The 107,065-nt window shown below is 34.9% G+C and carries 95 protein-coding genes and 1 pseudogene; 57 read left to right on the top strand and 39 right to left on the bottom strand.

Annotated elements, in window-relative coordinates; all coding sequences use genetic code 11:
* Positions 1-93: 93 nt before the first annotated feature.
* From BW983_RS22510 to BW983_RS22495, 4 genes and pseudogenes are all read left to right on the top strand, one after another.
* A pseudogene (locus tag BW983_RS22510) lies at positions 94-804 on the top strand (EamA family transporter); the annotation flags it as partial.
* Between the two features lie 82 nt (positions 805-886).
* On the top strand, positions 887-1,882 hold the full coding sequence (locus BW983_RS22505) for an alpha/beta fold hydrolase (RefSeq protein WP_076554003.1): 996 nt from the start codon (positions 887-889) through the stop codon (positions 1,880-1,882).
* Positions 1,883-1,884: 2 nt separating this feature from the next.
* Positions 1,885-2,388 (top strand): DUF3592 domain-containing protein, encoded by a 504-nt coding sequence (locus tag BW983_RS22500; RefSeq protein WP_076554002.1) that lies wholly within the window; start codon positions 1,885-1,887, stop codon positions 2,386-2,388.
* A gap of 265 nt (positions 2,389-2,653) precedes the next feature.
* Complete coding sequence (locus BW983_RS22495; RefSeq protein ID WP_076554001.1) at positions 2,654-4,744, top strand: M4 family metallopeptidase; 2,091 nt, start codon at positions 2,654-2,656, stop codon at positions 4,742-4,744.
* 59 nt (positions 4,745-4,803) lie between these two features.
* On the opposite strand, the gene BW983_RS22490 is transcribed toward BW983_RS22495, so the two are convergent.
* On the bottom strand, positions 4,804-5,952 hold the full coding sequence (locus BW983_RS22490) for an MFS transporter (RefSeq protein WP_076554000.1): 1,149 nt from the start codon (positions 5,950-5,952) through the stop codon (positions 4,804-4,806).
* A gap of 75 nt (positions 5,953-6,027) precedes the next feature.
* On the opposite strand from BW983_RS22490, the gene BW983_RS22485 reads away from it, so the two are divergent.
* Both BW983_RS22485 and BW983_RS22480 read left to right on the top strand, forming a co-directional pair.
* Positions 6,028-6,810 carry an AraC family transcriptional regulator gene (locus tag BW983_RS22485; RefSeq protein ID WP_076553999.1) on the top strand — a complete coding sequence of 261 codons (783 nt, stop codon included), beginning with the start codon at positions 6,028-6,030 and terminating at the stop codon, positions 6,808-6,810.
* Between the two features lie 135 nt (positions 6,811-6,945).
* Complete coding sequence (locus tag BW983_RS22480; RefSeq protein WP_076553998.1) at positions 6,946-7,446, top strand: SRPBCC family protein; 501 nt, start codon at positions 6,946-6,948, stop codon at positions 7,444-7,446.
* A 98-nt stretch (positions 7,447-7,544) separates the two neighbouring features.
* Here the strand turns inward: BW983_RS22480 and rplS are convergent, their stop codons facing one another.
* Positions 7,545-7,901, bottom strand: a complete 357-nt coding sequence (gene rplS, locus BW983_RS22475; protein ID WP_065393784.1) for a 50S ribosomal protein L19 — start codon at positions 7,899-7,901, stop codon at positions 7,545-7,547.
* A 294-nt stretch (positions 7,902-8,195) separates the two neighbouring features.
* Here rplS and BW983_RS22470 point away from each other — a divergent pair, with 294 nt between their 5' ends.
* A complete protein-coding gene (locus BW983_RS22470) occupies positions 8,196-10,934 on the top strand; it encodes a fibronectin type III domain-containing protein (RefSeq protein WP_076553997.1) in 2,739 nt (912 codons plus the stop codon).
* Positions 10,935-11,144: 210 nt separating this feature from the next.
* Here BW983_RS22470 and BW983_RS22465 read toward each other — a convergent pair whose 3' ends face one another.
* Positions 11,145-12,683, bottom strand: coding sequence for a toxin-antitoxin system YwqK family antitoxin (locus BW983_RS22465; RefSeq protein WP_076553996.1), 1,539 nt, complete (start codon positions 12,681-12,683; stop codon positions 11,145-11,147).
* Positions 12,684-13,043: 360 nt separating this feature from the next.
* Here BW983_RS22465 and BW983_RS22460 point away from each other — a divergent pair, with 360 nt between their 5' ends.
* The gene (locus tag BW983_RS22460) at positions 13,044-13,745 is read left to right on the top strand and encodes a CoA transferase subunit A (protein ID WP_076553995.1); all 702 of its coding nucleotides are present in this window, start codon (positions 13,044-13,046) and stop codon (positions 13,743-13,745) included.
* Positions 13,746-14,010: 265 nt separating this feature from the next.
* Here the strand turns inward: BW983_RS22460 and BW983_RS22455 are convergent, their stop codons facing one another.
* The gene (locus BW983_RS22455) at positions 14,011-15,813 is read right to left on the bottom strand and encodes an ABC transporter ATP-binding protein (RefSeq protein WP_076553994.1); all 1,803 of its coding nucleotides are present in this window, start codon (positions 15,811-15,813) and stop codon (positions 14,011-14,013) included.
* A gap of 258 nt (positions 15,814-16,071) precedes the next feature.
* On the opposite strand from BW983_RS22455, the gene BW983_RS22450 reads away from it, so the two are divergent.
* Positions 16,072-16,725 carry a CoA transferase subunit B gene (locus BW983_RS22450; RefSeq protein WP_066695789.1) on the top strand — a complete coding sequence of 218 codons (654 nt, stop codon included), beginning with the start codon at positions 16,072-16,074 and terminating at the stop codon, positions 16,723-16,725.
* Positions 16,726-17,010: 285 nt separating this feature from the next.
* Here the strand turns inward: BW983_RS22450 and BW983_RS22445 are convergent, their stop codons facing one another.
* A complete protein-coding gene (locus BW983_RS22445) occupies positions 17,011-17,850 on the bottom strand; it encodes a DUF4197 domain-containing protein (RefSeq protein ID WP_076553993.1) in 840 nt (279 codons plus the stop codon).
* Between the two features lie 243 nt (positions 17,851-18,093).
* On the opposite strand from BW983_RS22445, the gene BW983_RS22440 reads away from it, so the two are divergent.
* The 6 genes from BW983_RS22440 (at position 18,094) to BW983_RS22415 (ending at position 24,647) form a co-directional block, all read left to right on the top strand.
* Positions 18,094-20,343: a family 20 glycosylhydrolase gene (locus BW983_RS22440; protein ID WP_076553992.1), complete on the top strand. Its 2,250-nt coding sequence runs from the start codon at positions 18,094-18,096 to the stop codon at positions 20,341-20,343.
* 18 nt (positions 20,344-20,361) lie between these two features.
* A complete protein-coding gene (locus BW983_RS22435) occupies positions 20,362-21,000 on the top strand; it encodes a Crp/Fnr family transcriptional regulator (RefSeq protein WP_076553991.1) in 639 nt (212 codons plus the stop codon).
* Between the two features lie 213 nt (positions 21,001-21,213).
* Complete coding sequence (locus BW983_RS22430; RefSeq protein ID WP_076553990.1) at positions 21,214-22,008, top strand: sulfite exporter TauE/SafE family protein; 795 nt, start codon at positions 21,214-21,216, stop codon at positions 22,006-22,008.
* Between the two features lie 142 nt (positions 22,009-22,150).
* Complete coding sequence (locus BW983_RS22425; protein WP_076553989.1) at positions 22,151-23,566, top strand: MBL fold metallo-hydrolase; 1,416 nt, start codon at positions 22,151-22,153, stop codon at positions 23,564-23,566.
* A 15-nt stretch (positions 23,567-23,581) separates the two neighbouring features.
* On the top strand, positions 23,582-24,145 hold the full coding sequence (locus BW983_RS22420) for a YeeE/YedE family protein (RefSeq protein ID WP_076553988.1): 564 nt from the start codon (positions 23,582-23,584) through the stop codon (positions 24,143-24,145).
* 22 nt (positions 24,146-24,167) lie between these two features.
* On the top strand, positions 24,168-24,647 hold the full coding sequence (locus BW983_RS22415; RefSeq protein WP_076553987.1) for a DUF6691 family protein: 480 nt from the start codon (positions 24,168-24,170) through the stop codon (positions 24,645-24,647).
* Positions 24,648-24,710: 63 nt separating this feature from the next.
* On the opposite strand, the gene BW983_RS22410 is transcribed toward BW983_RS22415, so the two are convergent.
* The 4 genes from BW983_RS22410 to BW983_RS22395 all read right to left on the bottom strand — a co-directional run bounded on the left by BW983_RS22410 (position 24,711) and on the right by BW983_RS22395 (position 28,468).
* A complete protein-coding gene (locus BW983_RS22410; protein ID WP_076553986.1) occupies positions 24,711-26,111 on the bottom strand; it encodes a TolC family protein in 1,401 nt (466 codons plus the stop codon).
* 1 nt (position 26,112) lies between these two features.
* Complete coding sequence (locus BW983_RS22405; RefSeq protein WP_065393797.1) at positions 26,113-27,270, bottom strand: HlyD family secretion protein; 1,158 nt, start codon at positions 27,268-27,270, stop codon at positions 26,113-26,115.
* A gap of 5 nt (positions 27,271-27,275) precedes the next feature.
* Positions 27,276-27,641 carry a DUF3302 domain-containing protein gene (locus BW983_RS22400; RefSeq protein ID WP_076553985.1) on the bottom strand — a complete coding sequence of 122 codons (366 nt, stop codon included), beginning with the start codon at positions 27,639-27,641 and terminating at the stop codon, positions 27,276-27,278.
* Between the two features lie 221 nt (positions 27,642-27,862).
* A complete protein-coding gene (locus BW983_RS22395) occupies positions 27,863-28,468 on the bottom strand; it encodes a Crp/Fnr family transcriptional regulator (RefSeq protein WP_228409068.1) in 606 nt (201 codons plus the stop codon).
* 111 nt (positions 28,469-28,579) lie between these two features.
* On the opposite strand from BW983_RS22395, the gene BW983_RS22390 reads away from it, so the two are divergent.
* From BW983_RS22390 to BW983_RS22355, 8 genes are all read left to right on the top strand, one after another.
* On the top strand, positions 28,580-29,584 hold the full coding sequence (locus tag BW983_RS22390) for an isoaspartyl peptidase/L-asparaginase family protein (RefSeq protein WP_076553984.1): 1,005 nt from the start codon (positions 28,580-28,582) through the stop codon (positions 29,582-29,584).
* Between the two features lie 152 nt (positions 29,585-29,736).
* Entirely contained in the window at positions 29,737-30,303 is a 567-nt protein-coding gene (locus tag BW983_RS22385; protein WP_076553983.1) for a hypothetical protein, read from the top strand.
* Between the two features lie 14 nt (positions 30,304-30,317).
* Positions 30,318-30,980: a copper homeostasis protein CutC gene (locus BW983_RS22380; RefSeq protein WP_076553982.1), complete on the top strand. Its 663-nt coding sequence runs from the start codon at positions 30,318-30,320 to the stop codon at positions 30,978-30,980.
* A 113-nt stretch (positions 30,981-31,093) separates the two neighbouring features.
* On the top strand, positions 31,094-33,574 hold the full coding sequence (locus tag BW983_RS22375) for a beta-mannosidase (protein ID WP_076553981.1): 2,481 nt from the start codon (positions 31,094-31,096) through the stop codon (positions 33,572-33,574).
* Between the two features lie 194 nt (positions 33,575-33,768).
* Positions 33,769-34,677, top strand: a complete 909-nt coding sequence (locus BW983_RS22370) for an AEC family transporter (protein ID WP_076553980.1) — start codon at positions 33,769-33,771, stop codon at positions 34,675-34,677.
* Positions 34,678-34,761: 84 nt separating this feature from the next.
* Entirely contained in the window at positions 34,762-37,209 is a 2,448-nt protein-coding gene (gene priA, locus BW983_RS22365) for a replication restart helicase PriA (RefSeq protein WP_076553979.1), read from the top strand.
* A gap of 161 nt (positions 37,210-37,370) precedes the next feature.
* Entirely contained in the window at positions 37,371-38,840 is a 1,470-nt protein-coding gene (gene dacB, locus BW983_RS22360; RefSeq protein ID WP_076553978.1) for a D-alanyl-D-alanine carboxypeptidase/D-alanyl-D-alanine endopeptidase, read from the top strand.
* Between the two features lie 85 nt (positions 38,841-38,925).
* Positions 38,926-40,860, top strand: a complete 1,935-nt coding sequence (locus BW983_RS22355; protein WP_076553977.1) for a M1 family metallopeptidase — start codon at positions 38,926-38,928, stop codon at positions 40,858-40,860.
* Positions 40,861-40,877: 17 nt separating this feature from the next.
* On the opposite strand, the gene BW983_RS22350 is transcribed toward BW983_RS22355, so the two are convergent.
* On the bottom strand, positions 40,878-41,756 hold the full coding sequence (locus BW983_RS22350; protein ID WP_076553976.1) for a cupin-like domain-containing protein: 879 nt from the start codon (positions 41,754-41,756) through the stop codon (positions 40,878-40,880).
* A gap of 147 nt (positions 41,757-41,903) precedes the next feature.
* On the opposite strand from BW983_RS22350, the gene kbl reads away from it, so the two are divergent.
* From kbl to gldG, 5 genes are all read left to right on the top strand, one after another.
* Positions 41,904-43,100 (top strand): glycine C-acetyltransferase, encoded by a 1,197-nt coding sequence (kbl, locus tag BW983_RS22345; protein WP_076553975.1) that lies wholly within the window; start codon positions 41,904-41,906, stop codon positions 43,098-43,100.
* A 456-nt stretch (positions 43,101-43,556) separates the two neighbouring features.
* On the top strand, positions 43,557-44,072 hold the full coding sequence (locus BW983_RS22340; RefSeq protein WP_076553974.1) for a hypothetical protein: 516 nt from the start codon (positions 43,557-43,559) through the stop codon (positions 44,070-44,072).
* A gap of 93 nt (positions 44,073-44,165) precedes the next feature.
* Positions 44,166-44,717 carry a CopD family protein gene (locus BW983_RS22335; RefSeq protein WP_076553973.1) on the top strand — a complete coding sequence of 184 codons (552 nt, stop codon included), beginning with the start codon at positions 44,166-44,168 and terminating at the stop codon, positions 44,715-44,717.
* Positions 44,718-44,763: 46 nt separating this feature from the next.
* Entirely contained in the window at positions 44,764-45,492 is a 729-nt protein-coding gene (locus BW983_RS22330; protein ID WP_076553972.1) for an ABC transporter permease, read from the top strand.
* Positions 45,493-45,496: 4 nt separating this feature from the next.
* Positions 45,497-47,167 carry a gliding motility-associated ABC transporter substrate-binding protein GldG gene (gene gldG, locus BW983_RS22325; protein ID WP_076553971.1) on the top strand — a complete coding sequence of 557 codons (1,671 nt, stop codon included), beginning with the start codon at positions 45,497-45,499 and terminating at the stop codon, positions 47,165-47,167.
* Between the two features lie 45 nt (positions 47,168-47,212).
* Here the strand turns inward: gldG and BW983_RS22320 are convergent, their stop codons facing one another.
* From BW983_RS22320 to BW983_RS22305, 4 genes are all read right to left on the bottom strand, one after another.
* A complete protein-coding gene (locus BW983_RS22320; RefSeq protein ID WP_076553970.1) occupies positions 47,213-48,463 on the bottom strand; it encodes a serine hydrolase domain-containing protein in 1,251 nt (416 codons plus the stop codon).
* A gap of 141 nt (positions 48,464-48,604) precedes the next feature.
* Positions 48,605-49,420 carry a DUF2314 domain-containing protein gene (locus BW983_RS22315; protein WP_076553969.1) on the bottom strand — a complete coding sequence of 272 codons (816 nt, stop codon included), beginning with the start codon at positions 49,418-49,420 and terminating at the stop codon, positions 48,605-48,607.
* A gap of 30 nt (positions 49,421-49,450) precedes the next feature.
* Positions 49,451-50,098 (bottom strand): hypothetical protein, encoded by a 648-nt coding sequence (locus BW983_RS22310; RefSeq protein WP_076553968.1) that lies wholly within the window; start codon positions 50,096-50,098, stop codon positions 49,451-49,453.
* Between the two features lie 111 nt (positions 50,099-50,209).
* On the bottom strand, positions 50,210-50,638 hold the full coding sequence (locus BW983_RS22305) for a DUF4268 domain-containing protein (RefSeq protein WP_076553967.1): 429 nt from the start codon (positions 50,636-50,638) through the stop codon (positions 50,210-50,212).
* Between the two features lie 140 nt (positions 50,639-50,778).
* Between BW983_RS22305 and BW983_RS22300 the strand changes: the two genes are divergently transcribed.
* The 3 genes from BW983_RS22300 (at position 50,779) to BW983_RS22290 (ending at position 52,666) form a co-directional block, all read left to right on the top strand.
* Positions 50,779-51,186 (top strand): RrF2 family transcriptional regulator, encoded by a 408-nt coding sequence (locus BW983_RS22300; protein WP_076553966.1) that lies wholly within the window; start codon positions 50,779-50,781, stop codon positions 51,184-51,186.
* Between the two features lie 212 nt (positions 51,187-51,398).
* Positions 51,399-52,286 carry a sulfite exporter TauE/SafE family protein gene (locus tag BW983_RS22295; protein WP_076553965.1) on the top strand — a complete coding sequence of 296 codons (888 nt, stop codon included), beginning with the start codon at positions 51,399-51,401 and terminating at the stop codon, positions 52,284-52,286.
* A gap of 89 nt (positions 52,287-52,375) precedes the next feature.
* Complete coding sequence (locus BW983_RS22290) at positions 52,376-52,666, top strand: putative quinol monooxygenase (protein ID WP_065393818.1); 291 nt, start codon at positions 52,376-52,378, stop codon at positions 52,664-52,666.
* 73 nt (positions 52,667-52,739) lie between these two features.
* Here BW983_RS22290 and BW983_RS22285 read toward each other — a convergent pair whose 3' ends face one another.
* Both BW983_RS22285 and BW983_RS22280 read right to left on the bottom strand, forming a co-directional pair.
* The gene (locus BW983_RS22285; RefSeq protein ID WP_076553964.1) at positions 52,740-54,050 is read right to left on the bottom strand and encodes a T9SS type A sorting domain-containing protein; all 1,311 of its coding nucleotides are present in this window, start codon (positions 54,048-54,050) and stop codon (positions 52,740-52,742) included.
* A 184-nt stretch (positions 54,051-54,234) separates the two neighbouring features.
* A complete protein-coding gene (locus BW983_RS22280) occupies positions 54,235-55,047 on the bottom strand; it encodes a T9SS-dependent choice-of-anchor J family protein (protein WP_076553963.1) in 813 nt (270 codons plus the stop codon).
* Between the two features lie 95 nt (positions 55,048-55,142).
* Here BW983_RS22280 and BW983_RS22275 point away from each other — a divergent pair, with 95 nt between their 5' ends.
* The 9 genes from BW983_RS22275 to BW983_RS22235 all read left to right on the top strand — a co-directional run bounded on the left by BW983_RS22275 (position 55,143) and on the right by BW983_RS22235 (position 64,675).
* Positions 55,143-57,257, top strand: a complete 2,115-nt coding sequence (locus tag BW983_RS22275; RefSeq protein WP_076553962.1) for a TonB-dependent receptor plug domain-containing protein — start codon at positions 55,143-55,145, stop codon at positions 57,255-57,257.
* A 13-nt stretch (positions 57,258-57,270) separates the two neighbouring features.
* The gene (locus tag BW983_RS22270; protein WP_076553961.1) at positions 57,271-58,401 is read left to right on the top strand and encodes an HmuY family protein; all 1,131 of its coding nucleotides are present in this window, start codon (positions 57,271-57,273) and stop codon (positions 58,399-58,401) included.
* A gap of 21 nt (positions 58,402-58,422) precedes the next feature.
* Positions 58,423-59,301, top strand: coding sequence for a heme/hemin ABC transporter substrate-binding protein (locus BW983_RS22265; protein WP_065393823.1), 879 nt, complete (start codon positions 58,423-58,425; stop codon positions 59,299-59,301).
* A complete protein-coding gene (locus BW983_RS22260; RefSeq protein ID WP_076553960.1) occupies positions 59,285-60,325 on the top strand; it encodes a FecCD family ABC transporter permease in 1,041 nt (346 codons plus the stop codon). The genes BW983_RS22265 and BW983_RS22260 overlap by 17 nt, the downstream gene beginning before the upstream one ends.
* Positions 60,325-61,098 (top strand): heme ABC transporter ATP-binding protein, encoded by a 774-nt coding sequence (locus BW983_RS22255; RefSeq protein ID WP_076553959.1) that lies wholly within the window; start codon positions 60,325-60,327, stop codon positions 61,096-61,098. The genes BW983_RS22260 and BW983_RS22255 overlap by 1 nt, the downstream gene beginning before the upstream one ends.
* Before the next feature lie 2 nt (positions 61,099-61,100).
* Positions 61,101-61,751: a class I SAM-dependent methyltransferase gene (locus tag BW983_RS22250; protein WP_076553958.1), complete on the top strand. Its 651-nt coding sequence runs from the start codon at positions 61,101-61,103 to the stop codon at positions 61,749-61,751.
* Positions 61,752-61,755: 4 nt separating this feature from the next.
* The gene (locus BW983_RS22245; RefSeq protein WP_076553957.1) at positions 61,756-62,784 is read left to right on the top strand and encodes a hemin-degrading factor; all 1,029 of its coding nucleotides are present in this window, start codon (positions 61,756-61,758) and stop codon (positions 62,782-62,784) included.
* A 138-nt stretch (positions 62,785-62,922) separates the two neighbouring features.
* A complete protein-coding gene (locus BW983_RS22240) occupies positions 62,923-63,795 on the top strand; it encodes a ChaN family lipoprotein (RefSeq protein ID WP_076553956.1) in 873 nt (290 codons plus the stop codon).
* Between the two features lie 250 nt (positions 63,796-64,045).
* On the top strand, positions 64,046-64,675 hold the full coding sequence (locus BW983_RS22235) for a peptide deformylase (RefSeq protein ID WP_076553955.1): 630 nt from the start codon (positions 64,046-64,048) through the stop codon (positions 64,673-64,675).
* 223 nt (positions 64,676-64,898) lie between these two features.
* On the opposite strand, the gene BW983_RS22230 is transcribed toward BW983_RS22235, so the two are convergent.
* The 4 genes from BW983_RS22230 to BW983_RS22215 all read right to left on the bottom strand — a co-directional run bounded on the left by BW983_RS22230 (position 64,899) and on the right by BW983_RS22215 (position 67,218).
* Positions 64,899-65,492 (bottom strand): hypothetical protein, encoded by a 594-nt coding sequence (locus BW983_RS22230; RefSeq protein WP_076553954.1) that lies wholly within the window; start codon positions 65,490-65,492, stop codon positions 64,899-64,901.
* A gap of 202 nt (positions 65,493-65,694) precedes the next feature.
* Positions 65,695-66,120: an organic hydroperoxide resistance protein gene (locus BW983_RS22225; protein WP_076553953.1), complete on the bottom strand. Its 426-nt coding sequence runs from the start codon at positions 66,118-66,120 to the stop codon at positions 65,695-65,697.
* Positions 66,121-66,555, bottom strand: coding sequence for a MarR family winged helix-turn-helix transcriptional regulator (locus tag BW983_RS22220; RefSeq protein WP_065393833.1), 435 nt, complete (start codon positions 66,553-66,555; stop codon positions 66,121-66,123).
* Positions 66,556-66,585: 30 nt separating this feature from the next.
* Positions 66,586-67,218: an NAD(P)H-dependent oxidoreductase gene (locus BW983_RS22215; RefSeq protein ID WP_076553952.1), complete on the bottom strand. Its 633-nt coding sequence runs from the start codon at positions 67,216-67,218 to the stop codon at positions 66,586-66,588.
* A 330-nt stretch (positions 67,219-67,548) separates the two neighbouring features.
* Here BW983_RS22215 and BW983_RS22210 point away from each other — a divergent pair, with 330 nt between their 5' ends.
* Complete coding sequence (locus BW983_RS22210; protein WP_076553951.1) at positions 67,549-68,301, top strand: SDR family oxidoreductase; 753 nt, start codon at positions 67,549-67,551, stop codon at positions 68,299-68,301.
* Between the two features lie 24 nt (positions 68,302-68,325).
* Here BW983_RS22210 and BW983_RS22205 read toward each other — a convergent pair whose 3' ends face one another.
* The 14 genes from BW983_RS22205 to BW983_RS22140 all read right to left on the bottom strand — a co-directional run bounded on the left by BW983_RS22205 (position 68,326) and on the right by BW983_RS22140 (position 80,595).
* Positions 68,326-68,637, bottom strand: coding sequence for a hypothetical protein (locus BW983_RS22205; RefSeq protein ID WP_076553950.1), 312 nt, complete (start codon positions 68,635-68,637; stop codon positions 68,326-68,328).
* 69 nt (positions 68,638-68,706) lie between these two features.
* The gene (locus BW983_RS22200) at positions 68,707-69,666 is read right to left on the bottom strand and encodes a protein-glutamine glutaminase (protein ID WP_076553949.1); all 960 of its coding nucleotides are present in this window, start codon (positions 69,664-69,666) and stop codon (positions 68,707-68,709) included.
* 179 nt (positions 69,667-69,845) lie between these two features.
* Complete coding sequence (locus tag BW983_RS22195; RefSeq protein WP_076553948.1) at positions 69,846-70,979, bottom strand: DUF4932 domain-containing protein; 1,134 nt, start codon at positions 70,977-70,979, stop codon at positions 69,846-69,848.
* 80 nt (positions 70,980-71,059) lie between these two features.
* The gene (lipB, locus tag BW983_RS22190; RefSeq protein ID WP_076553947.1) at positions 71,060-71,788 is read right to left on the bottom strand and encodes a lipoyl(octanoyl) transferase LipB; all 729 of its coding nucleotides are present in this window, start codon (positions 71,786-71,788) and stop codon (positions 71,060-71,062) included.
* A 31-nt stretch (positions 71,789-71,819) separates the two neighbouring features.
* Positions 71,820-72,554 (bottom strand): tryptophan synthase subunit alpha, encoded by a 735-nt coding sequence (trpA, locus tag BW983_RS22185; RefSeq protein WP_076553946.1) that lies wholly within the window; start codon positions 72,552-72,554, stop codon positions 71,820-71,822.
* 69 nt (positions 72,555-72,623) lie between these two features.
* A complete protein-coding gene (gene trpB / locus BW983_RS22180) occupies positions 72,624-73,802 on the bottom strand; it encodes a tryptophan synthase subunit beta (RefSeq protein ID WP_076553945.1) in 1,179 nt (392 codons plus the stop codon).
* 4 nt (positions 73,803-73,806) lie between these two features.
* Positions 73,807-74,352: a GNAT family N-acetyltransferase gene (locus tag BW983_RS22175; RefSeq protein ID WP_076553944.1), complete on the bottom strand. Its 546-nt coding sequence runs from the start codon at positions 74,350-74,352 to the stop codon at positions 73,807-73,809.
* A 133-nt stretch (positions 74,353-74,485) separates the two neighbouring features.
* Entirely contained in the window at positions 74,486-74,938 is a 453-nt protein-coding gene (gene tnpA / locus BW983_RS22170) for an IS200/IS605 family transposase (RefSeq protein WP_076553943.1), read from the bottom strand.
* A gap of 81 nt (positions 74,939-75,019) precedes the next feature.
* On the bottom strand, positions 75,020-75,724 hold the full coding sequence (locus BW983_RS22165) for a phosphoribosylanthranilate isomerase (RefSeq protein ID WP_076553942.1): 705 nt from the start codon (positions 75,722-75,724) through the stop codon (positions 75,020-75,022).
* Positions 75,725-75,761: 37 nt separating this feature from the next.
* Complete coding sequence (gene trpC / locus BW983_RS22160) at positions 75,762-76,535, bottom strand: indole-3-glycerol phosphate synthase TrpC (protein WP_076553941.1); 774 nt, start codon at positions 76,533-76,535, stop codon at positions 75,762-75,764.
* A 23-nt stretch (positions 76,536-76,558) separates the two neighbouring features.
* Positions 76,559-77,548 (bottom strand): anthranilate phosphoribosyltransferase, encoded by a 990-nt coding sequence (trpD, locus tag BW983_RS22155; RefSeq protein WP_076554005.1) that lies wholly within the window; start codon positions 77,546-77,548, stop codon positions 76,559-76,561.
* A 91-nt stretch (positions 77,549-77,639) separates the two neighbouring features.
* Positions 77,640-78,242, bottom strand: coding sequence for an anthranilate synthase component II (locus tag BW983_RS22150; protein ID WP_076553940.1), 603 nt, complete (start codon positions 78,240-78,242; stop codon positions 77,640-77,642).
* 36 nt (positions 78,243-78,278) lie between these two features.
* Positions 78,279-79,703: an anthranilate synthase component I family protein gene (locus BW983_RS22145; protein ID WP_076553939.1), complete on the bottom strand. Its 1,425-nt coding sequence runs from the start codon at positions 79,701-79,703 to the stop codon at positions 78,279-78,281.
* A gap of 247 nt (positions 79,704-79,950) precedes the next feature.
* Entirely contained in the window at positions 79,951-80,595 is a 645-nt protein-coding gene (locus BW983_RS22140; RefSeq protein WP_076553938.1) for a hypothetical protein, read from the bottom strand.
* Positions 80,596-80,731: 136 nt separating this feature from the next.
* Between BW983_RS22140 and BW983_RS22135 the strand changes: the two genes are divergently transcribed.
* The 6 genes from BW983_RS22135 (at position 80,732) to BW983_RS22110 (ending at position 87,163) form a co-directional block, all read left to right on the top strand.
* Complete coding sequence (locus BW983_RS22135; protein ID WP_065393848.1) at positions 80,732-80,941, top strand: hypothetical protein; 210 nt, start codon at positions 80,732-80,734, stop codon at positions 80,939-80,941.
* A complete protein-coding gene (locus tag BW983_RS22130; RefSeq protein WP_076553937.1) occupies positions 80,941-81,312 on the top strand; it encodes a c-type cytochrome in 372 nt (123 codons plus the stop codon). Before BW983_RS22135 ends, BW983_RS22130 begins: the two co-directional genes overlap by 1 nt.
* A 3-nt stretch (positions 81,313-81,315) precedes the next feature.
* Positions 81,316-82,233 (top strand): 23S rRNA (adenine(1618)-N(6))-methyltransferase RlmF, encoded by a 918-nt coding sequence (rlmF, locus tag BW983_RS22125; RefSeq protein ID WP_076553936.1) that lies wholly within the window; start codon positions 81,316-81,318, stop codon positions 82,231-82,233.
* Between the two features lie 189 nt (positions 82,234-82,422).
* On the top strand, positions 82,423-84,120 hold the full coding sequence (gene lysS, locus BW983_RS22120; RefSeq protein WP_065393851.1) for a lysine--tRNA ligase: 1,698 nt from the start codon (positions 82,423-82,425) through the stop codon (positions 84,118-84,120).
* 148 nt (positions 84,121-84,268) lie between these two features.
* Complete coding sequence (locus BW983_RS22115; protein WP_076553935.1) at positions 84,269-85,657, top strand: T9SS type A sorting domain-containing protein; 1,389 nt, start codon at positions 84,269-84,271, stop codon at positions 85,655-85,657.
* A gap of 120 nt (positions 85,658-85,777) precedes the next feature.
* Positions 85,778-87,163 (top strand): T9SS type A sorting domain-containing protein, encoded by a 1,386-nt coding sequence (locus BW983_RS22110; protein WP_076553934.1) that lies wholly within the window; start codon positions 85,778-85,780, stop codon positions 87,161-87,163.
* A gap of 22 nt (positions 87,164-87,185) precedes the next feature.
* On the opposite strand, the gene BW983_RS22105 is transcribed toward BW983_RS22110, so the two are convergent.
* From BW983_RS22105 to BW983_RS22095, 3 genes are read right to left on the bottom strand one after another with little or no spacing between them, the layout of a single operon-like run.
* On the bottom strand, positions 87,186-87,701 hold the full coding sequence (locus BW983_RS22105) for a ClbS/DfsB family four-helix bundle protein (RefSeq protein ID WP_076553933.1): 516 nt from the start codon (positions 87,699-87,701) through the stop codon (positions 87,186-87,188).
* Positions 87,702-87,705: 4 nt separating this feature from the next.
* Positions 87,706-88,710, bottom strand: a complete 1,005-nt coding sequence (locus BW983_RS22100) for a cytochrome d ubiquinol oxidase subunit II (protein WP_076553932.1) — start codon at positions 88,708-88,710, stop codon at positions 87,706-87,708.
* On the bottom strand, positions 88,707-90,050 hold the full coding sequence (locus BW983_RS22095) for a cytochrome ubiquinol oxidase subunit I (RefSeq protein ID WP_065393854.1): 1,344 nt from the start codon (positions 90,048-90,050) through the stop codon (positions 88,707-88,709). Before BW983_RS22095 ends, BW983_RS22100 begins: the two co-directional genes overlap by 4 nt.
* Before the next feature lie 234 nt (positions 90,051-90,284).
* Between BW983_RS22095 and gyrB the strand changes: the two genes are divergently transcribed.
* The 6 genes from gyrB (at position 90,285) to BW983_RS22065 (ending at position 98,839) form a co-directional block, all read left to right on the top strand.
* Positions 90,285-92,219: a DNA topoisomerase (ATP-hydrolyzing) subunit B gene (gyrB, locus tag BW983_RS22090; RefSeq protein WP_076553931.1), complete on the top strand. Its 1,935-nt coding sequence runs from the start codon at positions 90,285-90,287 to the stop codon at positions 92,217-92,219.
* An 81-nt stretch (positions 92,220-92,300) separates the two neighbouring features.
* Positions 92,301-92,723, top strand: a complete 423-nt coding sequence (locus BW983_RS22085; RefSeq protein WP_076553930.1) for a DUF5684 domain-containing protein — start codon at positions 92,301-92,303, stop codon at positions 92,721-92,723.
* 474 nt (positions 92,724-93,197) lie between these two features.
* Complete coding sequence (locus tag BW983_RS22080) at positions 93,198-95,090, top strand: DUF3857 domain-containing transglutaminase family protein (protein WP_076553929.1); 1,893 nt, start codon at positions 93,198-93,200, stop codon at positions 95,088-95,090.
* Between the two features lie 2 nt (positions 95,091-95,092).
* Entirely contained in the window at positions 95,093-97,027 is a 1,935-nt protein-coding gene (locus BW983_RS22075; protein WP_076553928.1) for a transglutaminase-like domain-containing protein, read from the top strand.
* Between the two features lie 91 nt (positions 97,028-97,118).
* Complete coding sequence (locus BW983_RS22070) at positions 97,119-97,943, top strand: RsiV family protein (RefSeq protein ID WP_076554004.1); 825 nt, start codon at positions 97,119-97,121, stop codon at positions 97,941-97,943.
* Positions 97,944-97,987: 44 nt separating this feature from the next.
* Entirely contained in the window at positions 97,988-98,839 is an 852-nt protein-coding gene (locus BW983_RS22065; RefSeq protein WP_076553927.1) for a diacylglycerol/lipid kinase family protein, read from the top strand.
* Between the two features lie 74 nt (positions 98,840-98,913).
* On the opposite strand, the gene BW983_RS22060 is transcribed toward BW983_RS22065, so the two are convergent.
* Both BW983_RS22060 and ggt read right to left on the bottom strand, forming a co-directional pair.
* The gene (locus BW983_RS22060) at positions 98,914-100,212 is read right to left on the bottom strand and encodes a dicarboxylate/amino acid:cation symporter (protein ID WP_076553926.1); all 1,299 of its coding nucleotides are present in this window, start codon (positions 100,210-100,212) and stop codon (positions 98,914-98,916) included.
* A gap of 188 nt (positions 100,213-100,400) precedes the next feature.
* Positions 100,401-102,089 carry a gamma-glutamyltransferase gene (gene ggt, locus BW983_RS22055; protein WP_076553925.1) on the bottom strand — a complete coding sequence of 563 codons (1,689 nt, stop codon included), beginning with the start codon at positions 102,087-102,089 and terminating at the stop codon, positions 100,401-100,403.
* Between the two features lie 321 nt (positions 102,090-102,410).
* Between ggt and BW983_RS22050 the strand changes: the two genes are divergently transcribed.
* From BW983_RS22050 to BW983_RS22035, 4 genes are all read left to right on the top strand, one after another.
* The gene (locus BW983_RS22050; RefSeq protein WP_076553924.1) at positions 102,411-102,590 is read left to right on the top strand and encodes a hypothetical protein; all 180 of its coding nucleotides are present in this window, start codon (positions 102,411-102,413) and stop codon (positions 102,588-102,590) included.
* 2 nt (positions 102,591-102,592) lie between these two features.
* Positions 102,593-103,540 carry a hypothetical protein gene (locus BW983_RS22045; RefSeq protein ID WP_076553923.1) on the top strand — a complete coding sequence of 316 codons (948 nt, stop codon included), beginning with the start codon at positions 102,593-102,595 and terminating at the stop codon, positions 103,538-103,540.
* Positions 103,541-103,571: 31 nt separating this feature from the next.
* Positions 103,572-105,929, top strand: coding sequence for a hypothetical protein (locus BW983_RS22040; RefSeq protein ID WP_076553922.1), 2,358 nt, complete (start codon positions 103,572-103,574; stop codon positions 105,927-105,929).
* Between the two features lie 6 nt (positions 105,930-105,935).
* Positions 105,936-107,065: DUF6443 domain-containing protein (locus tag BW983_RS22035; RefSeq protein WP_228409067.1), on the top strand; the 1,130-nt coding region annotated here is incomplete at its 3' end.

Genomic DNA, 107,065 nt, shown 5'->3' with positions numbered 1-107,065 from the left:
TACGATTTTCTGCAATTTTATACAACATTTTTAAGCGAAATTTGATAATAAAATATTGAATATCAAATCGTTGTATTTATTTTTAGGAATGACTATATAGCAGTACAGTATATCAATGTGTCTATTGCTATTGTATTATTGATGCAATCAGTATGGTTCAGTGTAGTGATAGAGAGTATCCTGACCAGAAAACTACCCAATGCGAGAAAAGTAATTTCTGTGATTATCGTATTATTAGGAACTGTTTTAGCCACAAATCTTATCAATATGGATATAGAACTGGATTGGCACGGGGTATTCTGGGGTCTGATGGCAGCAGGTTCGTATACGCTTACGATGTTTACTTCCAATACATTGGCTACTCATTTACCGGTCTTCAGAAAAAGTATTATTATGCTTACGGGAGGTTCAATTGTAGTTTTTGCATTTTTGTTCTTTGCTCAGATTGGTCCTATGTATTTTGATGGTTTAAAATCATTTTACCTGAACTTTACAGAAAATACAGAACATATTCATCCATTTAATTATTCAATTTTCTTGACATATGGTTTTATTCTTGCCTTATTTGGAACCATTATTCCTCCAATTTTGTTCAATGTAGGTTTCCCAAATGCAGGATTAGGATTGGGAAGTATTGTTTCATCACTGGAACTTCCGGTTTCTGTAACTATGGCGTTCGTTCTGTTAGGAGAAAAAGTGCTGTTTATACAATGGGTAGGTATTGTTCTGATTCTTTTTGCAATTGTTTTAATGAATCTACCTTCCAAAAAAGAAAAAGAAATTTCAGTGGCAGAAATGTCTTAAAAAAATAATATTTAAATAAAATCATACTTAAAACCGTTCCCTTTGGAGCGGTTTTTTTATTTTTAAACTTTAAATAAGGCTTATGAACTATTTTCGAAATATAACAACAGCTCTGATATTTACAACCATTTCCGGTTTTATGTCTTCTCAAATAAGACCTTTAGATGCAATGTTATCCAATTATCAATATCCTTTTGAGGTTCACTTTATGGATTTTAAATCTCAGGATAACCAATTAAAGATGGCTTATATGGATGTAAAACCGCAAAAATCTAATGGAAAAACGATCATGCTTCTTCATGGTAAAAATTTTAATGGAGCATATTGGGAAAGAACAGCGAAAGATCTGGCATCAAAAGGTTTCAGAGTAATTATTCCCGATCAGATCGGGTTTGGAAAGTCTTCTAAGCCTCATCAATATCAATTTTCTTTCTCACAACTGGCGGAAAATACAAAAGCTGTTTTAGATGAACTTCATATTGATAAAACAATTGTTCTGGGGCACTCGATGGGTGGAATGGTGGCTACCAGATTTACATTATTATATCCTGAGAAAGTAGAAAAACTTATCCTGGAAAATCCTATAGGGCTTGAAGACTATAAAACATTTGCTTCGTATCAAACCATTGATCAGGCATATCAGTTAGAATTAAAAAATACTTCCGAAACCTATAAAAACTATCAGTTAAAATTCTATTACGATAACAAGTGGAAGGAAGAATATCAACCTTGGCTTGATCTGATTGCAGGATGGACGCTTCATAAAGACTATCCGCAGGTAGCATGGGATGCAGCGCTTACCTCTGATATGATTTATAATCAACCTGTTTGTTATGAATTTAAAAATATAAAAACCCCTACTTTGCTAATTATTGGAACAAGAGATAGAACTGCAATTGGTAAAGATCGGGCACCCAAAGAACTTCAGTCTAAAATGGGACAGTATCAGGAACTGGGGAAGAAAACACAGCTGGAAATTAAAGGCTCAAAACTGGTAGAACTTGAAAATGTAGGACATCTTCCACATATAGAAGTTTACCCTCAATTCTTTAATGCCTTGTATGATTTTATTAAATAAAGATGAAAAAATTTACTCCACCAAAGCAAGAAGATGGTTGTCTGATTGTTTCTTTCTCATTGCTATTTACGCTTTTACTCTTGGGAATGGGAGTAGGAGGAGCTTACTATAGTCTAGATAAATTTCAGAAACATATCAATCTGGTATCAAATGGTATCAAAACCGATGGTCTTATCACAAGCTATGAAGAACATTGGTCAAAAGATGATGATGGAGGGTATAGAAAGATGTATTCTCCTGTGATTTCCTATTATGATTCTTCAAATAAATCTCACACGCTTTATTCTGATTATAGCAGTAGTACTAGGGCGTGGTTCAGAGATGTAACAGTCTATTTTGATAAAGAAGATCCGTCAAAAGCTATTCGGGGTGGTTTTTGGCATCTGTGGTTCTGGCCATTTGTGATCTTTTGTTTATCAATGATTCCGATGGCAATAGGTTTATTTGTTCTTAAATATTATGTTGATTTGCTGTTTAAAAAGAATAATAATAACGGGATAATATAATTTAGTGAATTTGAATTTGAATTGTCCTTACTGTTGTTAAAAAAATATTTTACTCTTTTCCTTTATTTTCTGTAAAGTGTTTTATTAAGTGTGTTAGGATTTTTAATTTATTTTTTTATTAAATATTTAAGTTACACTTTAATGAAATGTTTATTATTTATGTTTTTGATTTATTATTTAAAATATATTAATTAATTTTCTGTTTTTATGTTTGTTTTGTCAGTTTATTTATTAATTTTCTGTCGAATTAATAATTTAATTTTAGATGAAAAAAACACTTACTATTATTAAAACTTTATGTTTTAGCCTATCTGTTGGTCTCGCACCATTAACTTTAGTACAGGCACAGGAGAAAAGCATAGAAGTTTCAACAAAGGACTTGCCTAGAATCTTAACATCTTCTGCGATGGGAAATTTTTACGCAAATTTTAATGGGAAAAAAGTTTCGACTGACTTTTTAATTCCAAACCTGAATAAATGGTTTGGGATAGATAGTAATCATACTTTTGAATTTGTAAGCGCTAAAACAGACGATATTGGAGTGAAACGTTCTGTTTTTCAGCACTTTTATAAAAAAGTAAAAGTTGCAGATGAACTGATTTTGGTTCATGAAAAAGATGGAAAGGTATTATATGTAAATGGAGAATTAACGGGTAATATTAACTTAGTTGTTGATTTCCCACTTGCAAAAGAAAAGGTGGAGAAAATCGTTAGTGAAGATCTGGGAACTCCAAATGTTAATTTTGCAGACTTTGAACAGTTCATTACAAAAGTAGATGAAGGTGAAGAAATAGGATTGTATTCTACTTCTCAGATTAATGCAGTGACTAGGAAGGGATTGAAAGCTTATGTATTTTATATTGATAATAAAAGTGGCAAAATTGTTAAAAAATTGAGTAAAATCTATAAAGATAATCTACCTTCTGTTATTAATCCTATCTTGGTTAGTGAAAAAAAGTCTGTAGGAATTGTACCTGTTGTTACTCCCTTGCTAGATACTTCATCTACAAGTGCTACATATTATAAAGGGAATAGAAATATTACAGTTGATTCATTCAATGGACAGTTTCGTTTAAAAAATACTTCACGTAATATTTATACACGCGATGGGACTGGTTGGGATGGTGATGCTGATTTTCTTAATGGTGAGCTAACAGGTACTATAAATGAGTATACCAATAGTACAGCTAATTTTACTTCAGTGGCTACCAAACCAGCAGTAGAAGTTCATTGGGCAATGGAGATATCTCATGATTATTATATGAACAGACATAATAGAAATTCTTATGACGGAAATGGTTCTATTATAAAAAATTACTATAATATTAATATGAAAGCAGGTTCTAACGAACCTTATGATGGAGCAAATGCTGGAGCAATTGATGCACAAGGACTTGTTGTAATGATATATGGAAATGGAAAGGTTGAATACCAAGGTCAATTAATTCCAATATTGAATCCAGTGGTAGGGATAGATATTGCAGGGCATGAATATTCTCACTTGCTTGTAAGTAGAACTGCGAATCTTGCCTATGAGAGGGAATCAGGGGCTTTAAATGAATCGTTTGCAGATATGTTTGGGACGGCAATCGAGTTTTATTCCGGAGTGAATCCAAATTGGACTATGGGTGAAGGAATCCCAAACCCGGCTATTGGTGCTTTTATGAGAAGTATGTCTAATCCTAATAGTGGACCTGTTGCTTTTGGGAGCCAGCAGCCGGATACCTATAAAGGAACTTATTGGAAAGATGCTTCGGCTTCATGTACACCCAATACGGATAATGATAGATGCGGAGTGCATACAAATAGTGGGGTAGGTAATTATTGGTTTTATTTACTTTCACAAGGAGGCTCAGGCACTAATGATAATGGAACGGCTTTTAATGTTTCTGGAATTACAATACAAAAGGCAGAAAAGATTGCTTACAGAACTTTAGCTAATTACCTGACGGCAAATAGTGCATATATTGATGCTTACAATGGATCGATACAGGCAGTTATAGATCTTTATGGTGCAGGTTCTAACGAACATCAGCAGGTAGAGAATGCGTGGTGTGCTGTAGGATTAGGAAACTGTGCAAATGTTTTAGCGGTAAGTGATGTTGTTAAAACAGATAAGCAACAGCTTAAAATTTATCCTAATCCGGTTAATAATGGAAGGTTTACCATTGAGTCTGATATTAAAGGAAATGTTGAGTATGAAATCTTTGATCTTTCAGGTAAACTGATTAAACCATCTGAAAAATTAAAATCTGGAATTAATGATGTTATTATTGGTCAGGTAGGAACAGGAGTTTATGTAGTGAAAATTAAAACTGATGGGAAAACTATTTCAAAAAAAGTGGTTGTTAAATAACTGATAATAAAAAGTCTAGAAGTAATTTCTGTTAGATTTTTAAGAAAAGACCGTTTACGCTAAACGGTCTTTCTCTTTGATTGGAATATCAGTAAAGCAAAAGCTCCGATTCCTGAAAAAATAACACTTGAAATTCCCAGATTCTGAATATATCCTACCATCACCAACCCAAGCCCAATCAATATATAGTACATAAGCCCAAATAAAGCTCCGGCGCTTCCTGTTTCATTTTTATAATTGATTAAAGCCGTACTTAGAATATTCGGGATAGCAATGCTGAATGCCATGACTATAAAGAAGTAAGGAATTAAAAAATATACCCCGTGATGTATTAAAATCCATACGAAAACAGAAGCTATAAAAGCTCCTAAGGTACTTGCTTTAACCAATGTTTCTGAATTAAGATTCTTTAACAACAGAAGCCTGTTAAACTTTGCTCCTATAAATGTCCCGGCAGCCAATATAATACTACTATATCCGAAAACATAAGAAGAATAGTGTTGTTCCTTAAAGATGAAAGGAGCCAGAGAATAATAGGAAAACAACAATACATTGAAACTCATGATCAGTAAGCAACATTTGATGATACCACGATCTCGGATCATCCGTTGTAATAAAATAAACAGAGATTGAACGTTTGTTTCCTTGTTGGAAATAATTGTTTCAGAAACATTTTTTCTCGATAAAACATAAAACAACACCGCCACAAGGTATAAAGTAATGAAAACCCCTTGATGCCCTGAAGATGATGTAAGTAAAGAACCTGTTGTCATCCCTATGATAGGGCTAATGGATAAACCAATGCCAATCCAGGAAAATACCTTGCTGATATTATCTTTATCATAAGTATCACGTAAAATAGTCTGAGTAACAATAGAGCCTACAGCAATTCCAAATGCTGAAAGAACTCTTGCAGCAAGTAGTATCATAAAATCCTGAGCAAAAATAGCCATCAATGTTCCGATTCCATAAGTGATTAATCCGTATTCCAATGATTTTTTTCTTCCTATTCTGTCACACTGAATACCCCAAAAAGCAACGCCCAAAGCAAATGCTATAAAATATAAACTAATCGTTAATGTTGCCGCCTCTTCATTTACCCGGAATTTCTCCTGTACCATCGGTAAAACAGGACTGTAAATAGTTTCCACAAATTGAGGAAGCATTACCAATAACGTTAGCAACCAAAGTGGATTTGTCTTTTTCATTTTTTTCTGCAAAGTTTTGAAAAAATCAGACTATATTTATAATGATAAAAAAACAAAAAATATCAAAAATAGGACATGGCTATATTGAAGCAAAATGATGAGTTTGATGCAGATTCTCTCAAGGGCAAAGTAATTGGTATTGCTTCCGATATGGTAATGCATGACTCCGGATTTCACTTGCATACAACTAAAGCTCAATTACTGTATGCTCCGTCTGGATGTATGACAGTAACAACTTCTGATAGTCAGTTTGTTCTGCCTCCCTTCAGAATGCTTTGGATTCCCACCAATGAATTACACCGGGTAAATTTTCGGAATATGGTTGCTTATAGATCTATTTATTTTGATATAGATTATGCAGGAAAATATATTGGATCAAGTCTTAAGGTGTTGCATGTGAACTCTTTATTAAAGGAAATTATTGAAAGAATTTGTTTTTGGGAATGGAAAACTCCTGATCGTGCTCAGGAAAATATTTTAAATGTATTTTGGAACGAAATAAGTGTAGCTCCCGAAGAGAAACTTACCCTTAAAATGCCACAAGATAACCGTTTTAAGAAAGTTGTAGAGGAATGGACTTTGCGTTTTGCAATGCCACCAATGCTGAAAAAATTGGCAGAAAAAACAGGCGCTGTAGAAAAGACAATCACCAGAATTTTTAAAAAAGAAACAGGATTATCTTACCAGGAATGGAGACAGCAATGGAGGCTTCAAAGATCCATTGAGCTTTTGGTGGAAGGAAACTCAATAGGAGAGGTAGCACACATTTTAGACTTCTCTTCCGATAGTGCTTTTATTGAGTTTTTTAAAAAACATACAGGCTCTACACCATTACAGTATTTGATGAAAAATGAATAAAATTTTCACAGTATATCTTATATAGTAAACACAAAAATTTCAGTTGAAGACGTAATTATTCCCCTCCTTTGCAAGGGGGGGCAAAAATTCTATGAATTTTTGACGGGGTGGTTGAAATTACCAAAAACTTGCCCTATGAAAAGTCTAATACCAAGTTATTTACATAAAATTGTAGTACCAAAAAAAGATCTTATGGACAATTATACAAACATAATAGAAGTAAAAACGAAAGCTGGTAAAGCATATGAGGCATTAACCAGGGAAATTCCTCTTTGGTGGACTGATATGTTTGAAGGATCTTCGTCCGAAACAGATAGTGTTTTTACAATAAGATTTGGAGAGAACATTCATAAAACAATGAAAGTAAAAGAAACAGTGGCAGATTCGAAGGTGATCTGGTATGTTGAAGATTCCTTGATTGCTCTTCCTGAATTAAAAAATCAGACAGAATGGATTGGAACTACGATCATTTGGGAAATAGAGAAGAGGGAAAATACAACTTTACTGCATCTTACCCATATTGGCTTAAAGCCTTCTGTAGAATGTTATGAAATATGTTCTAATGGATGGCTGCAATTTTTAAGCAGTCTGAAATTATTCCTGGAAACCGGAAAGGGCACTCCTTATAAAGGATAATGTGAATATATAAAGCTATAATAGTGCTAATTACTCATAAAAAAAGAAGCTGTCCACATATTGCGAACAGCCTCTTTTTGCATTTATTGTTGTCTGAATTATTTCTTCTTGTAAGCAGCGTCTTTAATTCTCGCTTTTTTACCTCTAAGATCTCTGAAGTAATAGATTCTAGCTCTTCTAACTCTACCTCTTCTGTCAACCTCGATTTTTTGAAGTGCAGGCATGTTGATAGGGAATACTCTTTCTACACCTACATCACCAGACATTTTTCTGATTGTGAAAGTTTTTGTAGAACCAGTACCTCTTAATTGGATAACTGTTCCTTTGAAGAACTGAGTTCTAGTCTTTTGTCCTTCTTTAATTTCGTAATACACAGTAATTGTATCACCTGCTTTGAATTCAGGGAATTCTTTTTTCGCAATGTACTTCTCTTGTACGTACTTTAATAAATCCATTATTAATAAAATAAAATGTTAAAGCTAAGCAACTTACACGTTTATCGTCAGAGGTTGAATAACAGGTTGCAAATGTACAAAATAGTTTTTGAATACACCAAATAATTAATGTGCTAAAAACTATAATTTTTTCATTTTGATTTTGCTAAAAATTTAACAGTTTCTTTAAGATTCCATCAGACAGGGTTTATATGGGAAGCATACTTTTGCCCGAAATAAAAATCTGAGTAACGATTTTTTAAATTCTTGATTCACAAATTATAACTCTTTATGTCATTTTAAAACTAAGCTATTATGAAACACTATTTCTTCTTTTTTTGTTTCGTGGTCCAGATGGCATTCGGGCAGGTTTTGTTTCCTTATCTTCAAAACCCAACCCCGAATTCTATGATCGTCAATTGGAAGACTGCTTCCAATAATGAAACAACCGTAATCTACGGAAATTCACCCACGAATCTAAATGTGACCGTTACCGGTACTACCAACATTTTTTCAGATACAGGATATAATAATAATTATTATTATCACACTGCTAAAATTGCCAATCTACAGCCTAATACCAAGTATTATTATAAAATAAAAACAGGTGCCAATGAGTCTGCAGTATACAATTTCAGAACACTACCATTGCCAGGACAACCTGTAACTGCTAATGGAAAGATTCGTTTTCTGATCATGGGAGATAACCAGATCAAAGCAGAACCAAGATATGATAGTCTTACCTTAAATGCTTTTAAAAAATTAAAGCAAAAATTTGGTGCAAACTCTGACCCATCCGATAATATTGCGCTTACCTTTATGGTGGGAGATCAGGTAGACGTTGGCACTTTGGATCATTATGAGAATGTTCACTTCAAAAAGAATGTAAAGTTATCACCTTATTTGCCGATTCAGACAACCGTAGGAAATCATGAGACTTACGGAACTTTAGGAATGAATTCATACTATGCTCACTTTTATATAGATGAGATTAAGTATAAGAATATCAGTTCTGGAAATGAAAATTATTATGCCCAGCAGGCTGGAAATGTATTATTTGTAAGTTTAAGTTCAGAGCACACGGGATCCGCGCAGCAAATGTGGCTTCAGCAAATTCTAAATGAAGCAAATAATGACCCTACCGTAGACTGGATTATTTCTTTAAGCCACAGACCTTATCAGGCAGAGCAGTATGTAGGAGATATTTCTCAATGGGTAAGAGATAGTGCAGTGCCTCTTTTGGTCACTTCCAATAAATATCTGATGCATGTGGGAGCTCATCATCATTTATATCATAGAGGGCAATTGAAAAACACACCTAATTATCAGATTATTTCAGGAGGAACGGCATGGGATCAGTATTGGGGAATGTCTAATGAGAAAGACTTCGATGATGTTCAGAAAACATTAACGGATTGGACGTATCAGATTGTGGAAGTAGATATTCCAACAGGAAAAGTAGATATTGAATGTTATTCAATCGGGGGCGTTTATACAAAGAAAAATAACGAACTTGTAGACTCATTCCACCGATATAAAAATCAGCCAAAACCTGCCAAACCATCTATTACAAATACGTTTGCAGGACCAATTAATTTGCCTTTAACATTGGATGGAAGCGCGTTTTCATCTTCAAACGGAGAGCTGTTAAACACAACGCAATTCCTGATAAGCAAAGCCTCTGATTTTTCTGTTATTGAAAAAGAAGTATACCGTGATTTTGAAAACTGGTTTGGAAAAGACGGAAACGGAAATCCTGATAAAACCAAAAACTTGAATGAAGGAGTAGATATTACAAAAGTAACATTGGCTACGAACTCTATTCCGAACGGAGTCTATTATGTGAAAACACGTTACAGAGACAGAAACCTTGAATGGAGTGAATGGAGCGATGTGAAACAGTTCGAAATTGTAGGAAGCGTGGTTTCAAATCCAACATTTACATTAGATAAATCCGAATATACTCAAAACGAACCTATCGTAGGAACTTTCACGGGAGGTCCTGGGAATCAGCAGGACTGGGTAGGTATTTATAAAAAAGGGCAGATTCCAACGTCCGCAACTTCACAAGGATATATCTATACGAACGGACAAACAGCGGGAACGGTTACTTTCAACAATGGCTTGCCTAATAAGGGGCAATACTTTGCAGGATTTTTTGCCAATGGAGGATATACTGAAATTACACCAAGGAAAAACTTCTATGTAGGACCGAAAGTTCAGCTACAGGCTACAGCAGACACTTATCCGGTAGGAGGAACTGTTACGATTAATTTTTCAGATGGTCCGAACTTACAAAAAGACTGGATCGGGATTTATAAAATGGGACAGACTCCGGGAACAACCACTTCCATCAAATGGAGCTATGTGACAACACCATCTGGAACGCTTAATTTCACAGGTCTTCCGAAAGGATATTACTATGCACAATATCTATTGGAAGACGGATACAATGGTATCGGTGAGAAAGTATTCTTTAAAGTAGGGGATATCGTTACCGAACTATGGATCAACAAACCTGTTTACTCATTAGGTGAAAATATTACTGCTTCATGGACGGATTCTCCGGGAATTATCAAAGACTGGTTAGGTATTTATCCTCAGAACATTCAAACACCGGATGACAACTTCGTTTCTTATACTTACTTTGACGGAGTTACACAGGGAACGAAAACCATTCAGGGAACAGCAATACCTACCACACCTGGAAACTATTATATGGTAATGTTCACTAATGATTCTTACACAGAAGTTTCAAATAGAGTACAATTCCAGGTAAATTCAGCTTCTTTAGGAATAGATGAAGCAAAAAGTACAGAGAAAAATGTAATTCTTTATCCAAACCCAACAAAACCAGGTGAGCCAACATTCATCAAGAGTGATTATCCGATTGAGAAAATCGAATTGGTATCAGCAGCAGGAGAGTTACTGTATGAATCTAAAAATATTCACAACCAACGTTTCTCTTTAGTGAATGAAAACCTTCCGAAAGGGGTTTACTTCGTAAAAGTTCACACAAGAAAATTATTTACTTTAAAACTGATCATTCAGTAATAAAAGCCAAATATAAATATCCATTAAAAATACAATCGGCTGTCTGTAATGACAGCCGATTTTTATATAAAAAATGTTCGTTTCCTCAGAATCGATTGAAAATCAATTATGTCTTGGCTTACTTAAAATAAAAGATCAGTGAGAAATAAATAAGCATTAAAAAAGCAGTTCCAAAAATTGAAACTGCTATATTATTAAATAGACTTATTATTAATCATAATCAGGCTGTAATTGCTCTTCCTGAATGACAGTCTGACTGTCAGTAGCAAAATAATCATCACCCGTATCAGCTAAAACTTTAGTATCCTGAACAAGTTTACCTTCAGCATTGTAAATTTTTAATAAAATCCATTTTCCGTTACGTTCAAGTTCTTTAGCTCCGCCGTAAGTTTTTATTTTAATTTTTCCGCTCTGAAGAACTCCGCCTTTTACAGAAGATTTGCTTGTTGGTTTTCCTTTTACATATTGTACAATCTGAGCTGTGAAAGAATAATCATCATCTCCATCCTCACTTAAAGGTTGATTATACGTATATAAAATAGCTCCTTTACTGTCATATACAGTTGCGTCATAAGCCGTTTGTTTAGCATTTAATTTCTTCTCAATTCTAAGCTTATTCTCTTCATAATATCCTTTTGAGTTTACAATAACCCCATCCTTATATTGCTTTTCACTAAGCCCTTCGTATGTAGTACCATTGTACGGGAAATCATCTTTATAGGTCAACGTTGATTTTAATTTTCCGTCAGGAGAATAATACTTAATCTCTTGTGTAGAGCCATCTTTTAAATAAGTTTCACTGGAAAGTTTTCCTTCCTCATCAAACACTTTATTCACTGTAGCTTCTCCGTTTTTATAAATGTCTACACTGGAAATATATTCATTATCATAACCAAATTGATAATCCTCACCATCCATTGGCTTATAGGTATCGTTGTCTTTATCATACAGATAAGTTAAATGAGCTATTTTCTTTCCGTTTTCATCGTAAGTCGTCTTATAACCATCTTTCTTACCTCTTTTTTGCTCCTGTAGAACCTTTCCGTTTTTCCCATAGATTACCCCTTCCTTTAAAGTTCCGTCGCTTTTATATTTCTCAAGTTTGGCAATTCTCATCGGGTTATAATAATAATCTACCTGAGTATTTTCACTGCCGGATTCAGAAGTTGAACTCCCTAAATATTTTCCCTTATCTCCATAATATTTATTTTCGTACTCACCATTCTTAGTTCTGATCGTCTCAGATCTGATTCCTTTGATATCTTCATCAAAAATAATCGTTTGCGATGGGTTAGAGTTCTCATATACTGTAAGAGTATTATAGTAATAAGCGTTTTCCGGATCTTTAAAACTGAAACTTTTCCCTGAAAAAGTACCATCAGCCTTATAAACCACATCTTCAATTAATCTTCCAGTCGCATCATAAGTCTGAGAAACTCCCACTTGTTTACCGTTAGAATACGTTACCACGCTCATTACCTTTCCTTCAGGAGTGTACCAGGTTACTTTACCGTCAAAAACTTCATTGCTTGGAGTGGTATCAGAAGCAAGACCTTCCATTTGAAGAGTTCCGTTTTTATAAAAATCTTTGATTAGGGTAAGTTTACCTTTTGCAGTGGTTTCACGGTAATATTCCATGTTTTCCTTGGTAGTCTTATCCCAGTTTTCATCGAAATAAGTTCTTTCCTGTGCATATACGTTAATGCTGAGTACTAATGCAAGTAAAGCTGACGTAAATAATTTTTTCATGTTTTTTATTAAGTTTGATTTTAATTTATGGTTAGTGCGCTTTTGTAGACCATTTGGAGTATAAGTAACAGATAAAGCGATGGGAGAGACAGTAGTTATCCTGTCTGAAATAATTTTTACATTGAAATTGTGTTTAAATCAATTATATCCGAAGATTTAAAACCCCAAATATATATCAAATTTACGAGATATATGAAAAAGTGAACCAATTTGTTCACTTTTAGCTGTAAAAAACTGATTGTAATGATTTTAAATGCTTAAAATTGTTCTTTATGAGACAACAGAAGTTATGATCTTTTCCATTCATCGGATATACAATAAAATTTATTAAATTTAGCCAACAGAAAAATCTAATATTTCATGATAGATAAAAGAGTAAAAAATGCAAAGGAAGCCATCGAAGGAATTAAAGATGGAATGACGCTGATGCTAGGCGGTTTTGGACTTTGTGGGATCCCTGAAAATTCAATTAACGCTTTGGTGGAAAGCGATGTGAAAGATTTGACATGCATTTCAAATAATGCCGGGGTAGATGATTTCGGGTTAGGATTATTACTTCACAAAAGACAAATTAAAAAGATGATCTCCTCTTACGTAGGAGAAAATGCTGAATTTGAAAGACAAATGCTTTCAGGAGAACTGGATGTAGAGCTTACTCCTCAAGGAACATTAGCAGAAAAATGCAGAGCTGCACAGGCTGGAATTCCTGCATTTTATACCCCTGCAGGTTACGGAACTGAAATAGCAGAAGGAAAAGAAGTGAAAGAATTTCACGGAAAACCTCATATTTTAGAACATGCCTATGAAGCAGATTATTCTATTGTAAAAGCATGGAAAGGTGATCACGCCGGAAATCTTATCTTTAAAGGATCTGCAAGAAACTTTAACCATCCTATGGCGGGTGCAGCAAAAATTACTATTGCCGAAGTAGAAGAATTGGTAGAACCGGGAGAATTAGATCCTAATGAGATCCATATTCCGGGAATTATGATTCAGAGAATTTTCCAGGGTGAAAAATTTGAAAAAAGAATCGAGCAAAGAACTGTTAGAACTAAGGAATAAATTTCTGAAGGGATATCATTGACAATAAAAAAGCGCTGAATGAACTTTCAGCGCTTTCTTTATTGAATTAATTTTAACCTTTTTATCGCTCATTTGTTGTGTTGTAGTTCAAAGACGGAATGAAGAATCTCAATATAAAATTTCCAGCAGATTCCGCAGATTTTCAATTGCCACGAATGCACGAATCCTTTTTTATTCGTGCATTCGTGGCAAAATATAATACAGCTTAATCAGCGACTTTTTCGAAATCTTTACTCATTTATTTCTACGATTGTGGAATGGTTGTTTTCCTTTCCCCAATCTGTTGTCTCCACATCGCATAATAAAGTCCTTTTTCAGTAATCAAATGATCATGAGAACCTGTTTCTACAATCTGTCCGCGTTCCAAGACATAGATTTTGTCTGCATGCATAATGGTACTTAATCGATGGGCAATCAGTACCGTAATTTGTTCTCTTTCTTCAGAAATATCCTTGATAGTAGAGGTGATTTCTTCCTCCGTGATACTATCTAAAGCAGATGTCGCTTCATCAAAGATCAATAAATGTGGTTTTCTTAAAAGCGCTCTTGCAATGGCAATTCTTTGTTTTTCACCACCACTCAGTTTCAGTCCGCCTTCTCCAATCACAGTCTCTATACCTTTTTCGGCTCTTTCCAATAATGCCGTACAGCTCGATTTCTGCAAAGCAATGGCAAGTTCCTGTTCTGTAGCATGAGGATTCACAAAGAGAAGGTTTTCTTTAATGGTTCCCGCAAAAAGCTGAGTATCCTGGGTCACAAAACCAATCTGATTTCTCAATTCATCAAAATCAAATTCTTTTCCGTTAATCCCATTGTAAAAAATATTTCCTTCCTGAGGTCGGTAAAGTCCAACCAATAATTTCACCAGTGTACTTTTACCAGAGCCACTCGGTCCCACAAAAGCAATGGTTTCTCCATTTTTCACATCAAAAGAAATATTATTCAATGCTTTATATTGAGCTGATTGATGTTTGAAAGAAACATGTTTGAAATCCAATTCCTCAATCGCACCAATTTGCTTAGGGTGAAGTGGTTTTTCTTCAACATCTTTTTTCATCAAACGATCAAAGTTCTGAAGGGAAGCTTCTGCTTCACGGTAAGAAATAATGATGTTCCCGATTTCCTGCATAGGTCCGAAAATAAAGAATCCATAAAACATCAACGAAAGATATTGACCCGGAGTCACAATATTTTTAAAGATCAGATATAAAAGCGTCAGAGTAATCATCTGCTGAAGAAAATTAACCATCGTTCCCTGAATAAAGCTTAAAGAACGAATGCTTTTTACCTTTCTCAGTTCAAGTCCCAGAATTTTATACGTATTATTGTTCAGACGGATAACTTCCTGATTCGTCAATCCTAAACTCTTCACGATTTCTATATTTCTAAGGCTTTCCGTGGTGCTTCCTGCTAATGCCGTAGTTTCAGAAACAATATTTTTCTGAATTACTTTTATTCTCTTACTCAATAAATTGGTGATAAAAGCAATCAGGAAAATTCCACAGATATATACCGGCATAATCGACCAGTGCAAACGGACAGCATACACAGAAACGAAAATAATACTGACTAAAATCCCGAAGAATATATTAATGAAATTAGTAATAAACTTCACCGAATCCTCTCTTACCTTCGTTAAAATAGATAAGGTTTCACCACTTCTCTGATCTTCAAACTCCTGATAAGGTAAAGCCATCGAATGTTTTAGCCCGTCTGTAAAGATTTTAGCTCCAAATTTCTGAGTAATAACACTCACTACATAATCCTGAAATGCCTTGGCAATTCTGCTTACCATGGCAGTCCCGATCAATAACCCTAAGAAATAGAAAGCTCCATGGTATACGGATGTTCCGTAAAGATATTCATCAATATTTCTGGGTAAAAGCTTTTCCTTATCGAAAAAATTAGGATGGGTAACCAGTTGGTCCAGAATATTCCCTGTAATAGCCGGAGCAAATAAAGAAAAAACCTGATTGATAGTGGCTAATAGCAAAGAAATAACAATCAGCCATTGATATGGTTTAAGGTATTTTAAAAGTATCTTCATTCTAGTAAATAATGGTGCAAAATTAATGATATTATTTTTACTAACGATGTTAATTGTTAATGACAATACTCTGTGGTTGAGGAAGATTTAAAACCATACCATAGAAAAAGGAAGTTATAAAGCATATAAGTAATTATAGAGGAGTATATTAGTTTTCCGACCATAACTAACATCGAGCCTCCAGCTTCCAACTTCCCGCTTTCAAAATCCCTTTTGTATTCGGCTGAAAATAATTAAATTGCAGTCTAAGTTTTTATTATGCTTACAAAAGAACAAATTGCCAAAAGAATTTCAAAAGAACTGAGAGATCGTTATTATGTAAACCTGGGAATCGGAATTCCTACTTTGGTTGCCAACTATGTTCCGGAAGGTATTTCCGTAGAATTCCAGAGTGAAAACGGAGTTCTTGGGATGGGACCTTTTCCCTTCGAAGGCGAAGAAGATGCAGATATCATCAATGCAGGAAAACAGACTATTACTATTTTAGACGGAGGTTCATTCTTTGATTCAGCGTTTAGTTTTGGGATGATCCGTGGTCAGAAAGTGGATCTTACAATCCTTGGAGCTATGGAAGTTTCTGAGAATGGGGATATTGCCAACTGGAAGATTCCGGGAAAAATGGTAAAAGGAATGGGAGGAGCTATGGACCTTGTTGCTTCCGCTGAAAATATTATCGTTGCAATGATGCACGTAAATAAAGCAGGAGAAAGTAAGATCCTGAAAAAATGTACTCTTCCTTTGACCGGAGTAAACTGTGTGAAAAAAGTAGTAACCGAATTAGCTGTACTGGAAGTAACTCCAAAAGGATTTAAACTTCTGGAAAGAGCTCCGGGAGTTTCGGTAGAAGACATTATTAAAGCTACAGAAGCAGATCTTATCATTGAAGGTGAAATTCCTGAAATGCAATTCTAAATACAATATAAACCTTGCCAACCGCAAGGTTTTTTTATTTCAATCCTCATAATGTCCTAGGAATGAAAAAGAATTTGAATCAGGAGTATTGCTGTCATTCTGAATGAAGCTTTGCGTAATGAAGAATCTCTTTGTAAACCACATTTTCTCTCGCAGATTCTGGAGATTCTGCAGATTTTTAATCACACGAATGCATGAATAAAAAAAGAATCCGTGCGTTCGTGGCGATTAAAAAAAGGTTGCTTCAAGTGTGAAACAACCTTTCTATTCTATTCAAGTTTTTATTTATCTATTAGCATCCTGAGCCCCGAAAACTTTCTGCAATACGCTTGTTGTTCTCATAGCCGGAGTATTTCTGATTCCGCTTTCCTTATCCGCCACCATTTTGAAAACCCCATTGATGGTCTCTGTAGTAACATATTCATTAAGGTCAGTCGTTACAGATTGTCCTGTAAAGGTGTTATATTTTGAAATCAGGTTCTTCCAAACAGTATCAGCTCCTACTTTTCCTAAAGAAGCTTTTACTTTCGGCTGAAAAGCCGTAAATAACTGTGATTGAGTTTTGCTTTGTAAATAGCTTGTTGCAGCATTATTATTGCCTAAAAGAATATTTTTAGCATCAGTAATCGTCATAGAAGTGATCGCATTGGTAAAAATAGGTGCTGCTTCTGTTACAGCATCTTCTGCCGCTCTGTTTAATAACTTTACCCCTTCATCAGCCAGGCTTCCTAATCCTACAGAACGTAGAGTAGTATCAACCTTTCTTAGTTTTTCAGGCATTAAGATTTTTACCGCTTCATTCTTTAAAAAACCGTCTGTTAATGCCAGTTTCTTCACTCCGTCCGTTACACCAAGACTTAAAGCTTCCTTTAATCCGGAAGAGATCTGAGAGGAAGTAAGGTTTCCAACATTAAGAAGAGATGTTTGGGTTGAAGTAGAAGTGGGAACTGTTGTGGTGGTCTTCGTATTTGTTGTTGTTGCAGTAGTAGTACCTTTCGTTGCCTGTGGATTATTAAGATCAATTCCTGTTTTATCTTTAACTGTTGATTTTATCATATCAAGAAGCTGAGCTTGAGTAGAAATTGAAAGGAATAATCCGGCTGCTATAAAAATGCTTTTTCTCATCGTATTTTTTTACAAATTTAGATTTTTAATCTTAAGTGACGTAAGCCTATCAAAAAATAAACCATTAATTTTATTTGTTTGCTTAATGCAATTTTAATTATTGTATGTTTTTGATTTGTATATTGTTATGAGGTTAAGTTTTTTTGATGTTTTTAGAATTTTGCAATTCTTTTTTAGGAACAAAGCTCACCATGATAAAGTTTTGAAAAATAAGTATATTAGCTACAATCTTAATCCTATCTAATGACCCGTCTATTTTTAGCATTATTGCTTATCATTTCGAATATTATGTATGCTCAGAAAAAGCTGAACTTAATTCCTTATCCTCAAAATATAGAAACTCATGACGGAAGTTTTACAGTTCCTGAAGTTTTAAAATTGAGTAATGATTTACCTCAAAAGGAAACAGAATATTTAAAAAAACGATTTAGTATGGTACTGAAATTTCAGGGTGCTAAAAAAGCAGATGCCCAATTGATTTACACGCGCTTACCTGAAAAATCCGGTGAAAATAAAGAATCTTACATTCTGACTGTTACCCCAAAGCAAATTCAAATACAGTCTTCCACTCAACAGGGATATTTTCTTGCACTTCAAACATTGATTCAATTGCTGGAAGAGTCTAAAAAAGATGGAAAAATTCCGGCGATGAAAATTGAAGATCAGCCGAAATTTGCATGGCGTGGAATGCATCTGGATGTATGCCGACACTTTTTCACGGTGGATGAGGTAAAGCAGTATATCGATTATTTAGCCATGTATAAACTAAATACTTTTCATTGGCATTTAACTGATGATCAGGGTTGGAGAATTGAAATTAAAAAATATCCTAAACTTACGGAAATCGGTTCCAAACGTAAGGAATCAATGATTGGAGCTTACGTTGATAATACCTTTGACGGAAAACCGTACGGTCCTTATTTTTATACTCAGGAGCAGATCAAAGATGTGGTAAAATATGCCCAGGAAAGGCATATTACAGTAGTTCCTGAGATTGAAATGCCAGGACATGCTTTAGCCGCATTATCGGCTTATCCGGAACTTGCGTGCACAAAAGGACCTTTTGAATCTGCTACAAAATGGGGTGTTTTTGATGATGTTTTTTGTCCTAAAGATGAAACATTTAAGTTCCTTGAAAACGTTTTGGACGAGGTGATTCAGTTATTTCCATCACAATATATTCATATCGGAGGCGATGAATGTCCAAAAACAAGATGGAAAGAATGTGCACATTGTCAGGATTTAATCAAGAAAAATAATTTAAAGGATGAACATGGACTGCAAAGTTATTTTATTCAGAGAATTGAAAAATATATCAATAGTAAAGGCAGAAAAATTATAGGTTGGGATGAGATTCTTGAAGGCGGACTTGCTCCAAACGCTGCTGTAATGAGCTGGACAGGTGTAAACGGAGGAATTGAAGCTGCAAAATCAAAACATTTCGCTGTGATGACGCCCGGAGCATTCTGTTATTTTGATCATTATCAGGGAGATCCTCAATCTGAGCCCAATGCGTTCGGTGGTTTTACACCATTGGATAAAATTTATTCTTACAACCCGATTCCTGAAGAACTGAATGCAGAGCAGGCAAAATATATTCTGGGAGTTCAAGCAAATTTATGGACAGAGTATATCTTAGATTTCAAACAAGTTCAATATATGATTTTCCCAAGATTGATGGCACTTTCAGAAGTGGCATGGGGAACTTCGGACTCTAAAAATTATAAAGAATTTGAAGGAAGAGTAATCAATCAGTTCAAAGTTTTGGATAAAATGAATGTGAACTATGCGAAAAGTATTTATAATATTTCAGGAAAGGTAATTCCGGCAAATGGTGGAATTGCTTATGAACTTTCAACTTCGCAAAACTCAAACGGAATCAGATATACTTTGGATGGAAGTATTCCGACAATCAGTTCCCAAACATATCAGAATCCGATTGCTATTCCTAATTCTTTAACTGTTAAATCAGCTTATTTTGAAGACGGGCAACTGAAAAGTGCTGTTTCTTCACAACAGTTTACAATTTCAAAAACAACAGGTAAAACGATCACTCTTGAGCAACAACCGAGCGAAAATTACTCATTTGGAGGAGCTTTTACTCTGTTAGACGGAATTATCGGAAACGTAAGACAACTTGGCAAAACTTGGCTTGGATTTCAGGGGAAAGATGTGGTGGCAACAATAGATTTTGAAACCAAAACAGCTTTTACAGAAGTTTATTTTAATACTCTTGAAAACAAAGGAAGCTGGATTCATCTTGCAAAATCTGCGCAGATCTATGTTTCAGATGACAATAAAAACTTTACCAAGATCAAGGAAATAGGAAAAGAAGAAATACAGAAAGCAAATGGAAAAATCCTTCTCAACGTAGGAAAGCAAAATACAAAATATCTGAAAGTTGTCATTGAAAATGCAGGAATTATTCCAGCGGGAAATCCCGGAGCAGACTCAAAAGCATGGCTGTTTGTTGATGAAATTGGTGTAAATTAGTCCTGATAATTTTACAATATGCAGGAGACCATACTTTCTTCAGAATTTTCCTCTTCACCGGAACTGGTTGAAAAATTATATCAATACGGAATTACTAAAAACTATCACGAAGGAGATATTATTTTAGACGAAAATGCTTCTATACGTTCTATTCCTATTGTTATGAAAGGAATGCTGAAAGTCATAAGAACTGAAGAAGACGGACGGGAAATCCTTTTGTATTATATCAAAGCCGGAGAAAGCTGCATCATGTCTTTCCTGGGTGGAATGCATAATGAAAAGAGTATTGTAAAAGCAGAAATAGAAGAAGATGCAGAGATCCTTTTTCTTCCTGTAGACAAAGTCTCCCTGTTCATTAAGGAACATCCTGAATGGCTTGACTATATTTTCAGACTGTACCACAAAAGATTCGAAGAATTATTGGATATCATTAACGCTATTGCCTTTAAAAAAGTAGACGAAAGACTACTGAATCTTCTTAATAAAAAGGCTGAACTTACTGCGTCTGATACCATCAATACTACTCATGAGCAGCTTGCCAATGAATTGGGAACAGCAAGAGTAGTTGTATCAAGACTTTTAAAACAGCTTGAAGAAGAAGGAAGATTAAAACTAGGCAGAAATAAAATCACACTCCTTAAAACAATCACAGGGTAATATTATAACTTTACAAGTAAATCAATGGCACTCAAATTCCCATCCTTTGGAGGGGTGGCGAAAATTCAAAGAATTTTTGACGGGGTGGTTAAAAATAAACTCTTATCTTAAAAAAATAATTAACCATTTGTCTCAATTCTCTTATGTAACAAAAGTAGCTGTAGCCTTTCCGAAACCTTCCCATTTTTGTAATCAGAATTATTGAATGATAAAATGGAAATAATAGGATATACAGCATCTGTTTTAATTGGTATTTCTCTGGGATTGATCGGAGGTGGCGGAAGTATTCTTACCGTTCCGGTATTGGTGTATCTCTTTGGAATGGATGCCTTTCTGGCAACAGAATATTCACTTTTTATTGTGGGAGTGAGCAGTACGGTAGGATCAGTATCTTACTTTAAAAATGGATTAGTCAATTTTAAAATAGCATTGATTTTTGGCGTTCCATCAGTTATTTCTATCTTTTTAACAACAACCTATCTGTTGCCATTAATTCCTGAGCAACTTCTTACCATAAAAGATTTTACAATTACCAAAAATATTTTCCTTCTACTGGTCTTCGCTGTATTAATGATTTTTGCCTCCTATAAAATGATCACGAGCAAAACTTCTGCAGAGATTTCAGAAAATAGCTCAGCTCACAGTAATATTGCATTAGCTGTGGGACAAGGAACAATTGTTGGAATTTTAACAGGGCTGGTAGGCGCCGGAGGTGGATTCATGATTATTCCTGCGTTGGTCAATCTTTTGAAATTGCCGATGAAAACTGCAATAGGAACCTCACTGGTAATTATTGCTTTAAATTCCTTAATCGGTTTTTCTTCATCTATGACCAACGTGAATATAGAATGGACTCTTCTTCTTTCCATTGCTGCCATTGCCATAGCCGGAATTATAATCGGATCACAACTGTCAAAAAAGATTGACGGTAAAAAACTGAAACCCGCATTTGGGTGGTTTGTGCTGGTAATGGGAATTTACATTATTACCCGGGAAATATTTCTGTAAGGAAAATCTGTTATTTTTCACCTTCTGTGAACTTTTTACAAAAATATTTGCTTCAAAATACTGCTATGTAACAAAAGTAGCTGTACAGGAAAGCAGGAAACCGGAGATTTGTATCAGAAAACAAAATCAAAAAATAAGTACAATGAAAATAGAACAGATTTATACAGGATGTCTGGCTCAGGGAGCTTACTATATCACTTCAGGTGGTGAAGCAGCCATCATTGATCCTTTAAGAGAAACTCAACCCTATATTGAAAGACTGGAAAAAGATGGAGTAGTATTAAAATATATTTTCGAAACCCACTTTCATGCAGACTTTGTCAGCGGTCATATTGATTTAAGCAAAAAAACAAAAGCACCCATCGTATATGGTCCCACAGCAAATCCGGAATTTGAAGCCATTATTGCAAAAGATCATCAGATATTCAGGATAGGGAATATTCAGATTAAAGTTCTTCATACTCCGGGACATACATTGGAAAGCTCATCTTACCTTTTGATTGATGAAAATGGAACTGAAACCGCATTATTCAGCGGAGATACCTTGTTTCTTGGAGATGTAGGACGTCCGGATCTGGCTCAGAAAGCAGCGGATATGACACAGGAAGAGCTTGCAGGATTATTATACTACAGTTTATATCATAAAATTTTACCTTTAAATGACGACATTACAGTATATCCTGCTCATGGTGCCGGCTCGGCATGTGGTAAAAATATGCAGAAAGAAACCATTGATATCCTTGGTAATCAGAAGAAAACCAATTATGCTTTAAATCAAAAAGACAAAGAAAGCTTTATTAAAGAAGTGACAGACGGACTTTTGCCACCGCCCGCTTATTTTGGAATGAATGTAATGATGAATAAAAATGGCTATCACAGCTTTGATGAGGTACTTTCAAACGGAATGCAGGCTCTTATTCCAGAACAATTTGAGGAAATAGCGGAAGCTTCAGGAGCTTTGATTTTAGATGTAAGGAACAATACCGATTTTGCCAAAGGCTTTATCCCGCAATCTGTCAATATCGGGTTGAATGGAGATTTTGCTCCCTGGGTAGGCGCTCTTATTGCAGAAGTAAATCAGTCCATTCTTCTGGTAACTGAACCTGGTAATGAAGAAGAAGCAGTGACCAGATTAAGCAGAGTAGGGTTTGATCATGTTTTAGGATTTTTAAAAGGAGGTTTTGATGCATGGAAGAATAGCGGTAAAGAGGTAGATTCGGTTAACCGTATTTCTGCTGAACAATTTGAGAACGAAATAAAAGATAAAGACATCAAAATTATAGATGTAAGAAAAGAAAGTGAGTATGCCGCAGAACATGTAAACGGTGCTTACAGTAAACCTTTAGCTTATATTAATGAATGGATTCATACCTTACAGTCAAAAGAACATTTTTACCTTCATTGTGCCGGAGGTTACCGAAGTATGATTGCTGCGGCTATTCTTCAGGCAAGAGGTTACCGTAATTTTACGGAAATTGAGGGTGGATTTAAAGCTATTGCTTCCACAGCTATTCCTAAAAGTGATTTTGTATGTCAGACGAAAGTTTTAAATCATTAAAATTAAAAAGTATATATGTTAGAAATTATAAAAGAACCCTGGGCATGGTATATTGCCGGTCCATTAATCGGGCTTACCGTTCCAGCCTTATTGATCATGGGGAATAAACCTTTTGGAATCAGTTCATCATTAAGACATATCTGTGCTGCCTGCCTGCCCGCCAATGTCAATTTTTTTAAATATAACTGGAAAAAAGAAGCCTGGAATCTGTTTTTTGTACTCGGAATTTTCTTCGGTGGAATGATTGCTGCCAATTTTATGCTTAATCCCTCCGAAATTACTGTGAACTCCAACCTTAAAACCGAACTTGCAGGTTATGGAATTATAGATTATACCAATCTTGTTCCTACTCAGCTTATGAATTTTGAGAGCTTATTTACCCTCAGAGGATTCATCATGATGGTTGTGGGTGGATTTCTGGTAGGATTCGGAACCCGTTATGCAGGAGGATGTACCAGCGGACATGCGATCATGGGACTTTCCAATCTGCAACTGCCGTCTTTGATAGCAACCATCTGCTTTATGATCGGAGGTTTTATAATGGCAAACCTTATTCTCCCTATGATTCTTTCCTTGTAACCTAATTTTAAAATCAGACAAAATGATAAAAGAACAAAATCATTACGAAGAAACTGTTTGCAGCAATGAAAATATTCCTGAACAGAAATGGTATCACAATCTGAAATATCTTATTGCAGGAATCATATTCGGGATTATTTTCGTGAAAGCAGAGGTAATCAGTTGGTTCAGAATTCAGGAGATGTTCCGTTTACAGTCTTTTCATATGTATGGAATCATCGGGAGTGCTGTATTGGTGGGTATGATTTCCGTGTGGCTGATCAAGAAATTCAATATAAAAACAATATCCGGCGAGCCTATTACTTTTACACCTAAAAAATTCAGTAAGGGGCAAATTTATGGAGGATTGATATTCGGTTTTGGCTGGGCACTCACAGGAGCCTGTCCCGGACCTCTTTTTGCACAGATCGGAACCGGAGCTTTAGCTGTATCCGTTACGCTTCTGAGTGCCATTGCCGGAACCTGGGTGTATGGGTATTTCAGAGATAAATTACCTCATTGATATTTAAATAATAGTATAAAAAAGCCTGCTGATGTTATTTCAGCAGGCTTTGTAGATACAAAATTATGAAAAAATGAAGTTTTGCGCTCCCAATGCCATATAAAGATTGATGCGCTCCATTCTGTCCTGAAGTTCGAGATTGATAAGGTTCATCTCATTTTTAAGAAGATCCCTTTGCTTTCGGATCATGACAAAACTGTTATTCGTTCCGACCTTAATTTGTTTTTGGGTAAGGTCAATATTATTTTTAAGCTCCTGAATAGCTTTTTGGTTATAATTAAGCTGTTTTTCAACAGAATTCAGATTGGCTAGTGATGATTCCACTTCATTCAGTGCATTCAGTACAGCTTTTGAGTATTCCTCAACAACCTGTTTCTGTTGTGAGTTTTTTATCTCTACATTCTTTTTCAGTTTCCCACTATTAAAGATCGGAGAAACTAATCCACCACCTACTTTCAGTAACGGATTGGAAAATAAAGAATTAATAGCTTCTACATTACTTCCGGCTGTACCAAGAGAAGAACTGATGGTAAGAGAAGGTAACCTTGCTGCATTGGCTTGCTGAACTTCATAAAATGCTTTTTCAATCTGAAAATGGTAAGCCTGTATATCTGATCTGTTTTCTAAAAGCTCTAATGGAAAAGAAGCAGGAATATCATTTTTTACAGGAGTAAAGAAATTCTGGGTAGCAAGTTTTCCCTCAGGATATTTTCCTGTAAGCAGTTCCAAAGACCTTCTGGATTGAATATTTGCATTTTTTACCTTTTCAAGATATCCCTCCAGAGAAATAATTTCCGCAGCAATATTAGAAAGATCCATTGCATTGGCTGTTCCTATCTTTTTCTGAATTGAAAATAATCTTTCAAGCTCTTTGGTTTTCAGGATATAGCTTTCAATCATATCTTCCTGAATATTTCCTGCAATATTTAGATAATATGCTTTTGGAATCATGGATGCAATAGACTGATGCAGAAGAGTATTCTGGTGTTTTGCCGAAAAATAATCACTCGTGCTCGCCATTTGTGCAGATTTATTCTTTCCCCAAAGATCTATTTCCCAGTTTGCTTTTAATGCAAGACGTCTAATCTGGCTTTCACTTACCAGATTATTGGATGTGTTGGCAACCGCACTTACACTTGGGTAAAGATTAGTTCCTGCAATTTCCATCGCCAACTCAATCTGGTTGAGCTTTTCCTTTGCAATCACAAGATCTGCATTATACAGCATTCCATCTTTGATCAGCGTTTCCAGTTGAGGTGTTTTAAGACCAGAAATCCATTCATATGAAAGAGATCTTGCATTGGCTGTTCTGTCAAAAATCCATTCATCAGGAATCGTAACATGAGAGGCAATTTCACTGCTTTCCTTCAAATTGTCCAGAGCTTCTTTAGTAGGCTCTTTGTAACCAATACATGAGCTTAACCCTATGGAAAGTACTCCCAGTATAATTAATCTTTTATACATCTTAATGAAGTTTAGGAATAATGAAATTGATTTTACTGTTGATACGAACCATTACCTTTCTGATAAGATGAAGAGGTTTAATATGATCAGAATAAATAACCGCTGTACCTCTGGCACCTACCGTCAGTTGCTTTTGATCATCTTCCAGAACAAACTTGGCGATAAGCTTTCCATCAGTTTCGGGCAATTGTCTTGCTGTATCAGGTAGCCCGGCTGTAGAACCGTTTCCACCCAACATTCCTCCTGCGTTATTCATAATCCCTTGGCTGGTAGCATCAATTACATATTCAAGTTTGGCTTTAACTACTTTTCCAGGTTCTGTTTTAAGAGCTAGCTCAACTTCGTCGCCATTTTTCACTGATTCCAATTCGTTTTGAGCAAAAAAACCAATCACAGACTGCTGTTTCTGAATCAAAACAAATGCAGATTTAAATGGCGCCATGATAGCACCCTCATTCAACTGTACATTAGGAATTACCCCGTCTGTAGGTGCCAAGACAACTGTTTGGGAAAGATTCCATTTTGCCTGATCCAGTTTTGCCTGAATTTCAGAAACTGATGAATTTTCTCCGTTATAAGAAGCATTGGACTTTGTTTCCAAAGACTGTTGTTGAGATTGCGCTGCACTGATACGGGATTGCAGATCCTGAACATTTGTCATAGCCTGCTCAAGATCAAACCTGTTAGCCGCACCAGCTTCCACCAGCTCTTTATATTGAGTTACTCTTTTGTTGGCAAGATCCAGCTGAGACTGTAATCCTGCAATATTTTTTCTTGAAGCAGAGATGTCTGTATTATATGAAGTTACGGTAGCCTTCATATTGCTAAGTTTAGCTTCCAGAGATTTTATTTCCTGTAAATAAGGTTCTCTGTCCAATACAAATAAAGTATCACCCTTTTTTACTTCCTGATTCGTACTCACATATACTTTTTTTACCTTTCCCAAAACCTGAGTGGTAATATCCACACTTCTGTTTCCTACTTTTACATCAGAAGTGATAGGACAATAATAGTTAAGGCTTAATATTAAAGCAATGGACCCGAAAATAGGAAGAGAATACACTACAACCTGTGTGGTAAACGTCCAGGGAATTAATTTTAATTTTTTAATGAGCAGCCAGCATATTCCGGCATATATTGCGATAAGTAATTCTAACATTTCTATTAATTTTCAATTGTGTTGAGTTCTTCTTCTTCAGTAGCATCAATCTCCTTCAGATTCTGAGGTTCCTTCTGATTGTCATAGTCATAGTTTGCCCAGATCAGAGCAACGGGCCATAAAAGGCCTCCAAAAACAAGGGAAAGGAGGCACATACTTTTTATGGCGTTAAGCTGAGGGTGGTTCTTTTTTTCGGCAACTTTTTCAGGATAGATATGAACTTTCCAGAAAAGATAAATGCCGGCAAGGGGTAAAACAAGTAAAATGAGCCACGATGCAACATCAGCTATATTGTCTTCCATTCCGCCTGTGGATGCCTGAACAAAATTGCATGACAATAGCAGGCAGAGAAGTAAGGTTATTCTTTGCATAATATAATTGTATAAGGTAATAATGAATGTAAACAAGGTGGTAACTAGACCGCATCAAACGCTGGTCGGTTACCTTAAATCTATATGAAGATTAAAGATGAATCTATAATAAATATTGTTTTGTGAATGATATTTTTCTCATTTTGCTTTTAATGATTTGTGTAACAGTATTTTCAGTAAGCAAAAATAGACCGAATAAAGTGAGAAAAAGTATTCCTAAGTTATTTTTTTCTTTCGTTCCTTTTTTTATGAATGCGTGCCGTCATCCTTGAAAGAGAGTTGGGAGTAATGCCCAGAAAATTGGCAATGTACTTTCTGTTGGCGTTTTGGGTGGTAAAAGGACGGTTTTCCAGGAACTCTTCGTATCGTAAATGTGGGGATGAAGAACAAAACTGTTCGGTACGTACTTTCAATGTACCGATGATTTGTTTTAAAGACCTCAGATACATCGTATAAATGCCTTTGTACTGGAATGCAGTTTCCTCAAATTCACTTTTATTAAATAGGAAAATCTGTGAATCTATTACGGCTTCAATGGTATACTTTTTTTCCTCTTCGTTCAGGTAGGATTCCGGACTTTCCATAATTGCCGCTTCTTTTTCTGAAGGTAAAAAAAGATTCGTTTCAATACCATTCTCATCATCAAAGAAACATCTTAACAGACCATTGGATAGAATGAATAAATGATTGAAAGACTGTCCTGGAGCTACCAGTTTTTCCTTCTTACGCAGAAATTTTGAGGTGCTCATTTTGATCAGAACGTTAATTTCCTCATCAGATAAATCCTGAAAGAAAACAATATTCCTGAAAGTCTTATATAGATCCATTACAGCAGTAAAGATAAATAAAAAAATAGTACACAGATATTAGTTTCACAGGTTTGAGGATTTCATGGAAGTTTTTTTTAGATTTGTTGAGTATTATAATTTTGAGATACAATGAACAATAACCGAAGAAGTTTTATCAAGAAATTGGGAATAGCAACAGCGGCACTTGCTGTGAATCCGTTAGAAATAATGGCAAATGATCTGTCCCCAAATAATCATAATCATAAAATTACCAATAAACCAATAGTCCTTTCGACCTGGAATTTCGGATTAAAAGCCAACGAAGAAGCCTGGACAATCCTTGGAAAAGGAGGAAAAGCTCTGGATGCGGTGGAAAAAGGAGTTCGTCTTGTAGAACTGGATCCCAAAGAAAGAAGTGTAGGTTATGGTGGTAGACCTGACAGAGACGGAAGAGTAACACTGGATGCCTGTATTATGGATGATAATTACAATATCGGTTCAGTAGCGTGTCTGGAACATATAAAAAATCCGATTTCTGTAGCAAGAGCAGTCATGGAAAAAACACCTCACGTAATGTTGGTAGGAGACGGAGCGTTACAATTTGCCCTTTCACAAGGCTTTAAAAAAGAAAATCTTCTCACTTCGGAGTCAGAAAAAGAATGGAAAGAATGGTTAAAAACCAGTCAATATAAACCTATCGCCAATATTGAAAACCATGATACCATTGGGATGATCGCTTTGGATGCTCAGGGAAATCTTTCCGGAGCCTGTACAACCAGCGGAATGGCTTTTAAAATGCATGGCAGAGTAGGAGATTCCCCAATTATCGGTGCAGGACTGTTCGTAGACAATGAAGTGGGAGCAGCTACAGCAACCGGACATGGTGAAGAAGTTATAAGAACCGTGGGAACGCATCTGGTTGTGGAATTGATGAGACAGGGAAGAAACCCACAGGAAGCGTGTAAAGAAGCTGTAGAAAGAATTGTAAAGATTAATCAGAGGAGAAATAAAAACCTGAAAGATATTCAGGTAGGTTTTATTGCCATTAATAAAAAAGGAGAATATGGCTCTTACTGTATTCAGGACGGATTTAACTTTGCAGTATATGACCAGAAAGGAAACCGCCTTGAAACACCAGAATTTGCAATAAAATAATATACAGATTTTTATCACCACGAATTCACAAATAAATTCATTCGTGGCTAAAAACTGAAAATCTTAGATTTTCTTGCGCCTTAAAAATAACATCAAGATAAAAAATCCTTTGCGTAAAACAACAAATAAGATAAATAATTCACAGACAGAATATGAAAAGAATGATGATCGCTTCCCTGTTTTTAATAATAGGGTGTAAAGAAGAGAAGAAAGAAGCTGTAGTAAACCAATCGGAAACTGAAGTGAAAGAAAATGTAGTTCAGGAAACGAAACCTCAGGCTAATGAATCGGAAGAAGCGAAAAAATGGCTGGAAAAGAGTATAGAAGCCTACTTTAATTCAGGTCTTTCCAATCTGGATAATAATATGCAGAAAATGACAACCGACGATTATTATGACTACAAAGGGGATGCTATGAATGTTGATATGGATTTAGATGGAAGTCTTACCGAGAAAGAATTTAATGATAAATGGAAAGGGAAATTTGATACTAAAAAAGCCGGAGTTGGCATTGGATTCCTAATTTCAGGTCAGGATTGGGATAAAATACAAACTACAAAATGTCAGTTGATTTCTGAAAATACAAACGATTTTCTGTTTGATGTGGTTCTTACCGATAAATCAATGAAAGAAGTATATCCTATTAAAATAAAAGTAATCAAAGAAAATGGTTCATTCTTAATCGCAGATGTATTACAGGATGTTCCTGAGTTTAATTAAAATATAAGACTACCATGTCAAAAATAGAAATAGCATGTTTTAATCCCGAATCTGCACTTATTGCCTTTGAAAACGGAGCAGATAGGATAGAGCTGTGTGCCGGATTAAGCGAAGGAGGAACAACTCCTGATTTTGAAACTACCAAAAAGCTTAGAGAAAAAATAAACATTCCAATGTATGTGATGATTCGTCCAAGAGGAGGAGACTTTACCTACTCAGAGACTGAATTTGAACAAATGAAAACAGATTTGTCAGCATTAAAATCCTTGAATGTTGATGGTTTTGTATTTGGTATCCTTGATGAAAATGATAAGGTCAATGTAGAGCAGAATAAGACTTTAGTAGATCTTGCATCACCACTTCCTTGTACTTTTCACCGCGCATTTGACAGAGCCGGGAACTTGGAAGATTCTCTGGAAAAAGTGATTGAATGTGGCTTTACAACCATTCTAACTTCCGGACAGAAACCTAATGTATCTGAGGGAAAAGAAAATCTACAAAAACTGGTAAATCTTTCCAATGGAAGAATAGAAATTCTTGTCGGCGGAGGTCTTCGTTCCTCAAATATTGAAGGACTAAGAGACTTTACAAAAGCTGGATATTTTCATTCTTCTGCGATCACGGATGGTGGTTCTTTTGCAAACCCTGATGAGGTGGTTGCATTGAAAAATAAATAACAATTATGTATTAAGTTTGTCATTCTGAGTATAGTGAAGAATCTTAAAACATTATAGAGATTTCTTCGTTCCTCAGAATGACAAAAATACTATATCCAATAACAAACTTATTGATGAATAAAACTTTCCTTTTTGCCTTTCTTTTTATTCAAAGTATACTCTCTGCTCAATTTTCAGAAAGAAGCTTATCTTCCTCGAATTGGCAATTTAAAAATTCAAAAGATAAAAACTGGCTGCCGGCAAAAGTTCCAGGCACGGTTCATATGGATCTGATGACCAATAAACTTATCCCTGATCCTTTTAAAGATGAAAATGAAAAAAAAGTACAGTGGGTAGAAAACGAAGATTGGGACTATCAAACCAATTTTGAAGTTTCACCAAAGGAATTTGCATATACCAATATTGATCTTGTTTTTAACGGATTAGATACATTTTCAGAGATTTATCTTAATGGAAAACTGGTGAAGAAAACAGATAATATGTTCCGAAAGTGGGAAATTCCGGTGAAAGACTATATAAAACAGGGAAGTAATCTGTTACAGGTAAAATTTAAATCCGCAGTCAATACTGGAAAAGACCTGGCAAAGAAAGTTCCCTTTACCATGCCCGAATCACCAAGGAGCTTTGTAAGAAAAGCACAGTATCAATTTGGTTGGGATTGGGGACCAAGATTGGTAACGGCAGGAATCTGGAAAGATGTAAAACTTGAATTCTGGCAAAAAGCAAAAATTAAAAATATTCAGGTACAGCAGAAATCTCTGACGGATACTCTGGCTGAGGTCTCTTTTAATATGAATGTTTATGCTGAAGAAGATGGAGAATATTATACATGGTTTAATTTAAACAGAGGACAACGTCGTTTTCACCTTACAAAAGGATTAAATACCATTACATTACCCTATAAAATTAAGAACCCTAAGTTATGGCAACCTAATGGATTAGGAAAACCTGACCGATATGGAACTAAAATTACTTTATATAGCAGTAAAGGACAGATCCTTCGCGATATTCATGTTTCCTATGGTTTGAAAAATGTCGAGCTTATTCAGGAAAAAGATGAAAAAGGAAAATCCTTTTATTTTAAAGTTAATGGAAACCCCTTATACATCAAAGGTACAAACTGGATTCCGGCAGACAGCTTTTCTCCAAGAATTACCAAAGAAAAATACCAGAAGCTAATTAAGGCAGCGAAAGAAGCTAATATGAACATGATCAGAATCTGGGGTGGAGGTATTTATGAAGATGAAGAATTTTATAAAGCCTGCGATGAAAACGGGATCATGGTATGGCAGGACTTTATGTTTGCAGGAAGTTTTTATCCGGCTGACAATGATTTTCTGAATAATGTAAAAGAAGAGGTAAAAGATCAGGTGAACAGGCTTCAGAATCATCCATCCATAGCTTTGTGGTGTGGAAATAATGAAATAGACGAGGCTATTGTCAATTGGGGATACCAAAAACAGTTTAAATATTCAAAAGAAGATTCATTACAGGTTTGGAGCGACTATAAAAAACTTTTTCACGATGTAATTCCTACGACATTAAAAGAGAACATTGCTCCGGAGAAAAATTTGTATTGGGAAAGCTCTCCGTCAATAGGATGGGGGCACAAAGAAAGCCTTACTCAGGGAGACTCGCATTATTGGGGTGTTTGGTGGGGAGAACAACCTTTTGAGATTTATAATGAAAAAGTAGGTCGTTTCATGTCTGAATATGGTTTTCAGGGAATGCCTACTTTAGCTACAACAAAATCAATGTTTTCCGGAGTATCAGATTTAGATTTACAAAATCCAACCATCAAAGCTCATGAAAAACATGTCAGAGGTTGGGATATCATCAATGAATACATGAAACGGGATTATAAAATTCCTACAAGCTTTGTAAAATATAATTATGTTTCCCAGTTATTGCAGGCAAGAGGAATGCAGATTGCTATTGAGGCTCATCGTCGTGCAAAACCTTATAATATGGGAACCTTATATTGGCAGCTTAATGATTGCTGGCCCGTAGTTTCGTGGTCATCTATTGATTATCTCGGAAATTGGAAAGCATTCCATTATCAGGCAAAAAGAAGCTTTGAACCAGTATTGGTTTCTGTTGCTGAGACTGATAAAACCTATGATATTTACTTTATTAGTGATTTACTGAAAGAGATAAAAATTGATGCAAAATTTGAGTTGATCGATTTTCAGGGAAAACAACTTTGGAAGTCAGGCAAAATGAAGGATTTAAAAGCCAATACAAGTGAGAACATTTTTAGCATTAATAAAACAGAATTGTCTAAGTTTGATGTATCAAAAGCTGTTTTAAAGATAAGTTCTCAAAATGATGGAAATTCATTGGAAAAACTTTTCTTCTTTAAGAAACCTAAAGAGTTAAAACTTTCAAAACCGAATATTACTGTTAAAAAGATCTCTTCAACAGAAATTGAAGTTGCAACTGATACTTTAGCTAAAGATATTTATCTGATTGGTGATGCTCATTTCAGTGATAACTTTTTTGATCTGTTACCTAATACTTCAAAGAGAATTACACTTTCCAAAGCTTTGGAAAATGTTGAGGTTATGAGTTTGAATGATGTATTTAATAATTAAGAGATTAACCTGCATTAATGTTATAAATAATCAGAAATAATTAACCCTTATAGGTTTCTAAAGCTTATAAGGGTTGAATGAACAGAAAATAGCTATACGATTCTCATTAAAAATCATCCTCAAAAAAATAGAGATTTTCCATTCCTACCTCAAAAATCAGCCGTAACTTTGCAGGACATTATTTCTTTACAATTATGGTAAATTTTGTTCTGATTGCAGTGTGCATTATTGCAGGAATGGTATTCAAAGCAACAAAATCTATCCACCCAGATGCCCATAAGGGGATCAATACCTGGATTCTTTATCTTGCTCTACCGGCAGTTTCATTTAAATATCTGCCCAAAGTACAATGGACAACGGAAATGCTTTTCCCGATTGCCGCTACATTTTTAATCTCTGTATTCTGCTTCATTTATATGATGTTTTACAGTAAAAGCCGTGGCTATTCAAGGCGGTCCAGAAGTACATTAGAGCTGGCAAGCGGTTACAGTAATACATCCTTTATCGGGTTTCCGTTAATCAGTGCTTTTTATGGGGAAGGATTGTTAAGCATTGCAATTATTTGCGATCAAACTATGTTCTTTGCCCTTTCAACATTGGGAATTATTGCAGCAGTAAAAGGCGGCAGTAAATCAGGGAAAGTAAGCGCAGTATTCATTTTAAAACGTCTTATCACATTTCCACCATTAATAGGTTGTATCTCAGCTTTGGTATTATCACAATTCATCGATTTTACAATCGCAGAACCGTTTTTTGATAAATTGGCTGCTACGGTGAGCCCTTTAGCTTTATTCTCGGTAGGTTTACAGTTGAAATTTAACGGATGGAAAAAACTGATCCCCCAGATGTCAGCTTCCATGCTTTATAAACTGATTCTTGCCCCGGCAATTGTTTTAGGAATGGCTTTATTATTGGGAATAAAAGGAGATGTTGCTAAAATTACAGTATTTGAAGCTGCAATGCCAACGTTAGTTACTTCAAGTATCATTGCAGAACAATTCAGATTGAATACAAAACTGACCAATCTTATCATTGGAGTCAGTATCATTGTAGGATTTTTTACATCGGCAATGTGGTATGAGATTACAGAATTCTTCTTTTAAATTTTCAGTTTAGTGAATATCGAAATATTTCAAAAGTTGCAGTTCTCTCAGGAAAAATCTAATTTTACACTTTAAATATTTCCCTTGCAATACGCTCAAATTGTTTTACCACTGAATTTAAAAGGATCTTTTACATACAAGGTTCCGGAAGAACTGATGTCTCAAATTCAGTTGGGAATGCGGGTTTTAGTACCATTTGGAGGGAAAAAGATTTATACGGGAATCGTATTTGAACTTCATGATAATGCTCCGGAAAATTTTGTAGCAAAAGACATTATCAGTATTTTGGATGAAAGACCGATACTTCCTGAAGAGCAGATTCGTTTCTGGAACTGGCTTTCTGATTACTATTTGTGTAATCTGGGCGAGATTTACAGACTTGCTTTTCCCTCTTCTTTAAAACTGGAAAGCGAAACCTATCTGAAATTGAAGCCTGGTATTGTTATAGATTTCGAAAACCTCGATGTCAATGAAATGTATCTGGTTCAGGCATTGGAAGTAAGACAGTTGGTAAATCTTACAGATATTGAAGCATTTATTCCCAAAAAAGAAATTATCAAAACCATCAATTCACTTATAGATCTTCAATATATTGAGATTGACGAGAAAATTGCTGAAAAATATAAGGCAAAAGAAGTTGCCTATGTAAAGATCAATGATGAGGTTTTAGGAAATCAGAATCTTACAGAAATTCTTTTAAAACTTAATAAAGCGCCTAAGCAGAAAGATCTGTTTCTTTTTATTTTAGAGAAGCAGACTGAAAAACCAGATCTTCATATCAAAAAGGCTGAGCTGTTTGAGGATAGCTATTTCGGAAGTTCCCATTTTAAAGCATTGGCAGACAAAGGTCTTGTAGAAGAATATTTCATGCAGAAAGACCGAATTGAAAGCTATGAAGGAGAAATTGAAGAAATTGAAGAACTTTCAGAACAGCAGAAAACTGCGAAAGTGGAAATTGACGAAGCTTTTCAAGAAGGAAAAAATGTATTACTTCATGGGGTAACCTCGTCCGGGAAAACTCATATTTATTTAGAAAAAATAGAAGAATGCATCAGAAATGGTAAAAATGTTCTGTTTTTACTTCCTGAAATTTCTTTGACTAAACAAATTACTCAAAGGCTTGAAAAAAAATACGGCAGGCAACTAGGCTTTTATCATCAGAAACTGACTGATTTTGAAAGGGTAGAAGTTTGGCGACGAATTAAGCAAAACGACATTCGTGTCCTTGTGGGAACACGAAATGCTTTGTTTTTACCCTATCAGAATTTGGGATTGATTGTGGTGGATGAAGAACATGATTCCGCTTATAAACCAAGGGACGTTTCTCCTTATTTCAATGCAAGAGATGCGGCTTTGGTGTTGGGGAATCTGTATGATACAGGAGTGATTCTGGGGTCTGCAACTCCTTCCGTTGAAAGCTATTACCGCGCCAGAAAAGATAAAATGAAATACATTTTCCTGGAAGAAAGATTCGGGAATGTGAACTTACCTGAATATGAACTGATCAATTTCAAAGAAGCTCAGGAATCTAAAAATGTATCAGGGAATTTTTCAACCAGGCTTATCGATGCAATTAAAGCAACAATTGATGATAAAAACCAGGCAATAGTTCTTCACAACAGACGTGGTTATGCGAATGTTGTAGAATGTGAGACTTGTGGCTATGTCAATTATTGCTCCAATTGTGATGTTGTAATGACTTATCACAAAGCAGCCAATGAAATGAAGTGTCATTACTGCGGTCAGAGAGCATCAAAACCGAAAACCTGCCCGAAATGTAATTCCGAAAACCTTAATGAAAGAGGAGTTGGGGTAGAACAGATTCACGAAGAAGTTTCCAAGCTGTTTCCTGAAAATGAAGTTGATAGAATGGATGTAGATTCTATGCGTAAGAAATTTGCTTACGAAAAGCTTTATGAAAAAATAGAGGAAGGAGAAACAGACATTGTGGTAGGGACACAAATGATTTCTAAAGGACTTGATTTTGACCATATTGAACTGGTGGCAATTCCAAAAGCTGATTCCTTATTATATGTACAGGATTTCAGAGCGGAAGAACGTGCTTATCAATTAATAACGCAGGTTTCCGGAAGGGCAGGAAGAGTTTCCGGAAAAGGAAAAATCCTCATTCAAACCTATAATCCTGATCATTCTGTATTTCAGCTGATCAAGATGAACAATCCTGCAAAGATCTATAAATATATCCTTACAGAGCGTCAGAAGTTTCATTATCCGCCGTTTACCAAGCTTATCATGATTGAGCTGAAGCATCGAAGAGATGATAAGGTAGACCGTGCTTCTCAGTTTCTAGGTTCTATCTTAAGAAAATATCTTCCTGAAGACTGTATTTTGGGACCTGAAAGAGCTCAGATTGCAAGACTTAATAATTTATATCAGTTCCAAATTCTCCTTAAGTTACCCCGCGGGAAAAACTATGAAAGGTATAAGCAAATGGTTTTGATAAGTTTGAAAGAATTTGACGAAATTACTGCTTATCAAAGCATTAAAAAGGATGTTTTTGTCGATTTTTAACAATTTTTAACAAACTTTACACTCTTTTATAAGGCGGCTGTGGTCCTTTATATGACAATAATTTCTACTTTTGGACGTTGATTAAGTGTTTGGCTCTTTTATTGAATGATTTAACTTATCATTTTCTATAAGCTCCAAACTATAGAACAAAAAAAGGATAGATGGTAAATTTCAGAAAATATATTTCAAGTGCAGCGGTGTTGGCTTCCGGTCTTTTCCTGGCTCAGTCTACCGTTTCTACTGTTCTTTACTCACATAATTACGACAATCAGAAAAACAGTTTGAATCTTCCTTCACCCGTAAGCTCGGTGGTGGAAAAAACGATGTTGTCGGCTAAAGAACTTGTAGACATTAACGTAAACACAATGATGGCAGACCCTGTATTGAAAAATGCAAACTGGGGATTCGTTGTGTATGATCCGAAAACAAAGAAGGTTATTTCCTCATATAATGAGAGTACACCACTGGTTCCGGCTTCTACCACAAAATTACTGACAACAGAAACGGCATTGCATCTGTTGGGTGAAAATTATCGTTGGATGACTCAATTGGAGTATTCAGGATCAGTGGATGAAAACGGTACGTTAAATGGGAACCTTTATGTAATAGGAAGTGGAGACCCGTCTTTGGGAACAAACAAAGCAGGAGCGTGGTCTTACAGAGACATTATTTCAGATTTTATAGGAGGACTTTCACGTGAGGGAATCAGAAAGGTAAACGGTGATATTATTATTCAGACAGCGCTTTTCAAAGGCAATATTTCAATGCTTCCGGAAAATGTTGTATGGTTAGAAAATAATAATTACTATCTGCCTGTAGGAACAACCAGCGGAATAAACCCAGCCAATGAAAAATTGATCGTAAAGAAAGGTGGTTTCTCTACTGAAAAGAAGTTTTTCTACGTTTCACCCTATGCGCATCAGATGGTATATGCTGAAAAGTATGACGGAGAAGGTACTTTAACAACAAAACTTCCTGATGCACCTGCTTATTTAGCAAATAGTTTCAGAACTACTTTGGTGAAAAGCGGAATTCCTGTAACAGGGAAAGTAACACCTAAAATGACGGATGCTACCCCTGAAAACAGAAAATTGATCTCTGCTTATAAATCTCCAACATTGAGTGATATTGTTTACTATACTAATCAGCGTAGTGATAATTCATTGGCGGAAGCATTATTGAGAACAGTAGGATTTCAGAAATTGGGTGATCAGACTTCGGAAACAGGTAGAGGAGTTGTTACAGAGCACTTAAAAGAAGCAGGTTTTGATATGTTAGGTCTTAATTATATCGATGGAAGCGGTCTTTCAAGAAGTAACAATGTAACTCCTATTTCTCAGGTGAAATTCTTAACATCTTTAATGGAAGAAAAATATTATAGATGTTATTTAACTTCTCTCCCAATTGGTGGGCAATCCGGGACATTGAAAAGAATGTTCCTTGGAGAAGGAAACGGACAAATTTTTGCTAAAACAGGGACTCTGAATAAAGTGAAAACATTAGCCGGATATCTGAAAACAAATTCCGGAAAGACATTAGTTTTTTCCTTAATGGTCAATAACTATTCCGGATCTGTAGATATGGTAAAGAAAAGAATGGAAAAAATTCTGGAGCCTGCTCTGGAACTTTAAAATGTTTATTTTATATATTATAAGAACCTTTTAATCAACGATTAAAAGGTTTTTTTTATATTTGAATGATAGAAGATATCTGCATATGAGAAAAATTTACTTACTTATATTTGGAGTATTGATTGCTCAACAGTTTTATGCCCAAAAGACTGATCATAATATAGAAATGAAAGGACTGAGGGAAAAGGAAATGAAGTCCTTTGCCAATAGAATGGGAATTGGAAGTGTGAATCCCAATACTCTTAATTATGATCTGCGCTATCAAAGAATGGATGTTAGTTTAGATCCTGCATTTAATAGTATTTCGGGGTCTGTAACCTCACATTTTAAGCCTAATCAGAGCATGGGCAGTATTTATTTTGACCTGACCAATGTACTCACGGTTTCACAGGTACAGTATCATGGGAATAGTATCCCGTTTCAGCAGCTTTCTACCAAAGAAATTAAAATAGACTTTCCTGCTTCTATTCCTGCCAATACATTGGATTCACTTACCATTCATTACTCCGGTACTCCTGATCCGGCAAATGGTACGGTAAAAACAGGAACACAGGGATCAGGCGTAAGTACACCTGTACTTTCAACTTTAAATGAACCTTATGGAGCTCAGGATTGGTTTCCTACCAAACAAAGTTTAAATGATAAAATTGAAAGGTTTGATTTTAAAATTACTACTCCCTCACAATATAATGTTGCTGCAAATGGTAAACTGATGTCAGAAATCATTACGGCAGGAAAGAAACTAACTTTCTGGAGAACAATGTATCCTACACCTGCTTATCTTATAGCATTGGGGATTACTACCTATACAAAGATCAATGATGTGATTGGAAATCCGCCGTTCCCGTTTGTTAATTATGTTTATCCGTCAACAGCTGCTGACCCGGTGAAAATGTCCAATATCGATCAGACAAAACAAATAATGAATGTCTTCGAGAACTATTTCGGTCCATATCCTTTCCGGGATGAAAAATACGGACACATGGAATACCTGAATGGAGGCGGAATGGAACATCAGACCATGTCATCAATGGGAGGCTTTGCAAAAAGTCTTATCGCCCATGAGCTGGCGCATCAGTGGTTTGGAGACAAAGTAACGTGTGGAGCATGGAATGATATCTGGCTGAACGAAGGATTTGCAACCCTTGGAGAACATGTAGCCAATGAAAAACTGCTTATGACCAATGCCGAATTCATGAATTACCTTTCCGGGCAGATCAGTATGATTACAAGTAGCGTAGGAGGTACGACATATGTTCCTGATTCGGGGCTTAACAATATCTATAGAATCTTCGACAGCAGACTGACTTATGCTAAAGGAGGTTATATATTGAGAATGATCAAATGGAAACTTGGTGATGATGCTTTTTATCAGGCACTTAAAGACTATCTTGGAAAACCGGAATTGGCTTATAATTATGTAAGAACATCTGATTTTAATGCTTCTTTGTTACAGTCTACGGGAATAGATTTTACAGAGTTTTTTAATGATTGGTTGTATGGAGAAGGATATCCTACCTATGCAATCAAATGGAAACAAGCCGGAAATCAACTGGTTTTTAATGTTTCCCAAACCCAAAGTATGCCTTCTGTAAGCTTTTTTGAAATGCCTTTGCCTATTAAAGTAAACGGAACTGGCGGACAAACTGCGTATTTTGCGCTTAATAATACTTCAAACAATCAATACTTTTCAGAAACAGTTCCTTTCCCGGTTTCAAGCATTCAGTTTAATTATGAATATCAGATTTTGCATAAAAATTCTACGGTAGTTCAGGATAATACATTGAGTGTTTCTACGGTAGATAAAGATCATTTTGGCTTATATCCAAACCCTGCAAAGAATGAGCTTTACCTTAAAGGGGTTGATAAAGCTACAGAGTATTCCATTCATGGAGTAGACGGACGGTTAATAAGAACATCTGTTTATCAGCCAGGAAAAGCAATAGGAATAGCAGAATTGATTCCCGGAACATATGTCTTCACGGTGAAGGAAAAAAATATTAAGTTTATTAAACATTAAATAATTAAAAGAAGCTTTCAGATTTGAAAGCTTCTTTGTTTTTTTGCCGCTTTTGCTCCGCGTTCCCTGGCTTTTTTAATCTTATAATTAAACCATTTCTCTTTAAATAGATTTCTCATAAGGTTATCAAAATTTCTTGTCACCACCAGGTTTTTAAAACCTCGCCATTTCTCAAGAAGACTTGAAGGAAGTGCCCGTACAGAAACAGAATATCCTCCGGTTTCATACTGTATATAATGCCACCATCCGGATGGAATGTATAATGTTTCCCCGGGATGAAGAACAGCTTCGTATCCTTGTAAATAAAGAAGAGCAGGGTAGGCTCTGTAATCCGAGTCTTTTATATTAGGTAAGCTGTGGAAATTGTAAGGTAATTTATACATCAGATCAGATTGTTCCCATGGAAAAAGCCAGATCTTTTTAATTCCATGAAACTGAGTAATGAAAACATGGGACATGTCAATATCAATATGATTTCTTGTGGCTGAACCTTCTCCACCGAAAAACATAAAAGGCAGCCATTTCAATATTTTCCCGTTGGTGGCATCGTTATAGATAAGATCATCTTTAAGCTCCGGTTTGATAGTCAGTAAATTAAATAAAAAAAGGCGGTGTTCTGTAGGAGTAGAATCTATAAGGTCCAGATATTCTGAAAAAGTACTTTGTGCGATAGGCTGGCTTGCAACTCTGTTCAGTGAATCAATTTCATTACCATAAATATTTACTTTTTGGTCTCCTGCAATTTCCTTAAAATATTCAAAGCTCCATTTTTTAAAAGCAGGACTTTCGGGATCCACAAAATCCTCAAGAATAATCGGAATGCGTGGTTTCATATGCTCATTGAGAAATTGTCTTGAATTGATCTTATTTGTTTTCTGTACCGGAATCAGTTTCATACTCTGAAATTTTAAACAAATATAAATATTATCCTACTAAATTGGTAGACTAATTATGTTAAAAACTGAAATTTTAGAATTAAGCTTATAAAAGGTTTTATTTTACTGCCTTTTTAGTAAATTAGCACATCTAAAAAATTACTAAAAATGATTTCTGAAAAATACCTTCAACATTTACAGAACGAACTTCAAAATATTGAGAACGACGGACTTTACAAAAGAGAAAGAATCATTACGTCTCAACAGAGTGCTGAAATAGAAGCGAATGGAAAAAAACTTTTGAACTTCTGTGCTAACAATTACCTTGGATTATCAAACCATCCGGAGGTAATGAAAGCTTCTCAGGAGATGATCCAGTCTCATGGTTACGGAATGTCTTCTGTACGTTTTATCTGCGGAACACAGGATATTCACAAAGATTTAGAGAAGAAAATTGCAGAATTCTTAGGTCTTGAAGATACTATTCTTTATGCAGCTGCTTTTGATGCGAATGGAGGAGTTTTTGAACCGTTATTCACTGATGAGGATGCTATTATTTCAGATGAATTGAACCATGCTTCTATCATTGACGGTGTTCGTCTTTGTAAAGCGGCGAGATACCGTTACAAAAACAATGATATGGCTGATCTTGAAGCACAGTTAATTGCTGCTTCAGAAAAGAATCACCGTTTCAAAATTATCGTAACTGATGGAGTTTTCTCTATGGATGGTATCGTTGCTGATCTTAAAGGTGTTTGTGACCTTGCGGATAAATATGATGCACTGGTAATGGTGGATGATTCTCACGCAACAGGTTTCATCGGAAAAACAGGTCGTGGAACTCACGAAGCTAATGAGGTAATGGGTAGAGTAGATATTATTACGTCTACTTTAGGAAAGGCTCTTGGTGGTGCTTTAGGAGGTTTTACTTCCGGTAAAAAAGAAATCATCGATATGCTGAGACAACGTTCTCGTCCTTACTTATTCTCCAATTCACTAGCTCCTGGAATTGTAGGTGCTGCGTTGAAAGTGTTGGATATGATTTCTGATGATACTACATTACGTGATAAAGTAATGGAAAATGCAGACTATTTCAGAACGGAAATGAAAGCTAAAGGTTTTGATATTCCTGACGGTGATGCTGCTATCGTTCCTGTAATGCTTTACGACGCTCCACTTTCTCAGAAAATGGCTGAAAAACTAATGGACGAAGGAATCTATGTCATCGGATTCTTCTATCCTGTAGTACCAAAAGGGAAAGCGAGAATCAGAGTTCAGTTGTCTGCAGCTCATACAAAAGAGCATTTGGATAAAGCAATTGCTGCTTTTGAAAAAGTAGGAAAAGAATTAGGGGTTATTTCTTAAGATAAAAAATCTACGTTTATAAAATAAAAACAGGGTTTCTGATATTACAGAAATCCTGTTTTTTTATGAAAAATATTCATTGTCATATTAGCCATCATAGAGAAAGAACAGATCAGATTTTACATCTCTCAATGGTAAGTTGCATTAAGAGGATTGGATATGGTATAAAAATCATTAAAAATTTAACTATATTAAAAAATATATCAATATTAAAGCTATTGTTAGATTTTTTTTATCTGTTAAATGAATTCAGTTAAAAATGTTATTGCTGAATAGATGATAATATAATATATTTGAAACATTCATTCTAATAACCGTTTTGTGAAAAAATATTTACTTATTTCTATCTTTTTTAGTTTTTTTGAAATAATTAATGCTTAATCTAATGATTATAAATCAATAGTTACCGTAAGTGCTTTTGCTCCTTTTCGTGACCAACGCTATAATATAGGCTATATGCGGAAAATAAATGAAAGATGGTGGGTGGGAACCGAATTGGCATATGGAACCAGTAAAATAACTCCCGTAAGTATTGACCATTTTGAAGGAAAAAACAGAATTTTTGAGATAAAACCAGAAGTTTTTTACAGCCTGGCTCCACAATCAAGATTAAAACATTTTGTATCAGCAGAAGCTTTCTATTTAAATCAAATAGGAAAAGATATTTCGGGAAAATATTATGATGAAAATGATGTTTATTATTCTTTTAGTTCAGCAGATTATAAAAGAACCAAATATGGATTAAATATTAACTACAGTATTTTGCTTCATAAAGAGTCTTCATGGTTTGGCTTTATGCCTAAAATAGGCTTTGGCATCAGACAAAGGAATATTTCTTACAATAATATGAGAGGAAGGGAAGAAGAAGATGCTCCCAGAGATGGTCTTCCTTTTGATTATCATTTAAATCAGCAGGGCTCTAATCTGCGTTTCAATTTTAATGTTGACATGAAATTCATTTTCAAATTCTAAAAAATCCTTAAACTTTATTATTCGAAGCTAAAGATTTTAGATTAAATTCTCTTTTTTTCCGAAATAAGCTATCTTTGCAAACAAATTTTTAGGATGCTGTATACCATCATCAAAGCGCTGCACATTATTTTTATGGTAAGTTATTTTGCGGGGATTTTTTACCTCGTAAGAATTTTCGTGTACTATAAAGATACCGACGAATTTTCGGAAGAAAAGAAGAAAATTTTGAGGGAACAATATACATTCATGGCGAGAAGGCTGTGGAATATTATCACCGTTCCTGCCGGTGTTATCATGGCAGTTTGCGGGCTGGTCATGATCTTTTTAAACCCAGGATTGATGAAGATGGGCTGGTTTCATCTAAAACTGACTTTCCTGATCGGTCTTGCCATTTATCATTACTGGTGCTGGAAAAAAGTACTTCATTTAAAGGCTTTGAATGGAAATACCTTAGAAACGGCAAACATTAAACTGAGACAGGCGAACGAGATTGCTACTTTCATTTTATTTCTGGTAGTCTTTACCGTGATATTGAAATCTATGGCAATTGAATACTGGTGGCAATTAATTTCAGGATTTTTCGTTCTTGTATTTCTGATCATGATGACTGTAAAACTTGTTAATAAGAATAAAAAAAAGAAATAATTGTAAAAGAGCAGATAAATCTCTTTATACATCTTACTAAAAAACTATGATTGCAATTTTAAAGAAAGAACTTTGGAGTTACTTTGGAAACTGGAGTGCATGGGTGATTATTGCCGCCTTCAGTTTAATAGGAACTCTTTTCTTGTTCTTTTTCGACAACGACTCTAATATTTTTGAGATCGGAGCAGCATCGCTGCAAAGCTATTTTGTATTGGTTCCATGGCTGTTGATGTTTATCATTCCGGCTCTTTCCATGAAAACTTTTGCTGAAGAACAACAAACGGGAACGTTGAACTGGCTTTTTTCACAGCCGTTAAAAGTTTCTGAATTGATAGCAGGAAAATTCCTTTCAGTGTGGATCGTAGGCGTTTTATGCCTTATCCCATCACTCATTTACCTTTATACCGTATATGTTTTAGGAGTTCCGGCTGGAAATATTGATCTGGGAATGACCTTCGGAAGTTATATCGGGCTGATTATTTTAATCGCAGCATTTTCAGGAGTAGGAATTTTAGCCTCTTCGCTATCTCAAAACCAGATTATGGCTTATTTACTGGGCGTTTTCATGTGCTTTATCATGTATTTCGGAATCGAGCAGCTGGCAAGCTATAAATTGTTGGGAGGTGCAGATTTTATCCTTCAGAATATAGGTTTCTATCAGCATTTCCTTGGCTTTACAAGAGGTCTTGTAGATTTAAAAGATGTTGCTTACTTTATTCTGGTAATCGGGGCTTCATTAGTATTGTCTAATCATTTTATTAACAAAAAGAAGTAGAATTATGAAGAAGATCAATGCTAAATCTCCACTTGGGATTTTCTTATTTGCTATTATTCCTTTAGTCATTATTCTTACCTATTCAGGGATTAGATTAGATTTAACAAAGGAAAAAAGATATACCCTTTCAGACAGTACTATTAAAGTATTGGAATCTGTTAAAAAACCTTTAACCGTAGAAGTTTATCTTGAAGGAGACTTTCCGGCAAGCTTTAAACAGCTTCAGGGAGAAACAAAGTTTATGTTGGAAGAATTCCGAAAAGTGAACCCAAAGATTGATTTCAAATTTATCGATCCGCTAAAGTCCAAAATGTCTAATGATAGTCTGGCTGCGATGGGGATGCAACCTTCATACCTTCCGGATTCTAAAGATGGAAAGTTCACTCAGATTACCATTTTCCCATATGCTGTTATCAAATATGACAAAGCAGGAGTTTCTATTCCGTTAATTGTACAACAGGCTGGTATTGATGCTGATCAGCAGCTTACAAGATCTATTGAAGGATTGGAGTACAGTCTGGTTTCAAATATTAAAAATATTGCGGCAGATAAAAGAAAGAAAGTCGGGATTCTTGTAAATCAGGATGAATTGAGCCCAGATGAATTTCAAGGTTTTGTACAGCTGGCAATGGAAAACTACGATGCAGGTCCTGTTATTCCTAAAAATCAAACGGAACTTACTCTTGAAGACCTTCCTTTATTGAAGCAAATGAGTGCGTTGGTGATTGCCAAACCAAGAAAAGCGTTCACGGATAATGAAAAAGTGATCCTTGACCAATATATTATGAATGGCGGGAAAACCCTTTGGATGATTGATGCCGTAAATGCTGAAATGGATACGCTGACAAGATCTAAAAAGGTAATGCCTTTCCCGATTGATGTTAATATGACAGACTTTTTCTTCAATTATGGTTTGAGAATCAATACTGCTTTGGTAAAAGATGTAAAGAAATTTGCCTTATTGAAGCTGGTAACAGGAGAGGTGAGTGGAAACCCTCAGTTTACAAGCCTTCCTTGGCCTTATTACCCACTTGGTATTGCTGAAGATAATAATCCGATTACAAAAAATATCAATCCTGTAAAATTTGAATTCCCGACATCCATTGATACATTAGGAGGAAGAAAGAATATCAAAACAAAAGTTCTTTTTGAATCCAGTGAAAGAACATTATTGAAGCAGGTTCCAAACTATGTTGACCTTAAAGAAATAGCAAGTGTAGACAGTCTTGGACAAATGGAAAAGCCAAGTACACCGAAAATCTTTGCTGTAGCATTGGAAGGAAAATTTAATTCTGCATACGCTTCAAGGATTGAAAGAAAATCCTATCCCGGATTTAAGGCATCCAGCCCTGAAAATAAAATGATCGTAATTGCCGATGGAGACGTTGGAAGAAACAAAGTGATCAAAGGGAAACCACTTCCGCTGGGAGTTGATATGCTGACAAACGAGCAGTTCGGAAACGAACAATTCCTTAGAAATGCATTAGATTATCTATTGGATGACAGTAATCTGATGGAATTAAGAAACAGAAACATCAAAGAAAGACTTCTTGACAGACGTAGAATAGAAGAAGAAAGAACAAATTGGCAATGGTTGAATCTATTACTTCCATTGGTTATTATTGGTTTAATTGGCGGGCTATTCTTCTGGTTGAGAAAGAAGAAATTTGGTTAAAAAATAAAAGAGAAGCAAATTGCTTCTCTTTTTTATTGATATCAGTTAATTCTTTTTATGATTCAGTTTGATTTGATACTTTTCCAACAAATTCCATATTCCGTAAAAAGCATCATTCCCTTTTTTATCAGAGAAATTAGTATTGAAGATCATAATTCGTCCCAAATTATTTTTAGGGTCAAAAAACATCATAGACATAACCCCTGGATCTCCGCCAGTATGACCTATATAGCCTGTATACCCAAATCCAATGAATATTCCTGAATTATAAGATTCGCTGTATGGGTTTTTGTCATTTCGATCAATGAAATTGGATGCTTTAAGCTGTGGAGTGAAATATTCCTTATAGCTTTTTTGTGATAAAATCGTTCCTTTCCCATTATATCCTTTGATAAGCTCAGTTAAATATTTGCTCAAATCATTAATGCTGGTAATCATTCCGCCATCGGGATACGTAGCTGATTGATAATAAGGAAGAAGAGTATTTGGATTCTCGTAAAGTTTAGAGAATTTCGAAAATTGAATATCTTCAAACTTCCAGCCTGAATCATTCATCTGTAAGGGTTTTAAAATATATTTCTTTGTAAATGCACTAAATTCCTTTCCCGTTGCGCGTTCTACAATAAATGCAGCCAAAGCGGTTCCTACATTAGAATATTCATAAATTGCTCCTGGCTGATGAGACGAAAAACTATCTTTATTCCATTTTCCGTTTTCTGATAAAGCATTTTCCAAAAAATTACTCATCGTAATAATAGAATCTGAGGGATTGAATACCTGTTCATCGTCAAAATTAAGCTTGGCTCCCTTTAAATCCTGATTAGGTTTCAGAAAATAATTTTTAGATAAATAAAATTCATTATCAAGGATTGAAGAAGTGTGAGTGGCAAGTTGACGGATGGTAATCTGCGTTTGTGGAAAAAGAGGATTGGCTATCTTAAAAGGTAAATATTTCTGAATAGGATCATCCAGATTCAGTTTTCCAAGTTCCTGGGCTTTCAGAAGAGCAATTCCCACAAATGTTTTCGATACTGAGGCTATATTCTGTATAGTATTTTCGGTATAAGGTTTTCTTTCTTTTATATCTGAAAAACCAAATCCTTTTTGATAAAGAGTGGTCTGATCATTCACAACGGAAACAGAAAAACCATTGAAATCTCCCTGTTGGAAGATTGTATTTATTTCCGCGTGTAAAGAATCATTGACCTTTTGATAAGTAATGTCATTTGTATTTCTAATGGATTGAGAAGAAATAAACAAAGGAATGGTGACAAAAAATAACAAAGTCAATCTCATATGTTTTTAATAATAAGACACTTATTGAATGTGTTTTGTTACACAATAAAGGTAAGAATAAAAAAGACTGCTTCATAGAAACAGTCTTTTTTATATTTAATCTCCGCATCTGTATATAAACAGAAGGTGAAACATTTTAATTTATCTTTCCAATACAGGAATAATATGCTCCCAGTTCAGTTGTTTTGCATAATCTAATGCTGTTTTACCAGCTTTAGACTGAATATTTCTGTCTGCTCCGGCTTCCAGGGCAACCTGTACAATCGTTAGATTTCCTGCAATAGTTTCTCTGTGAAGTAAAGTAAGACCATTCTCGTCACTATGCTTTAATTCGTCAGGATTTTGTTGTAAAAACTCAAGAAATTTTTCCTTCATGTTTACACTCATCGGGTGCTCAACAAGATTTTCGGGCTCTTCAGTCTGTTTGTTAACAATTTGAATATCATTAAAATCACCAAAATCCAGCTGCCATGCATTATCATGATCTTTTCTTTCAGAAGCTGACATATCTGAACGCATTTTCTGAATGGTAAATCCACCATATGTTTTTGGAAGAGGTTCTGATGACGAAGAAAATAATTTAGAAAGTCCCTTAGGTTTCTGAACACTTGGGGTGATCGCAAAAAGCCAGTCGCTGATATCAGTAACAGGAATTTCAACATAGTCTCCAACCTGTACATTCTTCAATGTATTGGGCTCGTTGATCAGGTAGCCTTTGATACTATCACCGTCAAAAAAAATGTCATTGATCCACATGTGCTCAACATCTAATTCTCCAGTTTCATTTTTATCTGAAAAAGCTACTTTTACGCATGATACATTAAGCCCCGGGATAATTCTTCTGTATTCCCAAGATTGTTCACGCCAGAAATATTTAAAAGTTTCCTGTGCTTTCTTAAATGCATTGATCATTTCAGGATCATTTCCATCAGCAAAAAAGATTGAGTTTTCTTCCATATAATAATTAGGTTTGATTGATATAAGTCCTTACGACTCGTGGTCCTGATAAGCTTCTTTTGGGAGTAATACTGCAGTTTTATAATAACTGATATCTACAGGACATTGTTCCTGAAGTTCCTGGAACGTTTCATATTCATAATGTTCCCAATTTTGCTCGTTATCAGGATCTGCTGTTTTAGCAATGGCAAGCTCCAGCTTTCCATCCTCTTGATAGCTGCATTCTACTGCAGCATATTTTTCACCATTTTCGTCAGTTGTATACCAACATTTTACAGTTTTTTCAAGTTGTGGCGCTTGGGTTTCATTGTCAATTACCTGTGAGCATATGAAATTTTCAGGGTCATCAGCTTTAAAGACTGTTTTGGATATTAAAGGTTGCTCATCTACAGATAATGAATAAAGTTTGTTGGTGGAAATAATGAATCCATCAGCAGATTCTCGTTTTTCAATGTCAAAGAAATCAGATTTTTCCTTCAGATAATTAAGGACTTCTTCCTCATTATCACCTTCACTTAAGAAGTAATTGATGTTGTATATACTGTCGTCATTGATGAACTCAATCTCTTTCAGTATATCAGAATCACTTTCGTAATAATACAGATGATACTCATCTAATTTCACAGCATTGCTTTTGGAGATGACTTCTCCAAAAATGTTTTTGTACACTTTTCTCATTTTTAATCATGTTATTTAGTTTCATCTATTAGTTTAAGTGGTTGAAGCAAAGATAGTCTTTCTTTTTTATCTTAGCCTAAAGTGTAAAACGGTATTTATTTCGTAAATATTTTATATGTCCTTTATAAAATCCTCATATTCATAATAAAATCTTTCAAAACCGTCCATTCTGTCCACAAAGAATTCAAAAATTTCCTGCCAGGTGTTTTTATTAAAAACTGAAACACCATGTTTTTCTACCCATATCCGGCTGATTACCTTGCCGTTATCCAGGGTGAAGTATTCTTCTTTCTGAAAATCTCCAATAAAGTCCTTTAAAATATCTTCCAGAGACCAGATTTTTTCATAGTAAGCATTACGGAAAATTTCATCTTTCATTTCGATGTCTAGAGAAACTTCTGCTTTTTTGTTGTCTGCAGAGAATTTAAATGCCATATCCTTTACTTTGGTATCGTACAGGATCCATTTTCTTGGAAATGATTTTCCAAAAGCTGTCCAAAATTCCTTTTTTAGTTGCTGTGCTTCTTGTTTACTGAACATAGGGCAAACATACTCATTTAATAGGAAAAAGACAAAATTGTGGATGGACAAAAGTAAAACTGTAGAAGAGTGAATGGGGCAAATCTGTAATTTTACCTTTTACGTTAAAGATATTAAACAATTTTCTTATTTTTGCCGTAATGCTTTCAAAAAAATCTCAATATGCGTTTAAGGCACTTTCATATCTTGTAGAAAAAAGAAATGAAGGTCCGGTTCTTATTTCCGAAATTGCGGAACATAAAAAGATCCCTTTAAAGTTTTTAGAAAATATTCTGCTTGAACTGAAAAAAGCAGAAATCCTGGATAGTAAAAAAGGAAAGGGTGGGGGATATTTCCTGAGAGAAAATCCTGAAAATGTAAAACTTGCAAAAATTATCAGGCTTGTAAACGGTCCAATAGCAATGCTTCCATGTGTAAGTCTTAACTTTTATGAAAAATGTGATGACTGTAACGAAGATCACTGTGGACTGCATGATGTACTCATAGAAGTTCGGGATGCATCACTGAATATTTTGGAGAAAAAAACTTTAATGGATCTGGTCGACTGACCTGGTCCTTTTTTTTGAATTACTAGTCTACTTTTTTGGTAGGATAATATTTTTATTGGATATTTGTAAGACTTCAAATGATTAGACTATGATTTCAAAAGAAGATACATTGATAGCAAAACAGTTTGCTGTGGGGAAAATATGGAGAGATTCTGTTATTCTGAATGCTTATAAAAGTAATATCCAAATTGTTCAATTGATAATTCTATAGTATGGTTATTACAAGAAAGATTCAAATAAGACTCAATGTATTTTTTGTTACACTCGCATTGCTATCGATTACCTTTTTTTCAATGTATGAATTGGGGTATCTTGATGAGCTGTTGAATATTCTGGCGAAAGACAATTATATATTTTATTGGATGCTGTTGGTGGGAGTCCTTGCTGAAATTGTAGCCGGATCAATGGGAATGGGGTATGGTGTGATCTGTACAACAACGCTTATGTTCCTGAATATTCCGCCTCACATTGTAAGTGCAAGTATTCATTCTGCGGAAAGCTTTACAACAGCGGCTGGAAGTGTAAGTCATATCAAACTTAAGAATGTAAGCAAAAGTCTGGTGAAGAAACTTGCTGTTCCGGCTGTGATCGGTGCCATTATCGGAGCTGTCAGTCTTACTTATCTTGGTGAATATTATGCAAAGGTTACCAAGACAATTATTGCTTTTTACACTTTATATCTTGGATTTCAGATTCTTTCCAATGCTTTTAAAGAGAAACAAAGTAAAGCGTTAAAGAAAAAAACCAATCTTACGAGGCTGGGAGTGATCGGAGGTTTTATAGATTCTTTTGCAGGAGGAGGCTGGGGACCGTTAGTTACCGGGACATTGATTAAAAATGCTTTTACTCCAAGATTTGCTGTGGGAAGTTCTACCGTGGCAAAATTTATTCTGACGATTACAGCTGCAGTTACTTTCTTTTTTACTTTAGGAATTCAGCACTGGAATATCATTCTTGGGCTTTTGATTGGGGGAATTATTACTGCTCCTTTTTCTGCAATGCTTACTGCAAAGCTTCCGGTGAAAAAAATGTTTCTTGTAATCGGAATTCTGGTGATTGTAATGAGTTCTATAACTATTTATAAATCAGTGTTGAGTTAAAAAATATAGGATCATGTTGAAAAATAAACAGATCAAAAATATATTTGGTTTTGAAAATATTTTACTTTTACATCACTAAATATTAGAACATGAATTTACATATCATTGCACTTTTTAAGTTTAATGAAAACTATCTGATGGAAGCGGTAGAGCTTTTTCAAAACCTGGTAAAGGAAACGAGAAAAGAAGAAGGTTGTCTGCAATATGATCTTATCGAGGATAAAGATAATAAAGGCACTTTTTTTCTGATTGAACTTTGGGAAAGTGTTGATCACCATAACAGACACAACGGGCAGGATCATTTATTGGATTTCCGTAAGGATGCTTCCAAGATGATGGAAAGTACTGTGGAAGTATATAAAGGATTTAAGATCTACTAAAATAAAAAAGGCGGCTTCAGTGTTCTGAAGACCGCCTTTTATTAGAAAAAATAGAAAGTATTTAGAGTAAATATTATTTTACAATAAGTTTTTTAGTTTCTGTACTTCCGCCATAGGTAATTTTTACCATATAATTTCCTGAAGGAAGGTGAGAAAGATTCATATCCTGTCTGTAAAATCCAGTTTGATTTGTTAATTCAGCGGAGTGTACTTTTTTTCCGGTAAGATCATATACCTCTACATTCCCTTTATTGCTTGCTTTTTCTTTAACATCGAATAAAACGGTTACCTTTTTATCAGATGCAGTAGGGTTCGGATAAATTCCGAAAGAAGCTTTTTTACTTACTTCAGTGATTCCCAGAGATCCGGAAAGTTTTTTATACTTGAAGTACATATTTCCTGTTTGAGTACCTTCATTGGAAACGAAATACATTCTGTAGTAATCTGATCCTTGCTTGATATAATAAACCGCATCAGAGTATACTCCCGAAGTAGGTTTCCATGAGTGCCCGATTGTTGTAATGTTGCTTGAGAATGTCGCAGGTATATTACCTGTTGCTGCTGCCTGGGTTTCCGGTCTTACTTTAGCTACCGTAATATTTGGAGCCTGGATAACTCCTGACATTCTGTATTTCATTGTTTGTGGATTTCCTTGCTGATCAACATAAGGATAATCTGTGAAATATCTGGTAAACATTAAGTTCCATGAATTTTTTGAAGGCTCCATATTAGGAACTTTTTCTCCTGTATCAAATGAGAAATAATTGAAGAAAGAATCATCACTTCCGTTTGGTAATGTTCTGGTTTCCGTAGCCCCCCATGCTGTTCCGTTCCACTTGGAATATTTAAATGTATAGCCTCCATAAGCATCTTCAATAGCAAATTTTACATAAGCTCCTGATGCGTATTTTAAAACAAAGATCGCTTTCCCAATAATGTGGTGATTAACAGAGTTGTAAACTCCCCATCCTGTAGAAGGGGTATTAGGGTTAGGTCCTGTAATAGGTCCCTGTTCAAATGCTCCCTGGCTCCAATCATTAATTTGATCAGGATTATAAAGAGGCTCACCCCATGAAGCTTCATTGCTGATGTTGATATTATCCCATTCAGCTAAGCTTGTAGCAGCTGTATATACTTCAATATTTTTAGCATCATTGATTCTTGTTCCAACTGCATAAATAGAATTTCTGTAGAAAGCAACATCCCATGTATTTGCAGGCTGAGAAATTATATTTCCGTCTGCAAAATTAAAGAATACACGATTCTGATATCCATTCCCCATCGACAAGTTTGCCTGTGTGTATCCTAGTGCATCTGTCTGTGCTAAAACCGTCTGTTGAACGGTAAGAGCAAACATAGAAGCCAATAATAGTTTTGTTTTCATAACTTATTTTTTAATTCATTATTTAGAATGATTCCACAAAAGTATATATTTATTTTTAATGATTCTAAATAAAAACATGATTTTTATCGTGTTTTACAACTTAGCAGGGACGTTTAGAGTAAAATAAAAGCCGAAAGAAATGCATCTTCCGGCTCTATAAAGGTGAATAATAGTCTAATAAACCTTATTTCTTAATGAATTTTGATTGAATGGTTTTTCCATCAGCAGTTTCTATCACGATAAAATAAACACCAGTCTTCAGATTACTGATATTAAATCTCTGTCCGCTAGGTTTTCCTTCCGTTGTTTTCTGACCAGCTGAAGAATAGATTTTAATGTTTTTAAGATCTTTCTTAGAAATAAATTCAAGAGAAGTATTATCTGAATTTACAACGAATTTAACTTCTTCTTTTGAGAAAGCTTTATCATTTACTCCTAATGAAGCAGCGGTGTCATACACTACATCATCAATCTGGATCGCAGTATGAACAGAAGTGGGTGTAAATTTAAATACGATGTAAGACGATGATGAAGCTGGAATGTTTACACTTATATTTTTAATAACTCCTATAGTGGTTACGGTAGCTGGATCTCCTACCGGTACAAATGTAGCCATATCCGCAGGGTTAGAGGCAAGACCTACCTGAATAGTTCCCGTACCAGGAGATGGATCTACCAAAGTAGCATTAAATGTAACGCTTTTATCTCCTGTAGGAGCCTGTATCTGAGGTGATATTAAATACGATGACCCTGTAGCATTAGTTCCTGAATATGACTGAACGGCTCTGTTAGTAGTTCCTGCTACAAGCATTCTTGGCGGAACAGGTGGTGGTCCCGGGATCGTTACCATAGGAGCTGTTATTGCAGACCAGCCAAACTGTGGGAATGTAGTATTTCCAATTGTAAAATTATCAAAGTTTTCGTGGATGGTAGGCACCTGAGCCTTAGCTGTAAAAGCGGTAAACATCAAAGTTCCTAAAAGTAATTTTAATTTCATAGCTCAATCTTTATTTAGAATTATTATACAAAAGTATATATTTATTTTTAATCATTCTAAATAAAAGTTTTATATTTGTCGAAATTTTTACCGTTATGAAGAAGAAAGTGCTTTCCATTCTTTCATTATCCATTGCTTTTTGGATGAATGCACAAGAAAAGGATTCTCTTAATCAAAAGAAAATTGAAGAAGTTGTCATCACGGGGCAATACATGCAGCGATCCATCAACAAATCAATATATAAGGTTGAAGTAATAGATGCTGAACAGATCAAAAACATGGCTGCTACCAATGTGGCTGATGTTTTAAATCAAAGTCTTAACATTCAAATCACTCCAGATACACGTTCAGGAAACTCTACTGCCAATATGATGGGATTAGATGGTAGCTATGTGAAAATCCTTATCGATAATATTCCCGTTGTAGGAGATACAGGTTTAGGAAGTAATATAGATCTTACCAAATTATCTCTGAACAACATCGAAAGAATCGAGATTGTGAAGGGAAGTATGGGAGTAGAATATGGAAACGGTGCACTTGCCGGAGTTATCAATATCATTACCAAGAAAGGAAGTTCAAAAAAGATCAGTGTAAGAGCTTCTTCTCAAGAAGAAACGGTAAGAAATAACTACGACATTAAGAAAAAAGGAAACGGAAGACATATCCAGAATATAAACTTAGATTATAATATTGATAATAATTGGTTTGCAAATATTAACTTCAACCATAATCAGTTTATGGGCTATGAAGGAGATAAAAAAGGGTATAAATATTTTGAAACTGATCTAAGAAGAGGATACGAATGGAATCCTAAAGATCAATATGATGCTTCCGCATTAATTCGATATACAAAAAACAAAACCTCTTTCTATTATAAGCTTTCTTATCTTAAAGAGAAATTTAATTTCTATAATCCGGAAGTAAACATAGATCCTCTGAATGACGGAAATGGTGGAGCTTTATACAGAGGTTATGATAGAGAATATAATACGAGCAGATGGATTCATCAGTTCAATATCCAGACAAATCTGGGGCATATTCAGTATATGGGAGATTTTTCTTACCAGAACCAGGATAGAAAGTTTTATGATTATAATTATGACATTCCCAACAGATCTGTCTTAGATAAAGAAGAAGAACGATCTTACTATAAAACGAACGTTATCTATTCAAGAGGGATGTTTAGTAATTTCCTTGATAGTAAAACTTTTGATTTTCAATTAGGTTATGAACTCGATTATACGGATGGTTATGCTTCTTTGATTGCCGGGAAGTTTTTTCAGAAAGCGATCAACAGAACACTTTTTACATACTCGAACTTTATTTCAGGAGAATGGAATATTTCTGATAAATTCTCAGTAAGACCCGGAGCCAGACTTTCAGTGAGTGAAAAATTCAATAATCAGTTTAATTATTCACTTTCTGCAAGATATAAAACGTCTGAAAATTCCAATTTAAGACTTGTTGCAGGTACAGCAAATCGTTTTCCGACTTACGAGGAACTGTATACATTTTTTGTAAATCTTAATCATAACATTCAAGGAAACCCTGATTTGACACCAGAGAAAGGTTTCTCTACAGGGGCATTCTGGGATCAGAATTTTGTAACGGGTAATGATTGGAAGATTGCATATAGCGTAAGTGGTTTATACCTCGATGTGCGGGACAAAATAGAGATGCTTCTTATAAAAGATCCTTCTACCTACCAGTTCAGGAATATGGACAAATACAGAAATATGTTGTTCTCTGCCAATGTAGATTTCAAAAAAGATCAGTTTGGACTTTCCTTAAGAAGTGCTTTGGGAGGAACTTCGGTATCAATGAACTCAATGAACCATACTTCACCTACAGATTATCAGTTCCAGTTTCAGGCAGGAGCTGCAGCCAACTATAAGCTGAAGAATCCGGGAACTTCATTTGCTCTTTACTATAAATATACAGGACCAGGAAGATTGTATGTTTTTGAAAATGAACAAAAAGGGTTTAGACTTGGTAGAACAGACGGTTTTCATATGATGGATTTCATTGTAAGCCAGCCGTTCTGGAAAGATCATCTGGAACTTTCAGCCGGAGTGAAAAATATCTTTGATGTTACCAGTATCAATTCTACAGCTATGAAGGCAGAGGCTCATTCTATAACAGCTCCTACAGGTATCGTGAATTTGTACTATGGTAGAAGCTACTTTGCCAGATTAACCTTTCAATTTTAAATAATAAATTACTATGAAGTATTTAAAAATATTCTCTATCCTTTCCGTAATGCTAGCTGCACAATCTTGTGTTTCTGCTGACGAGGATAAAGTTCCCGCACCACCTATCGCCGGTTCTTCGGTGGATGTTCCGGTGGGAGGAGCTACTGAACCGAATCAGGTTTGGATTGACCTGAGTGATATGGTAAAAGACGAGAAAGAACCCAGAAAAACGATTAATAAACGAACAGACTGGAGTCTTGGTTTCTATACCGGTGATGATTTCAGAGTCATCATGAACGGATCTCTAGCTATGACAGTAATCAAAATACCTAATGCTACAGATATCAGTAAAGTAAAAGAATCGGATATTACCAATTTGAAGGAAATTGCTCAGGTAGGAACATTTGATGCTGAAAACATGAAGTATGTTGACAACCCGAATGGTAATTTCTTGACACAGACCACAGGAATTGACCCTATTAAAGAAAACGATGCCGAAAACCCTATTTATCTGATTAATTTAGGAAGAGAAATTCCAGCTGTTTCCAATATCGGTCCAGGTTCAGTATCATTGTCCGGAGATATTATAGGATGGAAAAAAGTTCAGATTCTGAGAGCTGCCAATGGATACAAAATCCGTTACGCTGATGTGAAAGACGGAAGCAAAATTGAAGAATATATCATTGCTAAAGATCCCGAATATAATTTTGCCTTTTTCAATCTTAAAACAGGAATGCCTGCAAAGATTCAGCCTAAGAAAAAGAGCTGGGATATTGGATTTACAACATTCACCAATGAAGTATTTATGGGACCTACAACGAGTGCCGGAAGTTACTTCTATGCAGATTTTGTAACCATTAATACACTTGAAGGAGTAGGTGCATATCAGGTAAATGTTACCGGAAATCTTGAACAGGCATATGCAGCATTTAAATTAAAGGATGTAGATCCAGGTAAGTTTGTTTTCAATGATCACAGAGCTATTGGAGATAAATGGAGAACTACTACCGGAACGTCAGATAACCCTGTTCCGTTTGTGTATTCAGACCGTTTCTTTATTCTGAAAGACACCAATGGCTTTTATTTTAAAGTGAAATTCCGCTCCATGAAAAGTAAAGCAGGAGAACGTGGTTTCACAAGCTTTGACTTCGATCCATTATAATAAATCAAATAATAGTATATCATGAAGAAATTTATCCTTGCAGCTTCTGTTCTTGTAGCAGTGTACTCTTGCAAAAAAGAAGAAGGTGCCAAAAAAGAAAATACAACAGAAGCTACCTCTGAAGCTCCGAAAACCAACAATAAAATCGTTTCCCTAAGCGGTGGAGTTACTGAAATCGTAAGTGCTTTAGGTCACGAAAAAGAAATCGTGGGAACAGACGTTACCAGCACTTACCCTGAAAGCTTAAAAGCAACAGCTAAAGATTTAGGACACGTAAGATCGATGACTATTGAGCCGATCATGGCTGTAAGCCCTACTTTGATTCTTGCTTCAGATAAAGATATCAATCCTGAATTATTAGGAAAAATCAAAACTTCAGGGATTAAAGCAGAAGTTTTCAAGCAGGAATACACTGTTGAAGGAACTAAAAAGTTAATCGAAGACGTTGCAAAAGCAGTTGGAAATACAGATTATCAGAAATTAAACGATAAAATAGACGCAGACCTTAAACAAGTACAGCCACTTGCTAAAAAACCGAAAGTATTGTTCATCTACGCAAGAGGAAATATGCTTATGGTTGCCGGTAAAAATACACCGATGGCTTCATTGATCAACCTTGCAGGAGGAGAGAATGCAGTGAATGATTTTGAAGATTTCAAACCGTTAACTCCGGAAGCTGTGGTAAAAGCTAACCCAGATGTACTGTTCTTCTTTGAAACAGGATTACAGGGAGCTGGCGGAAACGAAGGCGCACTTAAAATGCCGGGTGTTTCCCAAACCAATGCCGGGAAAAACAAGAAGATCATCGCGATGGATGGAGGATTAGTGTCAGGTTTCGGACCGAGACTAGGAGAAGCAGCAGTAGGATTAAACAAACTTTTAATTGAAAACACAAAGTAAACTATACTTTTATCTTACAATAAGTGCCATATTGCTGGTTATACTGGCTGTTGTGGCACTTTATATTGGCGTTTATGATTTCAATGGTGTCTCACCGTTTACTGTCTTAAACCAATTTATTCAAGGTGATCCGAATTTATCGTTAAGTGACAAATATGTAATCTGGGATGTAAGAACCTCCAGAATTATCATGGCAATCCTGATTGGAAGTATGCTTGCTGTTTCAGGAACTACGTTACAAGGTTTGTTTAAAAATCCTTTGGCAACGGGTGAAGCAATTGGTTTAACGTCAGGAGCTACACTTCTGGCAGCATTTGCTATCGTTTTGGGAGGACACTTTAAACAATATCTTCCTGAAATCGTACAGTTTTCGTTAGTAGGAATTTCAGCTTTTATAGGAGCTTTACTTGCAATGATGTTGGTGTACAGGATTTCTACAAGCGCAGGGAAAACAAACGTTGTTATGATGCTGTTAAGCGGAGTGGCAATTACTTCCATTGGTTTCTCAATTACGGGATTCCTGATCTATATTTCAAAAGATGAGCAGTTGAGAGACCTGTCATTCTGGAATATGGGAAGCCTTGCAGCAGCAACCTGGACCAAGAATATTGTTTTGGTAGTGGTGATGATCATTTCTTACATCGTTTTATTACCAAAAGGAAAAGCTTTGAATGCAATGATGCTTGGAGAAAGAGACGCACAGCACTTAGGAATCAATGTAGAAAGGCTTAAAAAGCAGATTGTGATTATCACTTCTCTGATGATAGGAACCTGTGTGGCATTTTCGGGGACAATAGGTTTTGTAGGGCTTATTGTGCCTTACATTTTAAGACTTTTATTTAAGTCGAACTATGTTTTTATTTTGCCATTGTCTGCTATTTTAGGAAGCATTTTACTCTTAATTGCAGATACCATCAGCAGAAGTATTGTGGCACCATCCGAACTGCCGATTGGTATTTTAACCTCACTGATCGGAGGACCGATTTTTATTGCTATTTTAATTAAATTTAAAAAATCACTCTAATGATAAAAGCACATCAGATCAATTACCTTCACAGGAATTTTAAAATTCTTGACAGTGTAGACGTATCATTAGGCTATGGAGAGTTTTTAGCAATTGTAGGTCCTAACGGAGCAGGAAAGTCCAGTCTTTTAAGTGTTCTTGCCAATGAAGTTAAAGAAGGGAAAACCAATATTTTATTTAAAGATAAACCTATTGCAGATTGGGATGTAAAAGAATTGTCTCAGCATAAATCCAAATTTTCGCAGCATAATTCCAACGAGATTCCTTTACAGGTAAAAGACGTAGTGATGATGGGAAGGTATCCTTACTTTGATGCACAGCCGGGAAAAGAAGATTTTGAAGCAATGAATAATATGATGTATGAAACAGACGTTTTTCACCTGAAAGACAGAGATTACAATACATTGTCAGGTGGAGAAAAGCAACGTGTTCATCTGTCAAGAGTAATGGCTCAGCTACAAAATAATATTACTCATAAGCTTGTGTTTTTAGATGAACCTTTAAATAATCTCGATGTAAAACATCAGTACAAAGCATTGGAGATTATTAAGAATTTTACGAAGAAAGCAAACAGTGCAATTGTTGTTTTACATGATCTGAACCTTGCTGCTCAATTTGCAGATAAGATACTCTTAATGAAATCAGGAAAAGTATCTGCCTATGGAACACCGGAAGAGGTTTTTACAGCCGAAACAATAACTAAAGCTTACAACTTTCCATGTACCATTTGCGGACATCCTATTACGAATAACCCAATGATCATTTTTGGATAACCATGGAAAAAGAAGAACTAAAAATCCTTGCACAAAATCTTGCCAATCCCCAGGGAGAAAAAGGTATAGAAATCGGTGAAATGATGAATGCCACTAACATCGGCATGACGTTAGAAAGTATCAGAACTCTTTTAATAGAAGATGACGAAGAGATTCTTGAAATAGGACACGGGAATGCAGGACATGTGAAGAATATCCTGAATCTTGCCCAAGGTCTGAAATACATAGGGATCGATATCTCAGAAACCATGCATAATGAAGCCAGAAAACTGAATAAAGAATTCGGAGACAAGGCAGACTTTGTACTGTATGAAGGGAATAAACTTCCGTTTGATGACGAAACTTTTGATAAAATATTTACCGTAAATACCGTTTACTTCTGGGAAAATCCTGTAGAATTTTTAAATGAAATCTATAGAGTTTTAAAAGATAGCGGGACTTTCGTTCTTACTTTCGGGCAAAGGGATTTCATGGAGAAACTACCGTTTACAGCCTATGATTTTACCTTGTACAACAATGATGAAATGGAAGAAATTGTTTCCAAAAGCCATTTTAAAAGAATGAAAACTTCTGAAAAAGAAGAACAGATAAAAAGCAAAACAGGAAACGAAACAATACAAAGAATTTATACAATTTTAACCATAAAAAAATAAGATAATGAGCATATTAGTTAATGATTTAAAGGAAAAATGGGAAGCTCTGAAAGCAGAAAATCCACACATAAGAATAAGAAATGCAGCCGCACAATTAGAAGTGAGTGAAGCTGAACTATTAGTGACAAGCATAGGAGAGGAAGTAGTGGTTTTGAACCCTGATTTTCCAGGAATTCTTACTGAGGCAGAGCAATTGGGAAAAGTAATGGCTCTTACCCGTAATGATGAATGTGTTCATGAAAGAAAAGGAATCTATCAGAATGGTGATTTCAGCAGCCCACATGCACAGCTTTTCGTAGGGGAGGATATTGATCTTAGAATCTTCCTTAACCACTGGAAATTTGCATTTGCAGTAGTGGAGGGAGATAAAAAAAGCCTTCAGTTCTTCGGTAAAGACGGATTGGCTTTGCATAAGATCTATTTAACAAAAAATAGTAATGACGAAGCTTTCAATGCAATCGTTGAGAAATTCAAAGCAGAAGATCAGCATCAGGCATTCACTTTTGAAGCAGTAGCTCCTAAGCAGGCTGAAAAACCAGATGCAGAAATAGATGTAGAAGGATTCAAAAAGGCATGGACTGAATTAAAAGATACTCATGATTTCTTCATGATGACCAGAAAATTCGGAGTAAGCAGAACTCAGGCTTTAAGATTAGCACCAGAAGGATTTACCAAGAAAATTGATAATTCAAAAGTCGTTAATATCCTTGAAGATGCTTCTGAAAAGAACACTCCGATCATGGTTTTTGTTGGAAACAGAGGAATTATTCAGATTCACACAGGAAATGTAAAGAAAACACTTTGGCACCAGCAATGGTTCAATGTAATGGATCCGGATTTCAACCTTCACCTGGATGTAACGAAAATTGCTGAAGCCTGGATCGTTAAAAAACCAACAGAAGACGGAGAAGTTACAGCCGTTGAGGTATTCAACAAAGAAGGAGACTTCATTGCTCAGTTCTTCGGAAAAAGAAAGCCGGGAATTCCTGAGCTTCAAGAATGGAAAGATCTAGTGGCAACACTTGATAATTAATAATTAGATGATTTGAATAAGACCGTTTTGTTTGTAAATTCAAAGCGGTCTTTTTTTATGGTAAAAGGGTAAAGTATAAAGCTTATTTGTACCCAATATTTATGTAATTTGTGGTTAAATTAAATAGGAAGATATAAAATGAAGAATATTTTCATCGCGATATTGCTTGCAGGTTTCTGTTCTTTAAGTGGTCAGGACTTTAAAGCGTATCAATTTTATGATAAAAAAGGAAAAGAAATAAAAACTGATAAATTAGTGAAGGAATTAGCTGATTATGATGTAGTTTTCTTCGGAGAAAATCATAACAGTTCAATCAATCACTGGCTTCAGCTTAAAATTACCGAAGCATTATATGAAAAGAAAAACGGACAGCTTATTCTTGGGGCAGAAATGTTCGAAAGAGACAATCAGGCTCAATTGAACCAGTACTTAAGCGGAAAATTTGATGCAAAAACATTGAAAGATTCAGCCCGTTTATGGAATAATTATGCAACCGATTATAAGCCTTTGGTGGATTTTGCTAAAAACAAAAAATTAAGCTTTATTGCAACCAATATTCCCAGAAGATATGCATCTCAAACAGCAAAAGAAGGGTTGGAATCTCTAAACAGATTGAGTGAAAAGGAGAAAACATATATTGCTCAACTGCCAATCAAAGTAAGTCTGGAAACTCCCGGATATACTGAAATGAAAGCTATGATGGGAGATCATGCTGAAGGAACAAAAGTGATGAACTTTATTTCTGCGCAGGCAACAAAAGATGCTACAATGGCAGAATCTATTATGAAAAATATCCAACAAGGAAAGACTTTCATTCATTATAATGGAAACTATCACAGTAAAGAATTTGGTGGAACTTATTGGTACATCAAACAGAAAAACCCGAATCTGAAAATGGCTGTTATTTCTGTTTTTGAATCAGAAGATCCAGAACTGAAAGTCCCTTCAAAAGATTATATTCCTACAGAATTTAATCTGATTATTCCGGGTGATATGACAAAGACTTTTTAATGATTTTGTTCTCGCAATATTTTAAACATAGTTTTATCATTTCGTAAGAATCTAACACAACTGTTTGATCTTGAGGTGAATAAAATTCAACAAAATAAATATTCTAGAAATAGGATAAAATTCCATAGAAGCGGGTTAAAGCCCGCTTTTTATATTCAAAAAAATCAATGGCTTTAGCCAAAACCTAAAAAACAACATAATTACCCATCTTTCTTCCACAATTTTTACCTTTGTACTACATTCAATCCATATGAAAAAATTATCCATTCTATTTATATTTGTTGTTGGTTTATTTAATGCCCAAAAACTTACCTCTGGTGAATTATCAATTATTAATCAAGGTGATGTAAACACTGCTTTGCCTATTTATCAGACTACAGATGATCATCAACATAAAACCTTGTTGAGCCTGTCCACAGAAATTGATCCTGTAGATCCAAATACAGCAGTTTTGGTAAAAAGAATGAAAGAGTCGCTTCTTTCCACAGATGGTGGAGTAGGAATTGCGGCACCACAGGTCGGAATCAATAGAAAAGTAATTTGGGTACAGCGTTTTGATAAAGAAGGAACGCCTTTGGAATACTTTATTAATCCGGTGATTGTATGGAGATCTGATGTACAGAATCTTGGTCCGGAGGGAGATCTTTCCATTCCCGATTTCAGAGATCAGTTTTACAGAAGCAAAGTGATTCAACTGGAATATGTGGATTTAAAAGGTCAGAAGTACTCAGAAATTGTAGAAGGGTTCACAGCGGTTATATTTCAGCACGAAATTGATCATCTTTTCGGAATCCTGATTTCTGATAAAAAAGAAAAAGAGAAAAATGATTCTTATAAAAAAATAGATGCTTATCAAAAAAGCAATCTTAATAAACGATAAACATACTATAAGTAATTGTTTCATCAAATTGTAACCCATTAAGGAAATTTGAGAATTTACGTTTGATTAAGAGAAAATCAAAGCTTTTTATTAGAAATTAAACTTTGTGTTTTAGAAAACACTAATTTTACGAATGTTAGCACAAATTTCACAAATTAAATGCATTAAATAGATGCAATAATCTGTGTTTATTCTATAATTTTAATTAGCAATAAGCAGAATGTTATTTTGCTTTTATCAGCTCATACTCATTCATTCTTCGAAAAGTATACAATTGCATTTTATCTTTTTCCATAAAGCTAATAATATTGTATACAGTGGGTCCTTTTAGAGTATCTTTTTTTAGAGCGAAAGATATGGTAAGAGGAGAATTATTGTATGAGTTGAGGATAGCAGATCTATGTTTTTTCAGGATTTTTGTTATTTCTGAGGTCTTTATTGGTTGAATTCTATCAGTAATTTGATTACTATTGCTGATATAGGCAAGAGAATCTTGTTTTGAAAGCTCTGATGAAACTCCACACATTGAAATTTGGGGTTCAAGAGAGTTAATAATATAATAGGAATTATCTTCATCAAGAATTAAAAAATGAATACTGCCTTGAAAATAATTTTTGTTCAGTTTCTTTTCTTCTTTTGGCATCATAGGCATTAAAGAATCGGCTTTAACAGCATTGGATTTTAGGCTGTCTATCTTTTTACTAAACTCAGATACACTGAAATATTCCCTTGAAATGAATTCCTTTTTCTCTTCGTTCTGAGTTTTTGTACAGCTAAAAACGAAAGTCAGAATTACTATATTTATGATAAACTTCATTGAGTGTGTAACTGTTTTAAATTCATAGTTATAATGCGATTTTTCTCATATGCCACGTATATTAACCCTGTTTCTGCAAGTTACAAAAACTTGTGTGAGAAATATAACCATTTTGTTTCCTATCAATATACATTAAAATACAAAATGATCTGTTTCGAATCCGAAACAGATCATTTCATAAATATGATTAAAAAAAATTGGATTAATCGTTGTTCGTTACTGAAAGTTTCACCTCAATATTATTTCTTGTCGCATTAGAATAAGGACAGATCTGGTGTGCTTTTTCCGTTAAACTTTGTGCTTCTTCAATAGAAACTCCCGGAATATTCACATCAAGTTCTACAGCTAATCCAAAGCCTCCGTTTTCAATTTGCCCAATGCTTACCTGTGCTGTAACAGTTGTCTCACCAGTTTGTACTTTTCCTAAACTGATTACTCTGTTTAGTGCGCTGTCAAAACATGCAGAATATCCTGCAGCAAAAAGCATTTCCGGATTAGTGAAGTCATCATTTGCTCCTCCTAATGCTTTAGGCATTTTTACTTCAAGGTCTAAAACTCCATTTTCACTTTTTACATGTCCGTTTCTTCCTCCTGTAGCAGTAACTTTTGTTGTATATAAGGTTTTCATTTATTTTTCAATTTTGTTTAATATTTTAAGGACTGTTTCTTTTAATTCTAACAATTCCTCCGGTTGTATGCCGATTTTTTCCTGAATTTTTCCCGGAATTGCACATGCTTTTTTCTGTAGCTCTTTTCCGGCATCTGCTAAAAATACTTCAACCACTCGTTCGTCCTCTTTTTTACGTTTTCTTACTATAAATCCTTTCGTTTCCAGTCTTTTAAGGAGTGGTGTCAATGTTCCACTATCCAGGAATAGCTTTTCCCCGATGTGGCTTACCGTAAGTCCGTCACCATTCCATAATATCATCATTACAAGATATTGAGGATAGGTAATCTCCAGTTCATCAAGAAAAGGACGATAAAGCCCTGTGATTTCCTTGGCAATTACATATAATGGGAAACAGATTTGGTTTTCTAGTTTTGGGGTATTTGAATTTTCCATAAGTTTGAGTACGAAAGATTCGTGAAGGTATTACTTTTTAATGATAAACTCGTCCATTGGAATACGGACTTTTTTCATAGAAGACAGCCAGTCATTAGCTTCATCACGGTATCCAAGGTATAAAAGACTTACACTTTTTAAGCCTAATTCTTTCAAACCAAGTACTTCATCTACCACTGCATTACTGAATCCTTCTGCTGGTGTACTGTCAATTTTAAGTTCAGCCGCCTGTGCAAGGGCAATTCCTAAAGCAATATATGTCTGGCGTGCTGTGTGTGCAAAATGTTCCTCAGGAGTTTGCGCTCCGTACATTTCCTTGATTTTATCAGTGTAGCTACCGAAACGTCCTCTTGGAAGATCTCTTACATCTGTATGATAATCATATACTTTGTCTATTTTCTCATTAGAATAGCTATCCCAAGCTGCAAAAACCAAAACATGAGAAGAATCTCTCATCACTTCAGGGTTTAAAGCTCCGGCAACCATTTTTTCTTTTATTTCCTGATTTTCCACTACAATAACGCGGAAAGGCTGTAATCCTGATGAAGTGGGAGCGAGTCTTGTTGCTTCAAGGATCTTATTTAAATCTTCTGTTGATACTTTTTTTGTAGGATCGTATGCTTTTACCGCATGTCTCCAGTTTAAATTTTCTATTAATGACATTTTCTTTTGGTTTTTAAATTAAACTACTTCCGTCATTTTTATTGATTTTGGAAAAGATTCAATCGAAATGACATTGCAAATATACAATAAATTAAATTGTACACAATTTAATTTTGAAAAATTTTATTGATGCCGATTTTATTGAGTGTTGAGTATGGGAAACATAATTGGTGGAAAACGCTGTATTGATAGGAAGAAACAAGAGCTTTTTGGTTTTAAAATATTTATTAAAAAAATAATTAAAGCTTTGTAATGAACTTCCACACGATTCGGATTTTTTCGGAGAAGGGTTATTTCAATCTTTGTAATAGAATTTAAAAACAAGAAACAATGCAGAAATTTAAAAACAAAACAGCTTTGATTACGGGAGGAACCAATGGAATGGGTTTTGCGACAGCGCAACGATTTATTGAAGAAGGTGGAATTGCCATTATTACAGGAAGAAGTGAAGAAACAGTGAATAATGCTTTAGAAAAATTAGGGGGTAGAGCATACGGAATAGTATCAGATTCCGGAAGGATGAAAGATCTTATGCAGTTGCAACAAGAGGTTAAAAGATATACAGAAGAGTTGGATGTAATCTTTGCCAATGCTGGTTATGGGAAATTTGCTTCTATTGAAAATGTGGGAGAAGAACAATTCGATGAACTCTTTAATGTATTGGTAAAAGGACCTTTTTTTACGGTTCAACAAATATTGCCACTCATGAAACGAGGAAGTTCAATAATCTTCAATACATCTGTTGCTACAGAAATAGCAATGCACAATTTTTCGGTGTATTCTGCAGCAAAATCCGCCGTACAGTCTTTCATTAGAACATTTGCGGTAGAGCTTACGGAAAGAGGAATCCGCGTGAATGGAATAAGTCCGGGGCATATTAAAACTAATATTTTTAATAATACAGGTTTAACAGCGGAGCAAATTGAAGGTGCTGTTCAGGATATTATCCCTACAATTCCTTTTAAAAGACAGGGAGAACCTACTGAAATTGCCAATGTTGTATCATTTCTTGCCTCCGAAGAAGCTTCCTATATCCATGGTGCGGAAATTAAAGTAGATGCCGGAATATCAGTAATAAGATAATAAATGAAGGAAGAAATGAAAAAATTACTTTATTTCATTGATCTGTTTAATCATATTGGTTTTGCTTTCAACGCCTATATTATAGGTTTTACCTTTTTTAAAACTTAGATTAACTTTTTCCATCATTGTTTTATAATCCGGAGATTTTTTTGAGAGATAAAATACCTGTGCACTTATTCCAATGGCTACCCGTACAACTTCTTCCGGTTTATCAGGATCTTCAAGGATATTATTGATGGTAGCATTATTATACCAGATGAGTTTCTGAGACTCAGAGTTGGATGAACAGGATGTGATCATGGTAAACAGTAATAATAAATAAGTCCAGGCTTTCATAATATAAAATTATTAGGTAAAAAGCTCCTGCAATATATGAATAAATGCAGGAGCTATATAAAAAGTTAGTTAGAATCCGCAATGTGCTGTACTAGGTACCGGAGCTGAACAGCCTGATAGTGCTGAGAATGCCGTTAATGTACAGTTGGTATTTACCAGATTGTTATCATATAATAAAGATCCTGATGTACTTCTGTAATATACATTTCCAGGTGTATTGGCATAAGAAGAAACAGAAGTAGAACCACACGTAGAGTTTGTACATGCTGCTCTCCATGCTGTATCCGTAATAGGACCAGTTGAATTTAATGAAGGATCTATAATTCTTTTTTCCACTACTCCGGAAGCATTTTTAAAGCTTACAAGAATAGCCACGTGATATACCCATGATACACAACAAGTACCAGTAGAAGCTCTTAAATTACCATATACGAATTGCTTTTCACATTCATATCCGGCATTGTTCAGGATTTGTCTCATTTTGTGAGCCCTTGCATAGCATCCATCTACCGGATATCTGAAAGTAATGCAAGGTGAAGATGCTGTAGTAGTTCCACAGGATTGATTTTTAATTTGAGTAAATAAACTGTTTAAAGTTGCCACATCAGGAATAACACTTGCAAGTCTGTTAGCTGCTCCTTTTTCAGTTTTTACCTCTTTTGTGAGGGTAGACTTAAAGAAACGAACGTCTTCCATAGTAGGGCTTTCCACTTTTGCAATCTCATTGGAATTACCTTTAAGGGAAATACGAACAGGAGACTCATTTTTTACAGCCTCGCTGATCATGGAAATAAAGACTTCATTTTCCTTTGTATCTTTAATCATATAAGGCTGAGCCGAAAGAATAAAGGAAACTCTAAATTGATCACCTTCTTTATCAATCCCAACCGGAACAGTTCGTCCAAAGTCTTTCATTACAATTTCCTTGGATTCGGAATTTACGACTTCCTGATTCGCACTTGACTCTGAACAGGAATTAATAGATAGTACTGATACAAATACCATCAGGGATAGCAAAATTTTTTTCATAGTTTTCAATATTTTGGTGGTTATGATTTTACTCTAAATAGTAAATTCTTATTCACTATTTAGTGATATTAAAATTATGAAAAAATAAAACATATGCAAGAAATTTTGCAAAAAATAATAGATTGATGGAAATTATAAAGTTTTATTTCAAATAAAAAGGTATGGCTGCTTTTATGATATTACTGGTTTTTACACCATTCAATAAGTTCAGGGTACAATTCTTCAATTTTTTTCCCGGGATATTTTTTTCTCAAAGATAAAAGCTCGTCGTTGAATTCTTTTATTTTAATAAAGCCTCTTGCCTTCAATACCGAATTAATATCCTGATAAGCATAGGTAAGAGTAGGAGTGTCATTTGAATATTTATCAGCACAGAATAAATAGTATACAGAAAAAGTCATGTATTCGTCAAAAACACGGGATGGATTAGGATAATATTCCGTCCCTTCCTGTTTTACATCCACCCATTTTTCTCTGTCTTTAAGGGCTTCATTCAATGTTTCTGTAAATTTTTTTGTGGGAGCATTCGTATAATTGTGGTCAATTTCTGTAAACATCACTCTTGTATTGAAAACGATATTCTGTTTTTCAGAAAAACCTTTAACCTCTTCAACAGGGGGAAGTACCATTAGAATTTGTATAAAATCATTATCTCTGTAAGTCGTGGTATAATTCAGACTATTGATTAAAGGCGATGTTAATATCGTATAATTGTTGACTTTTGTTTCGAAATTCTTTTCCAGCCATTTCCATTGTTCATCCAGATTTGCAACCTTATTATACTGGGAAATTAAACTGTTATAATAGGGAATATGTTTTTTATAAAATTCTCTGAATCCGGTTTTCTTAGCAAAATCTTCAAGCTGTGTTTTGTAAGTTGTGATAGGATTTATCTTGACGGTAGTATGGGATGAAACACTTTGAGCTGGGAAAAGGTAGTTTTTATTGGGAATTAGTTTGTTGCCTTTAAAATCGTAGCTGATGGCATTTCCGGTCAGAAGAACATAATTGGTAGGATTAGCTTTCATCAATGAATCTATTTTTCCAATAATTTTTTCATCTTTAAAAGCCTTGAACTGTTTTAAAACATCCTGATAATAATCTCCGGATTGTTGTACCATATCATCATTATCCAATCCGACCTCTGTGATGGCAATCATAATGTGAAGAAGTTCTTTTACTTCATCAACTTCAATTTTGGTTTTTCCCTGATTTTCTTTTTTAAATTTTTCGTCAAAACTGACTTTCTTCATTTCTTGAGTATAAGCTGTAGCGGCTATAAACAGACAGATGAATAAAATGGCTTTTCTCATGTATAAGTTAGGTTATTAGATAAAAATATCCCTATGCATCATTATTATAGATCCATAGGGAAAGTATGTTTTGTTTAGGTTTATTTGTAGATCAGTTCAGCCTGGAAAACATCAGCAAAATGCTTTCTGATTTTGGCTTTTATATCTTCCATTTCTTCAGGAGTCAATTCTCTTTCAAGTTCTCTTTTTAAGGAAGTAACCTGCTTATCTTTGATCCCACACGGAATAATGTATTCAAAATAACGCATATCGGTATTGATATTTAAAGCAAAACCGTGCAAAGTAACCCATCGGGAAGCTTTCACACCCATTGCACAGATCTTTCTGGCATAAGGTTTACCTACATCCAGCCATACTCCTGTCTCTCCTGGGGAACGTTCTCCTTTAAGACCATATTCACCAATCGTTCTGATGATCACTTCTTCCAGATTCCTCATATATAAATGAATGTCTGTAAAGAAATTTTCAAGATCCAGAACAGGATACCCTACGATCTGCCCAAAGCCGTGATAGGTAATGTCTCCACCACGATTGGTTTTTACATAGGTAGCCTCAAGTTCTTTTAATTTATCAATTCCGGCAAGCATATTCTCTTCATGACCGCTTTTTCCAAGGGTGTACACATGTGGATGTTCTACAAAAAGAAGGTGGTTTGGAGTCGTAATATGCTCTTCTGCAGGTAAGTCTCTGTTTTTTATTTTGGTGTCAATAATATCCTTCATCAGTTTTTCCTGATAATCCCAAGCGGGCTGATATTCTTTTATTCCTAAATCTTCAAATTCTACTGCTTTATTTTGATTTGTATTCATTTCAATTTTTGATATACAAATTTAGTGAATTTTACCCTTTTATGGAATGGATAAAATCTATGGCATTTTTCTTCCAATCTTTGTCCTGAAGAAGCACATTCACAAAAGCTGTTCCAATGATTCCGCCGTCTGCTTTTTCGGTCACATTTTCAAAATCTTCCTTTGATTTGATCCCGAATCCTATCATGACAGGATTTTTAAGAGGAAGGTCTGCTAACCTGGACAGATAATTTTCGTTTTTCAAAACTGTATTTTCATTTCCGGTAGTAGAAGAGGAGCTTACTGCATAAAGGAAACCTGAGCTTAAAGAATCCAGATATTGTATCCTTTCATCCGAAGTTTCCGGAGTCACTAAAAATGTAAAATTAAGATTGTATTGTTTCAGGATCTGCTGATAATTTTTCTCAAATTCAATGGGAGGAAGGTCAGGAAGGATTAATCCCGAAACACCACTTTCCGAACATTCTTTGCAGAATTTTTCAAATCCAAAACTCAATACAGGATTGATATATCCCATCAGAATAATAGGAACATTGATTTTATCTTTAACTGTTTTTAATTGTGAGAATAGTTTTTCAATGGTCATTCCGTTGTGTAATGCCAGTTCGTGTGCCTTTTGAATCACAGGTCCGTCTGCTACAGGATCAGAATAAGGCATTCCGATCTCAATCATATCTGCTCCGGAATCCTGAATCAGTTGTATAATGTCTGCAGTATCTTCCAGTTGTGGGATTCCTGCGGTGAAATATATGTTTAGCTTTTTCATTTTGTATTAAATTAATGATGTGAAAAATCGTTTTAAAATCGTTTTAAAATCATTTTTTAACGATACTTTTTACAGATTTTTCAAATAGGTTTCCATATCCTTATCTCCACGACCACTCAGACAGATTACCACCACATCGTCTTCGTTGAATGTTTTTTTATCTAAAACAGCGAGTGCATGTGAACTTTCCAAGGCAGGAATGATTCCTTCAAGTTTCGTTAATTCAAAAGCACATTTTAAAGCTTCATCATCATTGATACTGAAAAACTCAGCTCTTTTTTCCTTAAATAAATGAGCATGGAACGGTCCGATTCCTGGGTAATCTAATCCGGCAGAAATAGAATGTGGCTCAATCACCTGTCCGTCTTCAGTTTGCATCACAAGGCTTTTACTTCCATGAAGAACGCCCAATGTTCCTAAGAAAGTAGTTGCGGCAGATTTTCCGGAATCTACTCCTAAACCACCGGCTTCCGCAGCAATGATTTTTACATCTTTTTCTTCTACAAAATGATAGAATGTTCCGGCAGCATTACTTCCGCCACCTACACAGGCAATCACATAATCAGGATTTTCTCTGCCGATTTTCTCGTTTAGCTGTTCCTTGATCTCCTTTGAAATAATACTTTGAAATCGTGCCACAAGATCCGGGAAAGGATGAGGTCCTACTACGCTTCCAATCACATAATGAGTCGTAACCGGATTGTTGATCCAATCTCTTAAAGCTTCATTCACAGCATCTTTTAATGTCTTCGAACCTGAAGTAGCAGCAATGACTTCTGCTCCAAGCATTTTCATTCTTGCTACATTGGGGGCCTGTCTCTGGATATCAATTTCGCCCATATAAACGATGCACTCCAAACCAAGTAAGGCGCATGCCGTCGCAGTGGCAACTCCATGTTGTCCGGCGCCGGTTTCAGCGATGATTCTTGTTTTTCCAAGGCGCTTTGCCAGAAGTACCTGCCCTAATGCGTTATTGATTTTATGAGCGCCCGTATGATTCAGGTCTTCACGTTTTAAATAGATCTGAGTATTGTATTTTTGACTTAGATTTTTAGCAAAATAGAGTGGCGTAGCTCTTCCCACATAGTTTGTAAGAAGATCCTGATATTCACTCTGAAAGTCTTCAGATTCTATGATTTCAAGATAATTCTTTTGTAATTCCTCTACATTCGGATAAAGCATTTCGGGGATAAAAGCACCTCCAAATTCTCCATAATATCCATGTTCATCAGGGTTTTTATAATTCATTTCTTTATTCTTTAGTAATTAAATAAGCATTATTTTCAGTACTCAGCGTACTCAGTTGTTCTTTTTTCTCTTGTGAGATATGAAATAGTAAAATATCATCGTCTTCAGCATTGATCCATTCAGAACCAGCATTTTCTTTGATTGATTTTGCCTTGTCATATAATATTTCCACATCACATTTCTCATAAAACGGTCGAAGGTCTTCATGACAAAACCCTATAGTTTCCCTATTTCTTTGGGTAACATTTTCTTTAAAATACTGAACCAGCAGAGCTCCGTATCCTTTTTTCTTTTGAGCAGCCACTAACCCAACTGCTTCTGCATAAGCATAGGGTTTCCCGGAAATTTCCAACGTAAAGTCAAAATTAAGACGGATAACAGCCAGAATGTTTTGCTGAAAATCTACAAGAAAATGAAATTCCGAATCTTTAAAAAATGTACGGAAAAAGGCAGATTTCATCGTATTCCATGCAGAAATGTCCCAAAGCTGAAGGATATGTTCTATTTCCTGTTCTGTTAATTCATTGGTTTGTTTTATCTGATATTTCATGATTGGTATTTATAATCAAAGTTAACAAAGAGTCCCAAAGGGACGATTTATCTATAGGAAAGGATGGAATCCTTTCTTTCAATGTTATCAACGTTATCAATGTATCAATAACGTATCAATATATTCCATAATATCAATCCCATAAAAATTTTTCATCATAATCCATTTGATGTTTTTCCAGCATTCCAATAAATTCATTTTTAAAATCCTGTTTTTGATGATGTTGGCGTTGATTTTTAATATATTTTGTCACAATATAAACATCCTTTTCACCCACAGAAAACGCACCATAACCATCCTGCCAAAAGAAATTTTCGTATTTCTTACCTTTTGTTTTGATCCATTTTGAAGAATGTGCCTTTATTTCCTGAACCAATTTCATTAATGCAATCTTCCTGGACAATCTACAAAGAATATGAATATGATTGTCTGTTCCTCCGATCTGTAATGCATAGCTTTCGAAATCTTTACATAATGTGGCGATGTAGGCATACAATTCTTTTTCTATGTTTTCATCGATAAAATCATTCCTGTATTTTGTACTGAATACAATATGGATGTAATTTTTGACTAATGATTGCGGCATTTGTGTTTTTTTTGTGGTTTGTATTTATATTGTCATGAATGGTTTATCATTAATATTAATTGGAATGTTTCAAATTCTGGGTTAAATCGTCCCGTTGGGACTCATTGGGATGATTGTTTTGAATGTTTTTATTTTATCTATATTTTTATCACCTGGAGCTGTTTCAAATTTTGAATTGATGTCTAGCGCGAAAGGTTTTTGGCGCAATGATTCAATATTTTTGATATTCTCTTCTGAAATGCCTCCACTCAGAAAATAGGGTAGTGGGATTTCAAATTCATTTAATATATTCCAGTCAAACTGTTGTCCTGTTCCTCCGAATGCCTTGCTGTCTGTATCAAATAAATAATAAGCGATAGGCTGCAAATTAGAGGTTGTTATTTGAGTGAAAATCTGCTCTATTTTCTCTCTGTTCTCACTCATTCCATTCCCGATTCTGATGACCTTGATTATTTTGACATCAGAAGATAATTTTTCTCTTAGGTCATTAATAAATTGATCATCTTCATCACCATGTAACTGAATAAAATTGAGCTTTCCCTTTGTTGCTGTCTCCACAATTTTTTCTGCCGTTTCATTGACAAAAACTCCCACTTTTCCCTGATGATCAATCTTTGAAATATCTTCAAGACTCAAATGGTTCAAAACATATCTCGGCGATTTTTGGTAGAAGATAAAACCTAGAAAATCTACTTTCAGGGAAATCAATTCCTGAATTTGTTCCGGATTTGTTAAACCACAGACTTTGAGTTCAGGGAAAATATTATTTGTTGGTTGCTCATTCATAGATGTTGATTTGTACTAGTTCAGAGATCAATTCATTTCAGATTGATAAAGGAAACTCTTCAAATGCTTTTGCCGGATTAGGATTTCTCATGAAATATTCTCCCATCAGAAAACCGTCAAATCCTTTTTCCTTTAAAAACTTAAAATCTTCAAGAGCATAAATTCCGCTTTCTGCCACAGATAAAGTATCTTTTGGAAGCTGATCTTTCAACTGAACGGAATGTTGTAAATCAACTTTAAAATCTTTCAGGTTTCTATTGTTTATTCCTACTAAATCAATTTCTGAATTAAAATGTTTCAGTTCTTCTTCCGTGTGAATTTCCAATAGAACTTCCATATCCAGTTGATGAGCAAGCTCTGTAAATTCCTGAACCTGATTAGGAGAAAGACATGCTGCAATCAGTAAAATAACATCAGCGCCTATACTTTTAGCTTCATAAAACTGGTATTCATCAATCATAAAATCTTTTCTCAGAATAGGAATATTAATATGGTTTCTTACCTTTAAAATATCTTCAAAACTTCCTCCGAAGAAATCCTTATCTGTCAGAATAGAGATTCCGCTCGCACCAAAACTTTCATAAGCTGAAGCAATTTCTAAAGGCTGAACATTGTTATTAATGATTCCTTTTGACGGAGATTGTCTCTTAAATTCGGCAATAATCCCGCTTTTATTTTTAATGGACTCTTTTAATGAATAATTTTTCCTTTTAAATAGATCAGAACTTTTCAATTGTTCAATAGAAGTATGAGATTTTGAAACCGCAATTTCTTCTCTTTTTCTTTCAATAATTTTATCTAGTATAGTCATTTTCTGTGTTTTGAATGATTAGATTACTGATTGATTAAAAGTTCAAAACTCTTTAGGGCCTTTCCACTTTCTAAACTTTCCTGAGCGAGAAGAAGACAGTTATCATAAGTTCCGAATTTATGAGTATGATAAAGAGCTACTGATGCATTGGCTAACACTACAGAATTCTGTTGTTCAGTTCCGTTTCCTTCCAGAATATCCATGAAAATTTTTGCTGTTTCCTGAATGGTATTTCCAGCTTTAATATCTTCCAATGTCACCGGATTAAATCCAAGATCTTCCGCAGAGTGAATCTCTTCCCCATTTTTAGTAATAATCTTGCTGTCATGGGTTAAGCTGATTTCATCATAACCATCCAGCCCGTGTACTAAGATAAAATCCTTTTCCTCCTTTTGAAGAAGATACTGATAGATTCTTGCAATCTCAAGGTTATAAACTCCAATCATGGAATATTGAGGCTTTGCCGGGTTTACTAAGGGACCTAAAAGATTAAAGAACGTTCTTAATCCCAGTGATTTCCTCAATAATCCAACAGATTGAAGGGCAGGGTGGAAGTAGGGAGCATGGAGAAAGCAGATATTAGCTCTCTCAAGGTCCTTATTCAGTTCTTCTGAACTGTTCTTGAATTGATATCCAAGTTCTTCCAGCACATTGGATGAGCCAGTGGTCGTTGAAGCCCCGTAATTTCCATGTTTTGTCACCTTCTGCCCAGCTCCGGCAACCACGAAGCTTGCCAATGTTGATATATTGATTGTGTTTTTTCCGTCACCTCCTGTTCCTACAATATCAATAGCATCATTTGCATCAATATTTACAGGAACAGCCATTTGTAATAAGGCTTCTCTGAAGCCTTCAAGTTCTTTTAGAGTAATATTTCGCATCAGAAAAACACTGATGAATGCCGTTACTTCCGCAGCATTGAATTTGTTCTGTGCAATTTCAATCATCATAGCCTTTGCCTCAGACTTTGATAAAGTATTATGATTGAACAGATATTGCAGTATTTCTTTCATTTGGGGTGTTTTTATTGTTGAAGAATCTTGTGTCATTGTTTTCATGCTTCACTTTTCCATTAAACTTTTACCGGAAGGGTGATTGATAATTTTAATGATTTAAAAAATTTCGGATAATCACCTCTCCATCCGGGGTTAAAATACTTTCGGGGTGAAACTGTACTCCGTGTACATCATAAGTTTTGTGTTGTAAAGCCATGATCATTCCGTCCTTATCTACAGCGGTTATTTCCAGTTCTTCCGGGAAATTTTCCGGATTTACCGCCCAGCTGTGGTATCTTCCTACTTCTAATCCTGAAGCTAAGTTTTTGAAAAGTTTAGTATCTTCTTTTACTAAATCTGTTGTGGTAGCCACCCCATGAAATATTTCAGAAAGATTGATCAGATTTCCTCCGAAAGCTTCCGCAATAGCCTGTTGTCCTAAACACACTCCTAAAATACTTTTCGTAGGAGCATATTGTTTAATCAATTCCAATAAAATACCTGCTTCTTCAGGAATTCCGGGACCAGGTGAAAGGATTATTTTATCATATTTCCCAACTTCTTCCAGCGTGATCTGGTCATTTCTTACCACGTCTACTTTTTGATTCAGTATTCTTTCAATAATCTGAACAAGATTATAGGTAAAGCTGTCATAGTTGTCAAAAACGAGAACTTTAAGCTGCGGTTGTTGAGAGGTTGTATTGTTATTCATTTTTTCTTTTTTTGTAAGTTAATTTTGTTGCTGCTTTTAATTTTCAACGATTTTCTCTGCTTTTTCAACTGCCTTTTTCAGGGCATTTAATTTATTGTTAACCTCTTGCAGCTCGTTTTCAGGGACAGATTTTGCAACAAGACCGGCTCCTGCCTGATAATAAAGGGTATTATTTTTACTCAGGAATGTTCTGATCATAATCGCCTGGTTGCAGGTTCCATTCAAACCGATAATACCAATACAGCCCCCATAATATCCACGGGAATCTTTTTCATATTGATTGATAAGTTGAAGAGCTTTATGTTTAGGAGCGCCACTTAAAGTTCCCTGCGGGAAAGTTGCAGAAATCATGTCAAGAGGATTAATTTGTTCCGGAAGATCAGCAGTTACTTCACTTACCATGTGAATCACGTGAGAGAAAAGCTGTATCTCTTTAAGCTTTGTAACGGTGACATTTTTTCCAAGTTTTCCAAGGTCATTACGGGCAAGATCTACCAACATGGTGTGCTCAGCATTTTCTTTTGGATCATTTTTTAAAACTTCAATAGCTTGAAGATCAGCTTCAAAGTTTCCGGTTCTTTTGGAAGTTCCGGCAATAGGATGGATGATTGCCTTGTGGTCTTTGATAATTAATTGACTTTCAGGGCTTGATCCGAATAATTTGTAATTTCCATAATCAAAATAAAACAAATAAGGAGAAGGATTGATATTTCTCAAAGCGCGGTAAACGTTAAACTCATCTCCTTTGAATTTCTGCTCAAATCTTCTGCTTAATACAAGCTGAAATACATCACCTCTCATGCAGTGCTTTTGTGCTGTTTTTACCAGTTCAAGGTAATCTTCATTGGTGATATTTGACGTTTCTTCGCCATTCTTTTCAAAAGGATAAACAGGTGTGTTTTGATTTTTGATAAGGTTTTCCAGAAGGTTGACTTCGGATTTTATGCCGTTCATTTGATTTTCAATAATATACATTTCATCATTAAAATGATTGATCGCAATTACATATTGATATAATCTGTATCGAAGAATAGGAATTTCTACTTCTGGACTTTGTGCTTTTAAATTGACATTCTCAAAAAACTGGACCGCTTCAAAACTTGTATATCCGAAAAGACTTTGCGCAGTCTGTTCAATAGGATCATCGGTTTTCTCACAGTCGAAGATGGTGCGGAAATCTTCAAAAATATCAGTGATGTTACGATCCTTGATGAATTGTTTTACCGGAGCGGAATCAGGAAGTTTGATTTCAAATTCTTTTAAATTCTTTACTTCAATTCCTGCAACAGCATTGATGGCGATGAAGGAGAAGTTATTATCAATACTTTTTGAGTCTGAGCTTTCCAAAAGAATAGTATCTCTGAACTTGTCTCTTATTTTCAAATAAATATTCATCGGAGTATGAAGATCTCCAAGAGTTTTTTTCGAAACGGTTTTTATTTTGATTTTCTGAGTAAACATCTGTTGTTTTATTTTTAGATTTTAGGAATAAAAAAAGGCTTCAACGGAATCCGTCAAAGCCTTGTATATTGTTTTGTTTATATCTGCTGTTGGTTTAATAACATGACAATAACTTCAGACCCGACGAAGAGTTTGAAAGCCACCACCAAATATTGTTGCTATTATTAAACATGGGACAAATGTAGAGATTTTTTTAATACAAAAAACAAAAAACTTCAAAAAAACAAAAAATTAATATTGGGATATATCACTTTAGGAGCTCCAGTTCTTGCTTTAATTCTTCAATTTTTAATTTAGAATCTTTATCGTCATAGTTTTTAACGTAATCTTCTAAGGCTGAGATGTATTCTTTGATAAATTCTTTATTCGTTTTATCTGTTTCATACTTAATTCTAGCCGAATTTACAGGGGCAAGTTTTGAGTATTTAAGTACTGCTTTCCCTTCTTCAGATTGATTATAAAGAATAACAATGTTTTTTTCGTACCCGGGAATATACTTAACAGGAAAAGTCTGTTCCACCCGTGGAATTCTGATTGCATTTTCGATAGGGTAGATAGAAGCTGTTGTAGTAGAGAAAAAGGTTGAAATGTATTTCCCATCCTGTTTTTTGACAATAGCTTCATAATCGTGGATGTACATTTCATTTAATGTAGAGTTGGTTTCTACATCAGAGGTGATAACAGCAGTGCTTTCTACCCCGTACTTATTCAGAAACCAGGCGTTTAAAAACTGTCCGCCAAATCCATTTAAGATGGCTAAAGGAATGATTGGAATCAAAAACCATGCTTTTTTGGTAAGCATTGAAAGCAACCCAAAGAACAAAAAAAGAATAATCACAGTATAAAAACCATGATGGCTGGTGAAAAACAGAATTTTTGAAATTAAAACCATAGGCTAAATTTAGAAATATCACCTTATTAAACAGCAATAATTCCATTAAAATTATAAAAAAATATCTTTAAAGTGGGGATATATCATCGTTTTAAAAGCTTATTTTTTATACTTTTGTCTAAATTTTATAGAAAAAATGAAAAAAGTATTAGCAATCGCATTTATCGGAGGTTTATTATTAGCTAGCTGCTCAAAAAAAGCAGATCATTCATTACAAGATAGTAACACTATGCTTGAAGAGCCAGAAGCAACTACAGTTGTAGATTCTACTGCTAAAACGGCTGCTCCAGCTGCTGCAACCCCTGCTCCTGAAGCTGCTAAAACAGATTCTACAGCGAAAAAATAATGAAAAAATTACTTTTGGCAGGAACATTAGGTCTTTTGATCTTTTCCTGTTCTAAAAAAGAAAATACGGCAGAAGTAGCGTCTTCCGATGCTGCACCTGTGTCAGCACCGGCAAAATCCAATCTTTCGGGTGATCAGATCATTGAAACGTTGGATTGTTCAGGATGTCACGCTGTCAATGAAAGAATGATAGGACCTTCTTATCAGGAAATAGCGGGTAAATATTCTGAAAAGGATATTGATCTGCTGGCTTCCAAGATTATAGAAGGCGGAAGTGGAGTTTGGGGAGGTGTCCCTATGGCTGCCCATCCACAAGTATCTAAAGAAGATGCTAAAAAAATGGTGGAATATATTTTAAGCCAGAAAAAATAAAACATGTCCACCGAAAAATCCAGTCTGCACACAAGAAATCTGCATCGTAATCCCTATGATTTTGATCAGCTCATTTCTTGTGTGCCAGAACTGAATCACTATGTTTTTGTCAATGCTTATCAGACAAGAACGATCAATTTCAGTATTCCACAAGCTGTTAAACTGCTTAATAAAGCTTTATTACAACACTTTTATAATATTAAAGGCTGGGATATTCCTGATTCTAATCTTTGTCCTCCCATTCCGGGAAGAGCAGATTATGTACATTATATTGCGGATTTATTAGCAGAAGGCAACGGAAAGATCCCGGAAGGAACTTCTGTAAAAGGTTTGGATATTGGAGTAGGAGCCAATCTTGTGTATCCTTTAATATCGCATCAATCCTATGGCTGGCAGATGCTTGGTACAGATATCAATGAAGATTCATTAAAAAATGCCCGTCATATTTTAGATCAGAATCCCGAGGTGGCATCCGGGATAGAACTCCTGCATCAACCTGATTCCAATCATATATTTAAGAATATTATCGGTTCCGAAGATAAGTTTACATTTTCTATGTGTAATCCTCCTTTTCATGATTCAAAAGAGTCTATGATAAAAGGAAATATGAGGAAAAACAGGAATTTAAATAAGTCAAAGAGTCAGAAATCATTACTTAATTTTGGAGGTCAACAATCGGAATTATGGTGTGAAGGAGGTGAATTGAGGTTCATTACCAATATGATTAATGAGAGTGTGGATTATTCATCACAGATTCTTTGGTTTACGTGTCTGGTTTCCAAAAAGGATAATTTGCCTAAACTGACTTCGCTTTTAAAAAAGTTAAAGGCAGAGTTCAAAATAGTTGACATGGCTCAGGGACAGAAGATAAGCAGAATACTGGTCTGGACGTTTGTTCCTAAAAAGGACAGGAAAATATAAAAGATCAAAGCTTACCCTAATATAGTGATAGCTTAAATTCCGAACTTCATACCTCGCACCTCGAATCCCGCACCCCTTATCTCAACGTCTAGTTCCCCATATCTTAGCCACTTTTTAAAATTTCTGAAAAAATCAATTGACGATCAGGTCAAAAATGACTAAATTTGTATGCTTTTAGAAAAATAAGAAATGCAATTATCAGAACAAGAAATCATTAGAAGAGAAAAGCTGAACAAGCTGACTGAAATGGGGATTAATGCGTTCCCTGCGGATGAGTATACAATCACAGATACTACAGAATCTATAAAACAGGACTTTTCTGAAAGTAAACAGGTGAAGATCGCTGGTAGATTGATGTCACGCAGAATTCAAGGGAAGGCTTCTTTTGCAGAATTGCAGGATTCTAAAGGAAAAATCCAGGTTTACTTCAACAGAGACGAAATCTGTCCGGGAGAAGATAAAGAATTATATAATGAAGTTTACAAGCACCTTTTAGATATCGGTGATATTATCGGTATTGAAGGAGAATTATTTACCACTCAGGTAGGTGAGAAGACGGTTTTAGTAAAGAACTTTACGCTTCTTACTAAGGCTTTACGTCCTTTACCTCAGGCAAAAACAGACGAAAATGGTGTTGTACACGACGGATTTACAGATCCGGAATTGAGATACAGACAACGTTATGTAGATTTAACGGTAAATCCACAGGTAAAAGAAATTTTCGTGAAGAGAACGAAATTGTTCAATGCAATGAGAACTTTCTTCAACGATGCAGGATATTTTGAAGTGGAAACTCCAATCCTACAATCTATTCCTGGTGGAGCTGCGGCTAAGCCTTTCATCACGCACCACAATGCTTTAGATATTCCATTATATTTAAGAATTGCCAACGAATTATATCTGAAAAGATTGATCGTAGGTGGTTTTGACGGAGTATATGAGTTCTCTAAAAACTTCAGAAACGAAGGGATGGACAGAACGCACAACCCGGAGTTTACAGCAATGGAAATCTATGTTGCTTACAAAGACTACAACTGGATGATGGATTTCACAGAGAAATTATTAGAATTCTGTGCGATTCAGGTAAATGGAACTACAACGGCTACTTTCGGGGAGCATGAAGTAGATTTCAAAGCACCTTACCCAAGAGTTTCTATGACGGAAGCAATCCTGAAATTCACTGGTTTCGATATTACCGGAAAAACTGAGAAGGAATTATTTGACTTCGCAAAATCTATCGGTATTGAAGTGAATGAGACGATGGGTAAAGGAAAATTAATTGATGAAATCTTCGGTGAAAAGTGTGAAGGAAACTTCATTCAACCGACTTTCATTACGGATTATCCTGTTGAAATGTCTCCACTGACTAAGAAGCACAGAAGCAAAGAAGGCTTAACTGAGCGTTTTGAATTGATGGTTTGTGGTAAAGAAATCGCAAATGCTTATTCAGAGCTTAATGACCCGATTGATCAGAGAGAGCGTTTTGAAGCTCAGATGGCTTTATCTGAAAGAGGGGATGACGAGGCAATGTTCATCGATCAGGACTTCTTAAGAGCGCTTGAATATGGGATGCCTCCTACATCTGGATTAGGAATCGGTATGGACAGATTGATCATGTTCTTAACGAACAATGCTTCTATCCAGGAAGTGCTATTCTTCCCTCAGATGAGACCGGAAAAAGCTGTTCCTCAAATTGAATTGGGAGAAGATGAAAAAGTAATTCTTGAAATCCTTAATTCTCAGGAAGAGGCGATGTCTTTAGCTGAAGTAAAAGAAAGAAGCCAGTTGTCCGGTAAAAAATGGGATAAAGCTTCTAAGACTTTGACAAAAAATAATATTGTGAAAGTTGAGAAAATAGATGAGAATCTTTTGATGAAACTGGCATAATATCATCTGCTTTATAATATTGTAAGAGGCTATCTCGTTTTAGAGGTAGCCTCTTATATATTTATATATCAGTAATATTTTTAATAGATTGTGAGAGCTTTTTTATTAAAAAAAATAACTTTGTAAAAAAATAACTTAAAACTTAACCATGAGAATTTTTAACACACTTTTTTTGCTTTTCTTTTTTAATATTAATGCCCAGCAATACTATGTAGGAGAAGATATTAATTACCATCTTCCATCAAGAGTTTCTAGAAGCTCTACTACTAAGTCTGCATCCTCTCCTCTAGGTTATTCTTATATTTATCAGAGTAATTATTTAAGAAAAATATTACCAAATGGTGAGAATGATCTAAGCTTTGGTGTTAATGGAGTTTCTACTTCTGTTATTCCACTAGTACACTCTAATGTTAACGCAGGTGCTATAGCAGTTAATGACCAGAATATATTTTTGGCAAGCAATGGCATAATTGCAAAGTATGATGTAAATGGAAACCTTGATACAAGTTTTGGTAATAATGGTTATTTCGATATGGGACAAACTATCTACTCTATTGAGATCAATCATGATTTGGGATTATTTGTAAAAAAAGACAATTCGCTATATAAGATTAAACCTACTGGGCAGCTAGATAGCAGTTTTTCATTAATAACGGGAGTTAAATCTTTTTTTATTACAAACACCGCAATTATTGTAAAGATATCAGATTACCAATTTAAGAAGTATAATTTATCAGGAGCTCAGGATTTAAATTTTGGTATACAGGGAATACTCAGAGTTTCAGAATCCTCTTCTAGTTGGGGTGTTATTGGAATAGGGGTTAACAAATACACCGGAGATATATTTGTTTCTGAACGCTATCCTGTTGAGCTTAAGAAATATAATGAGAACGGGGTTAGGGATACTTCGTTTGGTACTAATGGTGTTGCTACTTTTCAATTACCTGCGGGTGATAATTGGTATCCCGATTATTTATTAGGACCACAATTTATAAGAGTGCTAAAAGTAGATTCTACCGGAAGAATTTTGTTGTTTGGAGGAACTGGTGAAAATCAAAATTCTTTGGATAAAGTTACAGCTGTAATTATTAGGTTCAATACAGATGGTACATTGGATAATAGTTTTAATAATGGAAATTCATTTTACTATAAAAGAATAAAGGCAGCGATTACAGATGTAAATATATTAAATGATAATTCCTATATATGTTCTGACTATTTTGCAGGCTTTGGACTTTCATATGGGTCTGTTGGAATTACAAAGTATCTCCGTACTAATGATGTTGCGAATCTTAGTGTTAAAGAAATAGCTAGTACTAAACTGTCAGTTTATCCCAATCCAATAGAAGACATTCTTACTATTGAATTAAATGCTAACGAAAAATTACAAAAGTTAAATATTTATGCAATAGATGGAAGATTAGTATTTACCGGGACAGAATTAAAAAGTAATCTGAAGTTTCTATCTTCTGGAGATTATATTGCAGAAATAAAGACAAATAATAATACTTATAGAAAAAAAATAATAAAAAAATAATTAATTATTATAAATATATTAAATAGGTGTAGAGCTATTTTATACTTTTTTTTTCATTTTAATAAATATACAATAAGTTTTTTATATTGTAATAAAAAAGCTTAAATTTGGGGAAAAACCATGAAAAAAACGTTTCCACTTCTTTTTTTACTGTTAATAGTAAATATTGTGTATGGGCAGCAATATTATGTGCAAAGGGATTATACTTATAATGTTGTAACAGTTCCCGATACTTTTGAGTACATTTTTAATAATACTAGAAATCCTGAGAATTTAATAATGAAAAATGGGGATATTTATTGTGTGCATCCTAATTTTATAAAGAAATTTCTGGATAATGGAACTTTAGATCCAAATTTTGGACAAAATGGTTCGTTTAACCCTAATGGAATGGATTTCTTAATAACACTTAACGGAATTTATCTTTATTCTTTTAATCAGATCGTAAAATATAATATAAATGGAACTATTGATTTGTCATATGGACAAAACGGTTTTGCTAATTTTGGTGACTTAAATAATTCTAAAATAACCAATATTCTTGTAAACGAAGATGGATCAGTATATGTTTTTACAAAAAGTACAGATTATGCAGTAAGTACTTTTAGAGTTTTACCTAATGGAAATTATGATACAGGCTTTGGAATGAAATATTTTGGAGTTGGTGTTCGTTCTATTTTAAAAGGAGTAAACAATAGCTTTTTTTTATTGAGAGATTCAAGTACAAATTATAAATTAATAAAGTATACAACCCAAGGTGAAATAGATAATTCATTTGGTAATCAGGGGAGTATAGACATATTGAATTCAAGTGTACAATTTTATATTAATAATATAGGCGAGATCTTTCTGTTTGATTATTATAAAATTGAAAAATATACAACGAGTGGTCAAAAAGATATATCGTTTGGAACTAATGGTACATTTGTAATATCTTCTTTTAATCCGGTCTATCCTATGTTTGGAGATGTACCTGTGTGGGGTAGAAATATAGAGTTTGACGATGATAACTCAATTTTGATATTTGGACATGGTACAAAATATAGTTCATCATTCATTTTTATAGGAAAAATCACAAGTTCAGGTATTTTAGATACGAATTTTAACGGAGGAAGTTCTTATTTTCTAAACACTCAAAGTGAGGGTATATTTAAGGGTGTCAAAACAAATGATGGATTTTACAAGGCAAGTGCGTCAACCAGATTAAGTATGACAACTAATAAGCTTGGAATTATAAGATATAAAAGAGTTGATGGTGCTTTACAGGTGTCTGAAGCAAATATTCAGAAATTACAGATATACCCCAATCCAATAGAAGACATTCTTACTATTGAATTAAATGCTAACGAAAAATTACAAAAGTTAAATATTTATGCAATAGATGGAAGATTAGTATTTACTGGGACAGAATTAAAAAGTAATCTGAAGTTTTTACCCTCTGGAGATTATATCGCAGAAATAAAGACAAGTAAGAATACTTACAGTAAAAAAATTATAAAAAAATAAATATAATATAAAAGGTACAGAGTTATTCTGTACCTTTTTCTTTTTTCCATTTCCGTAGCTGCGCTCTAAAGTTTTTAAAAGGAGCGACTGTATTAATATGTATCCATTTCCAGACAGCCCATTTTGCAGGTGTAGTTGCCCATTTTCTTTGTTCGGGCTCAAACAGGATTTTATCATCGATACTTTCAATCCATTCTATAATTTCATTGACCTGTTTTTGTAAAAGCTCTCTTTGGTCAGTTAAGCTGTAAGAACCATATTGATCATAAAAAGATTGATACAATCCCTTTAAATTGTTCCATTTATAGTCAGGAGTAGGTGTTTTTACTTCAATTCCTTTCTTTTCATCAGCCTCCCACTGAAGTAAGAGGAGAGTCCAGCCGATCTGATACGATATATTTTGTGATGGTGTTTTGTCAACATCAGGTTTTAATACATCTTTTTCTTCTTCTTTAATATCATTGAACTCCTCATCATATAGAAAATATCGTTTCTTTATCTCTTCGATCAGTTCCGTTTTATCCTTATAATTCTGCATTATATTATTTTCTCAGTTTACTGAAAGAAGCCATCAGATAAAATAAAAACGGAAGAATAAATAATGACCCCAACATCAGCGCCCATCCCAAGGCTGCAATTGTTTTCTCAGGTGCCATATGCTCTAAAAGTGATAGGTGTTGTCCGTTTCCTAATAAAATAATATCTGGATTATGCTGATATGTTGCTGCAACAAGGATCATTACGATTTGAAAACCAGCAAGAGCACGTACGGGAAGTAGTTTTTGTTTGTTCATTGCTCTAAAAATAAGAAGTAAAGCTATGGTTGCAAAAGCAATAGCCATAATTCCCAAAGGTTTTGAAAATACCCACATCAAAAGAGGAATATCTGAAATATAAGCAGTTACAAATACAAGAATTCCTGTTACCACAACAAAAATCATCGTCTGTTTTGATTTTCTGATCATAAGTAATAACTCTTCTTTACCGCGGGTTTCTCTCAATGAAAAAATAGAGGCAAGATAAGCACAAAGTGCTACCGTAAATAAACCTACAGAAACACCGAACCAATTTAGCCAGCTGTAAACATAAAGATCTAAGAAGTTGTTCGCATCTGGATTGATGGAATGTGAAACTGTTGCCGCAGCTATTAATCCTAAGAAAAATGGAGTTAGTAGACTTGCATAATAAAAGATCTGAGTATATAAAACCTGCCAGTTATCCTTTACAGCATCATAATGTCTGAATGTAAATGCAGTTCCTCTGGCAATGATCCCTAAAAGCATTAATACCAATGGAATATGCAGATAAGTAGACATTGTTGTATATATTTCAGGAAATCCTACAAAAAGGATAACAATTGCAATAATCAGCCACATATGATTTGCCTCCCATACAGGAGCAATGGATTCATACATGATTTCATGGGTTTTATGGCGGGCTTTTTTATTTGTGAAAAGCTCTACAATGCCGGCACCAAAGTCAGCGCCGCCCAGAATAACATAAAGACAGATGGAAAGCCAGAGAAAGCCTATAACAATGTAGATCATGATTTTTTGTTTTTATCGTTAAACTGAGCGTCTGTAGGGTCGTAAAGTTTCGGAACCATTTGGATCTGTCTTCTTAAAAGGAAAACCAGAATTAAAGATAAGGATACGAAGATCGCGGTGAAGAAATAGAAAGAATATTGTATTCCCGGCATTGGTGTTACCGCGTCTATTGTTCTCATTACTCCATAGATGATCCAGGGTTGTCTTCCTACTTCAGTTACAGTCCAGCCAGCTTCTAATGCAATATAACCAAATGGAGTTGCGATTAAAAAGGTTTTTAATAACCAGTTTTTAGTAAGCCATTCCTTTTTGAAGAAGAAAGCATACAGGTATATTGAACCGATACAGATCATAACTACACCAAAGAAAATCATAATCTGAAAGGCATAATGAGTTACCGCAATCGGTGGCCATTCGTCTTTTGGAAAATCTTTAAGCCCTTTTACTTCAGAATTGAAATCATTGCTTACAAGGAAACTTAATACTTTAGGAATCTTAACAGCATATTTTATTTCTTCTTTTTCTTCATCAGGAATTCCACCAATAACGAATGAAGCACCTTTTTCAGTTTCAAAATGAGCTTCCATTGCAGCTAATTTAATAGGTTGCCTTTCTGCTACAGATTTTGCAGCAATATCACCACTCAAAGGCGCTCCAAAGGCTCCGATAAGGGCAAAACCTACAGCAATTCTGAAAGCTTTGGTATGAAATTCAACATTTCTTTTTCGCATGATCATAAAGGCATGAACACCCGCTACAGCAAATCCTGTCGCACAAAATGCAGCCACTGTCATATGAAGTGCCTGTGGAAACCATGCATCATTAAACATTGCTTTTATAGGGTCTATATTAAGATATTGTCCATTAATATAATCAAATCCGGTAGGAGAGTTCATCCAGGCATTGGCTGCTACCACCAAAATACCTGAAGCAAGTCCGCTTACCCCTACAAGAAATCCGCAAAACCAGTGAAACCACTTATTGAACTTATCCCATCCATATAAAAAGAAACCAATAGCAATGGCTTCAATAAAAAAGGCTGTACCTTCCAATGAGAAAGGCATTCCAAAGATAGGACCTGCATGTTTCATAAATCCAGGCCATAAAAGTCCCAGTTCAAAAGACAGCATTGTTCCTGAAACAGCTCCGGTAGCAAATAGAATTGCCACTCCTTTACTCCATGCCTTTGTTAATCCTTTATATACTTCATTATTGGTTTTTAGGTACTTCCAATGGGCAAAAGCCATTAAGAAAGGCATTACCATTCCCACACAGGAGAATATGATATGGAAGCCCAAAGAAAGCGCCATCTGGGCGCGGGCAGCTATAAAATCATCCATAATATCAACTTTTCAGTAAATAAATTTACGCATAAATTATTGATGTTGAGTATGATTTAAAACAGTTGTTATTTCAACAATACATTTTAATTTTGAATCTTTTATTGGTTGGCTATTCTTTATGTTTTTCTAAAGAAAACTCTACATTTTTTTGACACTTTTTAACTTTCATACCTCGAAAAAAATCACGATATTTGTAAGTCTTTGCATATAGCAAGATTTTTAATATTTAATATGAGTCAAAAACAATATACAGCTAGTAGTATTCAGGCATTGGAAGGAATGGAGCACGTACGTATGCGTCCTTCAATGTACATTGGTGATGTAGGATTAAGAGGTCTTCACCATTTGGTTTATGAAGTAGTAGATAACTCTATCGACGAAGCATTGGCAGGATTCTGTGACACGATATTCGTTGCCATTAAAGAAGGAAACGGAATCGAGGTTAGCGATAACGGTAGAGGTATTCCGGTTGACTTCCACGAAAAAGAACAAAAATCTGCTCTTGAAGTTGTAATGACGAAAATTGGAGCCGGAGGTAAGTTTGATAAAGATTCTTATAAAGTTTCAGGTGGTCTTCACGGAGTAGGGGTATCGTGTGTAAATGCACTTTCCAACGAAATGATCACTACTGTTTACAGAGACGGGAACGTTTACCAGCAGATATATTCAAAAGGAAAAGCTCAAACTGGAGTAGAAGAGATCGGAAACAGTGATAAAAGAGGTACAAAACAGTTCTTCCAACCGGATGATACTATTTTTACAGAATTAGTTTACAACTACGATACATTAGCAACCCGTTTAAGAGAGCTTTCTTACCTTAATAAGGGAATTACCATTACCCTTACAGATGAAAGAGAGAAGGGAGAAGATGGTTCTTTCAGATCAGAAATTTTTCATTCTGAAGGAGGGTTAAAAGAGTTTGTTGCTTATATCGATGGAAATCGTGAATCTATTATGGAGCACGTGATTTTCATGGAAGGAGAAAGAGATAATATCCCTGTAGAAGTAGCAATGCGTTATAACACTTCTTTCAATGAGAATCTTCACTCTTATGTAAATAACATCAACACTCATGAAGGAGGAACCCACTTGGCTGGTTTCAGAAGGGCTTTAACAAGAACTTTAAAGAAATATGCAGACGAATTGGGGCTTCCAGCAAAAGAAAAAGTAGAAATTACAGGAGATGACTTCCGTGAAGGATTAACCGCTGTAATTTCTGTAAAAGTAATGGAACCTCAGTTTGAAGGACAAACCAAAACGAAATTAGGAAATTCTGAAGTTTCTGGTGCTGTAGATAAAATTGTAGGAGAGATGCTTACTAACTTTTTAGAAGAGAATCCTAATGAAGCTAAGACTATTGTTCAAAAAGTAGTTCTCGCTGCAAAAGCAAGACAGGCAGCTAAAAAAGCCCGTGAAATGGTTCAGAGAAAATCTCCGATGGGAGGTTCCGGACTTCCTGGAAAGCTATCTGACTGTTCATCCAAAGATCCAGCAGAATCTGAAATCTTCCTTGTGGAGGGAGATTCCGCAGGTGGAACAGCAAAACAAGGACGTGACAGACACTTCCAGGCTATTCTTCCATTAAGAGGTAAAATTCTGAACGTAGAAAAATCTATGCTTCATAAAGTATATGATAATGAAGAGATCAGAAATATCTATACAGCTCTTGGAGTTTCAGTAGGAACAGAAGAGGACAGCAAAGCTTTGAACATGGCTAAGCTAAGATATCATAAGATTGTGATCATGACCGATGCCGATATCGACGGATCTCACATTTCTACATTGATTCTTACATTCTTCTTCAGATATATGAAGGAGCTTATTGAGAACGGATATATTTATATCGCTCAGCCACCTTTATACCTATTGAAGAGAGGTAACAAAAAAATATACGCTTATAACGAAAAAGAGCGTGAAGAATTTACTTTAGAAATGTCTCCTGATGGAAAAGGTGTTGAAGTACAACGTTATAAAGGTCTTGGAGAAATGAACCCAGAGCAGCTTTGGGAAACAACTCTTAACCCTGAACACAGAATCTTAAAGCAGGTAACTATTGACAATGCTGTAGAAGCAGACAGTGTTTTCTCAATGTTAATGGGTGATGAGGTTCCGCCAAGAAGAGAATTTATCGAGAAAAATGCAAAATATGCAAAAATTGATGCATAATCATTTTTAATAATATGTAAAAAGCTCCTGATTATTCAGGAGCTTTTTTTATATTTGGGTTAACCAATAAAAAATAATAATATGTTAACTCTTTTACAAACAGACCCTTATGAAGGGGTAGATGCTGTTTCCGGTGCAGCAGCTGCAGGATTAGGTATCGGATCAATGTTCATGAGCCTTTTGGTCTATCTTTTCTATGGCTACTGCATGTATAAAATCTTTAAAAAAGCAGGAAGAGAAGATGCGTGGGCAGCTTTTGTTCCTATTTACAATGCTATCGTATTGCTGGACATTGTAAAGAAACCAATTTGGTGGATCATTTTATGCTGTATTCCGCTTATCAATATCTATGCTTTTTGGGTAATAGATGATAGATTAGCCAAAGGTTTTGCTAAGGAAACTCCTATTTATACTATTTTATTGTTCTTTTTTTGTTTCATTTTCATACCAGTTTTAGGACTTGGTAGTGATACCTATGACAGTAAAAGAATTCCTAACGACTAAGAAAATAATTGGAAATATAAAGACCTCATTATGGGGTCTTTTTTTATGTTTATTGTCGAATTTATTTGACGTTTTTGTATAATTATTTCTACATGTATTGAAATATTTGAATCTCTATTTATAGTAATTTTGGGATTGCAGATAATAAAAGTGACACTCATGTTACAGAACGTAATGTTCTTTGGTGGTAGAATTACTTAACCTGGAATGTTTTCATTCAGCCACTCTTCTATAATTTGTTTTGTAGAAGAGTTTCATAACTTATACTAGGGTAGATTTAGGATAGTACTTTTTTTAAGTATTATGAGAGACTCCACTTTGTGGGGTCTTTTCTATATCTTATAATATCTGTTTATTAAATTTAAAATATTGATATTTAATTAGATATTTGATTGTTATTTAAATTTAATATGTTTTTTTAAGTTATTTTTAACAGTTATTAAGATTTTATTATTTTTGTATAGTTTAATAACCATGATGAAAATAATACTTCTTGGAGCCTTATCAGCTGCTTCATTGTACTTTGCACAGAGCTATCCTGTTGCATCTATTCCGGAAAATCTAAAGAAAAATGCCAATATTGTTATCAGAAAGGACTTTACAACCGTTCAGATCAATAAAATTGATGAAATAAAATATCAATACAATACTGTTACCACTGTTTTAAATAAAGATGGAAACGAGAAAGCTGTAGCTTATATTCCTTATGATAAAGCAACAAGTATTTCTGATATTAAGGTGACTATTTATGATGAATCAGGTAAAAAGATAAAAAGCTACTCCAAATCTGATTTCAGTGACTTTGCAAATAACAGACAAGGGGTATTTTATTCTGATAACAGAGTGATGGTTTTTTCCTATACACCGGTTCAATATCCTTATACAATAGATTTTTCATATCAGTCGGAAAATAAGAATACTATTTTTATTCCTGATTTTGTGCCGTTTTATTCTACCAATACTTCTTTGGAAGAAGGGCAGATGAAGGTTATTAATACTTCTGGGATTGATCTGCGTACAAAAATCTATCCCTCAAAATACAATTATGCTTCCGTAGCTGAAACAGGTAATGGAAACGAAAAGACATATACCTATAAAAATGTTCCGGCAATTGATGATGCTTTATTAATTCCACAAACTCTTAAAATTTTACCTAATGTAAGCTTTGTCCTTACAAAATTCAACCTTGCCGGAAGACAGGGAACGCTGAACAATTGGACAGATTTCGGAAGCTGGTATTATAATAACCTTGTAGAGCCGGTTGCTGTTTCTACACCCGCGATTAAAGCAGAAGTTGCAGCATTACAACTTCAGGGATCCGTAGAAGATAAGGTGAAAAAGATCTATCAATATATGCAGACCAAAACCAGATACATTTATGTAGGGCTTGGAATTGGAGGCTGGCTTCCGATGATGCCGGAAGAAGTACATAAAAAGGGCTATGGCGATTGTAAAGGACTTACCAACTATATGAAAACATTGTTAAATGAGGCTGGGATCCCTTCTTATTACTGTGTGATCAATTCAGGTCTTTCACAACTATCTTTTGACCCGGATTTTCCTAAAATGGGAGGAAATCACGCTATTCTGATGGTACCTACAGAAAATGGTAATATCTGGCTTGAAAATACTTCACAGCAAACGGCATTTAATCATTTGGGATACAATACGACAGACCGAAATGTGCTTTCTGTAAAGAAAACAGGGATAGAACTGATCAATACACCTTCATATCAGGCTGATAAAAATAAAGAAAAACAAAAGCTTACTATTAAAATAGGAGAGGATAACAGTATTACAGGAGAAGGAAACTTCTTTTATACCGGAAACCAATATGATGATAATCTGAGATTTGTGAACCTTGATCCTAAAGAAAAAAATGATGCCTTGAAAAGAAGATTTGATGTTTTAAACTTTGAAAAAGTTGAAATGAAAAACTTTGTTAATGATAAAGATAAGGCAGTCATTACTTTTGATATAGATTTTAAGACCAATAATTACTCCAAAAATGCAGGAAACAGTCTTATTTTCAGAGCCGTTCCTATATTCTCAGACAATATTTATAAAACAGAAGAAAACCGAGAGCTTCCTTTTGAGATCAGACAATCTTTTGAAGATGAATATGAAATAGGATTTACCCTTCCTAAAGGATATAAAATAGATGAAACCCCCGCCGATATTGCCATCAACTCCGAGTTTGGACACTATAAACTGAGTTTTATTAAAAATGGAGAAGACTTGAAAGTAACAAGAAAAATTCAGGTCAACAAAGGAACCTATTCAAAAGAAAAATACAATGAATATGTCTCTTTCAGAAAGAAAATATTAAATATGGATAACTCGAAAGTACTTATCACAAAAATATAAAGATGAAAAAAATAATACTAATAATCATTTGCTCAGCAAATATCATGATGATCAAGGCACAGAAACATGAGTTTTTGAATCCTCCGAAATTCTCTGATGCTGATCTTTCAAAACCTAAGTCTTTGCTGGATGAAAATGCTCCGGCGGAAATCCTTTACAAATCTGTTCATTTTATGATTGATACTTCTACCGGAAGTATGCACAAAAAGTACTTCTACAGAGTGAAAATTTATGATAAAGATAAAGCAGAAAACTGGTTGAATCTTGAAGTTCCTTTGTATCAAATGAACGGAGATAAAGAGACTCTCGGTAAATTTAAGGCTTTCACCTATAACCTTGAAAATGGAACTGTAGTTCCCGTAAAAGTAGAAAAAAGTTCACAATATAAAAGTAAGGAAAGTAAATACGTGCAAATGACGAAGTTTGCTTTCCCCAATGTGAAAAACGGTTCTGTGCTGGAATATCAATATGATGTTGTATCCCCTTTTTTATTCATCATTCCTGAGGTCTTAGTTGAAACAGACACCCCATCCATTTATACGGAATATGTTTTGGATGCACCGCTTAATATTGCTTACAACATCAATTATACAGGAGAACTTGCTCCAAAGTACAGAGTAATAGAAGAACAAAATATTTATGGATCTCAGTATAAGACGTTTAGATTCGGGTATGATAATGTGAAAGGCTTTAAAACTGAAAAGTTTATAAGAAATGACAATAATTTCCGAACAAAAATAAGCGCCGAGCTGAACTCTACCAATTTCAGTCAGCTTAAGCTTTACTCATCCTCATGGGACCAGATCAGTAAAAGACTTTATGAAAATGAAGACTTTGGAGGCGAGCTAAAGAAAACCAAGCTAGCAAAAGAAAATATGCCGGCAGGTGTAATGGAAATGAAAACAGACTTTGAAAAAGCCAACGCTATTTTTTCTTACGTCCAAAAAACATTTACCTGGAATAAAGATAAAGGAGTTTATACCGAAAACGGAATCAAAAAGCTATTGGAAACCAAGATCGGAAATGCTGCAGAGATCAATCTGTTCCTTATCATGCTTTTCCGTGAAGCTGGAATTAAGGCAGATCCATTGATGATTTCCACGGTAGAGAACGGATTAATCAATCTTGTATCTCCCAATGTTTCCAACATGAATTTTGTACTTGCATCTGTAGAAATAGACAAGCATTTTCATATTTATGATGCCACTTCCAAACAATCTTCTATGGACGAACTTCCTTTAAGACACTGGAATCAGTATGGGATTTTATTGACGAAGAATAAAGCTTTACAGATTCAGATGACGAATATGAAGCCAAGCAATACCTATCTTACCGTTGATGCAAAAATCAATGATGATGGTAGTATTTCCGGGTCTTATTCCGATAAAGATACAGGAGCTTTTGCCATGTATGTGAAAGATAATTATGATGAAAATGCTGAAAAATATAAAAAACAGTACAAAGAAAATTTCTCAATAGATTTCACGGGCATCGATTCAAAAGTATTGGATAACGGAGAGTTTGAAAGCACAATGAAATTCTCTTCCAACAATTTAATAGATAGAATAGGGAAGAAGATGATTATCAATCCGATGCTGTTTTTAAGCAAGACATCCAACGAATTTGATCAGACCGAAGCCCGAAAATATCCGATTGATTTTGGTTCTCCCACAACAAAAGTTAAAAAAGTAACGCTTGAGATTCCTGAAGGCTATACAATCGAAGAAATGCCCAAGAATAAAAAGATTGTTACAGAAGATAAAGAAATAGAATACAGCTATGTTATTGAGCAAAAAGGAAACAAGCTGGAAGTAACTTCCACTACAAAAATTTCCAGCGCAGATTATCCTAAAGATTATTATCCTGCATTCAAACAAATTTGGGGAGTTGCCTCAAAACATGAAAATCAGGTAATCAGTTTGATTAAGAAGTCTTAATATTTTCAGCTTAATAAAATAAAAACAGAATAATTTTTAAAAACCATTCATTTTTGAATGGTTTTTGCATTCAATATCCCAAATTATGATTATGAAAAACACCATTGCCATTTTAGCCCTTTCTTCATTCTTTGCTTTTTCTGCCTGTAAGAAAAAAGATGTAACGGAAAACTCTATAGAAAAAACTGAAAATCAAAAATCTTATGAATTTATTGTAGACTCCGTTAAGGCACAAGGTTCTACAAAGGTTGGCGATTCATTATCCGTTACTTTCAGTTCAAAGCTATTGGTGTTTCCTGGTTTAAAAGATAAAGCGCTGTTGGATAGTATCTATTTTAATGAAAAGGGATTGAGTGATTTCTCTAAAACAGGAATGCAAAAATACCTGGAAGAAGAAAAAGATAAATATTTCATTTCTATGAAAAAAGATGATGAACTGTATTCAGATCTTGGTCATGTTCAGGAATGGTTTTCACATTCTAATATGAAATTGAAATCCAATGCCAATGATTATATGCATATTCAGTATTCAGCAGAAGCGTATATTGGAGGAGCTCATGGGGAATATGGATTTTCAGAAAGGGTTTTTGATCTTAAAAAGAATAGAAAACTGGAATTAAAAGATATTACTTCAATGCCAAACAATAAGCTTGAAGCATTATTAATGAAAAATATTGATAAAACAAAAGGCAACGCATCCGATGCAGATGGAGAAGTGAAAAACTCAGAAATGCTGTTGGTTGAAAAAATCCCAGCATCAGATAACTTCTATTTTGATGACAAAAATCTGTATTTTCATTACAGCCCCTATGAAATTACCGCTTATGCAGCAGGTGATATCGTCATTCCTGTCTCATGGGAGGAGTTGAAAGGAACTTTAAATGAAGAATTTAAAGAAAGAATGAAAATTAAGTAAATTAATGCTTCCGGGTTCAGGAAGCATTTTCTATTTTTGCGGTAATGGAAAAAGTAGCTTTTATCATCAATCCTTTTTCGGCAAAAAAGAATTATCAGCCGTTTTTGAACGAACTTAAAAATAAAGTTGGTAATCCTCTCTATTATGTCTCTGAATCTATTCCGGGGACAGACGAATTCATCAAAACCCATTTTGATGAGGTAGATATTTTTGTTGCTATTGGTGGTGATGGTACAATTTCTACCGTAGCAAAAAACCTGATTTCTACGGATAAAATTCTGGCTATTTTCCCAGCCGGTTCAGGAAATGGATTCTCCAATGAGACTCGTTTCAGTAAAAATTTAGATGAGCTTTTAGAAAAAATTAAAGCAAAACAGTCCAGAAAGATCGATACATTTACAGTAAACGATAGGCTTTCCATCAATGTTTCAGGAACTGGTTTCGATGGAAAAGTGGTGAAGGAGTTTGAGAAAACTAGCCGTGGTTTCAAAAACTATATTAAAGTTTCGCTGAAGACATTCTTTAATTATAAACCAATAAAAGTAACCTTCCTTGAAGAGCAGTACCAGCAATACAACGGCAGATACCTGATGCTGAATGTTGCTAATACCCGTCAGTTTGGGAATAACGCTTATATTGCACCTAACGCAAGTAAAAGCGATGGATTGGTTGATATGGTTTTGGTGAAAAAATTTCCTTTGACCTATTCTGCATTGTTCGCTTTCAGAATGTTTACCAAAAGATTAAAGGATGATGAATACGTTACTTATCTTCCTGTTTCTGAGATTTCATTCAAAGTAAATACAAAAAACTGGCATCTTGACGGTGAGTTTAATAAGATTGAATCACCAATTCATGTGAAAGTACAGCCGGCGAGCTTGAATATTTTAATTTAAGTTCATGTTTTGAAGCAATTGAAGGTGTTTTTATATTCACTATTCACTTGCGAAACAAAATAAACTATTGGTATTTACTTTTTATTTGAAAATAATCCTTCCAATTCCTTTTCAATCTTATTTGGGTTGTCAAGACAATATTGCAGTTGTTCTTTATCCAATTGTTTCTCCCAGTTTGCCACTACAACAGTTGCGACAGAGTTTCCAATCACATTTGTTAAAGCGCGGCATTCACTCATAAATTTATCAATTCCAAGAATTAAAGTCATTCCCGCAATTGGAATTTCCGGAACCACAGCCAATGTTGCGGCTAATGTCACAAAACCTGCACCTGTAACACCAGCTGCACCTTTTGAACTTAACATAGCTACCAAAAGAAGCATCAATTGTTTTTCAATAGGAAGATGAATATTGAGTGCCTGAGCGATAAACAGAGAGGCAAGGGTCATATAAATATTCGTTCCATCAAGGTTAAAAGAATAGCCGGTAGGAACCACAAGACCTACAATTGCCCGTGAGCAGCCTGCTTTTTCCATTTTTTCCATGATTCCCGGAAGAGCAGATTCCGAAGAACTTGTTCCCAAAACTAAAAGAAGCTCTTCTTTCAGATAAAATAATAGTTTAAAAATATTGAATCCATTATACCAAGCCACTGCTCCCAATACTAAAATCACAAAAAGAATAGACGTAATATAGAATGTAGCAACCAGGAATATAAGATTCAGAATAGAATGAAGTCCATATTTCCCGATGGTAAATGCCATGGCTCCAAAAGCACCTATGGGAGCAAGCTTCATCAAAATATGAACAATTTTGAATATCGGAGCTGATAAATCCTGCAGAAGATCAGTTACTTTCTGACTTTTTTCTTTTGTTAAAACCAGTGCAACCCCCATTAAAATCGCAACAAGAAGTACCTGAAGAATATTTTCACCTACCAAAGGACTAAATAAGGTTTCGGGAATGATATTCATGATAAATCCTGTGAGAGTAGATTCATGAGCTTTCTGCTGATATTCTGAGACATCTCCCGAAAGGGTTGCCGGGTCAATATTCAGACCATGTCCTGGTTGTAGAAGATTCCCAACCACAAGCCCAATGATAAGAGCGAGAGTAGAGAAAGTGAAAAAGTAAATCATTGCTTTTATGGCAATTCTTCCCACCTTTTTAAGATCTGTCATGTGGGCGATCCCTAAAGTAAGGGTAATGAAAATTACCGGAGCGATGATCATCTTTACCAATTTGATAAAGCCATCTCCTAAAGGTTTCATTTTTTCTCCCAGCTCAGGATAAAATTTCCCCAGTAAAACACCGGCTGTGATTGCTATAATTACCTGAAAATAAAGCTGATTGTGTATAGGTTTTGTTTTCAATGAACAGTCGTTTTGTTTTTTTAAGGGCGAAAATTAAGAAATTTCATCTAAAAAACTGACAAAAGTCATGAAAATTGATCTGCTAGTTATGTTTGATAGCATATAAAAAACTTCGGCTTCATTCGAAAGACCTCTCTGTCTAAGGAATGAAGCCGAAGCTATATAATGTATTGGAAGTAATGTAGTATTTATTCTACTGCCACAGAATCGTCACCACGACCATCTGCCACAGCGTGAATGTTTCCATTTTCATCCAGGACAATGATTTCAGTTTTTCCGATTTGTTTTACTTTTTCAATAGTATAATTTTTCTTTTCCAGTTCAGCGATTGTACTTTCAGGGAAATTGTTTTCTACTTTTATAGTTTCCGGTAGCCATTGATGGTGAAATTTCGGTGCATTTACGGAAATATTGGCATTCAGCTTAAAATCTACCACATTTACAATAGATTGATAAACAGATGTCGGAATAGTGGTTCCTCCCGGCGTACCTACAACCATATAAGGCTTCCCGTTTTTAAGAAGAATCGTAGGCGTCATGGAAGAAAGCATTCTTTTGTTAGGCTGGATAGAGTTTGCTTCGCCGCCTACTGCTCCAAACATATTCGGAACACCTGGTTTGATAGAGAAATCATCCATTTCATTATTTAAAAAGAACCCTGCGCCTGTTACCAAGACTTTACTTCCGTAATATCCGTTTAGAGTGGTGGTTACAGAAGCAGCATTTCCATCCTTATCAAGAACAGAGATATGCGTGGTTTGTGTTGATTCCTTAGGCTGTGCTATGATTTTTCCTACTTCTGAACTGGGTGTTGCCTTATCAAAACTGAAGCTTTTCCATCTGTTTTTTAAATATTCATCAGAAATAAGGTAGGGTGTTTTATCTTCGATAAAGTCTGGATCACCCATGTATTCTGCACGGTCGGCAAAAGCTCTTCTTTCTGCTTCAGCCATGATCTGAACGGCTTTTGTAGAATTCTGCTGGTATTTTTCAAGGTTTTCAAAGCTAGCCATTCTCAACATTTGAGCAAGGAGAAGACCTCCGCTTGATGGTAAAGGCATTGAAACGACATTATTTCCTTTATAGTCAAATTCTAAAGCTTTTCTTTCCGCAACTTTATAGTTTTTAAGGTCTTCAAGGGTGATGATTCCGTTTCCTCTTTTCATTTCGGCAATCAGAAGATCTGCTGTTTTCCCTTCATAAAATCCTTTTGCTCCAAGCTTTTGAATTAATTTTAAAGTTTCTGCCAGATCCTTCTGAACTAAAAGGTCTCCAGCTTTCCAAGGGGTATCCTTTACGAATATGGTAGAAGATTTATTATGTTTTTTAAAATGCTCCCTGTTGTTATTCAGCATATCAGCTTCCTGTTCCGTTATAGCGAATCCCTGTTCTGCAAGATCAATAGCCGGTTGAATGATCTTTTCCATCGGAAGTTTACAATATTTCAAAGTGGCAAAAAAGCCAGCAATACTTCCCGGAATACCTACAGCAAGTCTTCCATTCTGGGATAAATCTGTGTCTGCTTTGCCTTTTTTATCGAGGTACATATCTCTTGAAGCTTTTTTAGGAGCTGTTTCTCTGTAATCCAGCGTGAATTTTTCACCACTGTTTTTTACACCCACTAAAAATCCGCCACCTCCAATGTTTCCTGCCTGAGGATATACTACAGCCAATGCATATTGGGTAGCAGTAATAGCATCGTAAGCATTTCCTCCCATTCTGAGGATCTTTGCCCCGGCTTCACTTGCCAAAGGATGAGCAGATACTACTACGCCTTTATTTTTAACCTTTACTTCCTTTACAATATTGATGTCTGTAAATTGAGCCCAGCTTAATTGACTGGTTATTAGGATTGATGCAATTAAAATCTTCTTCATATGATTGTTTTTCTTATAACAAAAATATAGAAATTTTTTGAGAATCATTGTTGAAGGTTTTGAATTTTGTTTTTGAGTTTAAGATGCAATTTGGGTACTCCTTTTTCTTTTTTTATGGTTTCAACTGATATAAATTATACGTCAAGTTTTGACGTTTTCTGGATATACTTTTGTCTAAAGAGATTGATAATGATATAAATAAATTAATTATTGAAAATATAAGTATTAAATCATTTTTATGTGATTTGTTTATTAGAATAAATACATTTATGGCGATTAATTAAGAATAATTATTGAATTAAAAACACAAAAACACAAAGGATGAAAAAAATCTATCTTGGTGCATATACATTATGTACAGTCTTAAGTGTGTCTGCTCAGGAAGTTCTCTGGCAGAAGGACATTAAATCCTCTACTCAGGCGTTGGTTCAGGGAGCTTATGTAATTACTATAAAAACTAATGATAACAAAACAGCGAATGCGAAGCTGATTAAGAAATAACCATGAAAAAAAATATAATATTTGTAGCTTCGTTATTAGCTACTCAGAGTTTTTATGCCCAATTGGGAAATATAAAAAATATAGTTCCTACTACTCCTGAAATGTCAGGATTGGTAAAAAGAGTTGATATTCCGATCAACTATTCTTCCGGAGCAATTAATTATCCTTTAAATATATACACATTAAAGGTTAGAGATTTTGAAATCCCAATTACTCTTAATTATACATCTACAGGATTTAAATCTGGTGATAATGCATCTAATATTGGATTAGGATGGGATCTGGAAGTAGGAGGGAAGATTTCGCATAAGGTAAATGGTTTGGATGATCTTCATTCACCAAAAGAGTATTCAGCTTTTCCTAATGGATTTCCTGTAGATGCACCAGTAAAAGTAGATTTTGTAAATCCAGGAGCCGCCAATTATCCAGAATATGCTCTTCTAAGAGATAATTCAAATGCGAGATTGGAAGAACAAGGTACTTTTATGCGAAATCCTGTAAGTGGTATAGATACAGAACCGGATATTTTTCATTTTTCTTATCCCGGGAAGAGTAGTAAATTCTTTTTAGATAAAGATTTTAATGGAAAGCAAATGCCTGTAGGCAAAGAAAAAATACAATTTGATGGTCTTAAATTTATTATAACAGATATCCAGGGTAATATTTATGAATATGCTATTCAGGATGATGTTACCTTACAATCGGATATGCAAATGTTGAACGGTTATTATCCTTATAGCGGTGGAAATCTGATCTATAATAATTTCTATCTCTCAAAAATTAAGACAAAAACTGATATTATTGATTTTCTGTATGATTATGTTGATTATGCTTATGATAATGCGACTACATATATGAAGGGAAGTACTAAAGATGTTTATGATATTCCAACCGATCTCTATTCTAATTCATTTGAAGTAAAATATTTATCTAAAGTTACTAAACATTAAACATACTCTTCCCATTTTAAAGGAAATTAAAGTGAATGCACAGACAAAAGTTTCTTTTGAATATAAAAGTACCCCACGTGTAGATGTAAAAAATGATTTTACAAGAAAAATTGCAGCCTTGGATAAAATTAAAATTCAGGATGGAGGAAATCGCTTTACAGCAGCAGAGTTTGATCAGTCTTATTTTCAGTCTATGAATAGTGGAACTCTTATGAATGATAGAACAACATGGCTTAAGCTTAATTCAGTTAAGATCAATGAGAAACGATATTCATTCAGGTATAATGAGGAATCAATACCTGAAAAGAATAATGAAAGTAAGGACTTTTGGGGGTATTATAGCAGAGACGGTGGTGGAAGATATAATTTTAAAGATTTTAGATTGTATTACTATTACGGAGGGAAAAAACCTAATTTGGGTAGTAGTGAGACCACCTTACTGAAAGAAATTATTTACCCTACAAAAGGAAGTGATGAGTTCTTTTATGAAAATAATACTTATGATGAACCTTATTATAAGGAGTATGGCGTGGAGGTTACAAGTATTGGAATTTTTTATAGTTATGAAGAATCAAATAATGGTGACTTTAATAAAACTGAAAATTTCGAAGTACCCAAACGTACTAAATTCTTGCTAACCTATGATATTCCTTTTCAGGAAGGAGGACAGACAGCAGAAGCTCAAGTATTTTATGATATAACTGATAAAAGAAGAAATGTAATGATTCCATTACCTCCGATGACAGGTAGAGGGGAAGCAGATCTCATTCTAGAACCAGGTTCTTATTCTATGACTTTATCAGCACGTGGGCTTTCAGATCCTTATATACGTTTGTATGCTGAAGAAGAGGTGGTAACAAACTCAGGGCGAAAAAATTTAGCAGTTGGAGGTGTTAGAATTGCAAAGGTTATCTCAAAAGATCATAATGGAAGCCCCCTTATTACTAAAAGTATTAATTACAATGATGAAAATAATATTTCAACAGGGAAGCTTTATGATAAGCCAATTACTTATGAACTGGAACGTGGATATAGCTTTAAATATTATCCGGAATTTTGTAAAGTACTTGATAAATATTTTAATCTCGCAAAATATTATAGTATGTCAATTAGTGATATTTTGGGATATAATGGTACTACAGTATTTTATTCTAAAGTTACCGAAAGTATCACAAATAATGGGATTGATAATGGAAAGACTATATATACATTCTATGATGAGGATGATGGAAAGCTATATTATGATACTCCTTATCTTTTGTTCAATGATAATTCCTGGAAAAGGGGATTTATAAAAAAACAGGAGATCTTTGAAAGAGGAAATCCTGTTCCTCTCAAAACTATATCCAATGATTATTCATTTATTCAAACACCTTCGAGTCAACAAATAGAATCAGGCTTGGATTTTACAGCACCAACTAAGCCAAATGAATTTCATAAGATGAGTTATCAGTTTTTTGCTACCAGCCCCGAATATTATTTAGGTTGCGGAGGTTCTGTACGAAACGCTGCTGCAAATTTTGAGTTTTATGGTAAAAAATTAGTATCAGCTCAGGTAAATAAAGACAGAGAGGTTGTGGAAGAAAACATGAATGGAAAACTATTAAGAACAGAGACAGAATATCTTTATAATAATCCTTCTCATATTCAGCCTACATTACAGAAGATTACTTTTCCTGATAAATCGATTCAGGAAACAACATATCAATATGCACATGAAAAAGGAAATCAGTTTTTAATTAATAAAAATATGATTGGTATTCCTATGGAAACAACTGTAGTTAAAAAACTAAACTCAACAGATATAGGAAAAACTATTTCAAAAACAGTAACTCTTTATCCAAGTTCTGATACTGAAGCTAATAAAACAGCAGGGTTACCATTGCCTATCAGTGTATCTAGTCTTGATGTTCAAAAAAATATTCTAGCTACGGATATATTATACAAATTATATAGTCCTATTACCGGAAATCTTCTCCAATATAATTCTAAACCCGATGCAAATGGGAACAGCAATAATCCTGTATCTATTGTTTGGGGATATAATAATACATTACCAATTGCTAAGGTTGAAGGAGCTAATTATGAACAGATTCTACCCTATATTAATGATATTGTTAATGCTTCTGACACAGATGCAGGAATTGTTGGGACCAATAATGATGAGACAATTTTACTCAAAGCATTAAATGATTTCAAAAATAATCCTAACCTTACTGGTTTTCATATTACAACCTATACTTATGATCCATTGATTGGAGTAAGAAGCATCACTCCACCATCAGGAATCAGGGAATTATATCTTTATGATTCCGCAAACAGGCTTGAGAAAGTAGTGGATGTGGATGGAAAAGTGCTGAAGGAAATGAAGTACAACTATAAAAACTAATAACCGATGAAAAAATTCATAATTCCCATAGCATTTCTGATGTTGGGGACTGTAAAAGCACAGGTATCCAACACCGAAAACTATGTTCAAATAAAAACGTATCTGGATTATAGTGGAACCCAGGCTACAAAATCTTCTGAAACTATTCAATATTTTGATGGGCTTGGTAGACCTAAGCAGGTGATTGGTGTAAAAGCCTCTCCCCAAGGAAAAGATGTTGTCACTCATATCGAATATGACCAGTTTGGAAGACAGGCAAAAGACTTTCTTCCCATTCCTCAATCAGGAACGCAGTCAGGTGGAATTTATACCTCTCCTCTGGGAAATGCTTCTTCCATCTATGGTGGAGAGAAAATCTATTCTGAAAAAGCATTGGAGAAGTCTCCTTTGGACAGAATCCAGCAACAGATTCAGGTAGGAAATGACTGGACGGGAAAGCCTGTGAAATTTGACTATGATGCCAATATTGATGGGGAAGTTATAAAAATGTTCACCACTACCACCTGGGAAAATGGAGCTACAAAATCAACCATTGAATATGGGGGAATGTATGGAGCAGGACAATTGTATAAAAACATCATTACCGATGAAGACGGCAACAAAACCATTGAATTCAAAAATGGTAAGGAGCAAGTTCTTGTTATAAGAAAAGTTTTAAGCGGGACAGAAAATGCAGATACTTATTATGTATATAACGAATATGACCAGTTAGCATGGGTAATTCCGCCTATGCTATCCAAGAAAGTACATTGGCAATGGGATGATCAGGAGGCGTTAGCTTACCAATATCGTTATGATGGAAGAGGGAGACTTGTAGAAAAGAAACTTCCTGGCAAAGGCTGGGAATTTATGGTGTATGACAAAGCCGATAGACTTATCATGACTCAGGATGCTAATATGCGAGAGAAGAATAAATGGCTGATTACTAAATATGAATCATTGGGAAGAGTTGCTTATACTGGGATTATTGGAGGAGGAAGCAGAACAAGTATGCAGTCTCAGGCAGAAAACCTTATCATCGTAGAGGCAAGAAATGGTTCCGGATTTACTAAAAACGGGATGCAGATTCAATATAGTAATGGATATTTTGTTGATATTGAAACCATTTTAAGTATCAACTACTATGATACTTATCC

This window comes from Chryseobacterium ureilyticum (assembly GCF_900156735.1).
GTDB classification, from domain to species: Bacteria; Bacteroidota; Bacteroidia; order Flavobacteriales; family Weeksellaceae; genus Chryseobacterium; species Chryseobacterium ureilyticum.
The sequence above is the reverse complement of the archived record's forward strand: the minus strand, read 5'-3'. Positions and strand labels throughout refer to the sequence as shown.

Excerpts from the sequence above, each read along its gene's own strand:
- BW983_RS22210 (WP_076553951.1), top strand. The coding sequence starts at position 67,549 with ATGCAGAAATTTAAAAACAAAACAGCTTTGATTACGGGAGGAACCAAT.
- BW983_RS22085 (WP_076553930.1), top strand. The coding sequence starts at position 92,301 with ATGTTAACTCTTTTACAAACAGACCCTTATGAAGGGGTAGATGCTGTT.
- BW983_RS22255 (WP_076553959.1), top strand. The coding sequence starts at position 60,325 with ATGATAAAAGCACATCAGATCAATTACCTTCACAGGAATTTTAAAATT.
- BW983_RS22415 (WP_076553987.1), top strand. The coding sequence starts at position 24,168 with ATGATAAAAGAACAAAATCATTACGAAGAAACTGTTTGCAGCAATGAA.
- BW983_RS22350 (WP_076553976.1), bottom strand. The coding sequence starts at position 41,756 with ATGAAACTGATTCCGGTACAGAAAACAAATAAGATCAATTCAAGACAA.
- BW983_RS22410 (WP_076553986.1), bottom strand. The coding sequence starts at position 26,111 with ATGTATAAAAGATTAATTATACTGGGAGTACTTTCCATAGGGTTAAGC.
- BW983_RS22195 (WP_076553948.1), bottom strand. The coding sequence starts at position 70,979 with ATGAGAAAAGCCATTTTATTCATCTGTCTGTTTATAGCCGCTACAGCT.
- BW983_RS22140 (WP_076553938.1), bottom strand. The coding sequence starts at position 80,595 with ATGGTTTTAATTTCAAAAATTCTGTTTTTCACCAGCCATCATGGTTTT.
- BW983_RS22470 (WP_076553997.1), top strand. The coding sequence starts at position 8,196 with ATGAAACACTATTTCTTCTTTTTTTGTTTCGTGGTCCAGATGGCATTC.
- trpB (WP_076553945.1), bottom strand. The coding sequence starts at position 73,802 with ATGAATTATAAAAACCCTGATGAACATGGATATTATGGAGAATTTGGA.
- BW983_RS22375 (WP_076553981.1), top strand. The coding sequence starts at position 31,094 with ATGAATAAAACTTTCCTTTTTGCCTTTCTTTTTATTCAAAGTATACTC.
- BW983_RS22400 (WP_076553985.1), bottom strand. The coding sequence starts at position 27,641 with ATGCAAAGAATAACCTTACTTCTCTGCCTGCTATTGTCATGCAATTTT.
- BW983_RS22290 (WP_065393818.1), top strand. The coding sequence starts at position 52,376 with ATGAATTTACATATCATTGCACTTTTTAAGTTTAATGAAAACTATCTG.
- BW983_RS22070 (WP_076554004.1), top strand. The coding sequence starts at position 97,119 with ATGAAAAACACCATTGCCATTTTAGCCCTTTCTTCATTCTTTGCTTTT.
- BW983_RS22115 (WP_076553935.1), top strand. The coding sequence starts at position 84,269 with ATGAGAATTTTTAACACACTTTTTTTGCTTTTCTTTTTTAATATTAAT.
- BW983_RS22225 (WP_076553953.1), bottom strand. The coding sequence starts at position 66,120 with ATGAAAACCTTATATACAACAAAAGTTACTGCTACAGGAGGAAGAAAC.
- gyrB (WP_076553931.1), top strand. The coding sequence starts at position 90,285 with ATGAGTCAAAAACAATATACAGCTAGTAGTATTCAGGCATTGGAAGGA.
- BW983_RS22370 (WP_076553980.1), top strand. The coding sequence starts at position 33,769 with ATGGTAAATTTTGTTCTGATTGCAGTGTGCATTATTGCAGGAATGGTA.
- BW983_RS22440 (WP_076553992.1), top strand. The coding sequence starts at position 18,094 with ATGACCCGTCTATTTTTAGCATTATTGCTTATCATTTCGAATATTATG.
- ggt (WP_076553925.1), bottom strand. The coding sequence starts at position 102,089 with ATGAAGAAGATTTTAATTGCATCAATCCTAATAACCAGTCAATTAAGC.
- BW983_RS22045 (WP_076553923.1), top strand. The coding sequence starts at position 102,593 with ATGAAAAAAAATATAATATTTGTAGCTTCGTTATTAGCTACTCAGAGT.
- lipB (WP_076553947.1), bottom strand. The coding sequence starts at position 71,788 with ATGAATACAAATCAAAATAAAGCAGTAGAATTTGAAGATTTAGGAATA.
- BW983_RS22265 (WP_065393823.1), top strand. The coding sequence starts at position 58,423 with ATGAAGAAATTTATCCTTGCAGCTTCTGTTCTTGTAGCAGTGTACTCT.
- BW983_RS22240 (WP_076553956.1), top strand. The coding sequence starts at position 62,923 with ATGAAGAATATTTTCATCGCGATATTGCTTGCAGGTTTCTGTTCTTTA.
- BW983_RS22480 (WP_076553998.1), top strand. The coding sequence starts at position 6,946 with ATGAAAAGTCTAATACCAAGTTATTTACATAAAATTGTAGTACCAAAA.
- BW983_RS22295 (WP_076553965.1), top strand. The coding sequence starts at position 51,399 with ATGGTTATTACAAGAAAGATTCAAATAAGACTCAATGTATTTTTTGTT.
- BW983_RS22280 (WP_076553963.1), bottom strand. The coding sequence starts at position 55,047 with ATGAAATTAAAATTACTTTTAGGAACTTTGATGTTTACCGCTTTTACA.
- BW983_RS22505 (WP_076554003.1), top strand. The coding sequence starts at position 887 with ATGAACTATTTTCGAAATATAACAACAGCTCTGATATTTACAACCATT.
- BW983_RS22355 (WP_076553977.1), top strand. The coding sequence starts at position 38,926 with ATGAGAAAAATTTACTTACTTATATTTGGAGTATTGATTGCTCAACAG.
- BW983_RS22430 (WP_076553990.1), top strand. The coding sequence starts at position 21,214 with ATGGAAATAATAGGATATACAGCATCTGTTTTAATTGGTATTTCTCTG.
- BW983_RS22275 (WP_076553962.1), top strand. The coding sequence starts at position 55,143 with ATGAAGAAGAAAGTGCTTTCCATTCTTTCATTATCCATTGCTTTTTGG.
- BW983_RS22105 (WP_076553933.1), bottom strand. The coding sequence starts at position 87,701 with ATGCAGAATTATAAGGATAAAACGGAACTGATCGAAGAGATAAAGAAA.
- BW983_RS22450 (WP_066695789.1), top strand. The coding sequence starts at position 16,072 with ATGCTTACAAAAGAACAAATTGCCAAAAGAATTTCAAAAGAACTGAGA.
- BW983_RS22110 (WP_076553934.1), top strand. The coding sequence starts at position 85,778 with ATGAAAAAAACGTTTCCACTTCTTTTTTTACTGTTAATAGTAAATATT.
- BW983_RS22455 (WP_076553994.1), bottom strand. The coding sequence starts at position 15,813 with ATGAAGATACTTTTAAAATACCTTAAACCATATCAATGGCTGATTGTT.
- BW983_RS22385 (WP_076553983.1), top strand. The coding sequence starts at position 29,737 with ATGAAAAGAATGATGATCGCTTCCCTGTTTTTAATAATAGGGTGTAAA.
- BW983_RS22235 (WP_076553955.1), top strand. The coding sequence starts at position 64,046 with ATGAAAAAATTATCCATTCTATTTATATTTGTTGTTGGTTTATTTAAT.
- BW983_RS22200 (WP_076553949.1), bottom strand. The coding sequence starts at position 69,666 with ATGAAAAAAATTTTGCTATCCCTGATGGTATTTGTATCAGTACTATCT.
- lysS (WP_065393851.1), top strand. The coding sequence starts at position 82,423 with ATGCAATTATCAGAACAAGAAATCATTAGAAGAGAAAAGCTGAACAAG.
- BW983_RS22050 (WP_076553924.1), top strand. The coding sequence starts at position 102,411 with ATGAAAAAAATCTATCTTGGTGCATATACATTATGTACAGTCTTAAGT.
- BW983_RS22315 (WP_076553969.1), bottom strand. The coding sequence starts at position 49,420 with ATGGAAGAAAACTCAATCTTTTTTGCTGATGGAAATGATCCTGAAATG.
- BW983_RS22250 (WP_076553958.1), top strand. The coding sequence starts at position 61,101 with ATGGAAAAAGAAGAACTAAAAATCCTTGCACAAAATCTTGCCAATCCC.
- tnpA (WP_076553943.1), bottom strand. The coding sequence starts at position 74,938 with ATGCCGCAATCATTAGTCAAAAATTACATCCATATTGTATTCAGTACA.
- BW983_RS22080 (WP_076553929.1), top strand. The coding sequence starts at position 93,198 with ATGATGAAAATAATACTTCTTGGAGCCTTATCAGCTGCTTCATTGTAC.
- BW983_RS22390 (WP_076553984.1), top strand. The coding sequence starts at position 28,580 with ATGAACAATAACCGAAGAAGTTTTATCAAGAAATTGGGAATAGCAACA.
- BW983_RS22310 (WP_076553968.1), bottom strand. The coding sequence starts at position 50,098 with ATGAGAAAAGTGTACAAAAACATTTTTGGAGAAGTCATCTCCAAAAGC.
- BW983_RS22215 (WP_076553952.1), bottom strand. The coding sequence starts at position 67,218 with ATGTCATTAATAGAAAATTTAAACTGGAGACATGCGGTAAAAGCATAC.
- BW983_RS22305 (WP_076553967.1), bottom strand. The coding sequence starts at position 50,638 with ATGTTCAGTAAACAAGAAGCACAGCAACTAAAAAAGGAATTTTGGACA.
- trpC (WP_076553941.1), bottom strand. The coding sequence starts at position 76,535 with ATGACTATACTAGATAAAATTATTGAAAGAAAAAGAGAAGAAATTGCG.
- BW983_RS22270 (WP_076553961.1), top strand. The coding sequence starts at position 57,271 with ATGAAGTATTTAAAAATATTCTCTATCCTTTCCGTAATGCTAGCTGCA.
- BW983_RS22465 (WP_076553996.1), bottom strand. The coding sequence starts at position 12,683 with ATGAAAAAATTATTTACGTCAGCTTTACTTGCATTAGTACTCAGCATT.
- BW983_RS22175 (WP_076553944.1), bottom strand. The coding sequence starts at position 74,352 with ATGAAATATCAGATAAAACAAACCAATGAATTAACAGAACAGGAAATA.
- BW983_RS22330 (WP_076553972.1), top strand. The coding sequence starts at position 44,764 with ATGATTGCAATTTTAAAGAAAGAACTTTGGAGTTACTTTGGAAACTGG.
- BW983_RS22220 (WP_065393833.1), bottom strand. The coding sequence starts at position 66,555 with ATGGAAAATTCAAATACCCCAAAACTAGAAAACCAAATCTGTTTCCCA.
- gldG (WP_076553971.1), top strand. The coding sequence starts at position 45,497 with ATGAAGAAGATCAATGCTAAATCTCCACTTGGGATTTTCTTATTTGCT.
- kbl (WP_076553975.1), top strand. The coding sequence starts at position 41,904 with ATGATTTCTGAAAAATACCTTCAACATTTACAGAACGAACTTCAAAAT.
- BW983_RS22485 (WP_076553999.1), top strand. The coding sequence starts at position 6,028 with ATGGCTATATTGAAGCAAAATGATGAGTTTGATGCAGATTCTCTCAAG.
- BW983_RS22150 (WP_076553940.1), bottom strand. The coding sequence starts at position 78,242 with ATGAATAACAATACAACCTCTCAACAACCGCAGCTTAAAGTTCTCGTT.
- BW983_RS22130 (WP_076553937.1), top strand. The coding sequence starts at position 80,941 with ATGAAAAAATTACTTTTGGCAGGAACATTAGGTCTTTTGATCTTTTCC.
- BW983_RS22165 (WP_076553942.1), bottom strand. The coding sequence starts at position 75,724 with ATGAATGAGCAACCAACAAATAATATTTTCCCTGAACTCAAAGTCTGT.
- trpD (WP_076554005.1), bottom strand. The coding sequence starts at position 77,548 with ATGAAAGAAATACTGCAATATCTGTTCAATCATAATACTTTATCAAAG.
- BW983_RS22495 (WP_076554001.1), top strand. The coding sequence starts at position 2,654 with ATGAAAAAAACACTTACTATTATTAAAACTTTATGTTTTAGCCTATCT.
- BW983_RS22380 (WP_076553982.1), top strand. The coding sequence starts at position 30,318 with ATGTCAAAAATAGAAATAGCATGTTTTAATCCCGAATCTGCACTTATT.
- BW983_RS22095 (WP_065393854.1), bottom strand. The coding sequence starts at position 90,050 with ATGGATGATTTTATAGCTGCCCGCGCCCAGATGGCGCTTTCTTTGGGC.
- BW983_RS22285 (WP_076553964.1), bottom strand. The coding sequence starts at position 54,050 with ATGAAAACAAAACTATTATTGGCTTCTATGTTTGCTCTTACCGTTCAA.
- BW983_RS22100 (WP_076553932.1), bottom strand. The coding sequence starts at position 88,710 with ATGATCTACATTGTTATAGGCTTTCTCTGGCTTTCCATCTGTCTTTAT.
- trpA (WP_076553946.1), bottom strand. The coding sequence starts at position 72,554 with ATGAAAAAGCTAAACATATATTTCACCGCAGGAATCCCACAACTGGAA.
- BW983_RS22075 (WP_076553928.1), top strand. The coding sequence starts at position 95,093 with ATGAAAAAAATAATACTAATAATCATTTGCTCAGCAAATATCATGATG.
- BW983_RS22500 (WP_076554002.1), top strand. The coding sequence starts at position 1,885 with ATGAAAAAATTTACTCCACCAAAGCAAGAAGATGGTTGTCTGATTGTT.
- BW983_RS22405 (WP_065393797.1), bottom strand. The coding sequence starts at position 27,270 with ATGTTAGAATTACTTATCGCAATATATGCCGGAATATGCTGGCTGCTC.
- BW983_RS22340 (WP_076553974.1), top strand. The coding sequence starts at position 43,557 with ATGCGGAAAATAAATGAAAGATGGTGGGTGGGAACCGAATTGGCATAT.
- BW983_RS22420 (WP_076553988.1), top strand. The coding sequence starts at position 23,582 with ATGTTAGAAATTATAAAAGAACCCTGGGCATGGTATATTGCCGGTCCA.
- dacB (WP_076553978.1), top strand. The coding sequence starts at position 37,371 with ATGGTAAATTTCAGAAAATATATTTCAAGTGCAGCGGTGTTGGCTTCC.
- BW983_RS22490 (WP_076554000.1), bottom strand. The coding sequence starts at position 5,952 with ATGAAAAAGACAAATCCACTTTGGTTGCTAACGTTATTGGTAATGCTT.
- BW983_RS22135 (WP_065393848.1), top strand. The coding sequence starts at position 80,732 with ATGAAAAAAGTATTAGCAATCGCATTTATCGGAGGTTTATTATTAGCT.
- BW983_RS22460 (WP_076553995.1), top strand. The coding sequence starts at position 13,044 with ATGATAGATAAAAGAGTAAAAAATGCAAAGGAAGCCATCGAAGGAATT.
- rplS (WP_065393784.1), bottom strand. The coding sequence starts at position 7,901 with ATGGATTTATTAAAGTACGTACAAGAGAAGTACATTGCGAAAAAAGAA.
- BW983_RS22435 (WP_076553991.1), top strand. The coding sequence starts at position 20,362 with ATGCAGGAGACCATACTTTCTTCAGAATTTTCCTCTTCACCGGAACTG.
- BW983_RS22425 (WP_076553989.1), top strand. The coding sequence starts at position 22,151 with ATGAAAATAGAACAGATTTATACAGGATGTCTGGCTCAGGGAGCTTAC.
- BW983_RS22395 (WP_228409068.1), bottom strand. The coding sequence starts at position 28,468 with ATGGATCTATATAAGACTTTCAGGAATATTGTTTTCTTTCAGGATTTA.
- BW983_RS22245 (WP_076553957.1), top strand. The coding sequence starts at position 61,756 with ATGAGCATATTAGTTAATGATTTAAAGGAAAAATGGGAAGCTCTGAAA.
- BW983_RS22230 (WP_076553954.1), bottom strand. The coding sequence starts at position 65,492 with ATGAAGTTTATCATAAATATAGTAATTCTGACTTTCGTTTTTAGCTGT.
- BW983_RS22300 (WP_076553966.1), top strand. The coding sequence starts at position 50,779 with ATGCTTTCAAAAAAATCTCAATATGCGTTTAAGGCACTTTCATATCTT.
- rlmF (WP_076553936.1), top strand. The coding sequence starts at position 81,316 with ATGTCCACCGAAAAATCCAGTCTGCACACAAGAAATCTGCATCGTAAT.
- BW983_RS22445 (WP_076553993.1), bottom strand. The coding sequence starts at position 17,850 with ATGAGAAAAAGCATTTTTATAGCAGCCGGATTATTCCTTTCAATTTCT.
- BW983_RS22335 (WP_076553973.1), top strand. The coding sequence starts at position 44,166 with ATGCTGTATACCATCATCAAAGCGCTGCACATTATTTTTATGGTAAGT.
- BW983_RS22145 (WP_076553939.1), bottom strand. The coding sequence starts at position 79,703 with ATGTTTACTCAGAAAATCAAAATAAAAACCGTTTCGAAAAAAACTCTT.
- BW983_RS22320 (WP_076553970.1), bottom strand. The coding sequence starts at position 48,463 with ATGAGATTGACTTTGTTATTTTTTGTCACCATTCCTTTGTTTATTTCT.
- BW983_RS22205 (WP_076553950.1), bottom strand. The coding sequence starts at position 68,637 with ATGAAAGCCTGGACTTATTTATTATTACTGTTTACCATGATCACATCC.
- BW983_RS22065 (WP_076553927.1), top strand. The coding sequence starts at position 97,988 with ATGGAAAAAGTAGCTTTTATCATCAATCCTTTTTCGGCAAAAAAGAAT.